This is a genomic window from Candidatus Vallotiella hemipterorum, assembly GCF_910593725.1.
Classification (GTDB): domain Bacteria; phylum Pseudomonadota; class Gammaproteobacteria; order Burkholderiales; family Burkholderiaceae; genus Mycetohabitans; species Mycetohabitans hemipterorum.
Genome location: NZ_OU343031.1, coordinates 922741 through 1038083, shown reverse-complemented (window position 1 = coordinate 1038083; position 115343 = coordinate 922741). Strand labels below are relative to the sequence as shown.

Genomic DNA, 115343 nt, shown 5'->3' with positions numbered 1-115343 from the left:
AAATTCTGAGGGGTGTAGTATTCATGCTAGATTAGCAATGCTATCAGAGCTCTGAACTGCCTAACCGCCGAAGTTAGGCTATAGATTACGCGCTTCGTAATATACTATTTCGGATTTCGAGGGCATAAATAGTCCCAGACAAACAATAGTCTAGGCCACGTAAAGGTTTAAAATAGTGAATAGTCGCTCGTTTCTAATTAGCGCCTTTTATTTATAGAAGGATTAAAAATAATGTGTATACCTATCCTGAGCCACATCTCATAAATAAGAGTTTGGTTTCAACCACCAAAGATAAAGTGGCCATCAAAGTGCATAATTAATGATATAGATCATGCCAAAATTTCCCTCCAGGCGGTTTTTAGAAGACGGCCTTTGAGAAGTGATGCCCATGGGGCCTTATAGGATACAGTGCCGCCGAACTAAGCCTGTTGTTTTGCTAATTACTTATCGAAGCAAACTCATATAATTTCCTAAGGAAAAGGAGGTTGGTCGCGGTTTGCTAAGGATGCATGAAAAAACAAAACCGAGAAGCAGTACAAGAGTCGTGCGCAAATAGTCTGCGTTGTGTCCGATAATTTGTATTCCGGATTTATCAGTTACGATACCATGCTGTGTAGCTTTGATAAACAGTGGCCATGCAATTAAACTGCTGATCGCTCAGTATATCCATATTAATGAATAAAATTATTAGAATAACGGAAAACGCAAGCGTTTTTTTAATTGGATTGATGGGAGCTGGAAAAACAACTATTGGCCGCACTATCGCATATCGACTTAGACGCCGCTTTGTTGACTTAGATTATGAAATTAAAGCGCGTACGGGTGCGTGTATTCCCGTGATATTCGCACATGAGAAAGAAGATGGCTTTCGTCATCGGGAGTCGACGATCCTCAACGAGTTAACGCGCTGCAAAGAAATAGTTCTAGCAACAGGCGGTGGCACGGTAATGCGCCCTCAAAACCGTAAGTGGTTACACGCACGTGGTATTGTCATTTATTTACGCGTAGCACCATATGATCTATGGCTACGCACATATCGTGATAAGAATCGTCCGCTATTGCAGACTGACAATCCTAGAGCGGAGCTTGAATTGCTATTCGAGTTGCGGGATCCTCTGTATCGTGAGTGTGCTCATGTCGTGATTGAAACCACGCAATATACCGTTAGTAGTTTAGTTAATATAGTGCTTATGAAACTGAAACTGATCGGTATCCGACCGCTGCTCAATAGCGATGTATAGCAAGATATGCTTGCCACTCTATGGTAACAATACCTATAAGTAGGTCTGGTATGGCGCGTGTTGTAATAAAATTAAATAGAAAGTACCATCGAGAGTATTAGGTAGAGATATAATCGTTAATATAACTATCATTAATCCTCCGATAGACTCAATATACTTGGTAATTTCTATTTTCCATAAGCTTTCAGCCTCGAACTATAGAGATATATCAACGCTAAAGCAGCTGGTCAAGCATTCCTCTAGGGTAACTACAGAGAGGTCCTAAACCCAAAATGGGTGAGGGCGGGAGGGGTCTAATCTATATGCGTTTGCTTATATAGACGCCCCCCCCTAACCTGTGTCTGCAAAGTTCCGGCATTCGACGTGTAGCATACTCATATCAGACGTATAAGGAGTATATATATTTTGTTAACGACTAGACTTGTCGTCACATAATATTTAGCGCCCCGGTCAAATTCAGATCGACCCGGCTATAGTATAGGGCTATTTCACCTGATGCATTAAAGTGGGTCGCATCTATCTGATTAACTGCTAAATATCTGAACTCAGCCGACTAATCCATATCCGGATGAAGATAGCTTTATGTTTAATCCTAGCGACAGTGTCTAGCTTCCCATACATAAAGCATTAGCGTACATTACCAGAAGCGATACTAGAGCCCTGTATGTGTAATTTTCACGCACTCGATTTCTACTATCCGATCGGAAGAGGCAGCGATGACATATCGGTGAAGCTTATCTTGAGCTCGACATAGGCACTGTGTCAGTAAGTGTTGCCAAAGCCAAGGCTAATAACGTCAAGGCTAGAAATAAGCATATACTACTATTCTTAAATAGGCGTGCTGGAATGCCATGGGAATTAGTTTTGATTGATATACAATGACGGACACTGATTACCGACAAGTTTGATTGCGCAACATCACAGATAGCTGTAAAGAGCTGTGGCCTGCTGCTATAGAGACTTATAATAGTACTGGGCTAATAATATGCGCGCATAGTAAGCGCATTATTAATGAGGGATGGGGCTGATATGCTTAAGATGAGTTATGCTCGGGATCATGTCGAGACAGAAAATGTACTGCATATCGATACTAGATTATAGTCGTATGTTCTGGTAAAACTAATTAACCGCTTTTAATTCAATAGTATTATTTTGTACGGTAATAATACCATCTACCCATATATTATATATAAAAAATTGTGGCTGAGGTATACTAACTATAGTCATCATCGCTAACTACTTCGATCATCTCTTCGTGCATCACCTGCACTGACTCTCGGTGTGCGACGCTGACTATTGCTGCGTGAGCTAGATATTGCCTCAGCACCTGGTATAGCGCTGCCTCGGTCTCGAGATCAAGCGCGCTGGTTGATTCATCGAGGAACAGGAAATCTGGCTTCTGCAACAGCACGCGGGCGATCGCCAATCGTTGCTGTTCGCCTGGTGATAGAACACGCTCCCAATGATCGCTAACGTATAGCTTATCGACCAATTTTCCTAACCGACAAGCTTGCAGAACATTGATACAATCTACATTGGTAAAGTTGTTAGCGTTCGTCGAATATGATAGTACGCTCTTGAGCCTACAGATTGGAACATAACTTTTCTGAGGTACAAACATAAGCCGTGCGTTAGCTGGAATCTCGATGGTACCGCTACCAAATGGCCATAAACCGGCTAGCGAGCGGAGTAGTATGCTCTTGCCAGAGCCTGATGCACCTCGCACTAGCACCCTCGATCCAGGCGAGATATCAATCTTACCAATTGTTGATAGTGGCGTACCATCTGGATGCAATAATCTTAGCTCTCTTACCCGAAGAGCGGTTGTATTAGTTATCCGAGTGTAAATACCATCGTGCTTTGCGGCTTGCATAGCTGACTCAAGTAACTTCGGTTGTATAATGATTCGGCGAAATTCCTTTAGTCGGTTAGTCACCGCCCTCCATGCGGCTAGAGTTGAGTAACTACTAATAAACCATGAGAAAGAACTACTAACGGTGCCGAACGCGCTAATTGTTTGCTGATAACCGCCATAGCTGACTGTCTGAGCAAAGTATTTTGGTGCAGCAGCGATAAACGGGAATACAATAGCTAGTTGTGAGTAGCTAACCATGACAAAGTTTAAACGTCGCGTATAGCGCATAATCATCCGCCAATTGTCTCGGATATGTTTAAAGCTGCCTTGTAGCGCCCTCTCCTCAGATCGCTCACCCTCGTACAGAGCAATCTGATCTGCATTTTCTCGCAAACGAATCAATGAAAAACGAAAGTCTGCTTCAACACGTTGTTGTTGGTAGTTGATCGACGCCAGCGGATTATTAACTCGATGCGTAATATACGAACCGACTACTGCGTATAAAAAACTAGTCCAAACCATATAGCCTGGTACTGTTATATTAATACCGAACACAGCAAAGTTGAGTGAGCCAGCTAAGTTCCATAGGACATTACCAAACCAGAGTAATGTGACAAACGTAGACAGAAAATCCAGTGAAAGCGTCAGCGTTGTGCTCGCCATTTCCTGTAGGTCTATTGAAATACGCTGGTCAGGATTATCGATGAGCTTATCGCGTTCGATATGATAGTATGAGCGACCCGATAGCCACTCGTGCATATATTGTGCAGTAATCCACTGGCGCCAGCGGAATTCGATCATCTGTCGGAAATACATTCGGTACGAACCAAGTAATATCAGCGCTATCGCGATAGCGGTAAATTGAAGCAGGGAATGCCTGAACACTGGATAGTTGTACTGCTGAATTGCATCGAAGAACACGCGTTGCCATGTGTTAAACCACGCGTTGACTCCTATCATAATCATATTTATTGCGACTACAAGTGAGAGTAATCCACGGGCAGCCCACTTCTCGTTCGATACCCAATACGGCTTAATCAGGCTCCACGTTGTAATGTGTTCATTGGTGACTGATGCTGGTTGACTCATGGGGGGGGACTCCTTAAATCGGTCTATGCACTGATATGACTAATGGTGTCGTGAGCATCGAGACAGCAGCCGGCTCGTTCCAATAAAAATTATTCAGGCCGCTCTGCCGCTTCATTCCGGCTTAAGGCCTAAGATAGGCCGCTCCAGCAGTCGTCATTGTGCCAGAGCAATATATTGCAGCCTGAAGCAGTTTTATGATCTAATTGGGATTAGTAAAAAAGAGTGCTTTGAACGGCGGCACCGTGTATTTGCTTATAAATACACGGTGCGCCCTGCATTTATAAGCTAGGAAAATCCATGCGAATCTAATAACGCGTCATTCAGGTCTGAATCCCCATCTAGACCTGAATCTCCTGGTTTCATCTTTGCACTCCAATCCCAAAACATAGGATTCGATTGCCGTGCACAGATCTAATCCCTACTCAGAAACATCATGTCATGCTACGCCAACTCCCGATGTTGTAGTATTGGGAGGGGGTTTATCAGGTCGCCTTATTGCTTGGCGCCTTGCTCGAACAGGTCATCATGTTGCTCTGTATGAGCAAGGCGCTCCGAGCGGATACTATGGCGCAGCGTGGGTCGCTGCGGCCATGCTAGCTCCGCTGGCCGAAGCAGCTAGTGCTGAGCGATTTCTGGTGGAGCTGGGCGCCGCCTCTCTTGAACGTTGGGCCGAATGGTTACCGCAGCTACCACAGCCAGTATTTTTTCAGCGCAACGGCACTCTGATTGTCTGGCACGCAGCTGATCGCTCAGAATGGCTATTGTTCGAGCAGCGTGTGCGTAAGAATGCGCCTATTACGATGCTGCACGATGGTATCGTCGTTTTACACGGTGCTCAGGTTACCCGCGCTGAACCGACGCTTGGTACGCGTTTTCACGATGCGTGCCTCTTAGCTAACGAGGGACAGTTAGATAATCGGCAGTTGCTATTAGCGCTAGCTTCTGCGCTTGATGAATTGCGTGTTGACACGCATTGGCATACTTGCGTTCGAGAGGATGCTATGCCTACTGCTGGCCTAATAATTGATTGTCGTGGACTCGGTGCGAAGTGCGCATGGTCCAATCTTCGTGGCGTTCGGGGTGAGGTGGCTCGTGTTTATGCGCCAGGCATTAGTTTAAGCCGGCCGGCACGTCTTTTGCATCCGCGCTATCCTTTATATGTCGCGCCCAAACAGGATAATCACTATGTAATAGGGGCCACTGAAATCGAGAGCGAGGATATGTCGCCAGTAAGCGTGCGATCGACGCTTGAGTTGTTGTCGGCGGCATATTCACTGCATCCGGCCTTCGGCGAAGCTCGGATCCTTGAGTTAAATTCGCATTGTCGGCCTACACTACCAGATCACTGCCCCGCGCTATCGTGGGATGGCGCATTAACGCTGCGCGTTAATGGCTTGTACCGACATGGTTATATGATTGCTCCTGAGATAGCACGTGAAACTATTGCTCTGGCCGACGCGTTGCTTAATACACGGGTGAGGGATATAGATGATTTTAACACATGGCGTACCGACTCTCGTTGGCCAAAGCTTTATCATACAGCTAAGCCAGACTAGCGTATCAATAAATAATAAATGAATATTCAAATTAATAACCAGCCGCTCTCTTTGCCTGATGAGGCGCGCCTTACCGACGCGCTAGTTTCGTTTAGTGCGACGCCGCTGTTGTACGCAATTGCTATCAATGGGGAATTTGTACCGCGCGCGCAGTATTCTGCGCGCGCGCTTAAACAAGGCGACCGAATCGATATCATAAAGCCCGTAGCAGGTGGATAAGGAATTGACGACAGGCTATGAGTGGCGATAATCCACCTTATCCGGTCACCGATACAAACGGAAACAATGATGAATACGCATTCCACCGCTGACGCACTGGTCCTGTACGGACAACTTTTTACAAGCCGGCTGTTGCTTGGTACCGCCCGTTACCCTTCCTTGCATGTACTTGAGGCCTCCATTCAGGCAGCGCGTCCAGCGATGGTAACTGTCGCGCTAAGGCGCCAGTTAGCTATGCAGGGCAATGCGGATATCGGTTTTTTAAGAGCACTAAATCGCCAGGATGCGGTGTTGTTGCCTAATACCGCTGGCTGTCATTCTGTGAATGAGGCTGTAACGACAGCGAAGATGGCTCGTGAAGTATTTGAAACGGACTGGATCAAGCTCGAACTTATAGGAGATGACTATACCTTGCAGCCTGATCCAGTTGGCCTAATAGAGGCCTCGGAAATCCTTATGCGGGATGGATTTAAAGTACTACCGTATTGCACAGAAGACCTTGTCGTCGCTGGACGATTGATCGACGTTGGTTGCGAAGCGTTAATGCCCTGGGGCGCGCCGATTGGCACTGGTAAGGGAATAATAAACCCGTATGGTCTTAGGCTGTTGCGAGAGCGTTTAAAGGATATTCCACTGATTGTCGATGCTGGACTGGGTATCCCGTCACATGCCTGCCAAGTTATGGAGTGGGGATTTGAGGCTGTATTGCTTAACACGGCAGTATCGCAAGCGGCACAGCCCGAGGTGATGGCGCAGGCGTTCGCAAGTGCCATCCATGCGGGTCGTGAGGCATACTTAGCTGGGCCGATGCCAGAGCGCGATAGTGCCTATCCAAGTACGCCGGTAGTTGGCATGCCGTTCTGGCATCATAGGAACGATCACCCCTTACCAGAGAATTCTGCTGTCCCTCCCCCCAGTGAGGGACTATGAGCGATTTTTTTCTGGGGGGGCGCGAAGTTTTTTATCCGACCTCGGATAAACTACTGAAGACTGCAAAGAAAATACGAGCTGGGTTAGGTGATTGGCCATGTGCACGTCAGCCCGTGCATATTTGTTTCGTACCGCCTCCGTGGCCGCTAGGGTATCATGATGTAATCATAGCGACTGATACGCAGCCGAGTTCGGTCGATGCTGCATTCTGGATAGACTCTGGGGCCGCAGTGCTAGATGCGTCGGCTCGTACGGTTACGCGGTTATATCAGGGGCATACGCTTCGTATATTAGAAGCTTCGCGGTGCGCCGACTGGATCGCAGCATTAGCTGCGTTTATCGACTGTGGCTACGATCTGCATGATGCATTATGTCTTGCGCTAGCTTGGCGTCATGGCGATGAGTATACGCAAGATCCATGGCCGTCCGACATATCTCGCTTCCCGCGCGTACTAGGGTTGCCAGACGCGCCAGTCCAACCATTTGCTAAGTGCCCAGCAGCGCTTGGGTTGTATCCCATTGTGCCTACTGCCGACTGGATCAGTCGACTGCTGCTGATGGGTGTGTGTACAGTGCAACTGCGCCGTAAGGTAAATGGAGGTCCGCATAATTTAGCCGTTCTACAGAACGATGTGCGCGCTGCCATTATAGCTGGCCGGCGCTATAAAGATGCGCGCGTATTTATTAATGACCACTGGAAATTAGCGCTAGAAGAACGTGCATACGGCGTGCATCTTGGCCAGGAAGATTTATGGCGATCAGATATCAGTGCCCTTATGGAAGCAGGGCTGCGGCTAGGGGTATCCTCGCATGGATACTATGAAATCTTGGTCGCGCTGCACTTTAAACCGAGTTATATCGCGCTAGGCGCAGTCTTTCCAACTACCACCAAGGTAATGCCTAGCCTGCCTCAGGGGCTTTCGCGTCTAACGCGCTATGTACACCTTCTTAAAGGTGTAACTCCTTGCGTTGCAATTGGTGGTATTGATCTGCAGTCTTTAGGGAGAGTGCTAGCTACTGGTGTGCTCAGCGCTGCCCTCGTACGTGCTGTGACACAAGCACATAATGTCGAAGAAACAATTTTCGCGTTACAAACAAAATTTGTATGATAACTTTATATTTATTTATTACTTACTATACTTAGTATTGAGCACTAGAAAATTTACCCGTTGAGCATAAAGACACAATGTCGACTAACAGTAAAACCGGCAAGCGGGATTCGAGCGCGAATAAACTAAATCACCTGGGGTAATAAATAATATCCCGGCGGACTAGATGGTTCGTGCAGCGCGTCCGTCAGAAGTACAACGCGGAAGTAAACCAATGGATAAATTATTAATCAATGGCGGAGTCCGCCTCAATGGGGAGATTTCGGTGTCCGGCGCTAAGAATGCAGCGTTGCCGATCCTCTGCGCAAGCTTACTGAGCTCGGAGCCAGTTCAACTTGAGAATGTACCAAACCTACAGGATGTGCGTACTACGTTGAAGTTGCTTGGCCAGATGGGGATGCGTTCAGAGATATATGGAAACGTCGTAACGATGGATGCGTCGCAGGTTAATAATCCAGTAGCGCCGTACGAGTTGGTGAAAAAGATGCGAGCATCAATTCTCGTGCTTGGGCCGCTAGTGGCTCGCTTCGGTCATGCACAAGTATCTCTGCCTGGCGGATGTGCAATCGGTGCGCGTCCAGTTGATCAGCATATTAAAGGATTAACTGCGATGGGCTCAGAAATCTCGATCAAGCATGGTTTTATTCATGCTCGGGCGCGACGCTTGAAAGGTACACGAGTGATTACCGATATAATTACTGTAACCGGTACAGAGAACTTGCTAATGGCGGCGGTACTTGCAGATGGGGAAACCGTTATAAAGAACGCGGCGTGCGAACCGGAGGTTTCCGATCTAGCAAATTTTCTTATCGCGATGGGTGCACGTATTGACGGGGTTGGTACGGACCAGCTTGTGATACATGGTGTACCGCGCCTGCACGGTGCCCGCCATGTAGTAATCGCAGACAGAATTGAAGCTGGTACATTCCTATGTGCGGCTGCTGCGACAGATGGAGACGTAACGCTGCGCGGCGTTACCCCGATGATTCTAGCGGCCGTTCTTAATAAGTTGCGCGAGGCAGGTGCTCAAGTCTCGACTGGCGATGATTGGATTCGGCTACGGATGAAAACCCATGCACATGGAGTATCATTTCGCACCTCCGAGTATCCCGCATTCCCGACTGATATGCAGGCGCAATTTATGGCGCTAAATACCATTGCAATAGGCACATCACAAGTAGTAGAGACAATTTTTGAGAACCGCTTCATGCATGTGCAGGAACTAAACCGACTTGGCGCGCACGTTACGATCGACGGTAATACAGCTCTAGTGAGAGGCGTAGATAAGCTATCCGGCGCCACAGTTATGGCCACAGATTTGCGTGCGTCAGCTAGTCTTGTCATCGCTGGATTAGTCGCTCATGGGCAAACATTAATCGATCGTATCTACCATCTCGATCGTGGCTATGAGCACATGGAGATTAAGCTGAATACGCTAGGTGCAAGTGTCCAACGTGTCAATGACAATATAACGAATAATACCGATAAAAATCTCAGCAGCACTACGCAAGACGCCGAAGAAACTACCTTACAAGACGACGTCATTGTGCCTTGGTCAAATACCGTCAGATCAACGATATCTGCTGCCAGGAATGAAGTTGTCCATGGGGCAACAACATGAGTTCGTTGGTTAAGGCTGACACACACAATATGTTAGTGCCAGAAGTTCGCTCAGATATGCCATTAACATTAGCTCTTTCTAAGGGCCGTATCTTCGAGGAAACGTTACCGCTGCTAGCAGCGGCTGGGATCACAGTCGCCGAAGATCCAGAGTCGTCGCGTAAATTAATTTTACTTACGACAGATCCTGGCCTGCGCGTAATCATTGTCCGGGCAACCGACGTACCAATCTATGTCGAGTACGGTGCAGCAGATTTTGGTGTGGCTGGTAAAGATGTGCTACTTGAGCATGGCGGCGACGGACTATACCAGCCAATCGACCTAAATATTGCTCACTGCAGATTATCTGTCGCAGTGCCAAGTAGCTTTGATTATACGCATGCAGTGCGACCGGGTTCGCGGCTTCAAGTAGCTACGAAGTACGTAAATAGCGCCCGCGAGCATTTTGCAGCTAAGGGCGTGTACGTAGATTTGATTAAGTTATATGGCTCGATGGAGCTTGCACCTCTAGTTGGCCTAGCGGATGCTATTGTTGACCTGGTGAGCTCCGGTGGCACGCTTCGAGCGAACAACTTAGTTGAAGTCGAGCAGATTATGGAGATTTCATCACGGTTAATAGTGAACCAAGCTGCACTCAAACTTAAGCGAGCAAAACTCAAGCCCATTCTTGCAGCATTTGAGATGGCTAGTAGGGCTGAGACGTAATCCGCCGCTGCGTGGCGCCATGAAGATATACAGATACCTAAGACGCCATGAAGATAATGCCCAAACCACAAGATATAAGGGACTCGTATGGCGATCAAGATCCGAAAACTCGATTCCTCCGATGCTGGGTTCAAAACAGCGTTAGCGGCTGTGCTTAAATTTGAGGAAAGCGAAAACGAAGCGATTGAGCGTTCGGTCGCGCAGATCTTGGCTGATGTAAAATTACGCGGCGATTCTGCTGTACTCGAATATACAAGGCGTTTTGACCGGCTGGATGTTGCTAGTGCTGCATCTCTAGAATTGCCAACTACCCGGCTTAGGGCAGCATTAGACGCGCTGGATACAAGTCGCCGAGCTGCATTAGAGGCAGCAGTCGGGCGCGTGCGTATATATCACGATAAGCAAAAAATAGAATGTGGTAGCCATAGTTGGCAATACACCGAGAGAGATGGCACTGTTCTTGGACAAAAGGTCACGCCACTAGACCGTGTAGGAGTATATGTACCAGGTGGTAAGGCCTCCTATCCCTCGTCTGTATTGATGAATGCGATTCCAGCCCGCGTGGCTGGCGTGCGAGAAATCGTAATGGTAGTGCCGATGCCGGACGGTGTCGTCAATAACCTCGTGCTAGCTGCCGCGCTGCTTAGCGGCGTGGATCGAGTATTCAGAATTGGGGGCGCCCAGGCTATCGGCGCACTCGCATATGGCACGAATATCATCCCGGCTGTGGATAAGATTTCGGGCCCGGGAAATGCCTATGTTTCTGCCGCCAAGAAACGAGTATTCGGTACGGTTGGAATCGATATGATCGCGGGTCCATCAGAAATCTTAGTGTTGTGCGATGGCACTACAGATCCATATTGGATCGCAATGGACCTGTTTTCTCAGGCGGAGCACGATGAACTCGCTCAGCCCATTCTATTATGTCCGGACGCTATGTTCATAAATCGTGTCGAGACGGCCATGAACCGGTTAATTCTTGCGATGCCTCGCCGGGATGTAATTATTCATTCGCTGCAGAATCGAGGTGCCTTGATCAAAGTCCGAGATATGGATGAAGCATGCGAGATTGCTAACGATATTGCGCCGGAGCATCTTGAGGTATCTGCGAATAAGCCGCATAAATGGGCGCAGTACATTCGCCACGCTGGTGCAATCTTTCTAGGCCGCCACACGAGCGAGAGCCTAGGCGATTATTGTGCTGGCCCGAACCACGTGCTGCCGACTTCTGGTACTGCACGTTTTTCATCCCCGTTAGGGGTATACGACTTCCTAAAGCGCTCAAGCATCATTGAGGTGAGCCATGAAGGAGCACAGACGCTAGGTAAAATTGCCGTAGAACTCGCACATGGTGAAGGACTGCAGGCCCACGCATTCAGCGCCGAGTATCGGATGAAGACCCGAAACTAATTTCGACGAAGGCGGGGGGCAGCTTGGATACTAAACTATGACAATGCCTTGGGATGTTATTCGTACAGATATACTTGCAATAACAAGCTATCCAGTACCGCATGCTGAAGGCTTCATTAAGCTAGATGCAATGGAAAACCCTTATGCTCTACCTTTGCCGCTTTCAGATCAACTAGGCGAGAGGATTGCTCAGGTTGCGTTAAACCGCTACCCGTTGCCGCGCCCACGCCAGTTGCTGGATAAGTTAAAGTGCGTGATGCATATACCAGATGATTGCGACGTGCTATTAGGAAACGGCTCAGATGAATTAATTAATCTCATTGCAACGGCGTGTGCAAAACCAGGAGCTAAAATTTTAGCTCCTGTACCTGGATTTGTAATGTATTCGATGTCGGCGAAGCTCGCCCATATAGAATTCGTTGGTGTACCTCTAAACGTTGATTTGACATTAGACGTAGGCGCAATGTTGCGGGCTATTGCTGTATATCAACCTGCAGTTATTTATCTGTCTTATCCAAATAATCCGACTGGTACGCTGTTCTGCGATTCGGATATCGAACGAATCGTTCGTGCGGCCAATCGTTCTCTGATAGTCATCGACGAAGCATATCAACTATTCGCTCAGCGAACCTGGATTTCTCGAGTGAGCGAGTTCGATAATGTAGTAGTTATGCGCACTGTCTCTAAGATAGGTTTAGCCGGTATCCGGCTGGGCTATCTAGTTGGTTTGCCAGTCTGGATTAGCGAATTCGATAAAGTACGCCCCCCCTATAACATTAATGTGTTGACGCAGGCAACGGTAGATTTTATGCTCGATCACCTGGATGTGCTTGAGATGCAGGCTGCTGAGACGCGCGCTCAGCGTGCGCGACTTGCCTTAGAGATAAAAGCATTACCAAATTTTCACGTGTTTCCAAGTTCGGCAAACTTCTTACTAGTACGCGTTGTAGATGCTACCGAAGTATTTAACGCACTTCTAAGAGCATGGATTCTAATCAAAAATGTAAGTAAAATGCATCCATTGCTAGTTGAGTGCCTTCGGATTACAGTTGGTACGTCGGATGAAAACACACAACTAATAGCTACATTAAAAAATACCCTACTTTAATTGCGTGTTAGTCTCACTATCGAGACCACTATTTTCAGGAATATCTATGCGTATTGCGGAAGTCGTGAGAAACACACGCGAAACGCAGATCCGGGTCAAGATTAATCTTGATGGCACGGGCCAGAAAAAGCTAAGCACCGGAGTATCATTTCTGGATCACATGCTAGATCAAATTGCTTGCCATGGCTCTCTTGATCTTGAAATTAACGCACTCGGTGATTATCACATCGATGATCACCATACGGTTGAGGATGTAGGTATTACGCTAGGCCAAGCTGTTGCTATGGCAATCGCTGACCGCAAAGGCATACGCCGTTACGGTCACGCGTATGTAGTGCTTGATGAATCATTATCCCGTGTTGTCATTGATGTTTCCGGACGACCAGGACTAGATTTTCATATCCCCTTTACTAGAGAACGTATCGGTAACTTTGATGTTGATCTAACAATCGAATTTTTCCGTGGCTTCGTTAATCATGCTGGTACCACGCTGCATATTGATAACTTGCGTGGCATAAATACGCATCACCAAGTCGAAAGCGCATTTAAAGCATTCGGTCGGGCGCTGCGAATGGCTATCGAGATCGATGAGCGCTTAGTTGGCCAGATACCATCGACTAAGGGTAGCCTTTAAAGTAGAGACGTAGTATACGCGGTGCCGCTGTGGCGACTAAATTTTTTAAGGGATATATACTAAAAGCTGGTTAGCATGAAAACTTCGATAGCGATCGTTGACTACGGAATGGGCAATCTAAGATCAGTTAGGCAAGCTATATTACGCGTGGCCCCAGAGGCCAATGTAGAAGTGGTTAGCGCTGCGCACAAAGTGCGTTCGGCACATCGTGTGGTACTGCCCGGCCAAGGGGCAATGCGAGATTGCATGTCGTCCTTAGTTACTTCTGGACTCCAGAATGCAGTGCTAGATGCAACGCGTACCAAACCAGTCCTAGGCATCTGTATAGGTGAGCAAATGCTTTTCGATCACAGCGAAGAGGCTAACATAAAAAGTCTAGGCGTATTAGGTGGAAAATGTGTTCGCTTTCAACTGGATGGTAAACGTCAAAACGATGGCTCGCGCTTTAAGGTGCCGCATATAGGCTGGAACCGGGTTCGGCAGACTCAGTCTCACCCAATGTGGAATGGAATCGCCGACGAAAGCTTTTTTTATTTTGTTCACAGCTATTACGCTGTGCCTGATAACATATCTGTTTCCGTAGGGGAAACAGTGTATGGCGTACCGTTTACATCTGCGGTAGCACAAAATAATATTTTTGCTACTCAGTTTCATCCTGAAAAAAGCTCAGAAAATGGATTAAAGTTATATCATAATTTTATTACATGGAACCCATAATGATATGTTAATTTTTACTAGAAAACACTATAAATAGCCTAATAATCCACACTGAACTGACTAAAATACAGTGTTACACCACTACCTAGTGTAAGTACAATAATTTTCCACTCCATACTAAATCCTTATAATTATGTTGCTCATCCCGGCCATTGATTTGAATAACGGCCAATGTGTGCGCCTAAAACAAGGCAATATAAACCAGGTAACGGTCTTTTCAGCTGATCCAGTAGCTACGGCTCGCCGTTGGGTCGATAGCGGTGCTCGTCGACTCCATTTAGTTGATCTGAACGGTGCGTTTTCTGGTGAACCAACGAATAAGGAAGCAATTAAATCAATTATTGTTGAAATAGGCGGTGAAATTCCGATACAGCTCGGTGGCGGGATTCGAGATCTTAATACGATCCAGAGGTATCTAGACGATGGATTATCGTATGTGATTATCGGTACAGCCGCTGTGAAAAATCCGAGATTCCTTCGGGATGCATGTAGTATGTTCAGTGGCCATATTATTGTTAGTTTAGACGCAAAGAATGGTAAGGTAGCTACAAATGGCTGGAGCAAGATAACAGAGTACGAGGTAGTTGATCTAGCGAGCCAGGTTGAAGATTATGGCGTTGAAGCAATTATCTATACCGATATAGGCCGAGATGGCATGCTGCAGGGAATTAATATTCAAGCAACTGTGCGTCTCGCACAGGCGCTTAAAATTCCTGTAATCGCTAGCGGTGGTCTGTCAAACTTGACAGACATCGATGCGCTATGCGCTGTGGAAAATGACGGCGTCTGTGGGGTAATTTGTGGGCGATCAATCTATTCTGGAGAGCTCGATTTCATGACCGCACAGAATCTTGCCGATGCATATCACAATAGATTACTATCGTAGTATGCACATGCATTTTACTTTTGGGCATTTACTTTAATGTCTTTACCAAAAAGAATTATTCCATGTCTTGATGTGTCTTCGGGACGTGTCGTTAAAGGCGTTAATTTTGTTAAGCTGAAAGATGCTGGTGATCCGGTTGAAATCGCAAGGCGCTATGACGAGCAAAGAGCTGACGAACTTACATTTCTAGACATTACCGCAACCTCCGACGAGAGAGATTTAATCCTCCCAATCATTGAGTCGGTTGCCGCTCAAGTATTTATTCCACTAACAGTTGGTGGTGGCGTGCGTACCATCAATGATGTACGTCGATTACTTAACGCTGGTGCCGATAAAGTTAGCATAAATTCTACTGCAGTAACTAATCCACAGTTCGTTCGTGAGGTAAGCGAGCGATACGGTTCTCAGTGTATTGTCGTTGCAATCGACGCGAAGCGGGTCAGCGCTGTGCATGAGACTCTGCGCTGGGAAGTCTTTACACATAGCGGTCGCAAAGCGACTGGGCTCGATGCCATACAATGGGCTTATCAGATGGCGGAATTTGGAGCTGGAGAAATCTTGCTCACTAGCATGGATCGAGATGGAACTAACAGTGGATTTGATCTAGAGCTTACTCGGACGGTATCGAACGCAGTACCGGTACCGGTTATCGCATCTGGTGGTGTAGGCTCTCTACAGCATCTAGCTGATGGAATTACTGATGGCTATGCGGATGCAGTATTAGCTGCCAGCATTTTTCACTATGGTAAATACACGATTAGCGACGCAAAGCAGTTTATGGCCAAATGCGGTATTCCAATAAGACGGTAATGAGCAGAAAAAACTGGTTAGATAAAGTAAAGTGGGACACTAATGGATTAGTGCCTGTAATAGCACAGCAAACGCTGAGCAACGACGTATTAATGTTTGCGTGGATGAATCGAGAGGCATTAGTCAAAACGCTTGAGCTAGGGCGAGCTGTTTACTTTTCTCGCTCCCGAAATAAGCTTTGGTTCAAGGGCGAAGTGTCCGGTCATCTACAGCACGTGCGCGAAGTTCGGCTAGACTGCGATAAAGATGTCGTGCTACTAAAGATAGAGCAGGTATCCAACATTGCTTGTCATACTGGGCGTCATTCGTGTTTTTTTTGGAAATTTGAAGGACTTATAAATAAAGGAGACTGGATATCAATTGATCCTGTCTTAAAAGATCCGGAGAGTATTTATCTATGACTTATGACACCAAACCTATACTAGATAAGGCTACTAATGCTAGTAGCCCGTTGGATGTACGTTATACTCAAGACAATATTTTTATGCGGCTTACAAAGATAATCGATAGCCATAAGGGAGGCGACCCTAAATCTTCTTATGTTGCGCAGCTTTTTCATAAAGGCGCTGATGAGATTCTAAAAAAAGTTGGTGAAGAGGCTATTGAAGTTGTGATGGCAGCAAAGGATGCCCACCTCCCTCACTCGAGGGAGAATCTGATAAAAGAAGTAGCTGATCTATGGTTCCATAGTCTTATTATGTTATCGTATTATGGGGTTAAACCCAACAACGTGCTAGCTGAGCTGCAACGTCGTGAAGGCCTATCAGGCATCGAAGAGAAAGCCTTGCGCAAATCAGTACGTGCTACTGAATAATATATAGAATAAGTATAAGTTTATAGTATTGCTTTATATATTCCGTTATGTTTTACGCACGATATATCGGACCTAGTTGCTTATATCTTTAGCTATTCTATAATATAGAATTATTATTCTAATACCGTATATCGAATTTAATTAACAGATTTTATTTTAGATAAAAAATCTATGTGTGGAGATAATATTGTTCCGGCAATTTTATTTAAGCTCAGTGCCTAGGTAATCTAAAAAATAAGAAGATTCTTGCGTGATAAAGAATATAATTTCAGACTGATACTAAAGCTAATGTCCTGGCTCTTCCTCCTGCAAGACAAATAATAGTTAATTAATTTTAATACTTACATCTAAATTTTATTTTGTATAGAAAAATGTGCTACCACTAAGTGGTATAACGATATTAATTTAATTAGGTTTTATATATATCTTAGTAGCCGAGTATACTGCGCGTATTCCAAATTAGCGAGCTTAATGATCTTAAATATATTAAGTATTGAGTCTTACTTTATTAGTATGTTTAGCACATTAATATTTTTCATGAAGAAATCTATATAGAATATCAGTAGTAATCTTAACGGTATGCTTAAGAGGCGCAAGGGGTATGCACAATGTAAAAAAGATAAAATCGGCTCAAAGAAAAAACGAGCGAGATCTAAGCAAGTTGACTCTAACTTTAGAAAAGATCCTTTCAAAACCACTTTCTTGAGCTCGTGGACTGCGTGTCATTTTAGTGTTTTATATGTCTAACTAGTTTTTTAATAAAATTACACCGACTGCTATCGGCCCTAAAAGCTACCTGAATACAGGGTATATTTTATTATACGCGCGGCCCCTTATGCGAACTTTCTTAAAGAAGGTGACAAGCTATATAAACGACAATGCCGATTACAGAGATACTGTATCTAATGTTTAATTATCAATTAATACGCCTAGCTTAGGCTTTAAAAGCTAATTTTAGTGTGCTTATAATCTTTGCCTATAACTCCTTCGTAAGATATTTACTATTCTTGATTTTGTAAAGTCACTAATTATCTGTATCTAGACTTAGCATTACCGAGATCTAATTATTGGTCACTAGGTGGCTAAATAAAAAGCTTTAAGGCTAAGAAAATAAGAAATAGTAACTCTATCTAGTTACATATTTATACTAGTTGTTGCTAAGAGACTATTAGAGGTCTGCTTGAGCAGCAATAAGCGATCGCTGATTGTTACACTGATATTCCTCTTGCGGACCACCTATGCTATATACCTTAGCGACTATCCCGGTTTAATTAACGCAATCACGTCTAAGCAAGTTCGAAGTATCTATAATATCTTCATTGTTGACTTTCATAAGAATATTGCCCAGATTGATATGAGCTTTATCTGCCGGACTACTTTATAGCATTCTAGATATAATAGACGTGCTTAATTTTGCCATAAACCTAATAATTTTGATTCCCAGATTCATTTCTTGAAGCTTAACACTAATCCGACCACTATCACTGTTCCCGTCTTCACGATGCTATCCTGAGCATATTACTAGCCGTGTCGATGCTAGAATATCAAACCTATTCCTAGCGAGTAGCCGCTGCGTGAATATATTTCAGTAGTATTAATGCTGAGAAAGCTGCCATTCACATCAACTAGTGCAACACCAGAATTTCTGGATTAATCTGTTCATTAGTCTGAATAAAGTTTTCGAACGCGTTACTTCTTAAGTGATTACGTCTGAGCGACCTGATGATACCGATGATTACTGTTTGACTAACCCCAAACGTATTTCCAATCGCTATTACGACATCTCCGGCGCGGGCATTCTGCATCCGTCTAAGTGTGATTATTGGCAAATTAGATAAAGTGATTTTTAGGACCGCTAATTTTCGCGTTTGCTATACGTCCGTCAGCCAGGGAAACTTTAATTTTATCAGCATTATTTAATACTCGATAAGTCACTGGAGCTATATTAGGCACGCAGACTACGGCTATTAATAGAAATTTATTCTAAGTCCATAAATCTACAAAGGGGGTACACAAATTAAAGGCAGCGTCTGAACAGGCCCTACGAAATGTTAATTACTATTTTTAGTAAAATTAAGGCAAGGGGGTATTGTACTATACGAACCCGTGTTGCTAAGCTTTGATAAAAAATATTTTATAATGTAAGCTTGCAATTAAAGGTTGTAAATAGACCCTTCACTCCTAGCTTCTATAAGTGAGTAGCCTCAGGGAGATCGAGACTACTACGAGAGAGGTGAGGTGTGTAGTGAGGTGTCTTTTAGGTCGCCCCATAGATAGCTATGCCATATCAAGATAGTAATACTAGCATCAGATATGCTAGGCACTGTTTAATAACCCAACAAGCCTATTATAAATTATTGATGATGCTCAGGAAATACTATTAAGGTTATAAAATAAATTACTATAAAAGACTTTTAATAAAAACATCGGGTTTCTTTTAAAGATTTTTTAAAACAAGCATCACTTGCACCTCAAAACTTTAATGTTTTGTTAAATCCAATTGTTATAGCTCTGCTTATGCTAATAATAGCAAACTACCTACAGATTATTTATAATAATGGATCATATTAATGATATTAATTAAATATATCATATATTATATAGCTAAATATTATATTAAGTATATAAAGTTACTAAGGCTCTATTCTTCGCTATTTTATTTATTAGCTACTAGGATTTACTTTATATATTTAATAAGATTAAATCTTGCCAGACGTTATTTAAGACTGCTTATTTAAGTTTTAGGTGATAAAAAATTCCGCTAGATAGAACCTTGTTTAATCTTTGTATAAAATGTATTGCCACTCTTAGTTTATGTTTTATGCGATTGTTATTATTGGAGCACGCATATGAATATGCGAGAGACACTAGCTGAAGCTCTATAAGTCTAGTAGACTCGCTGCATTCTATTCGATTTAGTATTTAACGATAGACGGCTATAGGGATTATGTTGTTATAACTATTCTAAATTAAGCAGATTAAATTAAGATCTTGTAGTTAGATAAAAAGATTAGCTTAGTTACAGTTTCTGCTAATAATCGGTTTGTATAGAACTCAAGTTCTAACGCATTATTATTATGGGTAATTCTATTATTTCTAGTACTATCTATTATCTCTACGGTGCTTTAATCCCGACTCCGTTTGGTCTATTATGTATTATTCATATTTTTATTAATTCCTCCCATAGAGTCTATTTTACTCTCTTTTGAGTGCTCTTTTTTCTTAGTACCCAGCCTGTATTCTTAGATACAACCATGATTGGGTAGATTGACCTGCTTATACATTTTATATTCTAGCTAAGATACTAGCCCCTATTAGTCTACACTTTCTTAAAGCAGCTTAAAATAGCTAAAAAAGTTTGTGAGTATTCCAGCCATAATGCAGCGGAAACATCGTTAGTAAATAATTACTGTCTCGACACAAATGAGCGTTAGCATAGGAGTGGTTAAGTGTATTGAACTCCTAGCTTTATCTGCTAAAGCATGCAAAGGTATGGAATAAACTGATATACCTACTTACCTATGTTTTATTACGATTTGGATAGCTTATAACGTAGTATCACTCCGAGCTCTAAAACCCTTATATGTGCTATAAAAACCATATGATGATAAAGCTCTAAATTAATTAAAGATACTGAGGATGATAGTAATATAGCTTATGAGTTTGATAATTTTTTGACAAGGTTATTATCGGAATAATTGCCCTAATAGACTATGATGTACTTATCAAGCCGACCTTTAACCTTGCCTAGATATTAGTATCAGTTTATAAAATAAACGCTGATATAGCTGAATCAGTCCCGTTATTTCTCTGAGAGTTTCATAAAATACGAAACTTGGTTTTATATGCTCGTCAAGCAAACACGCGATTAGCGATTTTAGATCAGATAATAAAAGAGAGCGGTATAGGGCGAGTTTCTTTATGTCTAACTCTTTAGTTTTTTAAGGAAAGTAAAAATGATGGTTTTGTATTCTGGAACTACCTGTCCATTCTCCCAGCGTTGCCGGTTAGTGCTGTTTGAAAAAGGCATGGATTTTGAGATCCGCGATGTAGATCTTTTTAAAAAACCGGAGGATATATCAGCGATGAATCCATACGGACAGGTACCAATTCTTGTAGAGCGAGACTTAATCCTCTACGAATCGAATATCATCAACGAGTATATTGATGAGCGCTTTCCTCATCCTCAATTGATGCCCGCTGATCCAGTTCAGCGTGCCCGTGCGCGCCTCTTCTTGCTCAATTTTGAGAAAGAGTTATTTATCCACGTGGGCGTGCTCGAGAATGAAAAAGGTAAGATAGCTGAAAAATCGTATGAGCGCGCTCGCGTAGGAATCCGAGATCGACTAACACAGCTTACACCAATATTCATCAAGAATAAATACATGTTAGGAGAGGGGTTTTCAATGCTCGATGTTGCGATTGCGCCATTGTTATGGCGCCTAGATCATTATAATATCGAACTGTCTAAAAATGCGTTGCCACTAATGAAATATGCAGAACGCATTTTTAGCCGGCCCGCTTATATTGAAGCATTAACGCCATCCGAAAAGGTTATGCGTCGTTAAGCGATAACCGGCTTCTGTCCTTAGTTCTCTATTTAACGGCCCTCAGATGTGGCGCCCGCGTGGTGAGCGCCACACATAGCGCACTTTGGAACAAAAATGCAAGAGATTTCTATTAAGCCTTATTTATTACGAGCACTATATGAGTGGTGCACAGATAATAGATTTACACCACACATTACAGTAAAAGTCGATCAATATACACGCGTACCTCAGCAGTTCGTGCGTAACAATAAAATTGTTCTGAATATCAGCTGCACTGCAGCTAGCCATTTACAAATAGATAATAACGCGCTTGAATGCCTCGCACGCTTCTCTGGTAAATCTAACAAAATTAGAGTGCCGATAATTAATATTATGTCAATTTATGCGCGTGAGAATGGGCGGGGGATGGTGTTTGAGGGAGATACAAATCAGCCGATCCAAGGTGCGGCAGCATTTGTATCACTCATAGGAGATCGGTTGCGCGCAATAACCTCACAGAAGAAACAGAATATTTTATATAAGGATGGGTTTCAGAGGGCCGAAACTGATAAGCTAGCTGCAGAGACACAGACCCCGTCATTACAGCATGCTGAAGAAATACAGGCAAAACATTTTCTTAATTCAAATGAGACATCTACTGTGAGTAGTAGTCAGAAAGACAGGGGACGCAGGCATCTTAAAGTAATTAAGTAATTTTTTTACATACTAATATGTAGTACACTCAAGCTTTACGCCGGCTTAGCTCATCTGGTAGAGCAGTTGATTTGTAATCAACAGGTAGCTGGTTCGAGTCCTGCAGCCGGCACCAGTATTAACCATATTTTATAAATAAAGCTCGTTTTTATTCTACTTAATTTCTTATATGGTATAAAGAAAAACAGAATAAAGATAATTCTTGTCTTTACATATTAATATTTAAAGAAAAAAGTGTTTTATTGTTCACAATAAGATTATAACTAAAATTTAGTGCCTATCTCTAACCTGGGTAGGTAGTGTTTCTCATAATAAAGATAAATAAACTACTATAAATTTTTCTAAATAATTTTTTAGTAAAATTTATAGTAATAATAATTATACAAACTTCGATTTTTCTATAAGATTTACCAAAAGATTAATATTAAAAATTAAGCAGCTATAAAGCTAGGGTAATTTTACATGAGATTTTCTAGGTTGAGACACCATAGTCTGACCATAACTAAAATTAGTATATTACTATACAAAAGTATATAGGCAAGAAAACAAGCAAGACTTATACAAAATATAATCTTGTCAAGATTAACAATAATAGGGTATATATTCTCTCTTAAAGGAATTTGAGTAATTTAATAATTATTTACAGTTCTAACTATAAATAATTATTAAATTGAATTAACAACTTAGTTAAGTAACTTTAACTAAAGATTAAATATTAACAATATATATAAAATATATCTTTTATTTCCATAAAATTTTTAAAAAATTAATAGCTCCAGTGCTTTCTTTTTAAGATTCCGAAGAGAATCGCTCAGTAAGTTACTCTTACTTACTAAGCATTGTATATACAGTAGTCTTGAGACTTTTCTACTCGGCGATTAAAAATTTTAATTTTAATAAATTAATCTACTATTTTAATTGAAGTATATATAATTATATGATTTAAGCAAGCATAGAATAATACTATGCTTGAAAGCTATATATTCTTAGTATAAATTCAAAGAATGTGTGGTGCACCACCATAAATTAGTATATAGCAAAATAACACTGAATTTTACTAGGCATAGACCTTAATAAGTCTTAGGTTTGTAGCTATGCTTAAGTATTATTAAACCAGGGTTACTCTGGCACTAATTAAGGAATTTATGAAAAGCATCTGATTAACTTAGCATTTACTAGATTAAAAAACATGTTCTTTAAAAACAGGCTGTTTACTCCGCAATAAAAAGATTTACCAGTAACCATTTTTCATGTAGCAAAGAGGTTACTGGTACATTAGCGACTCGGGATGGGGTTTTTTACGCCGCCCGAATATTAGCTGCTTGCTTACCTTTTGGTCCTGTTTTTACTTCATATGTAACTTTTTGATTTTCCTGAAGAGTTTTAAAGCCATCCATGCGAACTTCCGAGAAATGCGCAAACAAGTCTTCACCACCGCCGTCCGGCGTAATAAAGCCAAAACCTTTGGCGTCGTTGAACCACTTGACGGTTCCGGTTTCCATAAAACAAATCCTTAAAAATGAATAAGGGCTAAAGCCCGGTGACGCATGAAAATCAAGGAAGGTTGAGAGGAACAACCGGAGTACCGTCGCAATGGACTACATACAGATGTACAACTACCAACACTTGCCGCTTGAAATCTTGCAAGCATAATTATATTGTGAAAGATCGGGCCCATCCAATGCTTTTTCGCAAATTTAGTGGTTTCTCTGGATGCGCCCCTATTGCGGGGTATTGGATTACTCTTTTTTACTATTTTTATGTAACGGTCCGTATCCGCATTTAAAATTGGCGCAAACAGAGCTCTCGCCCCGCCGTTACTGGCGGTTTATGTTAACCGATTGTCGGCTGGTTAGTTCGGCGTACATAGGTTAATTCTATATTTGTCAAGTCATCCTGTGTGTTGCTGATTCATAACTGATTAGCCAGTTGCAAGGTGCCACCGTTAAACTTCGCACCAGTTGCAAGTGACGTATGAGGCGTATTCACGAGACGTGCCAGCCGGAAACGGTATAGCGGCAAGGCGCGCTCATGTTCCTAGGAGATGTTGTGGATAGTTCGATCAAGCGAAACATCAGTCCATTTGCGCTGATGTTAACCGGCTTAGGCTCGATTATCGGGTCAGGCTGGCTTTTCGGGGCCTGGAAGGCGGCAAAAATTGCAGGGCCTGCGGCAATTATTGCATGGGTAATTGGCGCAGTTGTGATCCTTGCAATCGCGCTAACCTATGCAGAACTCGGTGCGATGTTTCCCGAGTCGGGCGGCATGGTCCGTTATGCTCGGTACTCCCATGGCTCATTAGTTGGCTTTATCAGCGCGTGGGCTAATTGGATAGCTATCGTTTCCGTGATACCGATCGAGGCAGAAGCATCCATCCAATATATGAGCTCATGGCCTTATAATTGGACTCATGCGCTGTTTGTGCATGGTGAGCTTACTTTGCCTGGGCTTTTATTATCGGCCGTACTTGTAGTCGTGTATTTTCTATTAAACTACTGGGGTGTAAAGCTATTCGCACACGCAAATTCAGCAATCACAATTTTTAAATTCTTGATTCCAGGCGTTACTATTTTAGGCTTTATTCTAACTAGTTTTCATACTGATAACTTCTCAATCAGTGAAACTAATCAGTTCGCGCCCTATGGTTGGTCAGCAGTCCTGACCGCTGTAGCGACTAGTGGCATTGTTTTTGCTTTTAATGGGTTTCAGAGCCCAGTGAATCTAGCAGGTGAAGCTCGCAATCCAGATCGGAGTGTGCCGTTCGCTGTAGTCGGATCGATCTTAATTGCGTTAGTTATCTATGTGATGCTACAGATTGCTTATATTGGAACCATTGATCCATTAGATGCTATAAAAGGTTGGGATAAGCTAAATTTTAGCTCACCATTTGCTGAGCTCGCTCTTGCGCTGAACCTAAACTGGCTTGCTATGCTACTGTACGTTGATGCGTTTGTAAGCCCCAGTGGCACTGGCACCACCTATATGGCTACGACGACCCGGATGATCTACGCGATGGAACGAAATAACACGTTGCCAAAAATTTTTAGTAGCGTCCATCCACTCTATGGGGTACCACGACCTGCGATGTGGTTTAACCTAATCGTCTCGTTTATATTCTTATTTTTTTTCCGTGGCTGGAGTTCGTTAGCCGCAGTAATCTCGGTTGCTACAGTAATCTCATACCTCACTGGGCCAATTAGCCTAATGGCGCTTCGCCGCACTAGCGGCGACATCGCTCGGCCGCTGCGCATCCCTGGTATGAGCTTAATTGCACCGTTTGCATTTGTCTGTGCATCTCTGATCTTATATTGGGCAAGATGGCCATTAACTGGCGAGATTATTTTGCTCATGGTCGTCGCGCTACCGGTTTTCTTTTATTACCAGGCTAAAGCGAGCTGGAAAGGATTTTCTAAAGACTGGCGCTCAGCATGGTGGATGGTTATTTACTTGCCAGTGATGGGTGGGATATCGTATATTGGCAGTAAGCCATTTGGTGGACTCGACTATATCTCTTATGGCTGGGACATGATAGTTGTTATAGTAATTTCGCTTGGATTTTATCAGTGGGGGGTATCTAGTGGCTGGCGCACTGCATACCTAGATGAGCGAGAACGGCGTGAGTAAATCCCAAGAGATCGATATTTAGTTATGAGGGCTTCAGTGTCAGCATAAACTGATACTGAAGCATACCTGCTAGCGCTAAGCAAGCGTAATTAATAGGACTAATAGCTATCTCTACCAGAAATAAGCGGCTGTAACTAAATAGCGCAGTAAAATAAATATATTGTCTTTTCACTATATAGGTACATTCGCAGTAAGGTAACTGTATTGCATTGTTTATAGTCAGAGCGATAATAAAATGCTCCTATAATATTTTAGGTAGTAATCAAAAGTGGCATACCCTCCGATAACCAATACATTGCGCTGCTTGCCAATAAAAAATAAAATGCTATCTATGCTTGTGCTTCATATTTTTGAAGGTAGTAGCCTCGTTTCTGAGGCTAATTCATTATTTCCGTACGATCAAAAAGCGGCATAGCTAGGTAGTGAGCCCCTATTAGGGGCTCTCGGTATTCGGGAGGAGAATAAGTTAGAATTATTCCATAGCATTACAAGACTAGCCGCTAACTATAGTATACAAATATAACGCCCAGGAGGAGCTATAGAAGGCCTGAATTAGCTTTTCTATTACTAATAAAGCCGGGAAAGAGGAGTAGTGATACTGCTTTAGTCTGTAACAGAAGGATAGAATAGCGTACAGGCATAACTAATATATAACTTTTGTAAATCTGGAGTCTAGTATTAGTAGGTTGGGACCGGTTCTAATAGGAAAAAACCAAGGCTAGCGTGCGTTCAACTGTAAAATAAACTGTTTTTTCACTGTACGTATTGTGAGTGTAGCTAATACTCGCCCTAATAGAGAGGGAATAATATTTGGATAGTAGTTGTTAATCTCCTATATACAATAGCCCCGTTCATATACGAGAGCCCTCTACCGCAAGCCTAGATATGTCTAGCGCATGAGAAATAGTATCAGCCACTAATTCTTCAATAGTTTTGGAGGGGGCTATAAAATATCGGTACTGGTGGGAACACCATACCACCTATTTCAGTAACTGCTATCATATTACGTAAGTATATTAGGTTTAGCGGCGCTTCTTAAACCATCAGAACAAGCCGGCGTTGTTCTTTCAGAGTGACATCGACAGCCAGAGTACTTAGGTTGTCCGATAAACCTTGAGCGGTGTCTATCCAGTATTTTTATTTCATACAGTGCCACGATTATGCCATCCATCTGAACCGAGCTGCTAGCGCTGATTTCGCCAATATCAAGCGGGACTATACACGTGATGTGCCAACTGTTTGAGTGTTAGACGGCTCTATACCTAACTCGTAGCGTATAGTGGCCAGCTAGGCACTAGAGACTATTAGACGAATTTTTATGCCGCTTATCTTGCTTATGTAGTGCGTGCAAAACACCGGCGCCATAAGCAGGCACTGTGTGGTAGGCGCCAGTGATCGCAATGATTAGCCACCGTGTCGGTAGGCGTGCTTTATAAAGCATTCTTAAATAGCTGTTGCAATTCTCCAGATTGGTACATTTCCATCATGATATCCGCGCCACCAATAAATACACCGTTCACGTATAACTGTGGGATTGTGGGCCAGTTCGAAAATATCTTAATACCGTGTCGTATTGCCTCATCCTCTAAGACATTAACAATATGTAATGAATCGATGCCGCAGGCCTTTAAGAGCTGAATAGCTCGGCCAGAAAAGCCACACATCGGAAACTGTGCGGTGCCTTTCATAAACAACCCGATCGGGTAATTGCTAACGATTTGCCTAATGCGCTCTTGAGCGTCCATGGATAACCCCCTATTTCAAATATTATTTGACTAAGATAATAGCGGATTTTCTTTATTTAAGTCGGTATTAAGACTTTCTGACGGCGCCGCCAGTGACACGTTCAATACCAGCTAGATCTCGTATGGAGCGTATGGAATCCAAGCCGTATGTATAAAACATCGAACGCACTGTTTTAGCCTGATTGTGTCCGTGTTCTATCCATATTTTGCCGCCGGGCGACAGCCATATGACAGAGCCAGAAATAATCGTATGAATTGCGCTGAGCCCATTTGCATAGTCAGTCAGCGCGTATAGCGGCTCGAAGCGTAGATCACCCTCACAAAGGTGAGGGTCTGACACCCTAATATAAGGCGGATTACTAACGATAACATCAAATTGTGCTGGAACGGCTTGATATGCTTTATCAAGCGCATTAAACCAATCACCATGGCGTAGTATAAAATGAGGATGCGTTAAGCCATCCGAGCTAGAGTTATGATTCGGGACTAATGTTGGTAGGGGTTGCATAAGTGCCGCATCACCGAGTAAACGTCTCGCATTTTGCCGAGCAACATCTAGCGCGTAAGTACAATAATCTGTAGCGATTATCCGAGCATCTGGGCGCGCATGAGCAATTGCGATCGCAATTGCTCCGCTTCCAGTACCAAGATCTAATATACGGGGAAAGCGGATTTTATGCACTGCGGCTAGCGCACACTCGACTAGCAGCTCTGTCTCTGGACGTGGAATTAGTACATGCGGGGTCACATTAAAGTCGAGCCCAAAAAATTCTCGAGAACCAACTAGTTGTGCGATCGGCTTGCCTATAACACGTTGTGCTTGTAACTCTAGAAAACGATCTACTAAAAAATTCGGCAGAAAGTCGTTAGCACGCGTGATGAGTGCGGTACGAGGCCAATTTAGCGCATAGGCAAGCAAAATACGAGCCTCCAGAGCAGCTAGGGGCGAGGATTTTAGAAGTTGTTTCACGCACTTCATGATGAAGCTTAATTAGTTTCACCCATCGTAGAAAGCAGTGCGGCCTGATGTTCGGAGACAAGTGCATCAATAAGTCTGTCTAAATCTCCATCCATAATTTGTTCTAACTTATACAACGTTAAATTAATTCTATGGTCGGTTAATCGGCCTCGTGGAAAATTATAAGTCCGAATGCGAGCGGATCGGTCTCCTGAGCCCACGAGGTTTTTACGCGTGGCGGCTTCTTTTGAATGCTGCTCTCGATATTGCTTATCTTTAATACGGGCTGCTAGCACTTTTAGTGCGCGGTCTTTATTCTTGTGTTGCGAACGATCATCTTGACATTCTACCACAATGCCGCTTGGAATATGTGTGATGCGTACTGCTGAATCGGTCTTATTAATATGCTGACCACCAGCGCCAGATGCTCGAAATGTGTCGATCCGAAGATCGGCGGGATTGAGCTCGATTTCGGTGATCTCGTCGGCCTCTGGAAGTACGGCAATTGTACAAGCCGAAGTATGAATGCGTCCCTGCGTTTCGGTAGCCGGCACCCGCTGTACGCGATGCCCACCTGACTCAAACTTGAGCCGGGAATAGACACCCTGACCAATAATTCGTATAATTACTTCTTTGTAGCCGCCTAAGTCTGAAGCACTCTCCGATATCATCTCAACATGCCAGCGGTGCCTCTCTGAGTAGCGCAAATACATGCGCAGCAAATCGCCAGCGAAAAGTGCGCTCTCCTCGCCGCCAGTGCCCGCTCTAATTTCTACAAAGATGTTGCGATCGTCGTTCGGGTTTTTGGGCAATAGCATTTGCTGTAAGTTGTTCTCTAGTTGCTCCATTCGGTTTCGTGCTGCGCTCAGTTCATCCTCTGCAAAATCCCGCATAGACGGATCATTTAGTAATTCCCGAGCGGTTGCTTCATCGTCGCAAGCGGACCTCCACTGTGCATATTTCTCAACTACTAGTGCGAGTTCAGCGTGCTCACGGGATAGCTTGCAGTACTGGTCGAGATCGGTAAGGATCTCTGTACGTGAAAGCATTTCATTCCATTCTGGCAGTCGTTTACTGAGCTGCTCTAACTTACTTTGCATATTTGGTTTCATCGGCACATCCAGAAAATGTGTAAATACGATTACATTTAATAGCAAATAAAAAAGTACGCTCGCCTATCATAAATGCCTTAAGGGTCGTACATGTTGGTAGAAACCAGGTAGTGATTAATCGGTAATCGCAATGATTACCACTACCGTCCGCGCGCATCAGTACATGCGTCGGCGGACTATAGGTAGGCTTGTTAGTTAGTGTATTTGACAGTATAGTAAACTCTATAAATAGATTCTTATTAACCTCGGTATTTCCTAGATATGTGCTAATTCAATGCGATCTAGCTAGTAGGTTTGTACTCGCATATAACAAATTATAGTTACAATATGTTGCTCGAGCTGGCGCATAAAGACTCGCATGCGTCTATTAATAATTCTATTAGTCTGCGCAATATCAGTGTTCTAGATGGTATTACCCCTCTAATCATTGATCTAAAGTCGTTTAATATATAAAAAAATGCTTTATGCAGTTTAACTACCTATACCTTGATATAGAATACTACTCCTAGTGTAAAAATTAACGTTATCCAGTATTTTCGAGCCCTGCCTGTGCACTCAATCACACTCGGGGCCAACGATTAAGATAATAGAAGCAGTACACGAAACAATATAGCCGCACTTAAGGTTAATATAGTAGCTTAACAAGCATGATCGCCTTAGTAGTAAGGCTTGTAGTAGCGTGTACTGCTATGCAGTTAGTAATAATAGACCTACGCGGGCTCTGCACAGAGGGATGTATCGTATGCAACTTGCTCATCTTCTAACACTGAGGAGCAATAAACGTTGCCTAGTGATATTTTTAAATATTCGTTATCCAAGTCGTACTACTTCTGCAGTCATCGATACTGAATGCATACTCAGCCCTATCTGCCCAAGCACTTTCTTGACTGCTCCAAAAAAACACCGACAAATCTTATTTAGGTATATGCCGACTCGAGCCAGCTTTTGGCAGCATGACGGGAATAGAATATTTTATCTACATCAGGAATTTAGAGTGCACTTAGAATCGCATAAGTAAACTCTTAATATTTTGTCAGAATGTAGATATTCTATATAGATAACTTAAGTAGGATCTGGTGAAAAGGGCTTAAGAACAATATGATTGTATGCTCTTACATCGCACTATAGATAGCTTACACAGTAAATTTTAGTTCTGTTGCAAGTTGCCTGCATTACAGCTCCTGCTAGTATTTTACCTACGAATAACACGCACAAACGCACCTGGCACTAAGATGCCAGCGCATCTTTTACACAGATGTTTTTAATATATGCAAAGATATCTTTATCCGCTTAATCGGAAACATAGCTCAGCTTATGCCGTACAAGTACTAGGGTAGTATAGTAAGCGATTCCGCTAATACGGGGTGCATAATTACCATTAAAAGTAGTCTGTTATTATAAATTTTTATTAGTTATTGAGGCCTCACCCTAGTGGATTAAAGTTAGAATATATCTCAGCTTCTCCTCATGTTTCATGACAATGAGTAGTTCTTGTGCTAAATAGCGAGGCAAGGTAACTGGAACTTGCCTACCACGTATATATAGATCACGGCTCAAAAGAATCTTCAGTTATAAATAGTATAACCATTGCAGATGATTCATAGTTAACAACATTATTTTGTACTATACGTAATAAATATTAGTGTTTTATACGAATAGAAGTCAGATAATTGTTTTTTAATGCCACTTACATTTCTAGTCTGGCTAACCAATACGGTTTTAATCGTCAACGGTTTAGTACTAATTAGCTATAAAATACAGTTATAAGGTGACGTAGATAGCTACTCTATACGGGCTAGTATTTTCTATGCGTCGGTTTCTAGTTTTAACTAAAAATAAAAAACTATTAGTAACTTTAGATATCAGTGTCGTATTTACCCTATACGCACATTATATCTCTAGTCTTAATAACCTTCGTCTAGATATGCATGAAATACTAATTGCTCAATAAATAGACTATTTATGTAAATAGGATATTTTGATATGGTAGTATACGAAATATTTCGATTAAAAATTTTAGTCAGTGAAATCGCTGTTTAGCATACGTCTAGCTAGGACTAGCATATTAAGCTGTTGCAGCTCAAATAAAGTGCACAGCTTATGGTGCTGTTTACGGATTTCATTCTCGAATATGCACCGTATATGCTCAGCGTAATATAGGTATTAGTTATACACTGTGCTTATATATTGCAACTAGTAAACTTAATAAACACTGGACAACTTACTGGCTATCAATTGCTTTCCTCCTATAAAAAGCTAGTGCTGCTGCGAGATGCGATGAAACATGCTAATTTAGACGCATACATCGTACTATCCGCTGATCCCCACTTATCTGAATACTTACCAAAACGCTGGCAGGGTTGTGCGTGGTTGTCTGGCTTTACTGGCTCATCTGGATTACTGGTTATAACGTCAGATTTTGCAGGACTATGGACCGATAGCCGCTACTGGGTACAAGCTACTGTAGAGCTATCCGACAGCGGTATTAAGCTAATGAAGATGCGGGCTAGACATAATCTAGATTATGTAAATTGGCTCGCCAAGCACATGGCCCCTGGTTCACGGATTGGCGTAGATGGAAATACGCTAAACCTGTCCGCTGCACGTACTCTGCAAGTTACCCTGCAGGCCTCCGGTATACAACTGTATCTTGCCCTAGATCTGCTCGAGCTTATTTGGGAAAAGCGACCAGTCTTACCTACATTACCAGTGTACGAGCATGACTACTTCTATGCACCAGTAAAGCGCACGCAAAAGCTCGATCAGATACGTAGTGTAATGCGTGAAAAAAATGCGCAATGGCATTTTGTTTCCACCTTAGATGATATTGCATGGATTTTTAATCTTCGTGGCAATGACGTAAGCTATAACCCTGTATTTATCGCGCATGCTCTGATTAATCTACAATACGCGACGTTGTACATACCTGATGGTAAGATTAATGAATCGTTGCTTAAAAAACTGGCTCAGGATGGCGTGCGTGTTGCCTCGTACGAAGACGCACTAGCAGCTTTGGCAGTAATCGAGCCTGGTAGTAGACTGCTAATTGATCCATACCGAGTCACATATAAGCTCATGCAAGCTGTACGGCCTGGTGTAGAATTTGTTGAAATAATAAATCCGTCAATTTATGCTAAGGCCTGTAAAACAGAAGCGGAAATTATGCATGTACGCGCAACTATGGAGCAAGACGGCGCGGCGCTTGCAGAATGCTTCTCATGGCTTGAACACGCACTGGGGCATGAGCATATCACCGAATTAACAATCGACGCAAAACTCACCGAAGCAAGGGCGCGACGTAAAGGTTTCGTATTTCCCAGCTTTCCGACGATTGCTGCTTTTAATGCTAATAGTGCGATGCCGCACTATCGTGCTACACCGAGGTCGTATGCCCTAATCGAAGGCAATGGTCTCTTATTGATTGACTCTGGCGGCCAGTATTTGGGTGGTACAACTGATATTACACGTGTCATACCAGTAGGCCATACTAGTGCTGAACAGCGGCGCGATTTCACGCTAGTACTCAAAGGTATGATCGCTCTGTCGCGTATAAAATTTCCGCGTAGTATACACTCGCCTATGCTAGACGCTATAGCGCGAGCGCCACTTTGGGAGGCATATATAGACTTTGAGCATGGCACGGGCCATGGAGTCGGCTATTTCTTAAGCGTGCATGAAGGGCCGCAGGTAATCTCACACTGTGCATCGGTAGAGTGCTTTATGACCATGGAAAAAGGCATGATTACCTCGAACGAGCCTGGCATTTACCGTCCTGGTAGGTGGGGTATCCGTATCGAGAACTTACTGCTGAACCAGCCTGCATGCATAAATGAGTTCGGCGAATTCCTCTGCTTCGAAACTCTGACGTTATGTCCAATCGATATTCGCTGCATCGAGCGCTCCTTACTGAGTGAAGATGAAATAGCCTGGCTTAACGCTTATCACAGGCAAGTGCGTAATCGAGTGAGCCAGTATTTAAGTGGCGACGCTAAAGCGTGGATTGAAACACGTACTGAAGCAATCTAAACCCCATAAGCATTATAGTGGTCTAACACTAATAAATACTAATCTCCCCGAGAGAATAGATAGCAAGAGCAAGACTATTAGTCTAGAACGCGATAAAACAGTTAATCATTAATAGCGCACTGTTTATCAATAGCCCAGGTAATAAAGACCCTCTCTTCAGAGAAATAAGAGGAAAGGATGTCGTTAAAGTAGGTAGTCTCGATAAATTAATTTGCATGGGTTGAAGCTTTTACTGACTATAAAGTATCCTGCTAAAAACTTGGAGAGATAGCTACAATAGTACCTATAGTAATATCACTTCAATAGAAGTAATATTACTAGATGCATCTCTAGTGAGATTACTCTAAGTGCCAAATAAGAAATTTAATACATCTCCATCCTTAACTACATACTCCTTTCCTTCAGAGCGCATTTTGCCTGCCTCTTTCGCACCCTGATCACCCTGATAGGTGATATAGTCATCGTACGAGATTGTCTGAGCGCGAATAAATCTGCGTTCAAAGTCCGTATGAATAATGCCTGCTGCTTGCTTGGCTGTATTACCGGCGTAGATGGTCCAGGCGCGTACCTCTTTGATACCGGCGGTAAAGTACGTTTGTAGCCCTAGCAGCTTGAAACCCGCCTGGATTACACGATTCAATCCAGACTCATGTATACCCATTTCAATTAAAAAAATACTTTTTTCATCATTTGGCAACACAGCAATTTCTGCTTCAATAGACGCACAAACAGCGATTACTAATGAGCCTTCTTTTGCTGCATAGCTACGTACCGTATCGAGGTGCTGATTATTCTCGAAACCATCTTCACGTACGTTGGTAACGTACATTGTTGGCTTTGCAGTAATTAGGCAAAACGGCTTGATTAGTGCAAGTTCATCATCGGATAGATCCATCGAACGAACTAAGCTCACCAGGTTCAGCTGCGCTCGCACTTTTTCTAGCACATCAGCTAGCTTACGTGTATCTTTGTTGCGACATGATCTTGTTATCTTCGAATGACGTATAAGTGCTTTTTCGACAGTTATGAAGTCAGCCAACGCTAATTCAGTATGAATTACTTCGATATCGGATAGGGGATTTACCTTGCCTGTGACATGAATTACATGATCGTTGTCAAAGCAGCGCACTACATGCACGATTGCATCCATCTCACGGATATGAGAAAGGAATTGATTACCAAGACCTTCTCCCTTGCTTGCGCCCTCGACAAGCCCAGCGATATCAACAAACTCGACGACTGCCGGCCGGATACGCTCAGGCTTAACAATCTGCGCTAAAGCGGCTAGCCTTGGATCTGGTACATCGATTACACCAACATTTGGTGTAATCGTACAAAATGGATAGTTCTCAGCAGAAATTTTCGCTTTAGTCAGCGCATTAAAAAGGGTGGACTTACCTACGTTAGGTAGACCGATAATACCGCATTTTAGACTCATAGAAAACTTTTGCAAAGTAACATCTACTGCATCAGTAGATACCTCTTATTACAATAAATCGTTGATTTAGAAACATCGAGGATTCGGAATAAAAGGATAAACCAACATCGCCTAAAGACGATATTCTGTATCCTAGCTTTGCTGTAATTAATATTTTAGCGCTTTCGAACACCGTTTATTTTATCTGTAATTGATCTGTAATCTGTAGATAGAAAATGTGAGCGACCCGAGTAACTCTAAAAAACTTTTACGCGCTATGCTAGGTATTATAGCGTTTATAATTAATGTTATTTAGTGTTGGTAATATTTTGTTCTATAGAACAGCCTCTCATCATGTATTCTGCTAAATTAAACAAAAAAGTTTTTGTGATTGGCAGCGGACTAATCGGTAAAACTGTCTCGCTTGCACTGACGCAGGCGGGTCTACGCATTATGCTCTGTTAGCATAGCGCGGGCGTCTATGTAAAGCGAATACTAGTTCGATACACGTATTTATGCCCCGTCTTCTAGTTCGATAACTTTGCTAGGGCGGCTACAGGTTTGGCAAGCTTTAGACTTGGCTAGATTATATCCAGTCTATGAGATGCGCAGGTATGCGGCAATGTCCACTCACAGTTCCATTTCTCTGCATTTCAGGATACGGTTTTCCACAGCTAGCGTGGATCGTCGAATCAAGCTTTATCGAGCGAGCATTGGAGCTCGCCCTACGATGCCAACCACTACTGACTTAGTATGAATCGCGGGCACAAGCGCTGCAACTTTACCCCGAATATGCGACTGTTACTCTTGATAATTCGAAAATATTGCTTGCCGCTATGATTATTGGTGCGGATGGAACCCACTCTTGGATTCGAGAGTGGGTTAGCATAAAGATAAAATGTCGAGTCTATCAACAGACTGGCGTAGTAGTAAACTTTCTATGTAGTAAGCCCCATTATAAAATTGTATTCCAGGGGTTTATTAGTGGTAAGATTCTTGCGTTATTACTATTGCCAGATTTACATATATCGCTGATTTAGTCTGCTGGCACTAAGTATGCGACTGCCTTTCTGAAGCTAGACTTGATGACGGTAGACGAAAGGATTAAGTCGGCTATGCGCGGTGGAGGTTTGAGTTGACTTCGTGCCCTTGAAAGGTGATTCGGCTCACTTAACTTATCCACTTGCGGGACAAGGAATAAATATTGGACTTTGTAATGTTGTATCGTTATTGGATGTGGTAAGCTAAAAAGAACTATTTCATACTCTTAATAATTACTAAATAGCTTGGTATAAGAGAACATGCAATTAGTATGTTGTGTATTAACTGAGCGTATCATTCTTTTGGTGCAATAATATATATTGAACTTCATTTATTAGTACTTTAGTAAAACTAAAATAGCCCTAACCTAGATATAGAGCTCATACTAAAGATAACTAAACGTAAGACCACTAAAATTTAGTATTATTATCTAATAAATAGGTAGTAGGCTGCATGACTGATAGTAATAATAAACACTCCCGATGTTCTGCCGAACCCATAAATACTTTGGGAGAATTATAGAAGCATAAAAACAGTATCCTGTATAAGATCCCTTTGTAGGCGTGCTAGGCGGTTAGGGTATACACCAATCGATTGGTGTACGACCGGTGTAGCGTAAATATTCATTCGTGAGTGCAAAGTGGCGGCAACCGAGAAAGCCGCGGTGCGCTGACAGGGGTGACGGATGTGAGGCTTCGAGAATACGGTGACTTCGACCGCGTACTAACTGTCTTTTTGCTTTTGCTTGCAAGCCCCACAACATGAATACTAGACTTTCATGCTGCGTAGAAAAGTGCTCAATTAGCGAGTCTGTGCATTGCTCCCAGCCACGCCCAGCATGGCTGGCCGCGCGGTTGCGCTCGACAGTTAATATCGTATTAAGCAGTAGCACCCCTTGCCTAGCCCAGTAATCTAGGCAGCCATGACGTGGTATCGCATGGTTGAAAGTGGCGGCGTTTTCTTTAAAAATATTGCGTAATGACGGTGGTGGACGGACACCTAGAGGTACGGAGAAAGCCAATCCGTGAGCCTGCGGTATGCCGTTATCTTCGCCGTGGTAAGGATCTTGACCAAGAATGACTACTTTGACTTCGTCTGGAGATGTTAAATGTAACGCCTGAAACACATCACTCGGATAAATAACCTTGCCGCTGCTTAGCTCGCAGTTAATAAATGCGCACAAGCGCGGGTATACTGCACTACTAATAAACGGAACTAAGTATTTATGCCACGCTGGCGAAAGACAATTAAATTGTTGTTCGAGAGTGAGTGCCATACAAAATGGGGAAATCAGTTAGATGGCAGCGCCGCTGTGCATGCAGACAGCGGTGTCGGTTGATTAACAAATAATAATTAGCGGCGTTTATTCGATATTTTACCATTCTATAATACAGTGGAACTAAAGTCTCTCGTTTGGGCAGTCATGATCACGATAAAGTCACGATAGAAACTAGCTATGCTTTGTAATGAGTACAGTTTACTAATTTTCTAATTATTGCAATATAAATAGTCAAGAATAATGACGTAACGCACTCAGCAAGAAGCCCATTGCGTTTAAATGCATAACTAATCGGTTTCATCCGAGTTCATATCGGTCGGCACTGTTAAGCTTAGAGAACTGTAGTGATCTATTGCGCGTTTAGATTAAGGATTAGGTAAACACATAACTAGTCTAACGTTATTTAGCTCTGCGAGCGACCAAAGATGGGTTTCGATTTACGATATAGTAATGCATAAACTTTATTTCGTTCAACGCACACCTTTTTCATGCGCTCTATAATCCGAAAAAATTTCTGAGAGCGCTAAGCCAGGACTATCTGCGCGCATGAATGCCTCGCCAATAAGGAAAGTATGGACGCCAGCAGCACGAACTCGCTCCACATCAACCCTCGTAAGGATGCCTGACTCAGTTACCACGATACGACCGTCTGGAATCCTCTCAAGGAGGCTAAGTGTAGTATCCAGTGTGACAGTGAACGTGCGTAGATTTCGATTATTAATACCGATTAGCGGTGTTTTAAGTGTTAAAGCTATATCTAGTTCGTCGGCGTTATGCGCCTCTACTAGTACTGTAAGACCTAGTGAATGTGCGTATGCTTCTAGCTCCTGCATCTGCGCTGGAGCTAGAGCGGCGGCGATTAGTAGAATGCAGTCCGCACCCATCGCACGCGTCTCTAGAACTTGATACGGGTCGATAATAAAATCCTTACGTAACACTGGCAATGTGCACGAGTCTCGAGCTAGCTGGAGATGGCGTGCACTACCCTGAAAAAACTGATGATCGGTCAGCACCGATAAACATGCGGCTCCATGCTGTTCATATGAGCAGGCAATATCAGCTGGCGCAAAAGTTTCACATAACTTCCCTCTCGAAGGGCTGGATTTTTTTAGCTCGGCGATGATTGCTGGCTGTCCGATCTCGTGCTTAGCGCGTAATGCCGCAAGAAAATCTCGTAGTCCGCCGTTACACGCATGGGCATTTAGTTTTAACTCTTCCAGGGGCATACTTACTTGCGCAGCACGGATCTCATCGCGCTTAACTGCAATAATGCGATCAAGAATATCACTCATAGTGGCGCTTTATTTGTCTTGATAATTAAACTGCTGAGTAAAACGAACAAGCGCATCGACTTTTGCACGAGCAGCTCCACTAGCGATTGCCTCACGCGCTTTCTGGATACCCGTTGCAATCGAGGAAGTAACATTAGACGCATATAATGCAGTACCGGCATTGAGCGCGACAATTTCTCGGGCAATACCTGGTATATTATTTAGCGCACTAAGTAGCATTGTTTTTGATTCGTCCGCATTCGCGACTTTTAAAGAGCGATTCGATGCCATTTGCAAGCCAAAATCCTCGGGGTGAATCTTGTATTCATATACCTGTCCATCGCGCAACTCACCGACCTGTGTAGGCGCGCCGAGCGATACTTCGTCTATCCCATCACATCCATAAACGACCAATACATGATCCGCACCAAGCCGTTGCATTACCCGCACCTGGATACCAACTAAATCTCGGTGAAATACGCCCTGAAGTTGGTGTGGTGTGCTAGCCGGATTAATCAATGGTCCCAGTATATTAAAAATTGTTCGCACTCCCATTTCACGCCGGATCGATGCGACGTTTTTCATCGCCGGATGGTAGTTTGGTGCAAACATAAAGCCCATGCCAGTCGTTTTGATAGACTGTGCTACCTCTTCTGGCATTAGATTAATATTCACGCCGAGCGCCTCAAGAACATCAGCACTTCCGAGCTTAGATGATACGCCGCGATTGCCATGCTTAGCAACTTTTGCGCCGGCCGCAGCAGCCACAAACATTGTGGCCGTAGAAATATTAAACGTATTCGAGCTATCGCCGCCGGTGCCTACAATATCGACAAAGTTTTGGTGATCAGATATCAAAACGTGCTTGGAGAACTCACGCATGACGATTGCCGCTGCGGTAATCTCTCCGATTGTTTCTTTTTTTAGGCGAAGGCCAGTAATAACAGCAGCTGTCATAGCCGGCGACATTTCTCCGCGTATAATCATCCGCATTAAGTGCAGCATCTCATCATGGAGGATCTCGCGGTGCTTAATAATACGCTGTAGCGCTTCTTGGGGAGTGATTGACATCCAGTTCTCGTGCGAGTTAGGCTAATAATCAGCGGCCATAAAGACAGCGCCTTGCTCTAGGGTTCTCGTGTTTATCAGAACGGTAGCGCAGGGCTACTGCAAGCGATTACATCATTCATCAAAGTATTGCTCTGCTTATACGGGATCGGTTGCGGGTGAAACCCCATACCTAATTGGCGGCCTCTTATATTGCAAGATCATAATCTTAAAATTGCTGGTTTATGCAAAGATCTCCAGCCAGTCTAGCGGTATGTATTGCAATTAGTCTCAATTTTAGTGCCGACTTGTTATAAAAGATTAGCTCAATCAGCAAGATCGCTGCGCTAGTTCGTTTTATCGGGTCAACTTTTACCGCTAGGTAAATATACCTCAGGTCCTGAGCAACGCTTTTATTATTTTTGTAGGCTTAAACTTGCTTACCTAATTCTAAAAAATACCGGACGAGGTTACAGGTTGGCACATTATAGTTATTAATCATTCAAGTATACAGAAACTTATTAACCTAATCTTGAGCTAGCAATGGCCGCATGTAGTCTATTTGTCTATGGATCTGCTGGGTATGGTTACGATAAACGCAAAACAAAACATAAAGACCGTGCCGCAGCAGATAAGAATATTTATCTCTGCTTAAGACAGTAAGGGTAAAAGGAAAGTGGTTCATAAGAAGTTTTGACGATGTCTACATCTATCGCTAGCATCAGCAATTTCCTGGAGTTTTAGTATCGCAGTATTAACAGACTAATACTGTAATATTAGTGGAAGTAAGGTACAGTAGGATAATTAGAGTATTACTCTACGTCTTAGTGGGGTCAGCCTCACTACATATAAAGTGTTAACTCAGTTAGAGAGCTGATGACGTTTAGACAAAATAGAGACTGATGTGTTAGCCAACTCTATGAGAAGCATTTGAGCGTTTTGTCCGAAGCCTTGTCGATAAAATGACACGAAGTGGTTTCTGGAGATGCATTTAATGCTATGTGTTGTCGCATCGCATCTCTAGGTCGCTCAATATGAAAAGTGCTGTGTCAGAATTCTATATCCAAATATGTCTAGTATATTCTAGTCAGTTTGCAACATAGCACATGCTATGTTTTTCTAAAATTCTGATTAGGTATAAGATGGGCACTTAATACTAGCAATAGCCTGAGTGTATGACTTACCAAAGTAGATTTCGCTATCACGAATTATGATGCGTTAAATTTATTTGTCGCAGAGAGTATTTAGAATACGCTGTACAGCGATATATAGTTAATTTTACGTATCATAATCAGATAGTTTTTTTGGTAAGCTCTCGTAAATATAGGTGCACACTGTCGTCGACATAATCGCAAACTAGGTCGGTTTATGAGGCTTCTATTTAGAGCATATTTATACTTTAGTATACTAAGATAGGTATCTTATCAGGCAAAACTTATCAAGTTAGATTCCCGATAACCGATATCGCTTTAGCATAAGCTTCTTATTGATAAGACACAATAGCTCTTGGATAAAATGACGTACTACTTATAGCTGTTACATAAATACCTTACATACCTATCTAGGTATTACTATGTGGGCCCTAAAGTATTGATAGCCTAACTCATGAATAAATGACAGCAGAAGTATTTAATATTGATCCTTAGATGCAGAGGCATTGGGATATCGTGAAGTTGGATTCGTCCGATAGGTATCAGATCTATAGATCATCCTTTGCTTGTATGATATACAAGTGCGTTCCGCATGTTATGGATTACTTTTTGATAATCTGGCTGATCGAAGATTGCCGAACCAGCAACAAACGTATCAGCACCAGCTGCTGCAATCCGAGCAATGTTTTCAGTGTTAACACCCCCATCGACTTCCAGATAGATCTTGCGACCTGTCTGCGCCGAATATGCATTGATACGCTTCCGCGCGTCTCGCAGTTTGTGTAGTGCCTCAGGAATAAACGACTGCCCACTAAACCCAGGATTAACGAGCATAATTAGAACTAAATCAATGCGATTCATCACCTCATCTAGGTAGTCTAATGGGGTATTGGGATTGAATGCTAATCCAGCCTGGCAATTGTGATCTTGTATAAGCGATAAGGTGCGATTGATATGTTCAGATGCCTCAGGATGGAAGCTAATCACGTTTGCGCCTGCTTTTGCAAAATCTGGCACTAGACGGTCTACAGGACGCACCATCAAATGCACATCAATCGGCACTTTAGTATGCGGGCGGATAGCCTTACAGACCATCGGGCCAATTGTCAGATTAGGCACATAATGGTTATCCATGACGTCAAAGTGGATCAAGTCGCCGCCAGCAGAGATAACATTACGCACTTCTTCGCCGAGTCGGGCGAAGTCTGCTGAAAGAATACTTGGGGCAATGCGAAAGGTCATATCGGAACTCGCTAGCGGGTGCTGGGAGCAAATAAATATTATGCATATGCGTGGGTCCGCCGCACGTTTGTACTAACATTAGCTTATCAGCTAATCAGTATCCTATTTTTTATAGTACATTATCATCACCGAATGCTGGCGCGCAGAATTTGAACTGCGGCGCAGCATAAATTAACGATACCTAGGTACATCAAACAAAAGTGAAATGTGCAGACGCAGACATGACTAATTATAAATAAATAAGAGTCCGCACGGACACATATCTGCTCTGGACTCAAAACTGAGTAGTATAAAGTCAATATTTCGGTATAAATAAGTCGGCTAATATCCGTACATTACTCACACAGATAATACACAATACTAATCAGGTTATTTTGTGGATAAATTTTACGTTATTGCCGAGAGGATATGGAGGGTTAAAGATTGAAAAATCTTCTAGTAGAGCCTCTTCCTGAGGCTAAGTAAGCAATTTAAATACAGGGTTACGCTCTTATAATAATAAGAGCGTACAGAGTAAATAGTTTGCGCGTAGTTGAGGAAAGTTTGCGCTTCACTGAAAATCATTTCGGCACCTAGATTATTACCATATAGCAAAGCGTTGCAGAATATCAATTAAGTTTTTATGCGGATACATCTAATCTATTAGATATATGTAAGCACCACTAATCAGTGGTAGCATTGCGGCTGTAAGCGAGTGCTATAAGCAAGGAGAACAATTAAGACATAATAATATTTATGGAATAAAGAGCTACTAAAGTAGTAATAAAGTGCATAAAGCACACCCCTAAAAGTCTTAACGTCATATGCTATTTTACTCATTACTTTAGTAGACACATATAATGTCCGGGCAGCCCTAATAGCAATAGGAATACACAAGGTTTACTAGGCGCGATTTCCAAGATAAAACGATAAACCTATTTACTAGAATCTATAAGTACAGCCGGAGCAGAAGAGTGCTAAATTAAAAGTAAGATCATAGATAGAGCTGCTTAGTACAGCAGGCCGTAATTACTAAATCGGTATTCTTTCTTTTTTAATAAAAAACTTGATAAATAGCTCGTAGGAGCCTTTATTTAGAAGATATGTAATACATCATTCATTCCAGAACAAAATCAGCTAAAAGCTGAATTAAAAGTATTATATAGTTGCTAAACTATTAGTTTCATGCTTGCTTGATACTGTGCGACAAGTAAAACAGTAAGTAGTTACTAAGACTAAGAAATTTTCTAAAAAGCTCTTGACGTTTCGTAGAATTACACCGAGAATGCTAGTTCTTTGTTGTTAACACAATAAAACGCAAAAAAATCTTTAGCTCAAATAAGTTAAAGCTAATTTAGCGCGATGCTCTTTAAAAAAGTAACAGCCGATAAGTGTGGGTACTTGATGGTCAGGCAAAACTACACTTTACATAAAATATAAAGTGTAAAAAGCAAAGAAAATAATCAAGTCTCATGCAAAATTAAAGTAATTTTTAGAAATTTAAAAATTATCAATATTTTGAGTTGAGCGACAAAGCCTAAAAAGCTAAAATAAGTAACAGGTTTAAACTGAAGAGTTTGATCCTGGCTCAGATTAAACGCTGGCGGCATGCCTTACACATGCAAGTCGAACGGCAACGCAGGCTTCGGCCTGGCGGCGAGTGGCGAACGGGTGAGTAACACATCGGAACGTATCTTAGAGTGGGGGATAGCCCGGCGAAAGCCGAATTAATACCGCATACACTCCAAAGAGGAAAGCGGGGGACCCTATGGGCCTCGCGCTCAAAGAGCGGCCGATGCCAGATTAGCTAGTTGGTAAGGTAAAAGCTTACCAAGGCAACGATCTGTAGCTGGTCTGAGAGGACGGTCAGCCACACTGGGACTGAGACACGGCCCAGACTCCTACGGGAGGCAGCAGTGGGGAATTTTGGACAATGGGGGAAACCCTGATCCAGCAATGCCGCGTGTGTGAAGAAGGCCTTCGGGTTGTAAAGCACTTTTGTTCGGAAAGAAAGCAGTCTAGTTAATACCTAGACTGGATGACGGTACCGGAAGAATAAGCACCGGCTAACTACGTGCCAGCAGCCGCGGTAATACGTAGGGTGCAAGCGTTAATCGGAATTACTGGGCGTAAAGCGTGCGCAGGTGGTTTGCTAAGACCGATGTGAAATCCCCGGGCTCAACCCGGGAACTGCATTGGTGACTGGCAGTCTAGAGTATGGCAGAGGGAGGTAGAATTCCACGTGTAGCAGTGAAATGCGTAGAGATGTGGAGGAATACCAATGGCGAAGGCAGCCTCCTGGGTCAATACTGACGCTCATGCACGAAAGCGTGGGGAGCAAACAGGATTAGATACCCTGGTAGTCCACGCCCTAAACGATGTCAACTAGTTGTTGGGGATTTATTTCCTTAGTAACGTAGCTAACGCGTGAAGTTGACCGCCTGGGGAGTACGGTCGCAAGATTAAAACTCAAAGGAATTGACGGGGACCCGCACAAGCGGTGGATGATGTGGATTAATTCGATGCAACGCGAAAAACCTTACCTACCCTTGACATGGTCGAAACTCTACTGAGAAGTAGAGGTGCTCGAAAGAGAATCGACGCACAGGTGCTGCATGGCTGTCGTCAGCTCGTGTCGTGAGATGTTGGGTTAAGTCCCGCAACGAGCGCAACCCTTGTCCCTAGTTGCTACGCAAGAGCACTTTAGGGAAACTGCCGGTGACAAACCGGAGGAAGGTGGGGATGACGTCAAGTCCTCATGGCCCTTATGGGTAGGGCTTCACACGTCATACAATGGTCGGAACAGAGGGTTGCCAACCCGTGAGGGGGAGCTAATCCCAAAAAACCGATCGTAGTCCGGATTGTAGTCTGCAACTCGACTACATGAAGCTGGAATCGCTAGTAATCGCGGATCAGCATGTCGCGGTGAATACGTTCCCGGGTCTTGTACACACCGCCCGTCACACCATGGGAGTGGGTTTTACCAGAAGTGGCTAGTCTAACCGAAAGGAAGACGGTTACCACGGTAGGATTCATGACTGGGGTGAAGTCGTAACAAGGTAGCCGTATCGGAAGGTGCGGCTGGATCACCTCCTTTCTAGAGCGAAATGTCTGTACTACAAGTACTCACACTTATCGGCTGTAAAGTTACGGGGACAGACAAAGGGTCTGTAGCTCAGTCGGTTAGAGCACCGTCTTGATAAGGCGGGGGTCGTTGGTTCAAATCCAACCAGACCCACCATACGTGGCGTGTCTAGCGAGTAACAAATCCTGTGCAAAACCTAATAAGTTATAAGGGGGCATAGCTCAGATGGGAGAGCACCTGCTTTGCACGCAGGGGGTCGTCGGTTCGATTCCGTCTGCCTCCACACTGCTTAATTACTAATATTTAAACCTAAATGTTAGTAATTAAGCAGTGTATAAAAATATTTATACGACTGTAGCGTTCTTTAACAATCTGGAAAAGCAGTCTATCTATTAAATACATCTTAAAATAGATGTAAAAATAGATGGGTAGAATCATTTACTTTTTAAGTTAATTAAAATACTTAAAAAGTATTGCACAACACAAAACTTAGACTTTAACAAGTCTATTAAAAACGGACTTGTTATAGGATCAAGCAAGTAAGTGCATGTGGTGGATGCCTTGGCGATCACAAGCGAAGAAAGACGTAGTAGCCTGCGAAAAGCTGCGGGGAGCTGGTAAACAAGCCTTGATCCGCAGATGTCTGAATGGGGCAACCCGGTCTGTATAGACCATCCATAACTGAATCTATAAGTTATGTGAGGCGAACGCGGCGAACTGAAACATCTAAGTAGCCGTAGGAAAAGAAATCAACCGAGATTCCCAAAGTAGTGGCGAGCGAAATGGGATCAGCCTGTATCATTTAGCACTCTAGTTAACTAAACGCTTTGGAAAAAGCGGCCATAGTAAGTGATAGCCTTGTAAGTAAAAACTAAGGTGTAGAACTAAGGATACGATAAGTAGGGCGGGACACGTGAAATCTTGTCTGAAGATGGGGGGACCATCCTCCAAGGCTAAATACTCGTGATCGACCGATAGTGAACTAGTACCGTGAGGGAAAGGTGAAAAGAACCCCGAGAGGGGAGTGAAATAGATCCTGAAACCACATGCATACAAACAGTCGGAGCCTTGTAAAAGGTGACGGCGTACCTTTTGTATAATGGGTCAGCGACTTACGTTCAGTAGCAAGCTTAACCAAATAGGGAAGGCGTAGCGAAAGCGAGTCCGAATAGGGCAAATTAGTTGCTGGGCGTAGACCCGAAACCAAGTGATCTATCCATGGCCAGGTTGAAGGTGCGGTAACACGCACTGAAGGACCGAACCCACTAACGTTGAAAAGTTAGGGGATGAGCTGTGGATAGGGGTGAAAGGCCAAACAAACTTGGAAATAGCTGGTTCTCTCCGAAAACTATTTAGGTAGTGCCTCGTGTATCACCTTCGGGGGTAGAGCACTGTCATGGTTGAGGGGTCCATTGCGGATTACCTCGTCATAGCAAACTCCGAATACCGAAGAGTGTAATCACGGGAGACAGACGCCGGGTGCTAACGTCCGACGTCAAAAGGGAAACAACCCAGATCGCCAGCTAAGGTCCCTAAAATTAGCTAAGTGGGAAACGAAGTGGGAAGGCAAAAACAGTCAGGAAGTTGGCTTAGAAGCAGCCATCCTTTAAAGAAAGCGTAATAGCTCACTGATCGAGTCGTCCTGCGCGGAAGATGTAACGGGGCTAAGCTAATTACCGAAGCTGCGAATATGTACGCAAGTACGTATGGTAGGAGAGCGTTCCGTAAGCCTGTGAAGGCGCATTGAGAAATGCGCTGGAGGTATCGGAAGTGCGAATGCTGACATGAGTAGCGATAAAGGAGGTGAAAAGCCTCCTCGCCGTAAGCCCAAGGTTTCCTACGCAACGTTCATCGGCGTAGGGTGAGTCGGCCCCTAAGGCGAGGCAGAAATGCGTAGCTGATGGGAAGCAGGTTAATATTCCTGCACCATTGTTAGATGCGATGGGGGGACGGATCGCAGAAAGTTGTCCGGGTGTCGGAAGTCCCGGTCTCTACATTAAAGAAGGTGCTTCGGCAAATCCGGGCGTCATAATTCAAGGATGTAGAGCAAGCGGCTTTTTAAGCTGCAAAGCAATTGGAAGTGGTCCCAAGAAAAGCCTCTAAGCTTCAGTCTAACAAGACCGTACCGCAAACCGACACAGGTGGGCGGGATGAGTATTCTAAGGCGCTTGAGAGAACTCGGGAGAAGGAACTCGGCAAATTGGTACCGTAACTTCGGGATAAGGTACGCCCTATTAGCCTAACTGGCCTGCGCCAGAAGGGTAAAAGGGTTGCAATAAACTGGTGGCTGCGACTGTTTAATAAAAACACAGCACTCTGCAAACACGAAAGTGGACGTATAGGGTGTGACGCCTGCCCGGTGCCGGAAGATTAAATGATGGGGTGAAAGCTCTTGATTGAAGTCCCGGTAAACGGCGGCCGTAACTATAACGGTCCTAAGGTAGCGAAATTCCTTGTCGGGTAAGTTCCGACCTGCACGAATGGCGTAACGATGGCCACACTGTCTCCTCCCGAGACTCAGCGAAGTTGAAGTGTTTGTGATGATGCAATCTACCCGCGGCTAGACGGAAAGACCCCATGAACCTTTACTGTAGCTTTGCATTGGACTTTGAACCGATCTGTGTAGGATAGGTGGGAGGCTTGGAAGTGTGAACGCTAGTTCGCATGGAGCTGTCCTTGAAATACCACCCTGGTTTGTTTGAAGTTCTAACCTAGAACCCTGAATCGGGTTTGGGAACCGTGCATGGTAGGCAGTTTGACTGGGGCGGTCTCCTCCCAAAGCGTAACGGAGGAGTACGAAGGTACGCTAAGTACGGTCGGAAATCGTGCTGATAGTGCAATGGCATAAGCGTGCTTAACTGCGAGACCGACAAGTCAAGCAGGTGCGAAAGCAGGTCATAGTGATCCGGTGGTTCTGTATGGAAGGGCCATCGCTCAACGGATAAAAGGTACTCTGGGGATAACAGGCTAATACCGCCCAAGAGTTCATATCGACGGCGGTGTTTGGCACCTCGATGTCGGCTCATCTCATCCTGGGGCTGTAGCCGGTCCCAAGGGTATGGCTGTTCGCCATTTAAAGAGGTACGTGAGCTGGGTTTAAAACGTCGTGAGACAGTTTGGTCCCTATCTGCCGTGGGCGTTGGAAGTTTGAGAGGGGCTGCTCCTAGTACGAGAGGACCGGAGTGGACGAACCTCTGGTGTACCGGTTGTCACGCCAGTGGCATTGCCGGGTAGCTATGTTCGGAAGAGATAACCGCTGAAAGCATCTAAGCGGGAAACTTGCCTCAAGATAAGACTTCCCCGGGGACTTGATCCCCTTAAAGGGTCGTTCAAGACTAGGACGTTGATAGGTCGGGTGTGTACGCGCAGTAATGCGTTAAGCTAACCGATACTAATTGCCCGTAAGGCTTGATCCTATAACTAGTCCGTTTTAATGTTTTGTCGTTAATTTATGCTAACCTCTACCGACTGCTTTTCTCCAGATTTGTTGTACTATATGCTGTATAGAATCAAACAATAACTAACTCTTTTCTTTTTGCCTGATGACCATAGTAAGTTGGACCCACTCCTACCCATCCCGAACAGGACCGTGAAACGACTTCACGCCGATGATAGTGCGGATTGCCCGTGTGAAAGTAGGTAATTGTCAGGCTTTTATTTTGTGCCAGTACGCCCGTTTCAGATATAGAAACGGGCGTACTGTATTTATTAATTAACGAGTTTAATTAATAAATACAGTACCGATCATTAGCGGATTTAATTTACTTAGTTCACTAACTATAGTTCCTAACATTTTGTATTACCTAAATAATTTATATAAAAAATAAAAATATAATTAGCCGTTTTTAAACATATCTGAAATCTAAATATAAATACTACTAAGGTTAGTATTAAATCCAGAAAAATAATTTCTTTAAAAACATTTTTAGAACCAGGTAAAAGCCGACTAATATATTGTTAAGTCTGCTAAATTTCTACTCAAGCAAAAGCTATAGATAATTTATAATTAGCTCACTTAAAGCTTTTAACCTTTAGGGTTGTAACATAAAAGCTACACAACCAAAGTTACGCCCTTGAAATAAAGATAAGCCACACTGATGTATTTAAGCTAGTACGATAGTTTTGTTAAAGTTACCTAGATAAATAGCGAGTAAGGATAGTAGACTTTGACAAAGTTTGATATTAATTTAGATGAGCTTAAGCGTTTTGCAAGCTTTGTTGCTAGGCGGAGTGCTGAAGATCGTATTCCGCAAGTGGCGGGTAGTCTAACTTTCACAACTGTGTTATCTCTAGTGCCACTAGCAACTGTAGCTTTTGCGTTATTTACTGTATTTCCACTTTTTGCATCCTTCCAGCAGTCTCTACAAGGTTTTCTTGCCGATCATTTAATGCCGGCACAGATTAATAGCCAAATTTTTAAATATATAAATCAGTTTGAAGAAAAAGCAAAAGGGCTGACAACAATCGGAATGATTACTCTTGTAGTCACATCAGTTATGACAATGATGATTGTTGAATCAGCGTTCAATACGATTTGGCGTGTACGTAAATCCCGGCCGCTTGCACAGCGCATTTTGGTATATTGGGCGGTTATCACACTAGGGCCACTACTGATAGGAGCGAGCTTATCGGTGTCGTCCTACTTGCTTACACACTCGATGCTTGCTAGCACAGTTGCTAATGTGGCTGACGTAGCTAGCGTAGCATCTGGAGTTGCAGCACGTGCAATACCGACATTTATTGAATGGGCTTTAATTGGCGCAGTACTACCTCTTTCTGTATTAGCGTTTACGCTATCTTATGTTTATCTACCAAATTGTCGGGTAGCGTGGTGTGATGCGTTTATTGGTGGATTGTGTGCGGCAATTGCATTTGAGCTAGCTAAGAGAGGTTTTGGATTTTATATTTTACATATTCCGACGTATACAGCTGTGTATGGCGCATTTGCAACAATCCCGATTTTTTTGCTATGGGTCTACCTCAGCTGGCTAATTACACTATTTGGTGCGATGTTAACATCTGCGTTGCCAGAGATCCGGCTTGGGCACTTCCATCGAGTTGATTACGCTGGAAGCGACTTACTTGATGCACTGGAGTTAATAGCCTGGCTTAATGATGCACGCGATGCTGGTCGTGCTTGCTATACGCTATATGAACTTGCGAGCTTACAGCGCTGCGGGTTGAAAACCGCTGCCCGTTTACTGGATAAGCTTGAGTCAATCGATTGGATTGCGCGGATACGGCATAAGCATGATCCGGATTACTATGTGCTTATAGTAAATCCGCAGAATGCAAGTTTGCGCCAGCTCTATCAATTATTTGTCATTGATCGTAATGAATTTACTTACCAGCTAAATCTTAATACTGCGCATATCGATAGCCTCACTCTGCTTGCTGCGCTTGATCATCCCGGCCTAAATATATCACTGGCTGCGTTATTAGCGACCCGTCAAGCCACCCTATCAGATAGCAACTTTTAATATAAATATTCACTGCGTTCACCACAGAGTTCATCTAGAGCAGGGGATACTAAATAGTATTGAATTAATAATTTAGTTAAGATATATTACTAATTAGTTTTTTTGAGATATAGTGTGAGCACACCAAGTGTTCAACAAGAGATTATTGATTAATAAAAAGTTAATTTTATAGCAAAAATAAAATATTCTATTTATCAAAAGAATTTAAATATATTATTAATATATAATATTGTATAGTTAAATTTTTTTATGCTAGGCTAAATCTAGCATAAATTAGAATCAATCTATTTATTTTAAAAATAGATAAAATCTAAAAAATATTTAGACTACGCTATAATAATCTGAAAAATTAGTAGTAGCATTTATAATGCTACTACTATCATAGCCCTCTAACTCTTATTAGAGTTACGTCAAGTAACGTAGTCCTAGATGCTTATTGGGATGGGCTAGCGTACTTAACGAGCATCCCCAGAAAGATATAAACGTAACTTATTAAATGAGTTACGCCATACCTAAAAAATTCTCTGCTAGTGAATTTCTTCTATGACTTATAGCAGCATAATAATTTATTTGAACAGACTGTACAAGAAAGTAAATATTAAAAAGGAGTAGATAATACTACTTAAGTAGTTTTTATACTATTTTTATAGTATAAAAACATGAGCCAATGTATAAGCTTTTAATATTAAAAGCTACTAGATTACGAGGAAAAAATATCTTGCCAGATTTATGTTTAATTAATCTGAGCATACGAAACTATATGTCTATAAAAAGCCTACCTAAGGATAACGTATGAGGATCGCTATTTAAATTTAGAAAAGCATTTCTACTGATATTTCTCTGTTAACAGCGCAACGCGATAAACAACAGCTTATTTAAGCTAAGTCTATATAGGTAGTCACGTATGCTTTATATAATTCTTAGGTATATACATAGAAGTTACGCTTCTCTAACTTCAAGGGGGGTAATTTTACCCTTACACTATTGTAAGGGTATCTCAAACTAGATTAACAAAGTGCTGAAGTAGTATCGAACAGCTGGCTATAAATATACCAAATAAGTAGCCAATCTATGAAATAACATTTTTAGATAGTCTTAGAGGGATTAAGTTTATGTCTCAGTAGCTAGGCTATGTTACATATTTGAGTAGCTGGGTCCGCCACTCTCTGGTGTAACCCACACAATATTTTGTGTTGGATCCTTGATATCGCAGGTTTTGCAATGTATGCAGTTCTCAGAATTTATTACTAGCCGAGCTTTGCTATTTTCATCGTATATAAACTCATATACAGCTGCAGGACAATAACGGCTTTCTAGACCAGCATACTTGTGTAGATTAATTTGAACTGGCACGCTTGTATCTTTTAATATTAAGTGCACTGGTTGATTTTTATTATGATGTGTGTTCGAAAGAAGAACTGAAGAGAGTCGGTCAAATGTAAGCTTGTTATCCGGCTTTGGATATATAGGGGATTGGTACTGTGCTGCTGGCTTAAGTTTCTCGTAATCCGCGTGTCGGTGATGTAGCGTCCACGGTACGTGCCCACATAGCAGGTTTTGCTCAATAAATACCATCAGCGAGCCTATGTATAAACCCTTATTTATCCACTGCTTAAAGTTGCGTGCTTTATATAGCTCCTTATATAGCCACGAGCACTTAAATGCCTGCGGGTACGCGAGCAGCTCGTCGTGCGTACGCCCTGCCTGCACTGCCTCAAACGCCGCCTCTGCAGCTAGTATTCCAGTTTTAATTGCCGCATGGCTTCCCTTAATGCGCAAGGCGTTTAGAAATCCAGCTTCGTCCCCTACTAGTGCTCCGCCCGCAAACGTGAGCTTAGGCAGCGACATTAATCCACCTACAGTAATTGCACGTGCACCATACGCTATTCGCTTTCCTCCTTCTAGAAACCAGCGGATAGCTGAGTGTGTTTTGTAGCGCTGGAATTCTTCAAATGGTGATAAGTATGGATTATCATAGCTCAGTCCCATTACGAATCCTACCGCCACCTGATAGTTATTTAGGTGGTAAAGAAACGATCCGCCATAGGTCTTTGTGTTTAAAGGCCAGCCCACCGTATGAATCACTAGTCCCGGCTTATGCCGGGACGGTTCTATTTCCCAAAGCTCCTTAAGACCGATGCTGTATACTTGCGGATCTCTCCCTTGTCGCAGCCCAAAATGCTTTTGCAACTGTAGGCCTAAATGCCCGTGCGCCCCCTCGCAGAAAAGCGTATACTTTGCATGCAGCTCTATGCCTAGCTGGAAGTGCCCTGTAGGTAGACCCTTTTGACTAACCCCTAGGTTGCTAGTAGCTACCCCACGAACCGCGCCAAAATTATCATACAGTACTTCGGCTGCCGCAAATCCAGAAAAGATTTCTACCCCTAAAGCTTCGGCCTTCCGGCTCAGCCAACGTGCTACACTACCTAAACTCACTACGTAATTTCCGTGGTTCTTAAGGTTATCTGGTAGCGCCCAGTTAGGTATCTGTATTGCTCCTGTACGGCTTAGAAATAAGAAACGGTCTTCTACTACTGGCACTGTCAGTGGTGTATCACGCTCACGCCACTCTGGAATTAGCTCGTTTAGCGCTCGTGGATCTATCACTGCCCCTGATATAACATGCGCTCCTATCTCCGAGCCTTTTTCTAGCACGCAGACTGCTAGCTTTACCCCTCTCTCTATCGCTAGCTGCTTAAGCCGAATTGCAGCAGATAGCCCCGCCGGCCCGCCGCCTACTACCACTACGTCATACTCTATTGATTCACGTGGCCCATACTGCTCGATCCAGTTTTGCGGAGTCATTCATGCCTTTTTGTAAAGAATATTTAATTTGTGCTATACCCTCCCACCAATACAGGGTAATCACAGTAGCCCAACCTAGGTTGGTAAATTAGCTCACTCTTCTGATTTACGATATATTTTTTTATTTACCTAAATAAAGTATATAAATATAAAGGTCTAGCACTACGTATAAGAATACAGCACTAATAATTGTCGAGTAGACAAGTAATTCTATAATTTGATATACTGCCTATCTAAAAAACATCTTTTACTTAAGGCTAAAATTTATAGCGTACATTATTAAGCTAGATATAATCTAATAATGGCAGTATAAAATATTTATGCTGCACGCCCCTAAAAAATAAAGCCAGCAGGATTAACATCCCTTAAAAGCAAATCTAATTAATTAGATTTTGCATGCGCTAGAGTATTCCTGTGAAGCGCCGGACCTATCTAACGTACTATTTATTCTTTGGCAGTGACGCACTGAAGAGGTGAGATGCAAATTAATAAATAAGTGCTGATGTCTACAAACCTTTTAATGTATCTATTTAAAACGCCGTTCTAGAGACGCTAGTGTTCTATTTCTACCTATTTAGTGATAAGTGTTGAACTTGCAACGCGCGCTTTATTATGGATAGCGATGCTAATAAAGAGATTACTGGAGAATGGAGAGCGAACTAAGGAGCGCGACTACGTTAACTTAAGAAGTTGCATTACAGCGGCCTGGCTGCTTTTTCTCTAGGTACCCGCAAAATTATGTAACGATTAATATCATTACACTACCTTCTCTCGAGACTCTCTTGTTAGAACTACGCCATTCTAGGTAAGATTTCCTAGTCAGGTAGTCTAAAAGACTTTTTTGCACTGTAGTGGCAATCAAATTAATAAAATTATAGTTTTATATAAATCTCCCGTATAAAACACTTGGCATAAAATGAAACCTTACATAGAATTAGGGATTATTTGGGGCTTGTAGCTCAGTTGGTTAGAGCACCACCTTGACATGGTGGGGGTCGTTGGTTCGAATCCAATCGAGCCCACCAATAAATATAAATTCCTAAAAATATAATGCCCTAAAAATATGAGAAAAATCAGTTTTCAAACAAAATAACCATGATGCCCAAAACCTTAAGCAAAAATTTTTGGGATAACAGCAGTAAAGTACTTTTTCGACCCTTGTTCTATATTAAAACTAGATATGGCCCTATTAAGGGCCATACTTTTTAAGAGGTTATCTTTCTACGACGTAATATACATGGCAGGAAGCCAGGAAAATGCAATGATTTCGGTACGACTATCTGATGGTTCTATCTGGCAATATGATCATCCGGTAACAGTAGCCGAGGTAGCGGTATCAATTAGTCCGGGTATTGCTCAGGACGCACTTGGTGGCAAGGTCAATGGCGAACTCGTGGACATGTCATCCTTAATTCAGAATGACGCTAGTGTTGAGATTATTACAGATCAAGACCCCGAGGGGCTTGAGATTATTCGCCATTCAACAGCACACTTGCTTGCGTATGGGGTCAAAGAGCTATTTCCACAAGCTCAGGTAACAATAGGACCGGTCATAGAAAACGGGTTTTACTACGACTTTGCTTATCATCGCGCCTTCACGCCTCAAGATCTACAAAATATAGAGCGGCGCATGCATGAACTTGCGAAAAAAAACGAGCCAGTATTGCGGCGCGTAGTATCTCGAGAAGAGGCAGCAAGCTACTTTAAATCCATTGGCGAGCGCTATAAAGCTGAGATTATAGAGTCGATTCCGCACTGCGAGCAGATCAAGCTATATTCGCATGGTAGTTTCATAGATCTATGTCGAGGACCACATGTGCCTTCCACAGGTAAGCTTAAGGTATTCAAATTGATGAAGCTAGCTGGCGCGTATTGGCGTGGTAATTCAAGTGGCGAGCAACTACAGCGTATCTACGGGACAGCGTGGGCACGTAAAGAGGATCAGGTTTCGCACCTCCGTATGCTCTCAGAAGCTGAGAAGCGTGATCATCGAAAACTCGGTAAGCAGCTAGACTTATTTCACCTACAAGAAGAAGCTCCTGGGCTTGTATTTTGGCACCCTAAGGGGTGGGCATTGTGGCAGCAGGTAGAACAATACCTCAGACATCGTCTTAGTGCGGTTGGCTACCTTGAGGTGAAGACGCCCATGATTATGGAGCGCTCGCTATGGGAGCGCTCTGGCCATTGGCAAAACTATCGCAATAATATGTTCACGATGGAGTCAGAGAAACGAGACTACGCGATTAAGCCGATGAACTGCCCAGGACATGTACAGATATTTAATTATGGTCTTCATTCATACCGAGAGCTGCCACTGCGTTTTGCTGAGTTTAGTTCATGCCACCGAAACGAGGCCTCCGGTGCGCTGCATGGTTTAATGCGAGTACGCGGGTTTGCGCAAGACGATGCACATATCTTCTGTACAGAAGATCAGGTAATCTCAGAGTCTGTATCATTTAATGCTCTAGCAATGAGCGTATATAAAGACTTCGGCTTCGAACAGATCGATATTAAATTAGCATTACGGCCGCCGCAACGCGCGGGTACGGATAATGCGTGGGATCGCGCTGAGCAAGGTCTACGTTCGGCCCTAGCTGCGTGCGGCCTACAGTGGCAGGAACTCAATGGTGAGGGGGCTTTTTATGGTCCAAAAGTTGAATACCATATCAAGGATGCTCTAGGGCGGTCCTGGCAGTGCGGAACGCTTCAGTTAGATTTTGTACTACCGGAGCGCCTTGGGGCAGAATATGTAGCAGAAAATAATAATCGCCGCTGCCCAGTAATACTGCACCGGGCAATTTTAGGTTCAATGGAGCGTTTCCTTGGTATTCTTATCGAACACCATGCTGGTGCGATGCCGCTATGGCTGGCTCCAATACAGGTTATTGTGCTAAATATTGCAGAAAATTCAGCTATTTATGCAGATATTGTTGCTCAATCGTTGAAAAAACAAGGGCTTAGAGCGTCTGTAGATTTGCGTAACGAAAAAATTAGCTATAAAATACGGCAACACGCGCTTCAAAAAGTTCCTTACCTAGTAATTGTTGGTGACAAAGAGCGCGATAAGCAAACGTTAGCCGTTCGTGCCCGTAGCGGCATAAATTTAGGTGTGATGCCATTAGAAGCCTTTCTTAATATCCTGCATAATGAGTTGCAGGTATCCAAGTAAGCCGTCTGCAGTATATCTCGGTTAGTTTTTGATTTTTATAGGAAACTCAACATCGCTACTGATAAATCGTTAAACCGTCTCAATGGTGAGATTAACGCACCGGAAGTGCGTTTAGTTGGGGTTGATGGAGAACCCATTGGTGTCGTAAAGCTGGCCGAAGCATTCCATTTATCGGAACAGCAAAACGTCGATCTTGTCGAGATTGCTCCGCAGGCTCACCCACCTGTATGCCGCTTAATGGACTATGGCAAGTTTAAATATCAAGAATCCAAAAAGCAGCATGAAGCGAAGCTGAAGCAAAAAGTGATCCAGGTAAAGGAGGTTAAGTTCCGACCAGGCACCGATGATGGTGATTACAATGTCAAGCTACGAAATTTAATAAGATTTCTTGAAGAGGGTGACAAGACGAAAGTTACGTTACGTTTTCGTGGCCGCGAAATGGCTCATCAAGAAATTGGCGCACGCATGCTAGGCCGTCTTCGACAAGATCTAGATGATTATGGTCAGGTTGAGCAAATGCCAAAAATGGAAGGTCGTCAGATGGTTATGGTACTCGCCCCCAAAAAGAAGAAGTGATAAATGTAAATTATGCACGCAGCATATTACTGCTTACGATACGAGTCTACGTCTCAAACACACAACTTCGTCTCATAAGAAAGTCACCTACCTCAAGTAATCACATACGAAAACTATAGGTGGTTCTTAGAACTTGTAAGGGTAAAATCTTTAGCCGCACACCTGTATCCATAAAAACTGGAGTGGTAGTAATGCCTAAGATAAAAACCAAAAAAAGTGCGTCTAAGCGCTTTGTCGTGCGTCCGGGTGGAACCGTGAAGCGTGGTCAAGCCTTTAAGCGTCATATCCTAACGAAAAAAACGACGAAGAACAAGCGCCACCTGCGTGGCAGCACAGATGTTCATGCGTCAGATATTAGTTCTGTTCGTGCAATGATGCCGTTTGCGTAACTCTAAATCGAACTCATAGGAGATAAATATGCCGCGAGTTAAACGTGGGGTTACCGCACGGGCCCGTCACAAAAAGATTATTAACCTTGCGAAGGGCTATCGTGGTCGTCGAAATAGTGTGTTTCGGATTGCAAAGCAGGCGGTTATGCGTGCCGGTCAGTACGCATACCGCGATCGCCGAAACAGAAAGCGCCTTTTTCGGCGCCTATGGATTGCACGTATCAATGCAGCAGCGCGTCAACACGGTATTACCTATAGCATGTTCATGAATGGCCTAAAAAAAGTATCAAGCGAGCTTGATCGTAAGGTGCTTGCTGATATAGCGCTATTCGATACAGAGGCCTTTTCTACTATTGTAAGTCAGGTAAAAGCTGCTGTTGCCCACTAATCGCAATAATAATGTTTAATACCCAACCAGTTTGGTCGTATTTCGCAGATCGAGCTGCCTGAAATTCTAAGGCTAAAACGGGGGGCTTTTGCTAGAGCCCCCGTTTTTTCTTGGCTGAACGTCTTTTATTTATAGACAAACGTTGGAATTATGGGATCTCTTGATCTTAAGCGTATTGTCACTGATGCACAGCGCGCTTTTGCCAATGCCGCAGACACCGTGACGCTCGAAAATGAAAAAGCGCGCTTTCTTGGCAAGGCCGGTGCATTAACGAAATTGCTCAAAAGCTTAAGTAAGCAGCTAGAGCCGGAGATTCGGAAAAGCGAAGGTGCTCTTATTAACGCTGCTAAACAGAAAGTTAAGATAGCACTAAACGCCCGGCGACAAGCGTTTGCCGATGCCTTAATGAATCAGCGCCTAGAGGAAGAGGCGGTTGATGTAACGCTGCCCGGGCGATGCTCAGGTATAGGCAGTTTGCATCCAGTAATGCAAACCTGGGAGCGAATCGAGCAGATTTTTAATTCAATGGGCTTCGATGTAGTCGATGGCCCTGAAATAGAAACTGATTGGTATAACTTTACTGCGCTAAATAGCCCAGAAAACCATCCCGCACGCTCGATGCAGGATACTTTCTATTTAGACGTCAAAGACGAGCAGGGTAAAGCATTATTGCTGCGTACACATACAAGCCCAATGCAAGTCCGGTATGCGCGGATGAAAAATCCACCAATCAAAAGTATTTTCCCTGGGCGCGCTTATCGTGTTGATAGCAGTTCAACACATTCCCCAATGTTCAACCAGGTTGAAGGGCTATGGATCGATAAAAATATTAGTTTCGCAGACTTAAAAGGAGTCTACACAGACTTCCTAAAAAATTTTTTTGGAAGAAACGATATCCTTGTGCGTTTTCGTCCATCATACTTTCCATTTACTGAACCATCCGCCGAGATCGATATAAGATTCGAGTATGGCAGAAACGCTAGGCGCTGGCTCGAAATTTCTGGGGCTGGACAAGTACATCCAAACGTGTTGCGTAATATGGGGCTTGATCTCAAGCGCTATATTGGCTTTGCATTTGGCAGTGGTCTTGACCGACTAGCAATGCTGCTCTACGGTGTAGACGACTTGCGTACTTTTTTCGATGGTGATCTGCGTTTTCTTCGTCAATTTATCTAATTCAATTTTTTTATTGACCACTTTATGCAATTTGCCGAATCCTGGTTAAGAAGCTTTGTTAACCCACAATTATCGACTGATGCGCTGTCGCGTCTGCTGACGATGGCGGGTCTCGAAGTTGAGGCACTGTTGCCAGTGGTACCGCCGACATCAAAAATTGTTATTGGAAAAGTACTTCAAGTTATTAGACATCCGAATGCAGATAATCTAAAACTCTGCCAAGTTGATGTTGGTACGGGGCAGGAATTAACAATCGTGTGTGGTGCACCGAATGTGGCACCCGATATTAAAGTACCAACAGCGTTAGTCGGTGCAATATTACCGCCTAAGGAAGAGGGTGGTGAGCCCATCGAGATTAAACCATTAAAGTTGCGCGGCCTCGAAAGCCAGGGAATGCTATGTTCAGCTGGTGAACTAAAATTATCAGACAACTATAGTGAATTACTGATTCTATCAAAGGATACCCCGATAGGATGTGATATCCGTGACGTGTTGCAACTTAGTGACATAATTTTTAAGATTAAGCCGACACCGAACAGGTCTGATTGCTTATCAGTATTTGGTATTGCACGCGAGACGGCTGCACTTACCGGTGCACGACTTAACTCCGTCTTTTACAACCTCGTTCCAGTTACTTGCAATATAAGCTTGCCAGTTCGCATTGATGCTCCTCAGCTTTGCGGACGATTTTCTGGCCGAGTAATCCGAGATATTAATCCTCGGACTAGTACGCCTTTATGGATGGTTCAACGCTTGGAACAAGCAGGCCAGCATAGCATTTCAGCGCTAGTCGATATTTCAAACTATGTGATGCTTGAGCTTGGGCGTCCATCACATATATTTGATCTAGATAAAATTAATGGCGGCTTACACGTACGTTGGGGAAGGCGTGGAGAAACACTGAAATTGCTTAATGGCAATACAGTGTGCCTAGATGAAACAGTTGGCGTAATCGCCAATAATCAGGGACGCGTGGAGAGTTTGGCTGGTATTATGGGCGGTGACAATACAGCGGTAACGTTTAAGACAAAGCATATCTATTTGGAGGCGGCATTTTGGTGGCCAGATAGCATTCGCGGACGAGCTAGCCACTATAATATCTTGACTGATGCGGCATATCGCTTCGAGCGAGGGGTCGATTATGCAACTATTGTTGAACACATTGAGTACTTGACATACTTAATTACGATAATCTGTGGTGGCAACGCGGGTCCAGTAGAAGATCAGATTATTAATCTACCACAGAGTAAACCTGTCTCAATGCGAGTATCACAAGCAAACAGGATTATTGGCGTTCCATTTAATTCTAATGAGGTTGATAGCATTTTCAAGCGCTTAAATCTATCGTTTAAGCGCTTATCAGACGGTGACGAGTTTATTGTAACGCCTCCAACTTACCGTTTTGATATCGAGATCGAAGAAGATTTAATTGAAGAGATTGCCCGTATCTGGGGATACGAAAAGATTCCTTTAAATCTACCGGTAGCAGCAAGTAAAATACGGGTTATGAAAGGGGGGCAGCGCTCCATTCATGCATTGCGTCATGCGCTAGCGGCGCGTGATTATACAGAAACAGTTAATTTTAGTTTTGTCGACGCTGAGTCAGAGAGAGATTTTGCTGGTAATGAGCACCCTATTTCGCTACTCAATCCGATCTCAAGTCAGCTATCGGTAATACGCTCCACATTATTTGGCAGCTTAGTTAAAATACTACAGTATAATCTAAATCGCCGAGCGTCGCGTGTACGTATATTTGAGGTTGGGCGGGTATTTCGTAAAGATCTGTCAGTAAAAGAAAGCGAATTAACAGTAAAAAGCTTTGCCCAGCCAAAAATGATTGGCGCGCTTGCTTATGGCCCAGTTGTTGACGCACAATGGGGAGTGTCGGCACGACATGTTGATTTCTTTGACGTGAAGGGCGACGTTCAGGCACTATGTGCGCCTACCTTACCCCGTTTTATTAAAGCCCTACATCCGGCATTACACCCCGGTCGCAGTGCTAGGATAGAGATTAATGGTCATATAATCGGTTGGATCGGTGATCTACATCCATGTTTACTACGAAAGTATAATTTTTCGCATACGCCGGTATTGTTCGAGATTGAGGCTGATGCGGTAGTTACGTGTGCTTTACCAAACGTAACTAGTATCTCTAAATTTCCACCGGTGCATCGTGATATCTCAGTAATTGTGCGTCGAAATGTAGAAGTCCAATCTATACTTGATGAATTTACGCAAGCTAGGCTTAATAATAACGCACTCCGGTTCGCGCAAAAAATGGTGCTATTCGATGAATTCCATTATAAATTTGATGCTAAGCAAACCAATTTCGGCACGATTTTAGGTGAGCTATCGGCTGATGAGAAGAGTCTTGCATTCCGGATAACTCTACAAGATACTGATAAGCCCCTGCGAGACGAGACGATTGCGCTCGCCATTAAAACTTTGGCAACACATTTATCAAAAGTTTTTGGCGCAAGATTGCGCAGCTGAATTAAATCCGCTTCGATCAAAAAACTAACAACTACTTTTATGCAATTAGTATCTCATGAACTCGATTAAATTCGAGGCACCTTGTTTTACGCAACGCAGTGCAACAAGTAGCACTAACCTTACTGATAGTTAATCTAGTTTTATCTGAGATGCCAACGTTGACAAAAGCTGAGCTAGCTGAGTTGTTACTCAATCAGGTTGGGCTAAATAAGCGAGAGGCAAAAGATATGGTCGAAGCGTTTTTTGGAGCAATTCGGGATGCGCTAGAAAATGGTAAAAACATTAAACTATCTGGATTTGGAAACTTCCAGTTACGCGACAAGCCACAACGTCCGGGACGTAATCCGAAGACTGGAAAGTCTATCCCGATTACAGCTCGGCGTGTAGTAACATTCCATGCTAGTCAAAAATTAAAAGCGCAGGTCAGGGTTTAGTATTACAAACGTGCAATTACGATGAACCAATCATAATCAGCTTGCGCTTAAACCTACTAGCCCCGTATTAAATATAAATTTAAAAAACGTATTGCGATGGAGAGAAGTCAAATTCTCTAGTTCCTAAAAAAGTGCTCCAATTACTAAAGTTAGTGCACTATGTAATATGCAGCCACTAATGAAGTAAGCATTAATATAGTTAAGATTAATCAAGCGCCTTGGAAACTGGTATTATTATAGCTAATATAAAGAAATATATTGCCCGGTAGATCTAGGAGGCGCTATTATACAAGCGGTAGATTGATAATTAACTTAATACGATGCCAGGCTATCAGAATCTTGCTCTCACATTCCGGCCCCATACTCCTATCAAAAGCTTCTGCTCGCATAAATCCCTCTATACCAGAGCGGTATAGATACTGATTGCTATAGCACTATCCAGCTAGTTACTACGCTAGTAGTACATCTATTAAGCGCAGTTAATCAAATACGCAATCAGATATCAATTTAAAAAGACACCTGATCAAAGTCATTGAATTATTTCAATATATTTATATTTACATTGCCAGGTAAATAGCGGAGAAGTATATTCTTCTTATACCTATAGATTAGGTTAATTTGCTCGAAATTTATACTCATATATAGACTCTCTAGTCTTCAGAGCTAAACTAAAAATAGTTACAAGTTCCTTGCTAAACTATATGTTTACCCAAAAATTAAAGTACACTTTTGTTTATTTCGGCCATAAAGAGTAGCTGTGTCTACAGAGAATACTAAACACAATAACACGCTTAATAAGACAAATTCGTTACTTTCGGTGGAGCACTTTATTCACTATTCTTGGCATTTTTCAGGTGCTATACATAGCGATCTTCCACCTACATTTTAAAACTATCTATAAACTAAAATAGCTACGAAATATTGTATAAATATACTACTTCATTCCTAATTCAATGCATCGAGTAATCGATAAGACTAAACGGTACCATTATTATAAGCATAACGGCATCATGCCGTGTAGCGACGTTAGTCGAATTAAAGATATAATCGGTGATGTGTTATGTGGTAGCTAGTATGCAGTGAGTGATGCACGCAGTAAAAGCTATTAAAAAAATCAAAAAATCAAAACTTAAAAAGAAAATACTAGGGCGTATAAATAATCTAGGAGTTTGCAAAAGCGGCGAAAATATGTAATCCATTGAGATAGATAGATAGACGCTAAAATAGCGTCTATCTAGAATTGGATAACAACTATATTGGTGATAGACTGATTCTTATTAAGAATCGTTCTTATTTCTATTTCTATATTTTATAGGGAAAATATCAATGGCGTATTTTCGGCTAGTTTGTACTACTACAGCCGTGGCATTATTTACTCTAGTAATCAATACTACAGAGGTAGTGGCTGCTGAGTATCCACTTGGCAAGCCAAATATCCGGGGCGGGATGGAAGTCGGTGCTATATATCTACAACCCATTACAATGGATCCAGAGGGTTTGATGCTCAAAGCGTCTGACTCCGATATTCACCTAGAAGCGGATATCCATGTAATTAAGAATAACCCAACGGGGTTTGCTGAAGGTGATTGGATGCCCTATCTTCGAGTAGGCTATAAGTTAACAAAGCCTGGAACAAACTATATGAAAAAGGGTATGCTGATGGCAATGGTCGCAAGCGATGGTCCGCACTATGGTGACAATGTCAAGCTTGCCGGGCCAGGAAAGTATCATTTAAATCTATTTGTTGCACCACCTGAGCAAACTGGACATATAGTATTCGGTCGACATATTGATAAAGAAACTGGTGTTGGTTCTTGGTTTAAACCATTCGAATTAAACTACGACTTTCCATTCGCTGGCATTGGTAAAAAAGGTGGTTACTAATCGATGAAGTACACCCTTAAATTTCAGGGTGCAGCATGTTTGCTCGCCTGGAGCGTTGCATTCAGCAACATCTCTGGCGCTTTAGACCTACCGACGTTCCGGTTAGAAATAGCCGACGGCAAGTTTCATCCAGCTCGTATTGAAGTGCCAGCTAACCAGCGTATTAAAATCGAGTTGCACAATACTGGACATGGCGCTGTGGAGTTTGAGAGCATGCAACTTCGCAAGGAAAAAGTCTTAGCGCCAGGCGCTGAATCGTTTATCGTGATAGCGCCACTGTCGCCAGGTAAATATAAGTTCTTCGATGATTTCCATCAGAATGGGCAAGGCGTAATAGTTTCAGGGTGATGTGGTACTAAGCCCCTGCAAAGGAAGATGTGATGAGTCAGATTATATTCGTTGTATGGCGGGAAAGCATTGAGGCGCTGCTTATAATAGGTATTTTGCATGCCTGGTTGAATAATGGAAATACTTCTGCACGTCAGGGATTACTCTGGCTATGGTTTGGTGTGGGTTCGGGATTGCTGGCGGCGGTTAGCTTAGGAGCTATGCTAGTCGGATTTACCGCAGTACTGTCTAGTGATGCGCAGGATTATTTTCAGACGGCGATGATGCTGCTTGCGTGTACACTCATCGTACAGATGGTGTTATGGATGCGACAACATGGTCATACTTTTAAGCGCGATATAGAAATGTCTTTAGCTGAAAAGCATCGCACTTCAAACTGGTGGGGTGTCTTTCTGCTTGCAGCACTTGCATGTGCTCGAGAAGGTAGTGAAACAGTGATTTTTTTATATAGCCTAGGATTTGGCCGGTCAGGCCATGTTAATTGGATACAATGGCTAGCTGTATTCATCGGTATGACTCTTGCGTGGATTACGTTTTATCTTCTGCAACTTAGTGGTCGGATATTCACGTGGCAGACATTTTTTCGAGTAACGGAGATCATACTCTTATTCCTCGGTGTTGGTTTGTTTGAAGGCAGCATCGATAAGTTAATCGATAAAGAGATTATCCCCACTGGGATCGATACGCTTTGGGATACATCTTGCATCTTAGATGATTCAAGTATAGTCGGGTCAGTAGTGGCGACGCTGACCGGTTATCGAGCACATCTAGCACTAGCCAACCTTCTTGCGTATATATTCTTCTGGTTAGTAGTCTGGGTATTATTACATCGGACCCGGAACCCACAGTTCTCATATGCGCATGGAGACTACATATGAATCTACTGCCCGCTCAGCATACCAGCCGCTTAACAAAGTCTGGTCACTGGCTGCAGCGCCATCACGTAATAATACGTAGGGTACAGTGGATTGTCCTATTTGCTTACGCTATTTTAATTTTTATTCCACCACTTATGCCACTGCCAGATGATACCGCACATATCTGGTCAAGCCTTACAGTATTTTCACAATTTGTATTGTGGGGCATTTGGTGGCCGTTCGTGCTACTATCAATAGTGATATTTGGTCGTGTATGGTGTGGCATTCTATGTCCAGAAGGCGCGTTATCTGAGCTTGCTAGCAAGCACGGTCTAGGCCGCTCAATTCCGCGCTGGATACGCTGGGGAGGATGGCCGTTTGTCTCATTTGGGCTTACGACTATTTATGGGCAAATGATCAGCGTATACCAGTATCCAAAGGCTGTGCTACTGGTACTCGGTGGATCGACTATTGCCGCTATTATCATCGGTTTACTATACGGTCGGGAAAAACGGATATGGTGTAAGTATCTCTGTCCGGTTAATGGTGTGTTTGCACTGTTAGCTCGATGCGCTCCGCTATGCTATCGGGTTGATGGGAATGCATGGCGTTTTTCATACATGGAGAATAAGCGTAACCAACGAGTGATTCCAGTGAACTGCGCACCCCTAGTACCGCTTCGAAGTATGAAAGGAGCATCATCCTGTCATATGTGTGGTCGTTGCAGTGGCTATCGAGACGCGATCTCGCTACAATGGCGCTCACCGGCTCAGGAGATCGTTGAGCTAGGTGAAAAGGAAGCAAACCGCTGGGATACGGCATTAATTTTATATGGGCTGCTCGGTATTGCAAACGGTGCGTTTCATTGGAGCGTTAGCCCACTATTTATCTTCATTAAACAATCTATAGCCGAATGGTTAATTGACCATAATATCTTATGGCCGCTAGAGACTAATGTGTGGTGGTTTATTTTTACGAACTATCCTGAGCGGAATGATGTGTTCTCATGGCTAGACGGTGGCTTAGTAATCGGTTACATAGTCACAGCTGGTTTGTTATACGGCACAATATTGCTAGGATTCCTTACAGTTGGTAACTTTCTACTCGGCCGGTGGAGTACATTGCGTCTCCACCATTTTACGCAAGCATTAATCCCGGTAGCTGGCATGAGTGTATTCCTTGGCTTATCGGGTACTACTGTATCGCTGCTTCGAGCTGAGCATTTGTTATTATCAGTTAGCTGGGTACAAAATTTGTGGTTTATACTGCTTACAGTAGCTAATATAGCGAGCCTATATCTCGCAGTGAAAATCATTGTAAAACATATGCATCATATTAGTACCTTTGTTTTACGAGGTATAGGTGCGCTTCTATGTTTTATTGCGGCATTAGCTGTCGCCGACAGTGCATGGTGGCTTATGTGCTATAACTAAGCAGCAGTTAACGCCACGATCTAAAGATAGCTACTTTTTAGAGATATTATCGGGCATAAAGGGTCCGGGTTCTAGGGTAATTGCATTAAGGTTAAGTATACGCTAAATAGCTCGTCTTAAGACGATCCTAATAACACTCCAAAACACTCCTGAATAGCAGCATATTATCCCTTGTATTTAGGAGTCGGTATACTGTTTACTATCATTAGTTTTTCTAGCGTCTTACTCAGAGCTAACATAATAATTTTATTTTTATATGACAAAGACGTTATCTGTTCATATAGCAAGCTCTAGTAGAGCATGCTAACTTTTAATTCAGTCAATGAACTAGATAATATGCAAGATAAAGTCTGCCCATAATAAGTCTTAGACTTAGCGTAGTAATTAATAGGTTAAGTACGTTTCAAGACTAGAGTAGATATTCGAATTCAAGATAGTAGGCTCTCCGATAAACAGGATCTAATAGTGATTAAATTATTTACCCATCTTCAATACACGCTATTTAAAATTATTAGTTTAGTGTATAAAATATATGTAGAAGTCATTTATTCCATGCTGAATTTATTAAAGTAGGCGCCCTATATTAATAAAACAGGATAGTCATATAAATTTATTACTTACTGCAAGCTTTTTTAGCTTGATAATCTTAAAACATATATCTAGTATTTATAAAATAAGAATATAAAAAAGATGGTTCTCGATGGCTGCGTCCTATTATGCTATAGGGGTTACCAGATTTAAGCTAAAATTGACAATGCTTCAAAGGACTGCTATGAGTGCGCCTTATAACAGCGCTTTAAACAATACTAATTTAGTAGATATAGTATTCTTTTTAGAAAAAAGTTGTTCAACAACATTAAAAATTATCTAACTAAATTAGTTAAAATTTTACCCCAGGAGTATACATAGGCGCTATGTATAAATGTACCTATGTATTTTTGTGAGACTACTATTGCTCGGAAAAAAATTAAAGTAAAAATTTTTGGACTATAAATATAAAACATAGATTTCTTACTCACTAAATGTTACATAAGCTCTCTATTCTACTAGACGACTTTAAGATTATAAAATATTAGACTGATATAGTCTTCCTACTAAAGAGGTAGTATAAGTAGTATCTCTATTTTCTTGAAAAAAAACTATTAATTTTAATAAACTGTTAAAAATGTTTATATAAATTAATATCAAGATACAAATATATTAAATATTTTTAAAAATATTATTAATGATAATTAATGTATGAAGATTAATCATAAGCGATTTATATATACATTTTTACGAATCGAAGAATTTAAATGGTATAACTAGATGCTCTTATAGTCTGCCACATGTCACTTAATTAAATACTTTTTTCGTTCTATAAAAATAGAAGTTGAGATGCTTGTATACGGTAAATAATGTTGACCAACATTGCTATACCTATACGGGTATAGTGTTACACTGACAATGGCCACTATAGTTATTATCCCATTGGGATCGGAGTCATATGGGTATTACTTTACATGTATACGCTAAATAGATGACTATATTACGTAGTTTTTTCTATGCAAGATCGGGCATCAATGCTTTGGTATTTAAAACTAATCTTGTTAAATAAACATCTGTAATATAAGAAAGCTTATAATAAGATTCCGTAAAACTAGAAATTATTTTTATAATTTTACTCATTCATCTAGGCCAGGCAATCCACAAGCGACTGCATTGAAGCCACTATCAACATAAATAACCTCAGCAGTGATCCCTGAGGACAGCTCTGAGAGTAAGAAAGCGGATACGTTTCCGACCTCTTCAATAGTTATATTCCGTCTCAGTAGTGAGTGACGTTCAACAAATTGTAAGATTTTGCTAAAGTCTTTAATACCGCTTGCTGCTAATGTTTTAATCGGACCTGCCGAGATACCATTTACACGAACACCACGAGGTCCGATAGAGGCTGCGAGGTAGCGTATACTAGCTTCTAATGAGGCTTTCGCAAGGCCCATTGTATTATAGTTTGGTACTACGCGCTCAGCACCTAGATACGTTAAAGTTAGTAAAGACGCGGTGCTCCCTAGAATGGGGACGGCAGCCTTGACCATAGCTGCAAAGCTGTAGGCGGAAATCTCATGCGCAATGCGAAATCCTTCGCGCGATAAGCCGTCAAGAAAATTTCCAGAAATAGCCTCGCGTGGGGCGAAGCTAATGGAGTGTACAAGTCCGTCTAAATTATCCCAATACCGCTGTAGCGATATAAATAATGTATTAATCTGCAAGTCATCGGTAACATTACAGGGAAAAATTAACTCGCTACCAAAATGGGTAGCTAACTCAGTTATACGTTTTTTAAAGCGCTCATCAACGTAGGTGAAGGCAAGTCTAGCACCTTCTCGATATGCGGCCTGCGCTATACCGTATGCAATAGACCGATTTGATAGTAGACCTGTAATTAGAATACGCTTTCCAGCTAAAAAACCCATAAATACTTCCTATGTCAGTTATATACTGGTCGGACCATTAATGGCATATTACGTGGATATAGTATGCGAGTTTGATACCCGATTTTATAAAATTATCACACAAATATAACCCCTAAAGAGTTTTTATAACTTTATGATCCCAAATAAATTGGAAATCGGTCGTAATTATATTTTATTAATTTACTAGGTATTTTTAGATTATTGATACTTGCTCTGTATAGAAGCTATAGCTTTCCTACTAGAGTAAGCTGAAGTATGACTCATAGTTTTCATACTTTAACTATCTATCTGAATACCTAGAGAGACGGTACTCTACCCTTAAGGTACTCATCCTAGCGGATAGATTCTTAAAGTTTTAATAATACTGATTATATGTCATAGACATTTTTTGAGCTGACTTAGTATTGATTTAAGATGCTAATGACGTGCAGTGCAGATACATCAGTGGTTTTTTAGGGTGCTCTTATAAAGAGCTAAAATAGGAAGAATTTTTCTAAACTAGCTTCGCTACATTTAGATAGGCACTATTCACTTAGAGCGTTCTATGCTAGTGGCAGGGATATTTCATATTTTCTTTAATCATCCAAGAGCCTATTTGCTATAGGTTTAAGAAATACTATGTGCACGGTGTACATCAAAGTTGTAGCTATACGGAGTTTAGTTAAAGCGTAGCAGCAATATTGCAAGCGCCACTAGCCAGCTGGCATGTCTAGAGTAATTATAATTTGAGTCCGCGCAGATAGCTTATATAGTAATTATCATTTTATCAGGGAGTGCCTGATGGTGTTATCGCCAACTATTTCTCATTAATTAATACAACCTTTATTAAATAAGGTCACTAAACTTGACAGGAAATTGAACGTAAACGTTCAGTACACTTAACCACCTAATAGGTGTTATTCCTATCTGTCAGTCAGCAACCCCGGAGCGGTTCTAAGACCACATTGGCAGGTCTACACGTGCAAGATTTATAGTAGAATACGTGCGATTTTGCTCTTGCTATTAATTCTATACTCGACCTCAACAGATAAAAATTCGCCCCATTTTATGGGGCGGCGCATAGCAATAAAAACTTTTAATAGCATTTAAGCTAAAGTACTATGCACGATGTGAGCTAGGCTTACTATTTCTGTAAAGTTGTACCTGAAGTTCGAGCTAACCGCCGCTCTACTTACTCGTCAGGAGGTAATATTTCTCAGGCAAGAAAAGTTCTTCAAAGATAAAGTAAGTATATTAATATATAGAATTACTAGAATAAAAATAGCGCAGAATTCATAGTAGGCTACTACTAGCTCTAGTGCGCATTAGTGCAGTGAATTTTAGGGTGCTATTATTCTTATACTTCCAAAGGTATCAGTATTATACAACGTTTATTAAATTTCATGCCGACTGGTATTGGAATTTTAGTCCACTAGACCATCTAACCAGCATGTTGGATTATATGCTGTAGCGCTTTGATTTTTAATTAAATGTATTTAATATATTAAAGCTGATTTATGAGTATTAAGTCTATGCCCAGAGGAAACCTAGTGAAGTAGATTGTGTACAACTGGAATAGGGAGTGGGAACTAGTCAGTTAGAGTTTAGCATGAGGGTTTACACTCATTCCGGTACGTAATAAATGTAAAAATAAAGAAACTTCGCTATTTAACAAGCATTTTCTAAAATTTTACCTACTTGATAGGTTATATGTAACGGGCCATCTATGATACGAACTTTCAACATTTAGAAATCCGATCATGTTTTCTTTAACCATATTTAGAGGGTACCAGCGTGCTTTATATAAATAATATACCCAGGCCTATGCTTTAACGCCCAAATAGATTGTCGTCATATTTTTATGACTAGTTAATTTCTGGCTGGATGTACTATTACCGGCATTCATCGTTGATGCGCATAATTTTAAAACTGTTTCGGGGAGGCGTCACTTAAAATCACTAGCCCTGTCACCTAGTATTTTAGATACAGTTGTCAACTAACTGTAGTATATCGAGATGTTTGTAACTGCCCTGATAGGGGAATTTATAAGCAGTGATATTGTCAATAAAAAATCTTTTTCTTTATTAGTGGTTTGTATAAAACCGTATATTAATACGGCTTGATACCACTCTCGCTCAAGAAAATTATATACTCCTGCTTAATTTATACGCATGCTGTCTAAGCATGTATTTTAGTAGAATGCCCCTGTCACCTTCTAGAATAAACTAAGCTTGCTTTATGCCGGATAACTGGATGACGTTCTATTTTTTCGCCATTGAAGATTGCTCACATTAATCACAAGATGCATATCTTGCACCAGAATCCCAATATTTTTTATGGGAGGTAAGCATGTGTAATCTGATAAATACGGCAGGTAGGATATAACATCAGATTACCGCAATGTTTGACTAGCATAGCCTTGTGGCGTTAATCAATTATTTCGCTGAATAATGTAAATATAAATACTGAATGTCGACTAGTGAATATCTATACATCTATTTTTAAAAGACCAAGTAAGGACTAGGTAAGATATATGTTAACTAACATAGTACCTCTACACCAGTAAGAGTTATGGGGCACTGATGCAGACGTCATGCTTTTATAAATAAGAATTGTGCTGTACTGCTCACTTTATACGTTGTTAGATATTGCATCTTATTATGCGCTAAAGCACTCTAGTGCTAAGAAATTTATATTGGCGCGTGCATGATACAAATTACAGCATACCAGTTCGTAATATTATTTAGAGTTACAACGGGTTTTTTCTATACGCATAATGCCACCTCTAACATATATACTACTCTCTTAGGTACAGTTCGCTCCTGATCTATTTTTTGTCGTAACCAATAGACCAATAAATGGTGTGCTAAGAACTAACGCTACACATATCAACCTGAACTCGGCTACATAGCTTGTAAAGCTGATTACCAGATTATAGGAGTTTGGCATTAATTAAAGAGCAACAGTAAACTATCTACCCGATTTTTATCTGCTGATAGTAGTAGATTATGATTATCGATACCTTGCACGCTAAGAATTTATAAAATATGCCTATAAATATTTTTAATATTATCTATTATTATCTTATTGTGCTACTAGGAATTTTAATAGCTATAGTAAATAGGGCTTATTCTAACGAAATAAAGGGTGGAAATAAAAAATAAACAGCTAATAAAATTTTCGGTAGTGAATAGTATAAAGCTGCGCACCGCAGGGCTGTTTTTAGTACTTCTGGTAAAACAGGCGCTCGAGTAGTTTTAAGATAAGTTTCTCTAATGCTTAGCAGGTGAACAAGTCCTTTAATTTTTTGTTTATGTAGTAGCTCCGATATCGTCCCATAATACGGGAATTCTATCAAAAACATCACCTACTCTCTAAATATAAGTTTATTTATTATTAATTTAAGCTTTAGTGTACTAAGATATTTGTATCTGGCAAGTATAAACGAAAGATTCTGAGCTAACAACAGTTGGATATTAAATCGAAATCATAGTGTATACACACGAGGGAAGTAGCCGCACGCACAATAAGGGGGTAATTGTAAGGAGATACTAAACCACGATAGACCTAGGATTGTATTGCTGAGCTACTCTAGCAATAATATTTAGTTGCATATAATGGCTGAATAAATCCTCCCCGACATTATTTGCTCGTAATTAGAGCATACCAATATAATAATGCTTTAACAAATCCTTAGGCCAAGCCTTAAATCCTCTCATTTTTAATGATTACTTCCGTACGTACCCGTTTCGCGCCGAGTCCTACTGGATTTATCCATCTTGGTAATATTCGCTCTGCGCTTTATTCTTGGGCGTTTGCTCGGAAACATCAGGGGACTTTTATTCTCCGAATTGAGGATACTGATCTCAAGCGCTCCACTGAAGCAGCTACGCAAGCTATCTTTGATGGAATGAAGTGGTTGGGGATCGATTTCGACGAAGGGCCGTATTACCAGATGCGCCGGATAGACCGCTATCGCGAGGTAGTTAAACAAATGCTTCACCAAGGCTTAGCATATCGGTGCTATATGTCGACCGAGCAACTAGACGCGTTGCGCATGCAACAACGTGCAGCGGGGCTGAAGCCCCGCTATGATGGTACTTGGCGGCCTAAACCAGGCCAGTTGCTATCAACCCCACCCGCTGGTGTGCAGCCTGTTATACGATTTAATAATCCGTTGACAGGAACAGTGGTATGGGATGATGCAGTTAAAGGACGGATCGAGATTTCGAATCATGAGCTTGACGATCTAATTATTGCACGATCTGATGGCACCCCTACGTATAACTTTTGTGTCGTCGTCGACGACTTAGATATGGAAATTACACACGTAATACGTGGTGATGACCATCTAAATAATACCCCGCGCCAGATTAATATCTTACGCGCGCTAGGAGGTACACCCCCTATCTACGGGCATTTGCCTACGGTGCTCAACGAGCAGGGTGAGAAGCTTAGTAAGCGCAATGGTGCGATGAGCGTAAGCTGGTATCGCGATGAGGGCTATCTGCCTGAGGCGATATTAAATTATCTTGCTCGTCTTGGTTGGGCTCATGGCGATGCAGAAATTTTCTCACGAGAACAATTCGTGGAATGGTTCGACTTAGAGCACCTAGGTAAGTCGCCGGCACGACACGACGATAGTAAGCTAAAGTGGCTAAACAAGTATTATCTAAAAAAAACTGATAATTCACGGCTCGCAGCACTTGTGTTGCCAATGCTTATTACACTTAATGTAAATTCGACGCAGGAGGTGCCTTTAGATGGGGTCGTCTCATTGTTGAAAGACCGTTCGAATACTGTGAGGGAAATTGCTAGAGACGCTGTAATTTTTTATCAGGCACCAGCGCCATCAGCTCAGGAAATTCAACAATATCTAACAGATTCTGTTCGTCTAGCGCTTGCTAAGTTTATCGAAGCCCTCTCGGAGATTCCATGGACAAAAACTGCAATCAGTGAGGTATTGGGGGTAGTATTAAGAGCTTACACGCTAAAGCTACCTCAGCTAGCAATGCCAGTACGCCTACTAGCGGTTGGAGCAAAGCATACCCCATCTATTGATGCAGTTCTATATTTACTCGGCCGAGAGACGGTACTCAAACGGCTTCGGGTAGCCTTGTCTTAGACAAGCCGCAAATTACATATTAGAAGATACTTTACAAAAATTTACTTATTTTTTAGAATGCTTATATGGGGGTATAGCTCAGCTGGAAGAGCGCTTGCATGGCATGCAAGAGGTCAGCGGTTCAAGCCCGCTTACCTCCACATACAGATTAATATAAAGTTAGAAAAATACTTAATATGGATTAAATATTTTTATAACTTTATATTAGGTTAAGGGAAAGAAAAACATTACTAATTCCATTTAAAAGCAATGTAATTTTATAAAACCTTAGAATTTTTGAGGCTAAAATTTATAAACTTAAATAGTTATTTATACACTTTCAGTGTAATAATATACTCTTAAAAGATATTAATCTAAAAAATTCTCTTAAGAAATACAATTTCAGCAATACAGCATTATAGGAAATTACTATAAGTAAGATTATAATTCTTAATTATACATAGTTCTCGCTCTCTAATAAATAAAAGTTACTAATAATCAGTATTCTAAAAATAAAAATTTGAATTTAAAAAATTTTTTTAAAAGAACTATATTCTATTTATAGATAAGATATATTATCGACAATTAAATATATATAATTTATATATATTTCTTCACAAGAATATTCTAAAAAACTATATATTAATTTAAATTAATATATAGAAATTAAAATCATATTTATAGTATTTTAATTTAATAGGGATATTAAAAGTATCTTAAGAAAGATAGCTATATGTAATATAATACACCTATATAAAGCAGTGCGGATAAGAAAAATAGGAAACACCGGGAAACTTATAGTATAAGTAGGCACTTCTATTTTAAATATAGAATTAAGACTACCGCATACATGCAGTAATTTAGTTACTGTAAATAACACATTCGCTATTAAATTATAGTCAAATTATAAATATTAATTATTTATTTCGATATTAATAATCCTGGTCTGCATTTAATGCATGCACCACATATCACTGCCCCCTTTTGTAAGGGGGGGGTAGTTTAAACGCGATCTTCAGGATAGTAAATATACAAATATTTACTATCCTGAAGATCAATCTTGGCTTTAGGCTCTTGGTTCTTGTTACTTATCCTAAAATACTTTTTAAGTGAGATATATTTTTGTATTAAAGAAATGTATAAAATTTTTATTAAAATAAAGAAAAATAAAAAAAGACTTCACAAACGTAAGGAAGTTATACATAATTCGCTATGTATATAAAACATTGTGTCCCCTTCGTCTAGAGGCCCAGGACATCACCCTTTCACGGTGAGTACAGGGGTTCAAATCCCCTAGGGGACGCCAAACTTATAAAAAAGTTAGTAATGTAGTACGCCATAACAACAATTGGAGTGGTAGTTCAGTTGGTTAGAATACCGGCCTGTCACGCCGGGGGTCGCGGGTTCGAGTCCCGTCCACTCCGCCAAAATAAAAGCCTTCTAATATAGGCTTTTATTTTATTTTTTCTCACATTATATATGATCTGCGTGCGCTAAAATGCTATAAGTATTTTTACTGAGTCGGGTTTAGTTTTTATACTGTTATCAGTAGTAAAAATTTACTATAGTGCTAGCACAGCATTAATTAAGTAACTATCAAACAACGATAATCTAAAAAATTTGACGAATACGTAGTAAGTAGCTTTTTTAGAAGTACTAATCTTATTGCTACTAGCTAAGATAATTTTCTCCATAATCTATATATAGTAGCATTAGCTTGTAGCATAACTAAAATTCTAATCAAGCTAATAAATCTTGCGATATAAGTAGAAGAGTTTAGCTAGAATATAATAATAAAATTCTACTATTTTAATTTTTATAAAATATCTCTCATATTTAAAACTAATTTTTTATTGAACAAATTTTAAATAAGAAGTTAACCTAACTTACATAAGAATATGTGAAGCACTCACTAAAGTAATCAGCAAATAAATTAAGTTTTATAAATTTATTAAGGTATATACCATATTATATACTATATGGATTTATGCTAATCTGAACAATATTTTTTTAAGTAATATTTAGTATGTTTAGTAGCGGCATTGCTGAGCGTATTAAAATTGCGGATTCTATACTTAAGTAGTGCGTCAAATACTTTTCGCTAAACGCGAAGCGTATAGTATAGAAATATACGAATACAACTAATTAAACATTACCTAAACACGCCGTGTTAGATATGTATAGGCAATCAGAAATGTATCAATATACGCGGTAATAAATTATAGTTATATCTACCTTTATTATAAATAAAATTTATATTTATGGCATGCTACTGCTGGTAAGCAAAAGATAATTTTTAGAAATTAAAAGTAAGCAAGATATAGTCTTATATATCGATGTCAGTTATATGAGATTACTATTCAGTAAGATTTAAAACGTCGGTTAAAATCTTAAGCTAGAGTAGCTCTGCTAAAAAGTTATAACTAAAAAGCTATAAGACTATAAAACTATATACTGTAAACTAATCGATGATATTAATTCCAGCCAGCCTTTAGAGGCAGTAATCTAAAGGTGGTCATAATAATAATTAGATAAGCTCTAAAATAACTATTAATGTTAAACAGAAAACTATAATTATTAATAGTGAATTTGAACGAATATGATAATACCGATCTTAGACTATACTACTATGTAGTGACTCACATAGTAGACTTGTTCATGCTGTTTGACTAGCCTACATGGCATTGTAGTTTACTAATTTTTAGAGTTTTTTGGCAGCATTAGTTAGTCTGAGGTACTCTTAAATAATTAATAGTATACTCGTAGATAACGCGGACTAGTATCTAGATATAGCAGTATACTACTAACTGGAATATTTAAAACTGAATTTTAGGGCCTTTGTCTAGTAAACTTGTCTTTTACTGGGTAGATTATATTTAACGTAAATATTCTACATAGAGGTGGATATTGCACTACTCAGATCGCCTAGTATACAGAGCTTTAGATAACATGAGTGCAGCTTCATAGAAAAAGGTTTCTTATTAGTAGACTTCTAAAGTAGTCAATCTCGCTAGGTGCCGCGTGCTATCGTTCGTATAACCTCGAAGCTAGCAACACCTTTATTTTTTAGAGAGGATTACTACGATTAAGTAGGGTGCATATTATATAGCTAACATTGATAAGTACTAAAGTTAGACATGTTTACTTAGAAATTCTTGCGGTAGCACGGCTTCCAAACTTTTTGCGGAATCTTTCGACTCGACCAGTTGTATCTAAAAACTTATTTTGCTCGCCCGTATAGAAAGGATGAGATTCAGAAGATACTTCAACCTTTGCAAGAGGGTAAATTTTACCATCAAGCTCAATCTTCTCACGTGTCTGAACTGTTGATCTTATAACAAATGTTTTTCCATTTGACATATCCTGGAATACTACCTCGCGGGTACTAGGATGAATATTTTTTTTCATAATGCATTTTAATGTAAGTTATAAGAATCTCTGCCTTAGGATGCTGACAATAAGTCGGTATCAGTTTTCGGAAGCTTCTCTAAAGATAGAATAAGAGAATTATGCTCGCAAATTAGTGCGTTAGCGAATTTATAAAAATCTTCCAGTCACGTGGTTTTATATCAATAATAAAACAAAATATTTGGAATATATCTTTATAGTATACGGGTAGATTGGTTTCTAATTTCTGATAGAGATTATTAGAAATTAGTGCTTTCAGCCTATATAAAAATTCGGTGGAACCTAGTACAAGTAGACAGTAAGAAATCACATATATTCTAAATAAGTCGTTTAATTAAGTACTATCCACTAGCGTGTGATAATTTAGCTGACCGGTAAATGCTTCAAAATTTCGGGGGCTCTAGTATTATCTAATCTAAATTTTATGTAATTCATTTTATATCTGTGAAACACTATTTATCCGGGCCATTCGAGTGCACAGTCTAAAGTGTAGCAAGTGCCTTAAACATATTTTTCTTTAATAGCGTTGCGAGTACACTACTTTTACCAAAACTCTAGTAAAAGTATTTAAAAATATAAGGGGGGACATGGTCGGAGGTAAGTTTCCTTATAGTTCGTAACCTTTGTTACTATAGCTTAGTCATGAGTCTTATATCCTTGGTGAAGGGCAACGGAATATACCCCCCACATCAATTTATGTGCCGCTTACTTATACCTAGCAGCATACTCGTACAAAGGATTATATCTAAGGTATCAGCCAAGGGTTAAAAATCAATGCTATATATTCTGATATTATCCGCCACGACGCATCATGTCAAAAAACTCCGAGTTATTCTTAGTCTGTTTTAGTTTATCGAGTAAGAATTCCATGGCTTGGATTTCATCCATATCATGAATAAATTTACGCAGCACCCAAATTTTTTGTAAAATTTCTGGCTTGATAAGTAATTCTTCTCGACGTGTACCTGATTTGTTTAAATTAATCGATGGATAAACTCGCTTTTCCCCAAGGCGCCGCTCTAAATGCACTTCCATGTTACCTGTGCCTTTAAACTCCTCATAAATTACATCATCCATCCTACTGCCTGTTTCTATAAGCGCGGTACCGATAATCGTGAGCGAACCACCTTCCTCGACGTTCCGAGCTGCACCGAAAAAGCGCTTGGGGCGTTGCAGTGCGTTGGCATCTACACCTCCAGTCAGAACTTTTCCTGAGGCTGGGACAACAGTATTATAAGCACGAGCAAGGCGAGTGATAGAATCTAATAGGATTACTACATCGTGCTTCATCTCGATGAGCCGCTTTGCTTTCTCGATTACCATTTCAGCTACCTGAACGTGACGAGCTGCCGGTTCATCAAATGTAGATGCAATCACCTCGCCAGCTACCGAACGTTGCATCTCAGTAACCTCTTCCGGGCGCTCATCAATTAGTAGTACAAATAATATAACCTGTGGATGGTTTGACTTAATTGCATGTGCGATGTGCTGCAGCATGACGGTCTTGCCTGATTTCGGCGACGCAACTAAGAGTCCGCGTTGGCCTTTTCCAATCGGCGCGATCATATCGATGATGCGGCCAGTAACGTTTTCCTCGCCGCGCATGTCTCGCTCGAGCGATAGGGGCTTATTTGGATGTAATGGCGTGAGGTTTTCGAACATAATTTTATGCTTTGACGCCTCTGGCGGATGTCCGTTAACTTTGTCAACTTTGACAAGTGCGAAATATCGCTCTCCGTCTTTTGGCGTGCGCACTTCGCCCTCAATTGTGTCGCCAGTATGTAAGTTGAAACGGCGAATTTGCGACGGGCTAATATAAATATCGTCGGTACTTGCTAGATATGATGTCTCGGGCGAGCGTAAAAACCCAAAACCATCGGGCAGTACTTCCAGCGTTCCGTCGCCGAAAATTGTTTCACCGGTCTTGGCGCGTTTCTTTAGAATTGCGAACATTAACTCCTGTTTGCGCAGGCGATTCGCGTTTTCGATTTCTAGACCATTAGCCATTTCGATCAAAGCGGATACGTGTTGCGACTTGAGCTCAGACAAATACATACAGGAATCCCGCTAAGGAAAGAGAAAAAGCGACAAAAGGGGAGTCCGTCGGACGACGGGCTTAATTGTTATAAGATTTGAAACGTATTCGCTTTATGATACTAGCATAATTGCAGTAGGGCGCTTGTTGAATTTTTACAACAAGCGCTGTCAGGTTTAAACATCGCCGATGGCTCAAATATGGCTATCAATCAGCGCTGTAATTTGTGCCTTAGATAATGCGCCAACCTTGGTTTGGGCCACCACGCCGTTCTTAAATAGAATCAGCGTTGGAATTCCTCGCACGCTAAATTTGGCCGGTGTAGCTGGATTCTGATCAACGTCTATTTTCCCAACCTGTAGGCGGTCGCTATATTCATGCGCTATTTCGTCTAATAAAGGCGCAATCACTTTGCACGGGCTACACCATTCCGCCCAAAAGTCAAGTAGGACAGGTTTATCCGCTTTCAGCACATCCCGCTCAAAAGAAGTATCAGTAATGTACTTAATTTGTTTGCTCATTATCGCCTTACCTTTAAAGTATCCAGGGGATACAGCCTCGTTATGCCTGATATACCCGATCTCTGAAAACCCGCCCGACAGCAGCATATCGTCGAGCGGAGGTCGTCGCAAAACGCAAGGGCGAGAAACGCCACCCCTGATCGTTCGCATATCCTGAAGATGTAATCTTAACGTAATTTATTCTCTGTCGTACGCACTAGCGTCGCGACGTAATCTAGTGCTAAAATACTTTTTGACGGGCCTCCTCGCATAGCGGCAAGGTTAACCTGGTCAGGTCGGGAACGAAGCAGCCACAGCTTTTCCCGCTAGTGCCGAGGGTTGGGCTCGTCATCTTCTTCCGAAGAAGTGTGATCTAGTATTTAATCCCCTCCCCCGGGGGCACCTTGGTGTAACATGCTTATACGTTATGTCCCAAGCCTCTTACAAGATATTTATTCTTTACTGCACTCCGGTATACTCGAATCCCAAGCTTTGGATAGCTAATTACGTGAGTGCTACCTTAGGTTGTTGCTGATATAATTCCGTAATGACCTATCAAGTTCTTGCGCGCAAGTGGCGGCCCAAAGATTTTAAATCGTTAGTCGGCCAAGAGCATGTAGTGCGCGCTCTCACTCATATTCTACAAGCGCAGCGGTTGCATCATGCCTATTTATTTACTGGCACCCGTGGTGTCGGGAAAACAACGCTGTCGCGCATCTTAGCAAAAGCGTTGAATTGCAAAACTGGAATCACCGCTCTTCCGTGCGGTATGTGTACAACATGCCTCGAAATTGAAGGGGGGCGCTTTGTTGATTACATTGAAATGGACGCAGCCAGCAACCGAGGCATTGACGAGATGGCAGCATTACTCGAACGCGCTGTATATGCGCCCGTTAATGCGCGTTTCAAGGTTTATATGATTGATGAGGCACATATGTTAACTCAACATGCCTTTAACTCAATGCTTAAGATGCTTGAAGAGCCGCCGCCTCATGTGAAGTTTATTCTTGCAACGACAGACCCAAAAAAAATTCCAGCTACGGTACTATCGCGCTGCTTACAGTTTAATCTTAAACGAATGCCAACAGGCCATATCGTATCGCACCTAAAACGTATACTAGCTTATGAAGGTATTAGTTTCGAGGAGCAAGCATTACGCTTATTATCGCGCGCTGCTGACGGTAGTATGCGCGATGCACTTTCGTTAACTGATCAGGCGATTGGATATGCGGCCGGCACAGTCACAGAGCAGTCTGTTCGCAGTATGCTTGGCGCATTAGATCATAGTTATCTAGCGCAATTATTAAATGCGATTACTATGCGTGATGGTGCTAGGGTACTTTCAGTAGCTGATGAGATCGCAGCACGCAGCCTATCGTTCTCGACTGCGTTACAAGATCTATCCGGACTGCTACATCGTATTGCATGGGCGCAGGTAGTGCCTAATTCAGTTCTAGACGAATGGCCTGAGGCAGAGGACATTCGGCATTTTGCAACGCAGTTGGCACCGGAAGCCGTACAGTTATATTACCAGATCTCAACGATTGGCCGTGCTGAGCTAGGGTTAGCCCCAGACGAGTATGCCGGTTTCACAATGGCGTTGCTGCGCATGCTTGTATTCGATACTATAAATGCAGTATGCGAGTCAACCTCAGAAAACGATATACAGCCTACCTCTAGTTTTCCTCCTATAGGGACTGACGACTTAATAACTAGTGGTGTATGCTCAGCAGAAACCGAGCAAATAGCGTCAGCTGTATATTGGCCTGGCGTACCTAAACCTGAGGTTGTACGGAGTAAATCTGATATAAATACGGTAGTACAGATAGAAAAACTCAGTATAAAGGCGGAATGTATGAAGACAACAGGGACAGGCGTCACTAGCACTAATTCTAGTCGCATAGGTATAGTCTGTTCACAGCTAGATAGTATACACATGACTAACACGGCTGATGCGCTAACGGATGCTATCGAGTCTTCTACAAGCAAATTTGAATGTAATAGGGGTGTTTTATCCCTATTATCCCCGGAAACAGCTTCTTCATGTCCAGACGCTAATAGTTCCGCCAGTGCGGCACTTAGTACACTTCATGGCCCAGTAATCGGCATTGCAAGTAGTTGCATTCGTTCACCGGCCGCTCCATTGGAGAATGCACCATTTAAGGTGCAAATAAGAATGAGCGCGCAGAATATGCCCCCTAGATCAGCAGAGGTATTGCCCCAGGATAATGCGCTGCCCAACCATAAGTCCGCCACCCTGACCGCTTATAACCGCACCCTTGATATTGATGAACCTAATTTTGCTACGATGGCAGATAATTCCGCACACGACGCATGGGCCATCTCACAGCCTGCGGTGCCAGCTATGTCTCTTAATGCCCTTAGTGCTCTTGGCTATGACGGTGATTGGCCGACATTAGCGATATCGCTGCCGCTCCGTGGAATTGCGTGCCAGCTAGCGTTACACAGTGAGCTTGTAGCCTGTAACCATAACGAACTCATATTAAACGTGTCGATTCCGCAGTATGCGGACGTAGTGCACGTTAAGAAGTTGAAGGCTGCGATTAAGCTCGTGTTAGGTAGGCCAGTCCACGTGGCTGTGTCAGTGGGTCCTACACGCCAAACAGCCGCAGCAGTAGAAGACAAGCTTCGAGCGCAGCAACAGCTGAAAGCTGAGCAAGAAATTAATTCGGACCCGTTTGTTCAAACGCTAATCCGCGAGTTTAGTGCAACAATCGTATTAGGCTCAATTCGCCCGCTTATGGGGCATTATTGAGTATTAATTGTATAGATCATCGACTAATAAAGCATTTTTAGCTATTTGAGGGATTTCTATTATGATGAAAGGCCAACTTGTTAGTTGGATGAAGCAAGCGCAGCAAATGCAAGAGAACATGAAGAAAATGCAGGAACAGCTCGCGCATATCGAAATCGAGGGCCAATCTGGTGCGGGCTTAGTAAAGATAACGATGGCTTGCAAAAACGAAGTTAGACGTGTCTCAATCGACCCAAGCTTATTAGCTGATGATAAAGAAATGCTCGAAGATCTAGTCGCTGCCGCATTTAATGATGGAGTTCGAAAAGCAGAGGCAATAGCTCAAGAAAAAATGTCTAGTGTAAGCGCAGAGTTTCCTCTACCACCGGGTTTTAAACCTCCATTTTAATTTTTGGGGGCCATCTCTATGAGCAAATATGTCTCATTCAGATTGCTAGCCTGTATTAGGACGCGATGCATATGAAGAGGAAACCACTGTCCGTGCTAGCAACGATGATCGATGCGCTGCGTACATTGCCTGGTATTGGGCCAAAGTCCGCACAGCGGATTGCTTATCACTTAATGCAGAATGATAAAGAAGGGGCACAGAGACTCGGCCAGTCTGTACTACACGCTATACAGGTACTTAAACATTGCGAGCAGTGTAATACGTTCACTGAACATAGCATATGCGAGTTATGCAGCGACAAGCAGCGTGATTCAAAACTGCTATGCGTAGTTGAAATGCCGACTGACCAAATTATGCTTGAGCAAACACTTGCTTATTGCGGGCTATATTTCATACTGATGGGGCGCTTAAGTCCTCTTAACGGTATTGGGCCGTGTGAGATTTATTTCAATCGGTTAATACACCGAGCTACTGATGGTATTGTTAGTGAAGTCGTTCTAGCCACAAACTTTACGAATGAGGGTGAGGCAACTGCGCATTATCTAGGCCAAATTCTTAAGGCCCAAGGCTTGACCGTTACGCGGCTCGCTCGTGGTGTCCCTGTGGGCAGTGAGCTCGAATATGTAGATGCTGGTACAATTGCCCGAGCAATACTAGACCGGCGCTTAGTCTAAATACGTTTTATAAATTAAGCTAAACATTTTAGGAAAATATGTAACTTTATATACAAGTAACTACTGGCCAGCTAGTGTTTAGAACAGGCGATATCTCGGCTTAAGGTAAAAGTTCAACTATGTTATATGGTACTACTACTATAGTAATAGACACACGATCTCTAGCCAGATATCTATTCCAGCACAGTCGCTTATACTGATGGCGTTACGCAATAAAAAGATTTAAAAGTCTATAGCGCGTGCTATTTGTGGTATATTTTCCATGCTCTACGCTTTTTATTTACTATTTTAGGTACTAAGGTAATTTTTTACATTTTTGATACTTCAAGCTACGCTTAATTTATATCTCTTATTAAGATATCCTTAGTTACAATTATCTTATATAGCTACTATTAATAAGTATAATATTTATCTAGCTTTTTAGGCTTACTATGTTTTATCGCGCGCTCGCGCCATTAGACAAAGTGGTAGTAGTAACTCTAATATAAACTGTAGTAATATAAAGCAAACTTGCTAATATTATAGCAATACATCTTAGTCTTCACCGATGAAAACGGTTTTTACTATGTAAGTAATACGCCTGCTGATTTCATACACGTAGCTTTTACCTACCAGCTTAACAATAGGCCGGATATAGTAATATCGTGCATGAACAATAGCCTGAATATGGACAGATATATGCTTTATACTGGAACTGTTTCAGCGGCTTCTGATGGATTTTTTCCGGTATTTATTGATCGCATGCTTACTAGTTAACAAAGATTGCAGTGGGGGCATCTAGATACGACTGTTGCTCAGCTGCTGATATTATACGGTTTAGTTATAAGCGCCACTCTCTGTCCGCACTATTACTAAATAAGAATGGCTCTAATCGGCCATCTTCCGCAATAGGCACCTAGGTGTATACATAACTGAGTAAGAGATAGATATCACAGCCGGTGATTCCCCTCCTAAAAGTAATCTATATCACGGTGGTAGATATAAGCCTCTCTAATCTAATAGAGAGGCTTAGCCTGTACTTAATGTAATCGAAGGTACAGATTTCATATGGTAGAAGCTAGCAACATCTCACTTACACCGCTGCAATTAGATTTGACTGATATGGGATTAATTTCTTTTCTACAAGAATAAATACGGGATCACTTAAAATAATAAAATTTATAAACATACTAACTAATATATGCATATATCTATAAGCGTTGTTACTAAGCTAAAGCGTATCTACATACGCATATATGAAGGTCTTAATCTCTAAAAAATTATTTTTTGTGCGGTGGCACCAGTGACCTCTACATATAAGCTTTTTCGGATATAATTGGCAATACTTGCCAAACATTATTTAAGATGAGTAACCTACAAAACATCCATGAACTACACTCTTATAAATTAACTGAGGATGCGCTAATCATGCAAGTCTATTAAAATACTATCTGTAGTATCAGGTATTAAAGAATAATTTCTTTAACTATCCCTATTTATGCGAAAAGTAATTATGCACAGCCGAGTTTAGTATGACATCAATTTAATTGGATAAGGAAGCTATTGTACGCCAGTCAAAAATAAATACGCATCTGCTACGGTTATAAAACTTTTATGTACTATCGTAATAGTAAGTAAAACTCTCTGCATAATAAGAGGTATAGCTAGAGTTTAATATCCCCTTACAAAAGAGGAGCGGCTCTATAGCCCACTATAGTTCAGATACGCCACTCGAATAATTTGTCTACTTAGGGCTTAGTCTTTTATATTGCAGAAAAATCTTGGTAGTCGAAAAAAATAGCAGGTGCCCTTGTTAGCACTAATATAAGGTAGTAAAACGCTTAAATTTTACATTTTTGTCTCCTTAAAATCGTTAGTATTTTAGTCTTAAATCATATTTAAGAGTGAAAGTGTGCATGCGAGTCTAGTAAAAATCGGGCGAACAGTCTCTGTAGTAGTAACGTTAGTAGTACTAACGGCATGTTCGACTCGACTAGAATCTGCCCTTATCAGGCATTATAACGCAACACTGCTTTCTACTAATAATACCCTGATATCAGATGAGACATTAAATTCTCCGCTACCACCAGGATACTACCGCGTGAAGTCAGGTGATACTCTGTATCAGATCGCGCTCGCGAATGATCAAAATTACCGCGACATCGCTACATGGAATAACCTAATAAATATAGATTCAATCAAAATTAATCAGTTACTACGAGTCGTGCCATTAAAAACTAATATTAGCCCTTCTTTGTCTAGTATCGTGGCCGAAACTGATTTAGAACGGTCATCTTATAGCTTAGTGCCGGCAATTGCATCGGTTGCAATACAGCTAGATTCGGCAGTTGGAAATATTAATTTTGTATGGCCGATACGCGGGCTAGTGCTTAATAAATCTAAAAATAATCAAGGGCTAACTCTTAGTGGCGCGCTTGGTACCGCAGTAAAAGCCTCTGCAGAGGGGCGTATTGTTTATGCCGGAGATGGGCTATACGGATATAAAAATCTTATTGTTATTAAGCATAATAAAATATATCTAAGCGCTTATTCTAATAATGGAACTACGCTGGTAAAAGAGGGTGATTTTGTAAAAAAAGGTCAAATAATTGCTGAATTAGAACATTTTAATTTAAATAAAGCTATACTTTACTTTGAGATCCGTAAACAAGGCAAGCCCGTCGATCCTATAAACTATCTTCCACCACAGTAGATAACACTAAGGTAGATAAAGCGAAGACTTTTTTTCCAACTAAAATTTCAGATTTTTTATAAAAATATCCCAGGATAAGCCTGGAGATAGTAATCTCTTTATCTAAAAAAGTTAATAAGTAGTTTATATAGAAGATATTCTCTACTAAGAGTAGTACTATATTAAGGTTTTGCCTAATAAGCTGCTGGCTAATATAAATCTAATATTGTCTAAACCTTACCAGCATAAGAAACCATATTTTAAAATTATAGTATTTCAGGTATTTGCGGTTTAATTAAGTATAGTGATAGCCTAGAGGAACTAAGTAGTTATGAAACTTAAATCAACTCATATTTTTTGACTGTCCCGATACAGGGAAAAGAGTATCTAAACTCGTGGTTATAAACTGAAAGCTAAACTAGGTTTTATCTAATAAAGATTAGAATTGCATGAGTGATACCCCCCCAACAATAATATTATTATAGACATTAAGTATGAATTTTAGAAAATATTCCGGAATGTCTTGTATATTATTACGTCAATAAGCATACAACCCTATTTATCCTTACTACTACATTTAGCAAAATTAAATAGCCTCTCTATATCTTAGTCAGAAAAAATTCAATTTAATAAGGCCTGAATTACAACACCCTAAACGTAGGATACGCCTATATAAATTAAAGTTTATATATTTACTAATAGTAGTTACGTGATTAAAGAAGAATTTTCGATGCATTATTGTATCTAAAGCATATTCTAGACTGCTAGCGACATGCCTAATAAATACTAAGCCATAATTCTGGTATTTACGTTTGACATAAATAATTTTTTAAAAAATTATCATTTTTAAAAATGTATATTTTGCCTGTATAAAACTATATACTAAAATTTAATGATCCTATTATATATTAATATAATAGGATCTATGCTATCTAGAAAAATCCGAATTTATTACATTTTATATAAAGCATATTTCCTGACTAAGCAGTAGCCTGTTATAGGAGTACTGCTATCACTCTTGACTAATTATATATAGTTTATTAAATAAAGTACGGTAGGTAGAGTTAGATTCTTCAAAGAAAGTGGCTACATGGCTAATGTGATATGTATAAGGGGATAATACTAAGCATTTGTATTTTACAGTGTTATACTAACGCTTTTTTAAAACTAGATTAGACGCTCTAGCGGTTAGAGATAAATAGTACAATTACTGAGTTAGTGTTTTATATAAATAATTAACTACATATAACACATAACTACTATAAGAGATTGCTAACTACAGCATCTTAGCATCATCGTATATAACATGTAATTCTCATTATTTCTTATAAACTCCGAAGTACTATTCTTCGGGTTAAGCACAATTCTATATTGTAGCTCAAGCATCTCTCTCAAGAGGTGGTTAGGTATTGAAGTTAGAGAAGTACTCGCGTAGTATGCATGAATCAATACTTATTCTAGTAATTTAAGATGCATGTAGCATTTACACACCTAATAAATGAAGTATGTAAATGCTAATTTACGAGCACTTGTTAGGTTTATAGATCTTTATTAATCTCTAATAAAAGGGCATCTTTGCCTATGATAAAAAACTAATGAGACTTTTAGATAGACCTATCAAGACCTATAATAAGGCATGCCTGCTTGATATAAAATTATTACCGTATACACACAGACACGCTAAAAAATCTGTTTTGGGTTTCTACGAAGCAGGGGCTATCTATTAGATAAATGGTGCAATAAATGTCGTTTATATATTTCTATGTATCTCGAACTTAAAAATACTCTCTGATTACAGCATGGCTAATAAGACTCAAAAAATTCCTAAATACTAGGGTAGTATATAGGGGGGGGTGCTCTATATCTCTATAAAATTTTAGAGACTTTATTTTGTTATTATTGATTTATAAACAGGGCGCCCGCATGAGCGCCCTGTTTATAATGGATTAGTTGTTTCGGTTTCCACTAAAAATTCCGAGGAATGTTAGTAGATTCGTAAACACATTGTATAAATCTAAATAGATCATTAACGTTGCGCTAATATAGTTTTTTTCACCTCCCTTAACAATACGTTGTACATCTAGGAGTATGTAAGCTGAGAAGATAATAACTGCTAGAATTGATACTGTTAGTATTAATGCGGGGAGTTGGAGAAAAACGTTTGCAACGGAGGAAAGAAAAAGAACGAGTACGCCAACAACTAGCCATTTACCTAATCCAGAAAAGTCTTTTTTACTTACTGTAGCAATCGTCGCCATAATAGCAAAGATTACACTAGTTCCACCGAAGGCCAGCATAATTAGTGATGCGCCATTCGAGAAACCGAGAACGAAGCTTAAAAGACGAGAAAGCATCAGGCCCATGAAGAATGTGAAGCCGAGCAAGACATAGACGCCTATTGCGCAGTGCTTAGTTTTTTCGATGGCGAATATGAAGCCAAACGCGATCGAAAGGAAGGCTAGTACACTCAGTATTGGTGGAGTAGCAGTGAATAAGGCAAAGCCTGTTACGACCCCGATCCACGCGCCGAACACGCTTGGAATCATCGACAGTGCTAGTAGCCAGTATGTATTGCGCAGTACCTTATGTTGCGTTTCAGTGGACACGATAGCGTCGGTATGCCCAAACCCATAGATATTAGGGTCAGCCATAGTTTCTCCTTACGTTATTTTAACTTGCTAACGATGCTCTTGCATTGCCCCTTAGCACCTCATCGCGACGCTTTAACTGCGAATCTATAACGCCCATATAGGTTACAGTTTTACAGTTCTGTGCGGCTCTTTCAACAATGATACACTGGTTTATGCTAGTATGGCAGTTGTGTAGGGTTTATGGTTTACTAATTTTCGGAGTTTTTTATGGCAATAGAACGGACTTTGTCTATTATTAAACCCGATGCTGTAAAAAAAAATGTAATTGGTCAAATATATAGTCGTTTTGAAAATGCTAGATTAAAAATTATAGCAGCCCGCATGGTTTGTTTGTCATGCGCTGATGCGGAAAAGTTTTATTTGCTACATAAAGATCAGCCTTTCTTTAGGGATCTAGTCAAATTTATGGCATCAGATCCAGTTATGGTTCAAGTGCTCGAAGGCGAACGTGCAGTTTCAAAAAATCGTGAGCTTATGGGTGCGACTGATCCTAAAAAAGCAGAAAAAGGTACGATTCGTGCGGATTTTGCGGTTAGCATCGATTGTAACGCAATACATGGCTCTGATTCGCTGAAAACAGCAGCCGTTGAGATCGCCTTCTTTTTTCCACAAATAGACGTTTATTCTCAATCTGTTGTTGCCTCAGGCAATATTTAAAACGCTCAGCGTAATAATGACTAACGCGGTAAATCTCCTAGATCTTGATCCTATAGGCCTGGTCTCATATTGTGAGAACCTTGGAGAAAAACCATTTCGTGCGCGTCAGTTGCAGCGCTATATTCACCGCAGTGGCATTAGCGATTTTGATGCGATGACTGTTCTTGCGAAATCGTTACGTGATAAGTTGAAAATCTGCGCATCAATTCGTCATCCCGCGGTTCTCAAAGACAGAACATCCGCAGACGGCACGCGCAAATGGTTACTAGATGTCGGTGAAGGTAACGCTATAGAAACTGTTTATATTCCGGACCAAGATCGGCGTACGCTATGCGTTTCATCGCAAGCCGGCTGTGCTGTAAATTGCTACTTTTGTTCGACAGGAAAACAAGGCTTCTCGCGTAACCTCGTCGTCGGAGAGATTATTGGGCAGTTATGGATGACGGAATTTGCTTTGCGCGCAGCTCACGGTAGTCCTTTTCCTGGTAAGCGAGTAATTACAAATGTTGTAATGATGGGTATGGGCGAGCCTCTACTCAATTTCGATGCAGTGCTATCTGCTATACGGTTAATGCTTGATGATAACGCGTACGGATTGTCACGTCGCCGCGTAATAATTTCTACATCAGGACTTGTGCCGATGATTGACCGGCTTGCGGATGAATTACCTGTAGCCTTAGCTGTATCATTACATGCACCTAATAATTCATTGCGAGATAAGTTAGTACCACTGAACAAAAAGCATCCGCTTGAAGAACTGATGTTATCGTGTAGTCGATATCTGCGTGTCGCGCCTCGCGATTTTATTACGTTCGAATATTGTATGCTAGATAGCATTAATGATAGTGATGAGTGCGCACAACAACTTCTTGTATTAACCCGCCGTATATCATGTAAATTTAACCTAATACCATTTAATCCGTTTCCTGAATCTAGACTATTATGCTCTTCTCCAGAGAGGATTAGGCGGTTCGCACAGATCCTAATAGACGGGGGTGTTATAACAACTGTGCGTAGAACGCGCGGCGCTGATATTAATGCAGCTTGCGGCCAATTAGTAGGCGAGGTGCATGACCGTACCCGGGCATTGATGCGCAGAAAACAAAACATAATACCAGTATTACGCGGATCTCCACGTGCTATATAACATATAGCAGTAGAGGTAAACAAAACTTGGTAAAATAGAGACTTTCCTCAAGAAAATATGGGGTAGTCGATAACAATAGGCTGTATCCTAGGTACATTATATGAGATTTACTCTCATTCTACTTAAGTAGAATTATGTTTATCATTTTTAAAATATAGCCGCACCGGTACATGACACTAGCTTCTATTTACTCTATTTAATACCTTTAATTTAGGTAAGATCGATGGCGTGTAGGCGACGCCTCGAGCTATGTCAAAGATTCTATAAGGAAAATTAGGGATGGATGAGCAGCAGCATCCGATACTCCATAACTCGAGTGTCATGGCTGAACATTTCGATCCGGGCATTTCGGTATCACCCACTCGGCAAGTTGGTGAACAGCTTGAAAGGCTACGTAAATCTAAAAAATGGTCAATTGAGGATGTATCTGCCCGCCTAAAAATCGCGCCGTACAAGTTGCGAGAGTTAGAGTTGGGTGATTACAGCCATCTACCAGATACGATGTTTGCAATTGGCGTGGTACGCAGCTATGCGAAGATGATTGGAATTGATCCGATTCCACTAACCGATATGCTTCGAGATTCTAGTACGCCCATTAGCTCTAATATATCGCTACCTACTAATAATAGTGTTTGGTTTCCGCGGCAACGTATTATCATGAATTTCAGAGGTACTCCCAAGCCACGACTATGGTTGTGGGCGATTTCTCTTGTGGGTGTATTAGCTGCAATAATTGCAGTATGGTGCTTTACCGAAACAGGAGAAGGCTGGCTTGTTCGCTTAAAAATTGACAATACTCATACTATTAAGCAAAATGTCTCAAGCATACCTCTAGATGTTCGGTCTGTATTAGAGACAAGTATACTAACTAACTTACCAAAGTTCAGGACAGTTAATAAATTAGACCAAGAGTCTACAGAGATTGCAGTCGGTGGCTTCGCCCAAAAAACATGTTAATAACGCCGGAAAGTATGCCAATCTTGTCTAATAAAAAGATGACGACAATAATTAGGGCTCTGACAAGAGGTTAGTGTAACTTATTACCTCTAAAGTATCAGTTAGTCCTCTATTTCAGATATAAAGATTGGCAGAAACGTATCGCTATTCTGGGCTGCAGTTGTAAAAAATCTAGCGCAGTTTATTTACTAGCAGTTTACCTTACTAAGTTTTTTTATTGCAGCATATCGATATGCTGCTCAATAGGATTATTGTGTCATACTATTCCGTTTAAAGCTGGTACTGCGCCGGTGGAAAATTCTATAGTAGCTAGTCAACAACTGTTTTCTGGCTTTGACCCAAAGCGTCGAACGCATATAGTGACAGTGCGTTGGCGGGACCATGTAGTAACAATTGGCGGTGGTGCACCAATTCGTGTACAGTCCATGACAAGTACCGATACTGCCGATGCAGTTGGTACCGCAATCCAGATTAAAGAGCTTGCGCAAGCGGGTTCTGAGTTGGTTCGTATCACAATTAATAAGCCTGAAGCCGCAGCCGCAGTGCTAAAAATCCGCGAACAACTAGACCGCATGAGTATAAACGTGCCTCTTATTGGCGACTTTCACTACAATGGCCATCTGCTGTTACGAGATTATCCGGATTGCGCTCAAGCACTCTCGAAATACCGTATTAACCCAGGTAACGTTGGACAAGGCGCCAAACGTAGCACGCAATTCGCACAGATGATTGAGACAGCAATTTTCTATAATAAGCCGGTTCGAATCGGCGTAAATTGGGGAAGTTTAGATCAGGACCTGCTTGCGAGAATGATGGATGAAAATTCGAGACGTGTGACACCATGGAATCCATCAAGCGTGATGTACGAAGCACTAATCCAGTCTGCGATTAGCTCGGCTGAGCATGCTGTTAAGCTTGGTTTGGGGCGAGATCGTATCGTGCTTTCGTGCAAGGTCAGCGGCGTTCAGGATCTAATCTCAATCTATAGGGCACTAGCAATGCGATGTAGTTTTGCCTTACACCTAGGGCTAACCGAGGCAGGCATAGGTTCGAAGGGTATCATTGCATCGGCTGCTTCGATGTCGGTATTATTACAACAGGGTATCGGTGACACGATTCGTGTTTCGATTACGCCGGAGCCGGAAGATTTGCGTACTGGTGAGGTTATTGTGGCCCAAGAAATTTTGCAGACTATGGGACTCCGCTCTTTTATGCCGATGGTGATTGCGTGTCCAGGATGTGGTCGTACAACAAGTATTGTATTTCAGAAGTTAGCCTCACGCATTCAAAACTATCTGCGAAAGCAGATGCTGGTATGGCGAAAACAGTATCCTGGTGTCGAGATGATGAATGTTGCGGTAATGGGCTGCATTGTCAATGGTCCCGGAGAATCTAAGCACGCTAATATAGGCATCAGCTTACCAGGAACTGGCGAAAATCCAGCAGCCCCTGTATTTATTGATGGTGTTAAAACAACCACGTTGCGTGGCGCGCTTATCGTAGAGCAATTTCAGGAAATTGTTAACGACTATGTCCACCGTACTTATGGTGTAACAGTAACAAGTTGAGGCGGGTATAGTGCGATCCTTAGTCTGGATTATACTTAAATCGACATGACAGAAAAGAAGCATAAACTAGAAAGGTTAACCGGCGTTAAAGGAATGAACGACATTCTGCCGAGCGACACTGGTCTTTGGGAATTTTTTGAGAACACTGTCAAAGCGATATTACATGCCTACGGATATCAGAATATCCGCACTCCGATTCTTGAGCATACGCCATTATTCAGGCGAAGTATCGGTGAGGTGACGGATATTGTTGAAAAGGAAATGTATAGCTTCGTCGATTCATTAAATGGGAAACAATTGACGATGCGTCCCGAGAATACTGCCGCAGTAGTTCGCTCAGCAATTGAACATAATTTACTATACGATGGACCAAAGCGTCTTTGGTATATCGGACCAATGTTTCGCCATGAACGTCCACAGCGCGGTCGCTACCGACAGTTTCACCAGGTTGGTGTCGAGGCTCTGGGGTTTGTAGGCCCAGATATAGATGCAGAGATTATCCTAATATGTCAACGACTGTGGAATAACTTAGGTCTTAGAGATATTCGGCTTGAACTTAATTCCCTTGGGCATAAACATGAACGCGCTGCTCATCGAGATCAATTAATTATCTATCTAGAGAGATATATCAAGTTGCTCGACCATGATTCAAAGAATCGTCTATATACAAACCCATTACGCGTTCTAGACACAAAAAATCCTGCACTACAGGATATTGCAGCGAATGCGCCGAAATTAATTGATTTTCTCGGAGATGAATCACTCGCCCATTTCGAAGGCCTACAATCCCTACTAAGCGCGAACAATATCTCGTTTACTATTAATCCCCGGCTCGTTCGAGGGCTAGACTATTACAATATGACGGTATTTGAATGGGTAACTAACAAGCTCGGCGCGCAAGGTACTATCGGTGGGGGCGGTCGATATGACCTGTTAATTAAACAGCTTGGCGGAAAACCTGCACTAGCGTGCGGCTGGGCTTTAGGCATTGAGCGAATCTTAGAACTATTACGCGAAAATAATCTGGTTTTATCTAATGACGGTTGCGACGTGTATATCGTACATCAAGGCGAAACGGCTCGTATTCGTGCGTTTAGCATTGCTGAGCAGCTACGAAATATAGGATTAGATGTAATCTTACACTGCAGTGTAGATAATGCATCGGTAAGTTTTAAGTCGCAGATGAAGCTCGCTAATGCAAGCGGTGCTACGTATGCGATAATACTTGGTGACAACGAGGTATGGCAAGATGAGGTGTCTATTAAGCCGCTGCGTGGCAATCGAGAAATCATGGATAATGCACAGCAAAGGGTACCAGTCAAGAGCTTAGTCGATTTTTTGGCTAAGGTAATAGCAATTCCGCAGAAGAAAGAAGGGATAAGTTATAATCACAAGTAAAAAAACTAGTAATAAGCTGAGGGCTTAATATTCAAGATAGAAGACAATAAATTCCCCCCCCCGCCCCAGATAAGTTTATCGTACCGCTTGTACGAGCGTATTGCAGTAGATGCAGAGATATGCTTAAGTCTCTCTGGTTTATAAGCTCTGATCAGCGTGATAATATCTTCAGAGAATGCTTATAAATAAGCCTTCTTGACTAGATATGCGGCAATAAGTGTATGATGGTCGTAACATTAAACTAGCTATGCCACTGATTAACGATCATTTTCTCTATGATTAATCTGTCAATATGTTACTAATTCATGAATTTTGTCATTCACTACGTCCGGCTGATAGCGTGCCTTTTTCTTACACCGGCCCTACTTGCTGCATGTTCGTTTATGAAGGATGTACGTTGCGCTTCTACTACACTAGATCCGATTAAAACCGCACACGAAGTATCTGAAACCTGGAAAGTCCATATAGGTAAATCTAGTAACTATTCATTTGTCCCAGCCCCTGTGGGAGATTATGTATATGCGGCTAGCGCAGATGGATCGGTACTAAAGATTGATGCCACTAATGGTAGAAAAGTCTGGAACACTAAGATAGGCACAGATCTGTCCGCCGGCGTTGGCAGTGACGGTACGGTAACCGCAGTTTGCACGCTGAAAGGTAACGTACTTGCTCTCGATGATAATGGAAAAATCTTGTGGAAGTCAAATGTGCTTGGTGAGATTATTACACCACCTGCAGTAAGACAAGATTTTGTGCTTGTACGTACGATCTCTGGGAGCATTACCGCATTTAATTCGCAGACTGGCGAGCAGAAATGGGTCTACGTAAACCACGCAGCGCCCCTAAATTTACGGACTATCGCTGGTATTACATTTTCTGGTAAAAATACGCTGTTAGCAGGTTTCCCAGGAGGAGTGCTTGCTGCAATCAATTTGCAAAGTGGTAATGCATACTGGCAAACATCAGTCTCCTATCCGCATGGTGTAACTGAAGTCGAACGTATTAACGACGTGACCGGTTCGCCAACAGTTGTGGGCTCGCAAACTTGCGCGGTTACCCGTCGGGGACAGATTGGTTGCTTTGATATTTTAAGTGGACGTGCGTTATGGAAACAACCGTTTTCTAGCTATAGTGGACTAGCTCAGGATGATCATGTAGTGGCATCGACGAATGAGAAGTCTGGCATATCGCTATATGATTCTAAAACCGGAGAATATCTGTGGCAGAATGTGCAGCTAGAAAGGCGCGCTGTCACTGCGCCGACGATTGCCGGCAATGTAGTGGTAGTCGGCGACTGCAATGGGTTTATTCACTTCCTATCTTGTGACACCGGTGAATTCATCGCACGTAAAAAGACAAGCAAAGCAATCATAACGCAACCAATTGTTGCCGGTAATACGTTAGTTGTCCAGACCTGCAACGGTGACTTGTACGGTTTTCGACCGCAATAGGGTAGTCGGCACATATATATTTTAGAAAGGTAATATGAAGCCCGTAATTGTACTTATTGGGCGCCCTAATGTTGGAAAATCTACGCTGTTCAATCGGTTAACCCGCTCGCGTGATGCGCTTGTCGCAGATCTACCTGGGCTGACGCGAGATCGTCATTATGGCGAAGGACGCATCGGTGAGAGACCTTACCTAGTCGTCGATACAGGGGGGTTTGAGCCAGTTACTAAAGATGGCATCTTATATGAAATGGCTCGGCAGACGCGTAGGGCAGTCGAAGAGGCTAATGTAATAGTATTTTTAGTTGACGGCCGTAATGGCCTTGCGCCACAGGATAAAGCAATTGTATATTACCTGCGCAAGGCAGGTCGTCCAACCTTACTGGTTATTAACAAAGCCGAAGGCATGCAGTATAGCTCGGTATCAGCGGATTTTTACGAACTCGGCTTAGGAGACCCACAGGCAATCTCTGCCGCACATGGCGACGGGGTTACTGAGATGATTAGAAAAGCGCTAGATATTGCCTATACAAATCAAGTACCATATGCTCAAGAGCACCAGATACACGGAGTAAAAATTGCTATTGTCGGCCGGCCTAACGTTGGTAAATCAACATTAGTCAATGCCTTGCTTGGTGAAGAGCGTATGATAGCATTTGATCTACCTGGAACAACGCGTGATTCTATCTATATTAACTTTGTACGTCAGGATCGTTTGTATACGCTAATCGACACGGCCGGTCTACGCAAGCGCGGAAAAATATTTGAGGCAGTCGAGAAATTTTCAGTAGTTAAAACGCTGCAATCAATTGCAGACGCTAATGTTGTAATCCTTCTGCTTGACGCACAGCAGGATATTTCAGAGCAAGATGCGCATATTGCTAGCTTTATTATTGAGCAGGGCCGGGCAGTGGTAATTGGTGTTAATAAATGGGACGGACTCGATGAACACGAACGCCAGCGCACTAAAAGTGACTTAGCTCGAAAGCTAAAATTCCTTGACTTTGCGAGCGCACATTATATATCGGCAGAAAAAAAGACGAAAATTAGTGCGTTAATGTGCTCGGTGGATAAAGCCTACGCAGCCTCAATGGCTAAGCTATCTACTCCCAGGCTTACACGGGCATTAATCGCTGCCGTACGATTTCAGCAACCTCGCCGGCGCGGCCTAATCCGTCCAAAGTTACGTTATGCCCATCAAGGAGGGCATAATCCTCCGATTATTATCATTCATGGTAATGCCTTAGATGCAATAACTAATACGTATAAACGTTATCTGGAGGGCTGTTTTCGGGAAACTTTTAGCCTCGCTGGCACCCCATTACGCATAGAGTTCCGTCCCAGCCATAATCCTTATGCAGATTCAAATTGAATCTGCCAAGACGCTCTAACTAGTAAGTATTTTAACCTGGAAGTCTAGCTATAGTGAAAGGATTCTCCCCGTTCTCTTTTTGTCGCTTATACTATTATTCTGTAAAAGAATAACTCGGAGTTTACTATGAGTAATAAAGGGCAACTATTACAAGACCCGTTTCTAAACGCGCTATGTAAGGAAAATGTTCCGGTATCTATTTACCTAGTCAACGGCATTAAGTTACAAGGCAATATTGAGTCATTTGATCAATATGTAGTATTGCTCCGCAATACTGTTACACAAATGGTATACAAGCACGCGATCTCGACCGTCGTTCCTGTGAGATTAGTGAATTTCTATCCCGACTCAGTAGAGACTTAATATACCTCTAAGGGCAGATACAGCTCATTAGTATTAAGCTTTTTTCACATTCTGGTATTGCATAAATTTGATTAACGCAGCGCTTATTAGCATAGATTTCGGAAGGAGCTCTCTTCAAGCTAATCTTGAAGAACTGAGTTTACTTGCTAAGAGTGCCGGAGCTCAACCGGTGCTGACACTAACGGGCCGACGATCAAGCCCAAGTGCTGCATATTTTATAGGCAGCGGCAAGCTTAAAGAGCTTCAACATAGCGCTCAAGAAAATAATGTAGAAATCGTTATTTTTGACCATGCATTATCACCTGCTCAACAGCGCAACCTAGAATACGTTCTGGAGAAACGTGTCGTCGATCGTACTAGCCTAATTCTTGATATATTTGCACAACGCGCACGTAGCTATGAGGGTAAAATACAGGTAGAGCTAGCGCAGCTACAATACCTGTCCACACGCTTAGTTCGAGCGTGGACACACCTGGAGCGGCAGAAAGGCGGGATCGGATTACGAGGCCCAGGTGAGACGCAACTAGAGACTGATCGACAGTTAATTGGTAGACGTATTAAAATATTGCAAGCTAAATTAAGTAGGCTAAAACGCCAACGCGGTATACAGCGACGCCAGCGTGATCGCACCTGTCGACTATCAGTGTCGTTAGTTGGCTACACAAATACCGGCAAGTCAACACTATTTAATGCACTAACTAAATCGAAAACTCATGTGGCTGATAAATTGTTTGCGACATTAGATACAACATCGCGATATCTCTATCTCCGTGAGGCAAACAATGTCGTGATTTCTGATACGGTCGGCTTTATTCGCGACTTGCCACACCAATTAGTTTCATCCTTTCGTGCAACGTTAGAAGAGATCCTACATGCTGATTTGCTATTGCATATCGTTGATATATCTAGCGCAGTGTATGTAAATCAGATAAAGCAGGTCAATTCTGTTTTACGTGAGATTGGCGCAGCATCGATACCTCAAATTATTATCTTTAATAAAATTGATCAAAGGCCTGAGTTAGCAAGCCCAGCAAATCTTATTAAGAAGAACAAGTATGGGGATATCGCGTGCGTTTTTTTGAGTGCGCGGACCGGTCAAGGACTCGATAACTTATGTAACATAATAACTAAAATAGCGCTTAGCTCGCAGGTGTTAAATCCAGATGTAATGGTCACTGATAATCGCGTCACTTATTTTAACAATGATAGTTCGTATTCAGGTTAACACTCTATTTATAACTATATTTCGTAATAACCGGCTGTTATATGGTTAATAACAAAAGCATTCAAGGTGTGGGGCGACGTACGAACGCGATCTGCTTAATGAATATTCTGTGCTGGCACGGTCAAGGAATAAGCAATATATTGTTACGTCCGCGGGATCAAGGCAATACTAGAAAAGCGAGCCGGGAAAATCCTCCCGACTTAGATGAGTTATGGCGAAACTTTAATCGCCAAATCAATCGGCTATTCGGTCGACGAGGCCCCGGCAATACAAACGAAAGTCCTGGCCCAGAACACTCGAGTGACGGTTATAGTAGGCGTCTAGGTCTGGGAATTGTCACTAGTATACTAGTGGCTATTTATATGGCAAGTGGCGTCTATATCGTTCAGGAAGGACAAGCAGGTGTCGTGCTACAGTTTGGTAAGTATATATACACAACTAGTTCTGGCATTCAGTGGCGATTACCATATCCTTTTCAAAGCAATGAAATCGTTAACCTCTCACAGGTGCGGTCGGTTGAAATTGGAAGAGATAATATAATCCGCTCAACAAATCTAAAAGATATGTCGATGTTAACTCAGGATGAAAACATCATCGATGTACGTTTCGCAGTTCAGTATCGTGTAAAAGATCCGGCTGCGTTCCTCTTTCATAATGTCGACTCGGAGAGTGCGGTAACGCAGGCTGCCGAAACTGCGGTGCGTGAAATCGTTGGTAAAAACACGATGGACTACGTTCTATATGAGGGACGTGAGCAGGTCGCGCTAGAATTATCCCAGCAAATTCAAAAGATACTAGATCAGTATAAAACAGGCATTATTATCAGTAGCGTAACAATGCAGAATGTACAGCCGCCACAGCAAGTGCAGTCTGCATTCGACGACGCAGTGAAGGCTGGGCAGGATCGCGAGCGTGCAAAAAATGAAGCTCTAGCATATGCAAATAACGTAGTTCCGCTCGCCCAGGGCACTGCCGCTAGGATAGTTGCAGATGCGAACGGCTATCTCGCGCGAGTAGTGGCTCAAGCTGAGGGTGATGCCGCCCACTTTAATCAAGTACAAGCTGAGTATGCGAAAGCGCCAGCCGTCACTAGTGAAAGAATGTATCTAGATACAATGCAACAAATCTACTCGCATGTTACAAAGGTAATTGTAGATAGCAAGGCTAGTAGTAATCTACTATACCTCCCTCTAGATAAGATAATGCTCTCGCAAAGCGCTTGTCCGAAAATTAGTACAAAAGAGACGCTTAATAACGGCTTGCAGAACGGAGTGTTGGCAGATGAAAGCTTATCTAGTAAGCAAGCGATTCAAGGGCAATCAATGCTTAGCGCATCAGTTAGCCATGACATGATTCGCTCCCGGGATCTTTTCCGTAGTCGTGACAAAGATTAGTAAGGGACCTGTATTATGAATCGAGTTATCGCTCTTATCGTTACCACATTTGTAATACTGTTTATAGCCTCTTCAATGATATTTATTGTTGACCAGCGAAAATATGCAATTGTGTTTTCGTTCGGTGAAGTTAAGCAGATTATTTCAGAGCCTGGGCTACACTTAAAAGCGCCGCCACCTTTCCAAAATGTTATATATATAGATAAGCGTATCCAGACTATTGATAATCTAGAGGCGGATCGCTATATCACTTCCGAAAAAAAGAATCTACTTGTTGATTTATTTGTGAAATGGAGAATTATTGATCCTCGTAAATTTTACATTAGTGTTCGCGGCGATGCTTTACTAGCACAAGATAGGCTAACCCAAGTGATCTGTGCAGCACTTAATGAGGAGTGCACGAAACGCACTGTCTCAGAAATGGTTTCTAATGAACGCGAGATCGTGATGAAAGCTGTTTGTAAAAAAGTTGAACGCGACGCATTGAACTTAGGCATCGATATCGTTGATGTACGGCTTCGCCGAGTTGATTTACTAGAGAATATTAGCGAATCTGTATATCAGAGAATGAAGGCTGAGCGCCAGCAAGTTGCTAATAAACAGCGTTCGACAGGTGCTGCTGAGGCCGAACGTATTCGTGCTGACGCAGATAAGCAGCGTGAAGTGGTTATTGCTAATGCATATAAAAAAGCACAAGAAATTAAAGGAGACGGTGATGCTAAAGCTGCGGCGATTTACGCACACGCATTCAGTCGCGACCCAAAATTTTATGCCTTCTATCAAAGCTTAGAGGTTTATCGGCGCAGTATCGGTAAGGGTGATATAGTAGTAGCTGATCCGAATAGCGAGTTTTTCCGATTTATGAAAAATCCTACAGGTACAGTAGCTGTTCTAACTCCACAAGAGAGAAAGCACTAGAATTAAACACACTTCGTGCTTGCATTCGGCGAGGAGAATGTTTATAAAAACGCACCATAATTATTCAATTCTTACTCGTAATAGCATTTATGTTAATCACTAATGTGTCAAAAATATTATATAACTAATACGTTTTATAATATTTCGGTAAGTGCTGCTAGCACAGGTGTGGCAGTGCACCGATCGTAATTAGTTTTAGGTTGCACTCTTGTAAGCTGCTATCGCAGCTTATCGTACCGCACTGCTCCACTCCACTGGATTTGAGCTCATGCCCACTTGGTTATTGCCTGAAAATATTGCCGATGTACTGCCATCAGGCGCCCGAAAGCTCGAGGAGTTACGTCGAGTACTGCTTGATCGTTTCCGTGCATACGGCTACGAAATGGTTATGCCGCCTCTGCTTGAATATCTCAAGTCATTGCTAACGGGTAGCGGTAGCGACCTAGCACTGCGCACATTCCAGCTCGTTGATCAGTTGTCTGGACATACGCTAGGATTGCGTGCAGATATTACACCGCAGGTTGCGCGTATTGATGCGCACTTGCTAAACCGGCAGGGTGTCACGCGATTATGTTATGCAGGCCACGTATTACATACGCGTCCACGTGGCCTACATGCGACACGTGATCAAATTCAGATCGGGGCTGAAATTTACGGACATGCAGGCTTAGAGGCGGATGTCGAGATACAGCAGCTAATGCTTGATAGCCTACGCCTAGCTGAGCTAGGGCCAGTGCGACTAGACATGTGCCACGCGGGCGTGTTAGCTGCCCTCCTAGGGGCCGACGAACGCGCTGTTGAGCTAGGCCCTACGCTATATGAGGCGCTAGCCGGCAAAGATGTACCTCGACTCAATGAGCTCACGCGTGGTCTAGCGGGGCCGGTACGTGATGCGCTACTCGCATTACCAATGCTGTATGGCGATGCCTCAGTAATTAATGAGGCACACGCTCGGCTTCCAGCATGGCCAGCACTCACGTGTGCACTGAATGAGCTTGCGTTTCTCGTCGCGCAGATCGATGCTACGCACGTAGCAATAGATCTAGCTGACCTTCGCGGTTATGCGTATCACAGTGGCGTAATGTTCTGTGCATATGTCGATGGCGTACCAAATGCTGTAGCGCGCGGCGGTCGCTATGATTATGTTGGTCTCGCGTATGGACGAGCAAGACCAGCTACTGGTTTTTCGCTAGACTTACGTGAAGTAGCAAGGATTTCACCTCGGCAGGCTCGCTCCAGTGCTATTTTGGCCCCATGGAATCATGATGCGGCATTGCGTGCTACTGTATCATTTTTGAGAGATAGTGGTGAGACTGTGATACAGGCGTTGCCTGGGCATGAGCATACCCTAGACGAATTCGCTTGCGACCGCGTGCTTGTTCGGAATGGCGATGCGTGGACTGTTGAGTTACGCTAAAAATCCAAAATATCACATGCGAAGATCACTGATAGTTATGTATACAAACATGGGTAAAATACGTTTTTAACCAGCCTAAGTAATATTATGTCTGATAGCGTAGATCAATCAAGTCCATCGACAACCCAATCCGGACGTAATGTCGTTGTCGTTGGTACCCAGTGGGGTGATGAGGGAAAAGGTAAAATCGTCGATTGGCTTACTGATCACTCTCAAGGTGTCGTACGTTTTCAGGGTGGTCATAATGCTGGCCATACATTGATAATCGGCGGAAAGAAAACTATTCTACGACTTATCCCGTCAGGCATTATGCGTCATGGGATTGCATGCTACATTGGTAATGGCGTTGTGCTATCTCTACAAGCGCTATTTAAGGAAATAGCTGAGCTCGAGCATGCTGGTGTCGATGTGCGTAATCGACTATTTATATCTGAAGCAGCTACGTTGATCTTACCGCAGCATATTGAGATTGATCGGGCTCGTGAAAAAAAGCAAGGCACTGGCAAGATTGGTACTACTGGGCGCGGTATTGGACCAGCATATGAAGATAAATTTGGTCGCCGCGCACTACGCGTTCAGGATTTATTCAATGCCCCGATATTTGCGGATCGGCTTCGAGAAAACCTTGAGTTCCATAATTTTATACTTACAAAATACCTAAGCGCTCAAGCGATTGATTTCCAGAAAACACTAGACATGATGCTTAGATACGCCGATCAACTAGCGCCAATGATTATTGATGTGTCACGACGGTTATATGACGAAAATAACGCTGGGCGAAATTTACTATTCGAAGGTGCACAAGGTACGTTACTAGATATAGACCACGGTACATATCCGTTCGTTACATCAAGTAATTGTGTTGCAGGTGCAGCAGCGGTTGGAGCCGGCATTGGTCCGCATAAGCTCCACTATGTTCTCGGAATTACGAAAGCTTATTGTACTCGCGTGGGTAGTGGGCCGTTTCCAAGCGAGTTATATGATACAAATAATCCACAATGCCAAAGCCCTATTGGATTAATGCTAGCTAATATCGGACAGGAATTCGGTTCAGTAACGGGCCGCCCTCGTCGTACTGGCTGGCTTGATGCAGCTGCACTTAAACGCTCAATTCAGATTAATGGCGTAACAGGATTATGCATTACAAAGCTAGATGTACTTGATAACCTAGATGAGATAAAATTGTGCACTGGCTATAAAATCGATGGCTATAATGTAGATATTCTACCCCGTGGCGCATCACAAGTAAGTCGCTGTCAGCCAGTCTATGAAACCTTTCCGGGTTGGAAGCAAAATACTGTCGGTATCAGGTCCTGGGATACCCTTCCTTTCAATGCGCGCGCGTATTTGACGCGCCTAGAAAAAGTAGCTGGCATACCAATCGATATGGTGTCAACCGGCCCAGATCGAGATGAGACGATTCTTCTACGTCATCCATTTAAGAGGATAATGTAATTTTGATTACACATTATTATCTAATTATAAAGATTTTATACCCTAAACTAGGATAATATCGTCTACGTTTTGTAGAAAAATTCTTATATTAATAATTTTTTATCGGAACCAATAAATAAGATTATTTATACTAATAGCTAAATATAAAGTATAAGATCAAAACTCTACTTTTTATATCATTTATAGGTGCGTGAGTTAATTCGATTTATGCGGAATATAAGATCCTTAGTTTATAGGTCAGGGACGTTATGTTTAGTCATTAGAAAATTTACTCTATTAATTAATGTTTTTAAAGCTACTATCTAGTACTTTCTAGGCTTATTTAAGTGTACATTAGGGCACTTTTTAATTAAACACAGCTACACATTCCATAAATATAACAATTAGTTATTGTACTGGTATGGTTTATGGTATAAAGCGAAGGTCATCTGCCAGCGCTTTATACCAGGATAAAGCTATATTAGCTAAATAACTAGGAGCGTATTAAATATATATTTCAGCGCTATGTTATATTTGTGTTAGCTTTCGCCAAGCTTACACAAGAACGTGATTCATTATATTCGAATCAAAATTTAGTATTTTTAATACAAAGTTCAATGTTGCGCAATTATTTTTATAAGTATAACAATGCTATGTGCTGCTAGCATAGCGGCATCTGCTCTGAGTAAAGAAATTATTAATAACTACGGGGAAGAAATTTCCCTAAAATAGGGTAACGGAAAGTTACTTATTACCCCAACTAATTTTTGTATGTAAAGAATCTAAAATTCTGCCTCATCGTAAGAAAGTTATATAATAAAAGTAAATTAATATTCACTTTTAATTTTAGTAGAACAGCTATTAATCAATATTTAGCTTATCTCGGTATATCTGATTATTATAATAGGCATGTTTATATAAAATAGCAAAGTAGTAAGCCAATTAATTTGAAGGAGGTAGGGTACATTAACATTATGACATGCTATGCCCTTTCTAGGGTGCATTAGTGTGTCTAAGCACGTATACGCTGTCTGGGAATGTGGATTCAAGAACGCGCTGAGTATCGTCAGAAAGTTGTTTCTGCTGCAACGCGCGATATGATAGTATCATTATATGCAGTGCATCTTCAGTTGCCGTTGAATTTTTATATTCTTTCAGCGCTGTCTGTGCGCGGTTAATAGCAGCAATATATGCGCCGCGCCGATAGTAGTAATCGGCCGTACTCACCTCATGTTCGGCCAAAGCATTTGAGATGTAACGCATACGTTGTGTGGCGTCAAGGGCATATTTACTATGAGGATACTTTGTGACGACGATGCGAAACGCATCGTATGAGTCGTGTAATACTTGTGGGTCGCGTTCGATTATGTTAGGAGCGATAAAATGACTAAATATACTTAGGTCGTCATTAAATCCAAGTAATCCCTTAAGATAATATATATACGCGATATCCGGATGGTCCGGATGTAACTGAATAAAGTGGTCAGCGGCTTGTTTAGCTGCTGCTTTTTCACCATCCTTCCACTGACAGTATGGAATTTTGATTTGTGCCTGTTGTGCAAAATATCCAAATGGATCGCGTGCTTCTAGCAATTTAAAGTGCTTTGAGCACCTACCCCAATCACCGGCTGTAAAAGCGTCCTGAGCCTCTGCGTATAGTTCTTGATTTGTCCAAGTCGCTATTTCATCTATTTTTTTAGGCAAGCCGTGACACCCAGAGAGAATTACCGCTGTGATAGTTAGGGTAGTAATCCTTAATATATTCAGCACTTGCATTTCTAGTGAAATCCAGATGACTTGTTCAAAAGACCGGTTCAGTACCGGTGTCTATTCATATGATTATAGTCTAAGTAATGGTCTAGTTTGCCTGGATGAGAAGGTTGCTCGAGTACCGCTAGTGCTAGCAGGCGAGCGGTTAGATAAAGTGCTTGCGCGACTATTTCCCACTTTCTCACGTAGCCGCCTCCAAACCTGGATCGATGCGGGACGAGTAACATTAGACGGCGAACAGGGATATACACGTCAGCGAGTAAATCCAGGATCGACTGTACGACTTGTGCCAGATCTTATGCCGCAAGCATTGGCGTTCGTGCCAGAGCCGGTGCCATTGTCGATCCTATACGAGGATAATACTCTAGTTGTGATTGACAAGCCGGCCGGACTAGTTGTGCACCCAGCCCCGGGAAATTGGAGCGGCACTCTGCTTAATGGCTTGTTGTATCGTTATCCGGACGCATTTAAGCTGCCGCGTGCAGGTATTGTACACCGTCTAGATAAAAATACCTCAGGCCTAATAGTAGTCGCGCGTACATTATCCGCACAGATTAATCTAATCAAGCAGTTACAGGCACATACGGTTAAGCGTCGCTATATTGCGCTTACCTGGGGTATAACGCCGCCCAGAGGATCTATTAATAAGTCGATTGGACGTGATCCACGTAAGAGAACACGCATGGCAGTTCTTACGGGAACTTCTGGAAAGCCAGCATATACATACTTTATAACTGTAGCTACCAGCGTATGGTCTGGGCATCCAGTATCGAGATTACACTGTGATTTACATACCGGACGCACGCATCAGATTCGAGTTCATCTTGCTGATGCCGGATATCCATTGCTTGGCGACCCAGTATATGGCTGCGTTCGTAACTCTCGGAAAAAGCTCGCGCTTCCTAACGGCTTCGCCCGCCAAGCGCTTCATGCATGGCGACTCGAGCTTGTGAAACCAGATACTAACATGCCGGTAGCTTGGCATTCAGCAATGCCAGCGGACCTGGAAAAATTATCTGATATGCTAGGGCTATGAAACATATCTGATTATAAGGCCTCAATAATCGATTTCGTATAGCCATATATATTTTATGACAATAAAAGTATTATTAACGATCAGAAAGATCATTTTAAATGAATTTAATTAGTAACTCAAAATTTCAAGGATTTTCCAAATTATCACTATCTAATTGTATTGTGCCAGACTGGCGTGTAAATTCCCGCGTACATGCCTTGATTACTACACGTGATGGCGGCGTTAGCTGCGGTAAATATGGTCTGATAAAGAATCAGGAATACGTGCCCGGTGGCTTAAATTTAGGGATACACACCGGCGATGATATAGATGCGGTATACGAAAACCGTCGACGAGTTATTGCGCTAGTAGGCGCACATATAGCATGGCTTGAGCAGGTACATGGCACGTCTGTCGTCCATCTTGATAAAGTGATTAAAACCGATTTCCTAAGGGCTGATGCTAGCATAACTGACCGGAGTAAGGTAGTTTGTGCGGTACTGGTAGCCGACTGTATGTCAATATTAATTTGCGACGAAGATGGCTATGCTATCGGCGCTGTACATGCAGGATGGCGTGGCGTTGTTAGTGGCATAATTCAGCGTACCGTCGAGTCGATGCGAGCTTTGCTTGCGTGCCGTAAGCGCGCAAGCAAAGCTCTGCATGCGTATTTCGGTCCATCAATCGGTCCGAATGCGTTTGTAGTTGGAGAAGAAGTGCGCGCCGCATTCCTCAAGACGTCGTGGCCAAATGAGTGTAATGCGACTAATGCGGCGTTCGTTAGGTTGGCTTCTCATATTAATAATACTGTAGAGGTATACGGCGCTAGCCAATGCAAATATCTTGCTAATCTTAGAGCACTAGCCCGAATAAGGCTGGCTCGCGTTGGCGTATATCACGTAAGTGCTGCCCCCCATATATGCACTTTTAGTGATCCTGTGCGTTTTTATTCATATCGTCGGGACTATACGACAGGCCGTATGGCTGCATTAATCTGGCTGTCTTAGCCCTATATGCATGCACATCGATATCGATTAAAAATAGTGCTGCGTAGCATGATTTAATTACAATAATTACTTGTGTGTTTAGCTTAACCAGCAATATTTATTATGTATTTATAAATACATTGGATCTAACTTAGAGACTAGTCTAATTTAATCAATATAGATAGCACAGAGGGCCTTAAAGTTAAGCCGGTCTACTATGCGGCGTAACTTCTGTAATAGATATAGCTCAACGACTAATACTTAATGACTTTATTTTGAGAGGCAAGAAATTGCAAACTATTTTAGTTAATTTTATATCAGATTCGGATCTGTCGCTAGAAAATTTAGCGGTGTAGAGTAAGTTTAGCTATTCTTTTTTATTTATAGTAATCTTGCCTTAACTATACTACACGGGTGCCGTCAGGCAAGCATTTTAGAATTCGACTAAACCAAGATACTACCGCGCTTTATACGCCTACCTGAAGAGCCTATTTAAAAGTGTATTACTTAGTCCCTTAAGAAAGATGATAAATCCTTGGTACGTATGAGTTTATATAGAATAGCATTAAACAATTAGTTAAGAGTCTCTAAAAATAACAAGATTCTCGTCGTGGGCTGCAAGAAAAGTGCACAAGATGAAATAGGAGAAAGCTCTAAGCTGTTCGCTATAACTAGGTTAGATACTGGTATGGGTATAGGTAGCCATATTAAACTTACATAAAATATTATGTGTACTTAAAAAGATATGCCGGGTATAACTACAGTGTTATATGTTCTATATCTAGTTGCTTAGGGGCAATGCACGTAAAGTAGTGATACTATAGGGCTACTCATATCTTTTTAAAGCAACTTATAAGACAGCTCAATATACGTGTATGAATATATAGAGTACCCGGGGTGTCTACCAAATTATATCACTTATAGAAGTAGCCTATATTTAGGCATTTATTTCGCACTTTAAAGTGCTATCGTAATATTCCGTTCGAGAACTGCTTAAGTAAATTAAGGATTAAGAATATAAAAAATGAAGCATTTATAATGTACGGCGATACATACACCTATACTTGATAATATGCTGTATATTTATTGTTAGCTCTTTGGGAGAGTGAAAGCGCAGCTAAAGATATTACCTAGTTCCTAATTAGCTTATTTCACTATCTACTATCTTAATGGGCAGCGTGCTTAAATTCAATAGCTAGTAGCCGTTAGCGGGGAATGGGGGGGATTATGGCGATTTCCAAGTGACTCTCTAGCGCATACTTAAAAGTCAGCAAGATATTAAGGGTGCTTATCAATAAATCAATAGTTGATATATCCTTGTCCAGGAAGACGTAAAAACGCTACAAGGCCTATAGATTTTATAAATCTAGAATCCGAGAGTGTAAATAGAATACTTTTTCTATATAGAGAGCTTAAGTGCCACCCGTTCTTAGGCAGAATCTTTAATCTTAAAAGTTAAAGATCTAATTTGTTAATTTTTCTTGAAACAGACTCTTCACAATGAGTCTGTAGCAGACTTGGCCGCCGAAATGATATGGCTACTAAAATTTAGTCGTGTACCTCAGCTCCGTAAGGTCCTTAATTAGGGCTGCTATGTGTTAGTTTTAAACCGGGCAGATGCTTAATATTTAAAGTTCAATTATAGCTAGATTGCATAAAATTCATGTAATAGAATTACATTATCTAAATAAAATAACACCCGTAACGTCGGTAGCAGTATAAATTATTGGTATTAAAAATATCGAATCTATTTAAACGATACAGGCAACCCCGAGTAATATTTAAAAACTTCAAGTGTAATTCCTAGAAAGATATATAAAAACTAAATGCTCTACCTCACTATAAAACCAGATTTTAATTGATATATGACTAGGGATTAATATTGCATATACAGCAAAATCTATTACTTATATTTTTATATCTTAAGTAACCAATCGTTTAAGTTATATCTATACAATATAGAATTATGTGATTCACTTTCTTAGGTTTTATAGGGCTATTATTAGAACTGTTAAAATACATAGATAGAGTTATCTAAACTTAACATTGTTAGTCTAATAAGAAAAGATGTTTAAACAATAATAGGAGATTTATTGGGCATGCCTATAAGAGCACCACGCAACCTATAGACCTAGTTGCTTCATCCCGCTGAGGATGTGCGGCCTGGTTGTAACCATTCTCGACGTCGGTAGAGCCCTGTAGCAGCGTACTGCAATAATTGAAGAGGGACGTTACGCATTATTGAAACCCTCCGGACTATCTTTGATCTCGAATGTCTATTTCGCATTTGTGAAAATAGGCGCTGATGTACTGGTCCCGGACAATATATATTCGCCTAATCGCGAGCATACCGACTGTATCGCACAGAATTTCGAGATCTCGGTCTGCTGTTATCATCTAATGGTTGGGGTCCGGTATACAGCATTGATAAGGCAAAATACTAATCTAATCTAGCTAGAGGCGCCTAGATCTATAACGATAGAGGAGCTAGATATACCCCCATTACAGCTATCGCGCGTAAGCACGGCATCGTGACCGCGGATCGATCATACCTATTCCGCCGGGCTCGTGTTTAAGTCTTTTAAATATAGCGTTGATGTTTTAGTATAAGCGTTACTAAGTATCAGTCTGGTAGCAGCAACATTCTGATAGGCGCGACAATCATGTTAGATCATGACTTGTACCTGGCGCTAAAGAAAGCGAGAATCCGCCTCGGACTTGATGTATCAGTTAATGATTGCTCGCCTATGCTGCTCGGGTTACCTTCAATAGAAGCGCGCTACCGCGCACACGCACATACTGCGTTGTCGCTCGCCTCTTGGCTGAAATGCTGTCTAGAAGTTTCTTTAGTTTTTGCATCCAGCAATTCAATGACTGTCCGCGGGCCACGCATACTAGAAGCGCGATTTTACGAGTGCAGGAGGGCTGTTTTCAGTGGTATTCGACCCTCGCTCTCGCTATAATTTGTCGAGTAGGCTTGAACTATTCTTACTCGGTTGGAGCTGGAGCTGGGGCGGGAGCATAGCAGCATAGCGATGCTATATAATATTTGCTATACGTACTGTTGATACATAGATGAATCATGGTGTCTATATTCGTTTCTATATCAGCCTAGAGAGGAAGGCTGATCTACGAACCGACATCAAGCGCGGCCTATTTATTTGAGATAAAACGGCATGCCAGAGATAGTCAGTGGAGCGCATGTCGCCTATAGTTTTCGCAGGCCAGGGAGATAGAGGTATAAGCATTATTTAAATGAGCTTGAGAACACATAATACCTAGTCCAATAGTCTGCATCAGACTATTATTCTGTGGTACTTCTAGGTTAGAGAGTCGGGTAGATGGCAACTTTCGATACCGCCCTGATAATCCTTAGAAATAGTTATAGTAGTTTATCTTTGATCGTACCATGACTGGAGATATTAGCGCCATATCCTTCTGCACTATATGTAGCAGTGCGTAGACATGTATTATCACCAGCTTCTGGTGATACCCTATTAAGCATGCTAGCAGTTTTTAATTTTAGTTCTTTGCCTAATGCTAATCAATAGCGCATAGCACTCAACTCTTCTAGAGATCATTGCAAGCCTAGAAACGTTGCTAAATCTAGATATAGCTGAGCTACTTGATCTAAGGCTATGCTTCGAATTTAGTTGCGCACTTAAATCTTAAGATGTAATGCTATTGAAAATGTTTTGTCTGTTCTCCGGCACCCTATTAGCCGCTGTCATTATGAGTAATGCAACTAGCGTGCGATTTCGTATAAAGTGTTAATAGCATCTAATAAAAATACAGGCTAAATATTGCCGTGTATTATTCTAAATATCGGTGATTCACTTATATCCTATAAAGACCTATAGTCTGTAACATGCGTAACAATAACCCGTAATCTGAAAGGGAAACTGAATCATATGCTGTTAATCATTGATGTGTGTGAAGCATTTTCGTCGATCTAGCTATTCTTTAATATATTTCCGGCTTAGCCGTATACGATGAGATGATAAAATCATAGCATTTTCCCGCATTCTGCCCTGAGGACGTCCCTGTGCTGTCTACTGCAAACATTACGATGCAATTTGGGTCTAAGCCCTTATTCGAAAATATTTCTGTTAAGTTTGGTGAATGTAAACGTTACGGGTTAATTGGTGCAAACGGCTGCGGAAAATCGACATTCATCAAGATCCTTGGTGGCGATCTAGAGCCTAGTTCTGGTACTGTCTCACTTAAGCCGCATATGCGTCTAGGCAAGCTACGCCAGGATCAGTTCGCGTACGAGGAAATGCGCGTGCTTGACGTCGTAATGATTGGCCACACTGAGATGTGGCAAGCGATAAACGAGCGAGATTCAATCTACTCGAACCCGAAAGCAAGTGATGATGACTATATGCGAGCAGCAGAGTTAGAAGCGAAGTTTGCAGAGTATGGCGGCTATACTGCCGAGGCGCGTGCAGGTGAGTTATTGCTCGGCATCGGTGTGGCGATCGAGGATCATAATGGACCAATGCATAATATTGCGCCTGGATGGAAACTGCGTGTACTTCTAGCGCAGGCCCTATTCTCCGATCCAGACTTGCTATTGTTAGATGAGCCGACAAATAATTTAGATATTAATTCGATCCGCTGGCTCGAAAACATTTTGAATGAGCGAGATTCGACCATGATTATTATCTCGCATGATCGTCACTTCTTAAACCAAGTCTGCACGCATATAGCAGATATGGACTATGGCACTCTAAAAATTTACCCAGGTAATTACGATGATTATATGCTCGCTTCGGCTCAGGCTCGAGAGCAGCAAGCTGTCGCAAATGTAAAAGCTAAAGAGCGAATTTCGGATCTTCAAGACTTCGTACGACGCTTCTCCGCAAATAAGTCTAAAGCTCGACAAGCGACGAGTCGGCTTAGGCAAATTGATAAAATTAAGCTTGAAGAATTTAAGCCATCATCGCGACAAAACCCATTTGTTCGTTTTAAGTGCGATAAGAAATTATATAATATCGCAGTGCTCGCAAAGCAAATTACAAAGAAATATGATCGCATAATCTTTCGGAACCTGAGCTTATCCATACAGCCGGGTGAGAAGATTGCCATCGTTGGTGAGAACGGTGCTGGAAAGACTACGTTACTACGCGCGTTATTCGGAAACTTGCCGTTGGATTACGGGCATATACAGTTAGCAGAGAATGCGAATGTCGGTTATATACCGCAGGATACATCTGAGGATTTTCCGGACGACATAACGTTAATTGAGTGGATCGACAAGTTCCGGCAAGGGAGTAACGACGAAACTATGGTTCGAGGCACACTCGGTCGTTTACTATTTTCTGGCGACGACGTTAAAAAGTCCGTCAAGGTGCTCTCTGGAGGCGAGAAAGGTCGCCTGCTATGGGGCAAGCTGATGCTTTGTCAGCATAACATATTACTGATGGACGAGCCGACAAACCACATGGATATGGAGTCGATTGAGTCGCTACAGATTGCACTCGAGAAATACGAGGGCACGGTAATCTTCGTATCGCACGATCGTGAATTCGTCAATGGTCTAGCGAATCGAATTATAGAGGTTCGAACTGATAGCGCGATTATAGATTTTCAGGGTCGCTATGATGAATTTCTTGCTAGCCAGGGACTTGAATGAGCGAGAGCGTATTACGTCAGAGACGGCCCACAGTAGCGATACTGGCTACTGGTGGAACAATTGCAGGAGAAGCTCTAGTCGCGGCACAGACTATCGGCTATACGGCTGGCGTAATCGGTGTAGATCGGCTGCTGTCCGCTGTACCCGAGTTAGACAGCGTTGCGGCGATTCGTGCTGAGCAAGTTGCGAGCATCGACAGTAAGGATCTAGACAACGCACTATGGATTGCATTAACACATCGCGTTAATATCTTGCTCGCGCAGGATGACATAGATGGACTTGTGATTATGCATGGCACCGATACTCTTGAGGAGACTGCATATTGGCTGCACTTGACTGTGTCAAGTGAAAAACCGGTTGTACTAACTGCAGCTATGCGGCCATTTACCGCATTGTCTGCTGACGGGGCTCTAAATCTTTTTAATGCAGTAACGCTGGCCGCATACCCAGATGCTGCAGCGCGTGGCGTTCTAGTAGCCTTTGCAAATCGTATTCATGGTGCCCGTGATATCACAAAAGTAAGCACCTACGCAATCGATGCATTCGCGTCGCCGGAAAGTGGTGTACTGGGGTGGGTTCACGATAAACGAGTTGAATTTCAACGACGCGTGACACGCACGCATACAATTAAATCGGTATTTAGGCTAAATGTTATCAATACGCAAAATCTATTACCCGTAGTTCAGATCGTTGTTAGTCACGCAGGCGTCGAGGGTATAATTGTTGACGCACTAGTTAACGCAGGAACTCATGGCATCGTCGTTGCTGGAACTGGAAATGGCTCTATTCATGCAACGTTGCAGAAAGCACTAGTTCATGCGCGGACGCAAAGCGTTTCGGTAGTTCGCTCATCGCGTGTTGGCTCAGGTCATGTAATGCATAACGCTGCTGCGCCCGATGATATTCTGGGCTTAGTTAGCGCCGGAACGCTAAATCCGTATAAGGCACGTATATTATTAATGCTCTCGCTCGCTCATGGCTGGAGCGAGCCTATAGTACTACAAAGCCTATTCGACCGGTACTAATTTTGTATATCCTATTCGACCGGAACATACCTTAAATTAGGGTATTATATAATGTAATAGAGTCACTTTTTTACAGTAAACTACTGGATAATGGTTATTATATCCTAAATTTTATCTAAATAAATAATTTAACTTAAATTCATTGAATAAATATTTGAAGGTCAAGCGTTAAATGCCTGAATTTTAATAGAGACTTAATGTTATTAATTAATATTCATTAAATGAGCATGGAAATTATTAACTAAACACGTTACGATTACGCCGTCTAGCTGAGTGGATATAAGCTGTTAGCAAGCCTTGGAAATTCGGGGCTAGTTAAAATATTTAGAGCCAATGTCACGGACCAATGGGTTATTTAACTATTTTAGCTATACCCTAGATTGTTTATTGAGCCCAGTATCTAAATAGAGATTTACATTTATCATAAATGCAGTTAAATAACCACAACGAATTAAAGGCCCGGTAAAAATATACAAGCTAGTTGCCCATACTTAAGCAATAAAGGTATAATATATATCTTATCCCTTGCTATATCGATTTGACGCGCGAGTGGCTTATTATCCATAAGGAGTGTCCATGCGTCACTATGAAATTACATTTATAGTACATCCCGA

74 protein-coding genes, 7 tRNA genes, 3 rRNA genes, 1 other RNA gene and 3 pseudogenes (1 of these 88 running past the window's edge) are annotated in these 115343 nt (G+C 41.8%); 69 read left to right on the top strand and 19 right to left on the bottom strand.

Annotation, left to right across the window (positions count from 1 at the left end):
• The first annotated feature begins 674 nt into the window (after positions 1-674).
• The gene (locus KW136_RS03580; RefSeq protein WP_216797208.1) at positions 675-1241 is read left to right on the top strand and encodes a shikimate kinase; all 567 of its coding nucleotides are present in this window, start codon (positions 675-677) and stop codon (positions 1239-1241) included.
• A gap of 1213 nt (positions 1242-2454) precedes the next feature.
• Here KW136_RS03580 and KW136_RS03575 read toward each other — a convergent pair.
• Entirely contained in the window at positions 2455-4185 is a 1731-nt protein-coding gene (locus KW136_RS03575) for an ABC transporter ATP-binding protein/permease (RefSeq protein ID WP_216797207.1), read from the bottom strand.
• 401 nt (positions 4186-4586) lie between these two features.
• Here KW136_RS03575 and KW136_RS03570 point away from each other — a divergent pair, with 401 nt between their 5' ends.
• The 14 genes and pseudogenes from KW136_RS03570 to KW136_RS03505 all read left to right on the top strand — a co-directional run bounded on the left by KW136_RS03570 (position 4587) and on the right by KW136_RS03505 (position 16703).
• Positions 4587-5741 carry an FAD-dependent oxidoreductase gene (locus KW136_RS03570; RefSeq protein WP_216797206.1) on the top strand — a complete coding sequence of 385 codons (1155 nt, stop codon included), beginning with the start codon at positions 4587-4589 and terminating at the stop codon, positions 5739-5741.
• Between the two features lie 18 nt (positions 5742-5759).
• Positions 5760-5960: a sulfur carrier protein ThiS gene (gene thiS / locus KW136_RS03565; protein ID WP_216797205.1), complete on the top strand. Its 201-nt coding sequence runs from the start codon at positions 5760-5762 to the stop codon at positions 5958-5960.
• A gap of 69 nt (positions 5961-6029) precedes the next feature.
• Positions 6030-6890, top strand: a complete 861-nt coding sequence (locus KW136_RS03560; RefSeq protein WP_216797204.1) for a thiazole synthase — start codon at positions 6030-6032, stop codon at positions 6888-6890.
• Positions 6887-7999 carry a thiamine phosphate synthase gene (locus KW136_RS03555; protein WP_216797203.1) on the top strand — a complete coding sequence of 371 codons (1113 nt, stop codon included), beginning with the start codon at positions 6887-6889 and terminating at the stop codon, positions 7997-7999. Before KW136_RS03560 ends, KW136_RS03555 begins: the two co-directional genes overlap by 4 nt.
• 214 nt (positions 8000-8213) lie before the next feature.
• Positions 8214-9461 (top strand): annotated as a pseudogene (gene murA, locus KW136_RS03550) (UDP-N-acetylglucosamine 1-carboxyvinyltransferase); the annotation flags it as partial.
• A 215-nt stretch (positions 9462-9676) separates the two neighbouring features.
• On the top strand, positions 9677-10324 hold the full coding sequence (gene hisG / locus KW136_RS03545; RefSeq protein WP_216797495.1) for an ATP phosphoribosyltransferase: 648 nt from the start codon (positions 9677-9679) through the stop codon (positions 10322-10324).
• Between the two features lie 87 nt (positions 10325-10411).
• Positions 10412-11734, top strand: coding sequence for a histidinol dehydrogenase (gene hisD, locus KW136_RS03540; protein ID WP_216797202.1), 1323 nt, complete (start codon positions 10412-10414; stop codon positions 11732-11734).
• Between the two features lie 37 nt (positions 11735-11771).
• Positions 11772-12842, top strand: a complete 1071-nt coding sequence (gene hisC / locus KW136_RS03535) for a histidinol-phosphate transaminase (RefSeq protein WP_216797196.1) — start codon at positions 11772-11774, stop codon at positions 12840-12842.
• Between the two features lie 46 nt (positions 12843-12888).
• The gene (gene hisB / locus KW136_RS03530; protein ID WP_216797195.1) at positions 12889-13476 is read left to right on the top strand and encodes an imidazoleglycerol-phosphate dehydratase HisB; all 588 of its coding nucleotides are present in this window, start codon (positions 12889-12891) and stop codon (positions 13474-13476) included.
• Positions 13477-13551: 75 nt separating this feature from the next.
• Complete coding sequence (gene hisH / locus KW136_RS03525) at positions 13552-14193, top strand: imidazole glycerol phosphate synthase subunit HisH (RefSeq protein ID WP_216797194.1); 642 nt, start codon at positions 13552-13554, stop codon at positions 14191-14193.
• Positions 14194-14326: 133 nt separating this feature from the next.
• Positions 14327-15079: a 1-(5-phosphoribosyl)-5-[(5-phosphoribosylamino)methylideneamino]imidazole-4-carboxamide isomerase gene (gene hisA / locus KW136_RS03520; RefSeq protein WP_216797192.1), complete on the top strand. Its 753-nt coding sequence runs from the start codon at positions 14327-14329 to the stop codon at positions 15077-15079.
• Positions 15080-15115: 36 nt separating this feature from the next.
• Complete coding sequence (gene hisF, locus KW136_RS03515; RefSeq protein ID WP_216797191.1) at positions 15116-15889, top strand: imidazole glycerol phosphate synthase subunit HisF; 774 nt, start codon at positions 15116-15118, stop codon at positions 15887-15889.
• Positions 15889-16290, top strand: coding sequence for a phosphoribosyl-AMP cyclohydrolase (hisI, locus tag KW136_RS03510; protein WP_216797491.1), 402 nt, complete (start codon positions 15889-15891; stop codon positions 16288-16290). Before hisF ends, hisI begins: the two co-directional genes overlap by 1 nt.
• The gene (locus KW136_RS03505; protein ID WP_216797189.1) at positions 16287-16703 is read left to right on the top strand and encodes a phosphoribosyl-ATP diphosphatase; all 417 of its coding nucleotides are present in this window, start codon (positions 16287-16289) and stop codon (positions 16701-16703) included. Before hisI ends, KW136_RS03505 begins: the two co-directional genes overlap by 4 nt.
• A 1625-nt stretch (positions 16704-18328) precedes the next feature.
• Here KW136_RS03505 and KW136_RS03500 read toward each other — a convergent pair.
• Positions 18329-18508: a hypothetical protein gene (locus tag KW136_RS03500; RefSeq protein WP_216797188.1), complete on the bottom strand. Its 180-nt coding sequence runs from the start codon at positions 18506-18508 to the stop codon at positions 18329-18331.
• Positions 18509-20659: 2151 nt separating this feature from the next.
• Between KW136_RS03500 and KW136_RS03495 the strand changes: the two genes are divergently transcribed.
• The 3 genes from KW136_RS03495 to KW136_RS03485 all read left to right on the top strand — a co-directional run bounded on the left by KW136_RS03495 (position 20660) and on the right by KW136_RS03485 (position 22061).
• The gene (locus tag KW136_RS03495; protein WP_216797186.1) at positions 20660-21271 is read left to right on the top strand and encodes a glutathione S-transferase family protein; all 612 of its coding nucleotides are present in this window, start codon (positions 20660-20662) and stop codon (positions 21269-21271) included.
• Between the two features lie 96 nt (positions 21272-21367).
• Positions 21368-21946 (top strand): ClpXP protease specificity-enhancing factor, encoded by a 579-nt coding sequence (locus KW136_RS03490; RefSeq protein ID WP_216797184.1) that lies wholly within the window; start codon positions 21368-21370, stop codon positions 21944-21946.
• Positions 21947-21985: 39 nt separating this feature from the next.
• Positions 21986-22061: transfer RNA gene (locus KW136_RS03485), tRNA-Thr, on the top strand.
• A gap of 1183 nt (positions 22062-23244) precedes the next feature.
• Here the strand turns inward: KW136_RS03485 and KW136_RS03480 are convergent.
• On the bottom strand, positions 23245-23448 hold the full coding sequence (locus tag KW136_RS03480) for a cold-shock protein (protein WP_216797182.1): 204 nt from the start codon (positions 23446-23448) through the stop codon (positions 23245-23247).
• A gap of 547 nt (positions 23449-23995) precedes the next feature.
• Between KW136_RS03480 and KW136_RS03475 the strand changes: the two genes are divergently transcribed.
• Positions 23996-25570, top strand: a complete 1575-nt coding sequence (locus tag KW136_RS03475) for an APC family permease (protein ID WP_216797489.1) — start codon at positions 23996-23998, stop codon at positions 25568-25570.
• Positions 25571-26605: 1035 nt separating this feature from the next.
• Here KW136_RS03475 and KW136_RS04250 read toward each other — a convergent pair.
• The 4 genes from KW136_RS04250 to prfA all read right to left on the bottom strand — a co-directional run bounded on the left by KW136_RS04250 (position 26606) and on the right by prfA (position 29385).
• On the bottom strand, positions 26606-26659 hold the full coding sequence (locus tag KW136_RS04250; protein WP_420885638.1) for a hypothetical protein: 54 nt from the start codon (positions 26657-26659) through the stop codon (positions 26606-26608).
• 341 nt (positions 26660-27000) lie between these two features.
• Positions 27001-27315 carry a Grx4 family monothiol glutaredoxin gene (grxD, locus tag KW136_RS03470; RefSeq protein ID WP_216797180.1) on the bottom strand — a complete coding sequence of 105 codons (315 nt, stop codon included), beginning with the start codon at positions 27313-27315 and terminating at the stop codon, positions 27001-27003.
• Positions 27316-27382: 67 nt separating this feature from the next.
• Positions 27383-28294 carry a peptide chain release factor N(5)-glutamine methyltransferase gene (prmC, locus tag KW136_RS03465; protein WP_216797178.1) on the bottom strand — a complete coding sequence of 304 codons (912 nt, stop codon included), beginning with the start codon at positions 28292-28294 and terminating at the stop codon, positions 27383-27385.
• A gap of 8 nt (positions 28295-28302) precedes the next feature.
• Positions 28303-29385 carry a peptide chain release factor 1 gene (prfA, locus tag KW136_RS03460; RefSeq protein ID WP_216797176.1) on the bottom strand — a complete coding sequence of 361 codons (1083 nt, stop codon included), beginning with the start codon at positions 29383-29385 and terminating at the stop codon, positions 28303-28305.
• A gap of 2277 nt (positions 29386-31662) precedes the next feature.
• On the opposite strand from prfA, the gene KW136_RS03455 reads away from it, so the two are divergent.
• Positions 31663-33411: an aminopeptidase P family protein gene (locus KW136_RS03455; RefSeq protein WP_216797487.1), complete on the top strand. Its 1749-nt coding sequence runs from the start codon at positions 31663-31665 to the stop codon at positions 33409-33411.
• Between the two features lie 343 nt (positions 33412-33754).
• Here KW136_RS03455 and ychF read toward each other — a convergent pair whose 3' ends face one another.
• A complete protein-coding gene (gene ychF, locus KW136_RS03450) occupies positions 33755-34849 on the bottom strand; it encodes a redox-regulated ATPase YchF (protein WP_216797173.1) in 1095 nt (364 codons plus the stop codon).
• Positions 34850-35427: 578 nt separating this feature from the next.
• Between ychF and KW136_RS03445 the strand changes: the two genes are divergently transcribed.
• Positions 35428-35580 (top strand): hypothetical protein, encoded by a 153-nt coding sequence (locus tag KW136_RS03445; RefSeq protein WP_216797169.1) that lies wholly within the window; start codon positions 35428-35430, stop codon positions 35578-35580.
• Between the two features lie 863 nt (positions 35581-36443).
• On the opposite strand, the gene KW136_RS03440 is transcribed toward KW136_RS03445, so the two are convergent.
• The 4 genes from KW136_RS03440 to rpe all read right to left on the bottom strand — a co-directional run bounded on the left by KW136_RS03440 (position 36444) and on the right by rpe (position 41859).
• Positions 36444-37145, bottom strand: a complete 702-nt coding sequence (locus KW136_RS03440; RefSeq protein WP_216797167.1) for a uracil-DNA glycosylase — start codon at positions 37143-37145, stop codon at positions 36444-36446.
• 473 nt (positions 37146-37618) lie between these two features.
• Positions 37619-38440 (bottom strand): indole-3-glycerol phosphate synthase TrpC, encoded by an 822-nt coding sequence (gene trpC / locus KW136_RS03435; RefSeq protein ID WP_216797165.1) that lies wholly within the window; start codon positions 38438-38440, stop codon positions 37619-37621.
• Positions 38441-38449: 9 nt separating this feature from the next.
• Positions 38450-39490, bottom strand: coding sequence for an anthranilate phosphoribosyltransferase (gene trpD / locus KW136_RS03430; RefSeq protein WP_216797164.1), 1041 nt, complete (start codon positions 39488-39490; stop codon positions 38450-38452).
• Between the two features lie 1682 nt (positions 39491-41172).
• Entirely contained in the window at positions 41173-41859 is a 687-nt protein-coding gene (rpe, locus tag KW136_RS03425) for a ribulose-phosphate 3-epimerase (protein WP_216797162.1), read from the bottom strand.
• A gap of 1544 nt (positions 41860-43403) precedes the next feature.
• Between rpe and KW136_RS03420 the strand changes: the two genes are divergently transcribed.
• From KW136_RS03420 to KW136_RS03395, 6 genes are all read left to right on the top strand, one after another.
• A 16S ribosomal RNA gene (locus KW136_RS03420) occupies positions 43404-44935 on the top strand.
• Between the two features lie 67 nt (positions 44936-45002).
• A tRNA-Ile gene (locus KW136_RS03415) sits at positions 45003-45079 on the top strand.
• Between the two features lie 54 nt (positions 45080-45133).
• Positions 45134-45206: transfer RNA gene (locus KW136_RS03410), tRNA-Ala, on the top strand.
• A gap of 246 nt (positions 45207-45452) precedes the next feature.
• A 23S ribosomal RNA gene (locus tag KW136_RS03405) occupies positions 45453-48339 on the top strand.
• 122 nt (positions 48340-48461) lie between these two features.
• A 5S ribosomal RNA gene (gene rrf / locus KW136_RS03400) occupies positions 48462-48575 on the top strand.
• Together the 16S, 23S and 5S rRNA genes with 2 tRNA genes alongside form the textbook arrangement of a ribosomal RNA operon.
• 514 nt (positions 48576-49089) lie before the next feature.
• The gene (locus tag KW136_RS03395; RefSeq protein ID WP_216797160.1) at positions 49090-50403 is read left to right on the top strand and encodes a YihY family inner membrane protein; all 1314 of its coding nucleotides are present in this window, start codon (positions 49090-49092) and stop codon (positions 50401-50403) included.
• Positions 50404-51537: 1134 nt separating this feature from the next.
• On the opposite strand, the gene KW136_RS03390 is transcribed toward KW136_RS03395, so the two are convergent.
• Positions 51538-53208, bottom strand: a complete 1671-nt coding sequence (locus tag KW136_RS03390; protein ID WP_216797157.1) for an electron transfer flavoprotein-ubiquinone oxidoreductase — start codon at positions 53206-53208, stop codon at positions 51538-51540.
• Positions 53209-54156: 948 nt separating this feature from the next.
• Between KW136_RS03390 and KW136_RS03385 the strand changes: the two genes are divergently transcribed.
• From KW136_RS03385 to KW136_RS03330, 12 genes and pseudogenes are all read left to right on the top strand, one after another.
• Positions 54157-54233 (top strand) — tRNA-Val (locus KW136_RS03385).
• A 236-nt stretch (positions 54234-54469) separates the two neighbouring features.
• Positions 54470-56377 (top strand): threonine--tRNA ligase, encoded by a 1908-nt coding sequence (thrS, locus tag KW136_RS03380; RefSeq protein ID WP_216797486.1) that lies wholly within the window; start codon positions 54470-54472, stop codon positions 56375-56377.
• Positions 56378-56389: 12 nt separating this feature from the next.
• Complete coding sequence (gene infC, locus KW136_RS03375; protein ID WP_246583209.1) at positions 56390-56953, top strand: translation initiation factor IF-3; 564 nt, start codon at positions 56390-56392, stop codon at positions 56951-56953.
• Positions 56954-57144: 191 nt separating this feature from the next.
• The gene (gene rpmI / locus KW136_RS03370; RefSeq protein WP_216797155.1) at positions 57145-57342 is read left to right on the top strand and encodes a 50S ribosomal protein L35; all 198 of its coding nucleotides are present in this window, start codon (positions 57145-57147) and stop codon (positions 57340-57342) included.
• A 28-nt stretch (positions 57343-57370) separates the two neighbouring features.
• On the top strand, positions 57371-57730 hold the full coding sequence (gene rplT / locus KW136_RS03365; protein WP_216797153.1) for a 50S ribosomal protein L20: 360 nt from the start codon (positions 57371-57373) through the stop codon (positions 57728-57730).
• 150 nt (positions 57731-57880) lie between these two features.
• Positions 57881-58906 (top strand): phenylalanine--tRNA ligase subunit alpha, encoded by a 1026-nt coding sequence (pheS, locus tag KW136_RS03360; protein ID WP_216797151.1) that lies wholly within the window; start codon positions 57881-57883, stop codon positions 58904-58906.
• 24 nt (positions 58907-58930) lie between these two features.
• Positions 58931-61399, top strand: a complete 2469-nt coding sequence (gene pheT, locus KW136_RS03355; RefSeq protein ID WP_216797148.1) for a phenylalanine--tRNA ligase subunit beta — start codon at positions 58931-58933, stop codon at positions 61397-61399.
• A gap of 149 nt (positions 61400-61548) precedes the next feature.
• The gene (locus KW136_RS03350; RefSeq protein WP_216797482.1) at positions 61549-61833 is read left to right on the top strand and encodes an integration host factor subunit alpha; all 285 of its coding nucleotides are present in this window, start codon (positions 61549-61551) and stop codon (positions 61831-61833) included.
• A 1404-nt stretch (positions 61834-63237) separates the two neighbouring features.
• Positions 63238-63717: pseudogene (locus KW136_RS03345) on the top strand (iron transporter); the annotation flags it as partial.
• 3 nt (positions 63718-63720) lie between these two features.
• On the top strand, positions 63721-64065 hold the full coding sequence (locus KW136_RS03340) for a cupredoxin domain-containing protein (protein ID WP_216797144.1): 345 nt from the start codon (positions 63721-63723) through the stop codon (positions 64063-64065).
• 32 nt (positions 64066-64097) lie between these two features.
• On the top strand, positions 64098-64943 hold the full coding sequence (locus KW136_RS03335) for an FTR1 family iron permease (protein WP_216797142.1): 846 nt from the start codon (positions 64098-64100) through the stop codon (positions 64941-64943).
• Complete coding sequence (locus KW136_RS03330; protein WP_216797140.1) at positions 64940-66355, top strand: 4Fe-4S binding protein; 1416 nt, start codon at positions 64940-64942, stop codon at positions 66353-66355. The genes KW136_RS03335 and KW136_RS03330 overlap by 4 nt, the downstream gene beginning before the upstream one ends.
• A 1664-nt stretch (positions 66356-68019) precedes the next feature.
• Here KW136_RS03330 and fabI read toward each other — a convergent pair.
• On the bottom strand, positions 68020-68811 hold the full coding sequence (gene fabI, locus KW136_RS03325) for an enoyl-ACP reductase FabI (protein ID WP_216797139.1): 792 nt from the start codon (positions 68809-68811) through the stop codon (positions 68020-68022).
• Positions 68812-72514: 3703 nt separating this feature from the next.
• On the opposite strand from fabI, the gene gltX reads away from it, so the two are divergent.
• The 4 genes from gltX to KW136_RS03305 all read left to right on the top strand — a co-directional run bounded on the left by gltX (position 72515) and on the right by KW136_RS03305 (position 75321).
• The gene (gene gltX / locus KW136_RS03320; protein ID WP_216797137.1) at positions 72515-73915 is read left to right on the top strand and encodes a glutamate--tRNA ligase; all 1401 of its coding nucleotides are present in this window, start codon (positions 72515-72517) and stop codon (positions 73913-73915) included.
• A gap of 67 nt (positions 73916-73982) precedes the next feature.
• A tRNA-Ala gene (locus tag KW136_RS03315) sits at positions 73983-74055 on the top strand.
• Positions 74056-75124: 1069 nt separating this feature from the next.
• Positions 75125-75200 (top strand) — tRNA-Glu (locus KW136_RS03310).
• A gap of 44 nt (positions 75201-75244) precedes the next feature.
• Positions 75245-75321, top strand: a tRNA-Asp gene (locus tag KW136_RS03305).
• Positions 75322-77035: 1714 nt separating this feature from the next.
• On the opposite strand, the gene KW136_RS03300 is transcribed toward KW136_RS03305, so the two are convergent.
• From KW136_RS03300 to trxA, 3 genes are all read right to left on the bottom strand, one after another.
• Positions 77036-77302 (bottom strand): type B 50S ribosomal protein L31, encoded by a 267-nt coding sequence (locus KW136_RS03300; protein WP_216797130.1) that lies wholly within the window; start codon positions 77300-77302, stop codon positions 77036-77038.
• 792 nt (positions 77303-78094) lie between these two features.
• Entirely contained in the window at positions 78095-79357 is a 1263-nt protein-coding gene (gene rho / locus KW136_RS03295; protein ID WP_216797128.1) for a transcription termination factor Rho, read from the bottom strand.
• Between the two features lie 174 nt (positions 79358-79531).
• The gene (gene trxA / locus KW136_RS03290) at positions 79532-79858 is read right to left on the bottom strand and encodes a thioredoxin TrxA (RefSeq protein WP_216797481.1); all 327 of its coding nucleotides are present in this window, start codon (positions 79856-79858) and stop codon (positions 79532-79534) included.
• A gap of 234 nt (positions 79859-80092) precedes the next feature.
• Between trxA and ffs the strand changes: the two genes are divergently transcribed.
• The 6 genes from ffs (at position 80093) to KW136_RS03260 (ending at position 86367) form a co-directional block, all read left to right on the top strand.
• An RNA gene (gene ffs, locus KW136_RS03285) (signal recognition particle sRNA small type) lies at positions 80093-80190 on the top strand.
• A gap of 194 nt (positions 80191-80384) precedes the next feature.
• Positions 80385-82613: a DNA polymerase III subunit gamma/tau gene (gene dnaX / locus KW136_RS03280; RefSeq protein WP_216797126.1), complete on the top strand. Its 2229-nt coding sequence runs from the start codon at positions 80385-80387 to the stop codon at positions 82611-82613.
• Positions 82614-82674: 61 nt separating this feature from the next.
• On the top strand, positions 82675-83001 hold the full coding sequence (locus tag KW136_RS03275; protein WP_216797124.1) for a YbaB/EbfC family nucleoid-associated protein: 327 nt from the start codon (positions 82675-82677) through the stop codon (positions 82999-83001).
• Between the two features lie 71 nt (positions 83002-83072).
• Positions 83073-83675, top strand: a complete 603-nt coding sequence (gene recR, locus KW136_RS03270) for a recombination mediator RecR (protein WP_216797122.1) — start codon at positions 83073-83075, stop codon at positions 83673-83675.
• 531 nt (positions 83676-84206) lie between these two features.
• The gene (locus tag KW136_RS04245; protein ID WP_216797480.1) at positions 84207-84431 is read left to right on the top strand and encodes a 5'/3'-nucleotidase SurE; all 225 of its coding nucleotides are present in this window, start codon (positions 84207-84209) and stop codon (positions 84429-84431) included.
• Between the two features lie 1135 nt (positions 84432-85566).
• Complete coding sequence (locus tag KW136_RS03260; RefSeq protein WP_246583184.1) at positions 85567-86367, top strand: peptidoglycan DD-metalloendopeptidase family protein; 801 nt, start codon at positions 85567-85569, stop codon at positions 86365-86367.
• A 1925-nt stretch (positions 86368-88292) separates the two neighbouring features.
• Here KW136_RS03260 and KW136_RS03255 read toward each other — a convergent pair.
• Entirely contained in the window at positions 88293-88997 is a 705-nt protein-coding gene (locus KW136_RS03255) for a Bax inhibitor-1 family protein (RefSeq protein WP_216797120.1), read from the bottom strand.
• Between the two features lie 207 nt (positions 88998-89204).
• Between KW136_RS03255 and ndk the strand changes: the two genes are divergently transcribed.
• The 13 genes from ndk to KW136_RS03190 all read left to right on the top strand — a co-directional run bounded on the left by ndk (position 89205) and on the right by KW136_RS03190 (position 104316).
• A complete protein-coding gene (ndk, locus tag KW136_RS03250; protein ID WP_216797118.1) occupies positions 89205-89654 on the top strand; it encodes a nucleoside-diphosphate kinase in 450 nt (149 codons plus the stop codon).
• A 16-nt stretch (positions 89655-89670) separates the two neighbouring features.
• Entirely contained in the window at positions 89671-90801 is a 1131-nt protein-coding gene (gene rlmN, locus KW136_RS03245; RefSeq protein ID WP_216797116.1) for a dual-specificity RNA methyltransferase RlmN, read from the top strand.
• Between the two features lie 279 nt (positions 90802-91080).
• Entirely contained in the window at positions 91081-91758 is a 678-nt protein-coding gene (locus tag KW136_RS03240; RefSeq protein WP_246583183.1) for a helix-turn-helix domain-containing protein, read from the top strand.
• Positions 91759-92048: 290 nt separating this feature from the next.
• The gene (ispG, locus tag KW136_RS03235; protein ID WP_420885637.1) at positions 92049-93326 is read left to right on the top strand and encodes a flavodoxin-dependent (E)-4-hydroxy-3-methylbut-2-enyl-diphosphate synthase; all 1278 of its coding nucleotides are present in this window, start codon (positions 92049-92051) and stop codon (positions 93324-93326) included.
• Between the two features lie 45 nt (positions 93327-93371).
• Positions 93372-94724 (top strand): histidine--tRNA ligase, encoded by a 1353-nt coding sequence (hisS, locus tag KW136_RS03230; RefSeq protein WP_216797114.1) that lies wholly within the window; start codon positions 93372-93374, stop codon positions 94722-94724.
• Between the two features lie 305 nt (positions 94725-95029).
• On the top strand, positions 95030-96175 hold the full coding sequence (gene bamB, locus KW136_RS03225) for an outer membrane protein assembly factor BamB (protein ID WP_216797112.1): 1146 nt from the start codon (positions 95030-95032) through the stop codon (positions 96173-96175).
• A 34-nt stretch (positions 96176-96209) separates the two neighbouring features.
• Positions 96210-97544 carry a ribosome biogenesis GTPase Der gene (gene der, locus KW136_RS03220; protein ID WP_216797110.1) on the top strand — a complete coding sequence of 445 codons (1335 nt, stop codon included), beginning with the start codon at positions 96210-96212 and terminating at the stop codon, positions 97542-97544.
• Between the two features lie 126 nt (positions 97545-97670).
• Positions 97671-97907, top strand: a complete 237-nt coding sequence (hfq, locus tag KW136_RS03215; RefSeq protein WP_216797108.1) for an RNA chaperone Hfq — start codon at positions 97671-97673, stop codon at positions 97905-97907.
• A 67-nt stretch (positions 97908-97974) separates the two neighbouring features.
• The gene (gene hflX / locus KW136_RS03210; protein ID WP_216797106.1) at positions 97975-99132 is read left to right on the top strand and encodes a GTPase HflX; all 1158 of its coding nucleotides are present in this window, start codon (positions 97975-97977) and stop codon (positions 99130-99132) included.
• A gap of 41 nt (positions 99133-99173) precedes the next feature.
• Positions 99174-100526: an FtsH protease activity modulator HflK gene (gene hflK, locus KW136_RS03205; RefSeq protein ID WP_216797104.1), complete on the top strand. Its 1353-nt coding sequence runs from the start codon at positions 99174-99176 to the stop codon at positions 100524-100526.
• A 15-nt stretch (positions 100527-100541) separates the two neighbouring features.
• On the top strand, positions 100542-101444 hold the full coding sequence (gene hflC, locus KW136_RS03200; protein ID WP_216797102.1) for a protease modulator HflC: 903 nt from the start codon (positions 100542-100544) through the stop codon (positions 101442-101444).
• 268 nt (positions 101445-101712) lie between these two features.
• On the top strand, positions 101713-102861 hold the full coding sequence (locus KW136_RS03195) for an ATP phosphoribosyltransferase regulatory subunit (RefSeq protein WP_216797100.1): 1149 nt from the start codon (positions 101713-101715) through the stop codon (positions 102859-102861).
• Between the two features lie 87 nt (positions 102862-102948).
• Complete coding sequence (locus KW136_RS03190) at positions 102949-104316, top strand: adenylosuccinate synthase (RefSeq protein ID WP_216797098.1); 1368 nt, start codon at positions 102949-102951, stop codon at positions 104314-104316.
• A 972-nt stretch (positions 104317-105288) separates the two neighbouring features.
• On the opposite strand, the gene KW136_RS03185 is transcribed toward KW136_RS03190, so the two are convergent.
• Positions 105289-106071: an outer membrane protein assembly factor BamD gene (locus KW136_RS03185; protein ID WP_216797097.1), complete on the bottom strand. Its 783-nt coding sequence runs from the start codon at positions 106069-106071 to the stop codon at positions 105289-105291.
• A gap of 16 nt (positions 106072-106087) precedes the next feature.
• Between KW136_RS03185 and KW136_RS03180 the strand changes: the two are divergent.
• From KW136_RS03180 to rpsF, 7 genes and pseudogenes are all read left to right on the top strand, one after another.
• Positions 106088-107095: pseudogene (locus tag KW136_RS03180) on the top strand (RluA family pseudouridine synthase); the annotation flags it as partial.
• A 104-nt stretch (positions 107096-107199) separates the two neighbouring features.
• Positions 107200-108087 (top strand): peptidoglycan editing factor PgeF, encoded by an 888-nt coding sequence (gene pgeF, locus KW136_RS03175; RefSeq protein ID WP_216797095.1) that lies wholly within the window; start codon positions 107200-107202, stop codon positions 108085-108087.
• A gap of 2193 nt (positions 108088-110280) precedes the next feature.
• On the top strand, positions 110281-110520 hold the full coding sequence (locus KW136_RS04240; RefSeq protein ID WP_420885636.1) for a PLP-dependent transferase: 240 nt from the start codon (positions 110281-110283) through the stop codon (positions 110518-110520).
• Positions 110521-110729: 209 nt separating this feature from the next.
• Positions 110730-111029, top strand: coding sequence for a hypothetical protein (locus tag KW136_RS03165; protein WP_246583181.1), 300 nt, complete (start codon positions 110730-110732; stop codon positions 111027-111029).
• Positions 111030-112111: 1082 nt separating this feature from the next.
• A complete protein-coding gene (locus KW136_RS03160) occupies positions 112112-113704 on the top strand; it encodes an ABC-F family ATPase (protein ID WP_216797093.1) in 1593 nt (530 codons plus the stop codon).
• Positions 113701-114729, top strand: a complete 1029-nt coding sequence (locus tag KW136_RS03155; RefSeq protein WP_216797092.1) for an asparaginase — start codon at positions 113701-113703, stop codon at positions 114727-114729. Before KW136_RS03160 ends, KW136_RS03155 begins: the two co-directional genes overlap by 4 nt.
• Before the next feature lie 576 nt (positions 114730-115305).
• Positions 115306-115343, top strand: partial view of a 30S ribosomal protein S6 gene (gene rpsF, locus KW136_RS03150; RefSeq protein WP_216797090.1) — the 5' portion only. It continues 340 nt past the right edge of the window; the window shows 38 of its 378 coding nt (coding positions 1-38); its start codon is at positions 115306-115308; its stop codon lies beyond the right edge, outside the window.

What these genes read in the sequence shown, in the direction of transcription:
- rpmI (WP_216797155.1), top strand. Translation starts at nt 57,145, where the DNA reads ATGCCTAAGATAAAAACCAAAAAAAGTGCGTCTAAGCGCTTTGTCGTG.
- thiS (WP_216797205.1), top strand. Translation starts at nt 5,760, where the DNA reads ATGAATATTCAAATTAATAACCAGCCGCTCTCTTTGCCTGATGAGGCG.
- thrS (WP_216797486.1), top strand. Translation starts at nt 54,470, where the DNA reads ATGATTTCGGTACGACTATCTGATGGTTCTATCTGGCAATATGATCAT.
- hflK (WP_216797104.1), top strand. Translation starts at nt 99,174, where the DNA reads ATGGTTAATAACAAAAGCATTCAAGGTGTGGGGCGACGTACGAACGCG.
- KW136_RS03195 (WP_216797100.1), top strand. Translation starts at nt 101,713, where the DNA reads ATGCCCACTTGGTTATTGCCTGAAAATATTGCCGATGTACTGCCATCA.
- trpC (WP_216797165.1), bottom strand. Translation starts at nt 38,440, where the DNA reads ATGAGTGATATTCTTGATCGCATTATTGCAGTTAAGCGCGATGAGATC.
- rpe (WP_216797162.1), bottom strand. Translation starts at nt 41,859, where the DNA reads ATGACCTTTCGCATTGCCCCAAGTATTCTTTCAGCAGACTTCGCCCGA.
- KW136_RS03190 (WP_216797098.1), top strand. Translation starts at nt 102,949, where the DNA reads ATGTCTGATAGCGTAGATCAATCAAGTCCATCGACAACCCAATCCGGA.
- grxD (WP_216797180.1), bottom strand. Translation starts at nt 27,315, where the DNA reads ATGGACGCTCAAGAGCGCATTAGGCAAATCGTTAGCAATTACCCGATC.
- KW136_RS03500 (WP_216797188.1), bottom strand. Translation starts at nt 18,508, where the DNA reads ATGCAGAATGCCCGCGCCGGAGATGTCGTAATAGCGATTGGAAATACG.
- KW136_RS03560 (WP_216797204.1), top strand. Translation starts at nt 6,030, where the DNA reads ATGAATACGCATTCCACCGCTGACGCACTGGTCCTGTACGGACAACTT.
- KW136_RS03455 (WP_216797487.1), top strand. Translation starts at nt 31,663, where the DNA reads ATGAAACATGCTAATTTAGACGCATACATCGTACTATCCGCTGATCCC.
- KW136_RS03350 (WP_216797482.1), top strand. Translation starts at nt 61,549, where the DNA reads ATGCCAACGTTGACAAAAGCTGAGCTAGCTGAGTTGTTACTCAATCAG.
- KW136_RS03440 (WP_216797167.1), bottom strand. Translation starts at nt 37,145, where the DNA reads ATGGCACTCACTCTCGAACAACAATTTAATTGTCTTTCGCCAGCGTGG.
- bamB (WP_216797112.1), top strand. Translation starts at nt 95,030, where the DNA reads ATGAATTTTGTCATTCACTACGTCCGGCTGATAGCGTGCCTTTTTCTT.
- KW136_RS03340 (WP_216797144.1), top strand. Translation starts at nt 63,721, where the DNA reads ATGAAGTACACCCTTAAATTTCAGGGTGCAGCATGTTTGCTCGCCTGG.
- hflC (WP_216797102.1), top strand. Translation starts at nt 100,542, where the DNA reads ATGAATCGAGTTATCGCTCTTATCGTTACCACATTTGTAATACTGTTT.
- hisD (WP_216797202.1), top strand. Translation starts at nt 10,412, where the DNA reads ATGGCGATCAAGATCCGAAAACTCGATTCCTCCGATGCTGGGTTCAAA.
- KW136_RS03555 (WP_216797203.1), top strand. Translation starts at nt 6,887, where the DNA reads ATGAGCGATTTTTTTCTGGGGGGGCGCGAAGTTTTTTATCCGACCTCG.
- KW136_RS03155 (WP_216797092.1), top strand. Translation starts at nt 113,701, where the DNA reads ATGAGCGAGAGCGTATTACGTCAGAGACGGCCCACAGTAGCGATACTG.
- der (WP_216797110.1), top strand. Translation starts at nt 96,210, where the DNA reads ATGAAGCCCGTAATTGTACTTATTGGGCGCCCTAATGTTGGAAAATCT.
- KW136_RS03505 (WP_216797189.1), top strand. Translation starts at nt 16,287, where the DNA reads ATGACTTATGACACCAAACCTATACTAGATAAGGCTACTAATGCTAGT.
- KW136_RS03495 (WP_216797186.1), top strand. Translation starts at nt 20,660, where the DNA reads ATGATGGTTTTGTATTCTGGAACTACCTGTCCATTCTCCCAGCGTTGC.
- hisS (WP_216797114.1), top strand. Translation starts at nt 93,372, where the DNA reads ATGACAGAAAAGAAGCATAAACTAGAAAGGTTAACCGGCGTTAAAGGA.
- KW136_RS03580 (WP_216797208.1), top strand. Translation starts at nt 675, where the DNA reads ATGAATAAAATTATTAGAATAACGGAAAACGCAAGCGTTTTTTTAATT.
- rlmN (WP_216797116.1), top strand. Translation starts at nt 89,671, where the DNA reads ATGACTAACGCGGTAAATCTCCTAGATCTTGATCCTATAGGCCTGGTC.
- trxA (WP_216797481.1), bottom strand. Translation starts at nt 79,858, where the DNA reads ATGAGCAAACAAATTAAGTACATTACTGATACTTCTTTTGAGCGGGAT.
- KW136_RS03185 (WP_216797097.1), bottom strand. Translation starts at nt 106,071, where the DNA reads ATGCAAGTGCTGAATATATTAAGGATTACTACCCTAACTATCACAGCG.
- KW136_RS03390 (WP_216797157.1), bottom strand. Translation starts at nt 53,208, where the DNA reads ATGACTCCGCAAAACTGGATCGAGCAGTATGGGCCACGTGAATCAATA.
- KW136_RS03255 (WP_216797120.1), bottom strand. Translation starts at nt 88,997, where the DNA reads ATGGCTGACCCTAATATCTATGGGTTTGGGCATACCGACGCTATCGTG.
- KW136_RS03490 (WP_216797184.1), top strand. Translation starts at nt 21,368, where the DNA reads ATGCAAGAGATTTCTATTAAGCCTTATTTATTACGAGCACTATATGAG.
- hisB (WP_216797195.1), top strand. Translation starts at nt 12,889, where the DNA reads ATGCGTATTGCGGAAGTCGTGAGAAACACACGCGAAACGCAGATCCGG.
- pgeF (WP_216797095.1), top strand. Translation starts at nt 107,200, where the DNA reads ATGAATTTAATTAGTAACTCAAAATTTCAAGGATTTTCCAAATTATCA.
- KW136_RS03275 (WP_216797124.1), top strand. Translation starts at nt 82,675, where the DNA reads ATGATGAAAGGCCAACTTGTTAGTTGGATGAAGCAAGCGCAGCAAATG.
- hisI (WP_216797491.1), top strand. Translation starts at nt 15,889, where the DNA reads ATGAGCAGAAAAAACTGGTTAGATAAAGTAAAGTGGGACACTAATGGA.
- prfA (WP_216797176.1), bottom strand. Translation starts at nt 29,385, where the DNA reads ATGAAACCAAATATGCAAAGTAAGTTAGAGCAGCTCAGTAAACGACTG.
- trpD (WP_216797164.1), bottom strand. Translation starts at nt 39,490, where the DNA reads ATGTCAATCACTCCCCAAGAAGCGCTACAGCGTATTATTAAGCACCGC.
- KW136_RS03575 (WP_216797207.1), bottom strand. Translation starts at nt 4,185, where the DNA reads ATGAGTCAACCAGCATCAGTCACCAATGAACACATTACAACGTGGAGC.
- hisH (WP_216797194.1), top strand. Translation starts at nt 13,552, where the DNA reads ATGAAAACTTCGATAGCGATCGTTGACTACGGAATGGGCAATCTAAGA.
- dnaX (WP_216797126.1), top strand. Translation starts at nt 80,385, where the DNA reads ATGACCTATCAAGTTCTTGCGCGCAAGTGGCGGCCCAAAGATTTTAAA.
- KW136_RS03300 (WP_216797130.1), bottom strand. Translation starts at nt 77,302, where the DNA reads ATGAAAAAAAATATTCATCCTAGTACCCGCGAGGTAGTATTCCAGGAT.
- KW136_RS03240 (WP_246583183.1), top strand. Translation starts at nt 91,081, where the DNA reads ATGGATGAGCAGCAGCATCCGATACTCCATAACTCGAGTGTCATGGCT.
- ychF (WP_216797173.1), bottom strand. Translation starts at nt 34,849, where the DNA reads ATGAGTCTAAAATGCGGTATTATCGGTCTACCTAACGTAGGTAAGTCC.
- KW136_RS03335 (WP_216797142.1), top strand. Translation starts at nt 64,098, where the DNA reads ATGAGTCAGATTATATTCGTTGTATGGCGGGAAAGCATTGAGGCGCTG.
- prmC (WP_216797178.1), bottom strand. Translation starts at nt 28,294, where the DNA reads ATGAAGTGCGTGAAACAACTTCTAAAATCCTCGCCCCTAGCTGCTCTG.
- hisF (WP_216797191.1), top strand. Translation starts at nt 15,116, where the DNA reads ATGTCTTTACCAAAAAGAATTATTCCATGTCTTGATGTGTCTTCGGGA.
- KW136_RS03480 (WP_216797182.1), bottom strand. Translation starts at nt 23,448, where the DNA reads ATGGAAACCGGAACCGTCAAGTGGTTCAACGACGCCAAAGGTTTTGGC.
- hisA (WP_216797192.1), top strand. Translation starts at nt 14,327, where the DNA reads ATGTTGCTCATCCCGGCCATTGATTTGAATAACGGCCAATGTGTGCGC.
- rplT (WP_216797153.1), top strand. Translation starts at nt 57,371, where the DNA reads ATGCCGCGAGTTAAACGTGGGGTTACCGCACGGGCCCGTCACAAAAAG.
- pheT (WP_216797148.1), top strand. Translation starts at nt 58,931, where the DNA reads ATGCAATTTGCCGAATCCTGGTTAAGAAGCTTTGTTAACCCACAATTA.
- fabI (WP_216797139.1), bottom strand. Translation starts at nt 68,811, where the DNA reads ATGGGTTTTTTAGCTGGAAAGCGTATTCTAATTACAGGTCTACTATCA.
- KW136_RS03330 (WP_216797140.1), top strand. Translation starts at nt 64,940, where the DNA reads ATGAATCTACTGCCCGCTCAGCATACCAGCCGCTTAACAAAGTCTGGT.
- hisC (WP_216797196.1), top strand. Translation starts at nt 11,772, where the DNA reads ATGACAATGCCTTGGGATGTTATTCGTACAGATATACTTGCAATAACA.
- recR (WP_216797122.1), top strand. Translation starts at nt 83,073, where the DNA reads ATGAAGAGGAAACCACTGTCCGTGCTAGCAACGATGATCGATGCGCTG.
- rho (WP_216797128.1), bottom strand. Translation starts at nt 79,357, where the DNA reads ATGTATTTGTCTGAGCTCAAGTCGCAACACGTATCCGCTTTGATCGAA.
- pheS (WP_216797151.1), top strand. Translation starts at nt 57,881, where the DNA reads ATGGGATCTCTTGATCTTAAGCGTATTGTCACTGATGCACAGCGCGCT.
- hfq (WP_216797108.1), top strand. Translation starts at nt 97,671, where the DNA reads ATGAGTAATAAAGGGCAACTATTACAAGACCCGTTTCTAAACGCGCTA.
- hisG (WP_216797495.1), top strand. Translation starts at nt 9,677, where the DNA reads ATGCCATTAACATTAGCTCTTTCTAAGGGCCGTATCTTCGAGGAAACG.
- KW136_RS03165 (WP_246583181.1), top strand. Translation starts at nt 110,730, where the DNA reads ATGTTAGATCATGACTTGTACCTGGCGCTAAAGAAAGCGAGAATCCGC.
- ndk (WP_216797118.1), top strand. Translation starts at nt 89,205, where the DNA reads ATGGCAATAGAACGGACTTTGTCTATTATTAAACCCGATGCTGTAAAA.
- gltX (WP_216797137.1), top strand. Translation starts at nt 72,515, where the DNA reads ATGATTACTTCCGTACGTACCCGTTTCGCGCCGAGTCCTACTGGATTT.
- KW136_RS03445 (WP_216797169.1), top strand. Translation starts at nt 35,428, where the DNA reads ATGAGATGCGCAGGTATGCGGCAATGTCCACTCACAGTTCCATTTCTC.